Here is a 115,343-nt window from a genome sequence, read left to right as displayed (position 1 = left end):
CGCAGCGTCACCTCCAGCACACGCACTCCGCCGGCGACCAGCGCCTTCGCCAAAGGAACCGCCTGCTCCAGCTTGTTGATCACGATGACCGGTACGACGGGGCCTGCGGTCAGAATGGATTCCGCACTCACTTTCCAGTTGTTCATTGTCGCTTCTCTCCTGATGCCTTTCGGCGGATTAATCGGTGATCCCTTACCGGCACGCCGGCCGACGACGTCGAGACACAGACGGGGATCGGTCATAGCGGGGGCGGTCAGCACCGCCCCTGCGGGTTAAACCTGATAAAAGGGAATACAGCTAGCGCCCTCTTCGGCACCGGACAACTGTTCGCGCAGCGGCTGGAACAGCTCACGCCCAGAGCCATCGTGCAACGCCGAAAGATCCGGACGCGCCTCGCTACGTGCCGCCAACTCTGCCTCGTCAACCAGCAGGGTCAGTGTCCCATTGCGCCCATCGACACGCACTCTATCGCCGTCACGCACCTTGGCCAGCAGACCACCGGCATAAGCCTCCGGCGTCACGTGGATGGCGGACGGGACTTTACCGGAGGCGCCAGAGAGGCGGCCATCCGTCACCAATGCCACTTTCAAGCCGCGATCCATCAGGACGCCCAGCGGTGGCATCAACTTATGCAATTCCGGCATGCCGATGGCACGCGGTCCCTGGTAGCGCACCACCACCACACAGTCGCGATCCAACTTGCCGGCCTCGAAGGCGGGTAGTACATCGTGCTGGCTTTCAAAGACCACTGCCGGGGCCTCGATGATCTGGTTCGCCTCCGGCACCGCCGAGGTTTTCATTACCGCGCGCCCTAAGTTACCGGCCAACACCTTGGTACCGCCGTGATGAGCGAAAGGCGCCTCAATGCTGGCAATCACCTCGCGATCGAACGACTGCTCGGCACCGGGGCGATAGACCAGTTGACCGTTCTCCAGGAACGGCTCCTGGGTATAACGGCTCAGGCCATGGCCCGCAACGGTCTCGACCGCTTCATGCAGCAATCCGCCCTTAAGCAGTTCGCGCACCAGCACGGCGACACCGCCCGCCGCCTGGAAGTGGTTGATGTCGGCCGGACCGTTCGGGTAGATGCGGCACAGCAGCGGCACTACCTCGGAGAGTTCGGAGAAGTCATCCCAGTTGATGATGATGCCGGCGGCACGCGCCATCGCTACCAGATGCATGGTCAAGTTGGTGGAGCCACCGGTCGCCAGCAAGGCCACGATGCCATTGACCACCACCCGCTCATCCACCATGCGCCCGATCGGCAGGTAGTTGCCGCTGTTCTCGGTCATGCGCGTCACCTGACGGGCCGCCGCATCGGTCAAGGCGTGGCGCAGCGCGCTATCCGGCTGGACGAAGGAGGAGCCCGGTAGATGCATCCCCATCACTTCCATCACCATCTGGTTCGAGTTCGCGGTGCCGTAGAAGGTGCAGGTGCCCGGCGCGTGGTAGGAGGCCGCCTCGGACTCCAGCAACGCTTCACGCCCAACCTTGCCTTCGGCGAACAACTGACGGATACGCACCTTCTCTTTATTCGGCAGACCGCTGGCCATCGGCCCGGCCGGCACAAACAGCGTCGGTAGGTGACCGAAAGACATCGCCGCCATGAACAGTCCTGGGACGATCTTGTCGCAGACCCCCAAGTAAAGCGCCCCGTCGAACATGTTGTGTGATAGCCCGACCGCGGCGGACATGGCAATCACCTCACGGCTCATCAACGACAGCTCCATGCCGTCCTGCCCTTGAGTCACCCCGTCGCACATCGCCGGTACGCCGCCCGCCACCTGGCCGACCGCGCCCACCTGATGCAACGCCGCCTTGATCTGCTGTGGGTAGCTCTCGTAGGGTTGGTGGGCGGAGAGCATATCGTTATAGGCGGTGATGATCGCGATATCGCTCTGGGTCATGCTCTTCAGCGCGGCCTTGTCCTGCTGGGTGCAGGCAGCGAAGCCGTGCGCCAGGTTACCGCACGCCAACTGGGCGCGCTGTACCCGCTTGCTGCGCGCGCGTTCGATCTTGGCCAGGTAGGCCGCACGTGCGGCGCGTGAGCGTTCAATAATGCGTTGGGTAACACGTTCTACGGTTGGATTCATTGCAGCCTCATGCCGTCCAGTAGACGTCGACCGGCGTCCGGCTCTGCTGGAGCACGGCGCGGATCGGCATCTCATTCACCTCCGCGCCGCCGAGAGCCTGCATATAAACCTGACGTTTGGTGTCGCCCACCAGGTGCAGGTAAATATGCCGGCTGTCTAGCAGAGCCGGGAGTGTGAGGGTTATGCGATCGAGCGGCGCTGTGAGGGGCGTCATCCCCATGCACAGGCGGCCAGACTCCATCGCGAGAGCCGGGAACAGATTCTCTGCCCCGGGGAAAAGTGATGCGGTATGGCCGTCGTCCCCCATACCCAGGATCACCACGTCGAAAGGACGTGGTATGGCCGCCAACGCCGCCTCGCTGGCGGCCGCCCCGGCGAAGGGGGTCGCGGCGTCGTTCTTCAGCCCGATGAAGCGCGCCGCCGAAGCCGCGCCCTGCAACAGATGCGCTCGCACCAGTCGTTCATTGCTGGCCTCATCCTGCGCGTCCACCCAACGTTCGTCGGCTAGGGTGATGATCACCCGCGACCAATCGAGCGCCTGTTCGCGTAGATGGGCGAACAGCCCCAACGGCGTGCGTCCGCCGGAGACCACCAGACTGGCTTGGCCACGGACGGCGATCCCGTGACGCAGGCGTGCGGCGATGTCGCCAGCCAGTTGTTCGTTCAGCGCCTGCGCGCTATTCCATTCGTTAAAGGTTACCATCTCTGCTCCTCTCTCATCGCGGGACGCCGAGGCCCCGCCCTGGCTGCTTAGAACTCGTTCCAGCAGCGACCATCACGGGTGATCAAGGCGACGGAGGAGACCGGCCCCAAGGTGCCTGCCTGGTAGGGCTTCGGCGCATCGTTGTCGTCGGCCCAGGCGGTCATAATGGCATCGACCCACTTCCAGGCCTCTTCTACCTCATCGCGCCGCACGAACAGCGCTTGAATGCCACGCATCGCCTCAAGCAACAGGCGCTCATAGGCATCCGCCAGGTGCTCCTGATGGAAGGTGTCAGAGAAGCTCAGATCCAGTTTGGTCGTCTGCAAGCGGTGCTTATGCTCCAGCCCCGGCACCTTATTGAGAATATCGATCTGTACCCCCTCATCCGGTTGCAGGCGAATGGTCAATTTGTTCTGCGGCAATGCCTGATAAGAATCGCTAAACAGGTTGAGCGGCGGATTCTTAAAGTAGACCACCACCTCGGAACACTTATTCGGCAGACGCTTGCCGGTACGCAGGTAGAACGGCACCCCAGCCCAACGCCAGTTGTCGATGTCGGCGCGAATGGCGATGAACGTCTCGGTGTTGCTACTCTTGTTCGCCCCTTCCTCCTCCAGATAACCCGGTACTTTCTGCCCCTGGACGAAACCCGCGGTATACTGGCCGCGCACCGTGGTCTCACGCACGTTGCTGTGATCGATGCGCCGCAGGGAGCGCAAGACCTTCACCTTCTCGTCGCGAATACGATCGGTAGAGAGATCCGCTGGCGGATCCATAGCGATCATCGTCAGGATCTGCAACAGATGGTTCTGCACCATGTCGCGCATCTGACCGGCCTGATCGAAATACCCCCAGCGCCCCTCGATACCAACTTCTTCCGCCACGGTGATCTGCACGTGGTCGATCATGCTGTTGTCCCAGTTATTAGCGAACAACGCGTTGGCGAAACGTAGCGCCAACAGATTCAGTACCGTCTCTTTGCCCAGGTAATGGTCGATGCGATATACCTGGTTCTCGTCGAAGTAATGCGCCACCTGGTCGTTGATCGCCCGCGACGAGGCTAGATCGGTACCCAATGGTTTCTCCATCACGATGCGGCTCGGCTGGCGGTTCATCCCGGCATGGCCCAGCCCTTGGCAGATGGCACCGAAGGTGCTGGGTGGCATAGCGAAGTAGTTGAGGGTGACGCGCCGCTGCGGGTCGACCATCTCGGCCAGGCGTTGGAAGTGTTCCGTATCGTTAACATCCAGATTACAAAAATCGAGGCGCGCACTCAGCCGTTGCCACAGCGCCTCGTCCAGGCGCTCTTTCAAAAAGGTCGCCAACGCCTCGCGAACCACCTCGCGGTAAGCCTCGGCATCCCACTCGGCGCGCCCGACACCGATGATACGGGTGTCGGGATGGATGTGCCCCGCCTTCTCCAGTTGGTACAGGGAGGGCAACAGTTTACGTCGCGCCAGGTCACCCTTAGCGCCAAAAATCACCAGGTCGCAAGCCTGTGCCGTTGACGTTACCGCCATATCTTTCTCCTCGTGCAGGTTACTTGTAATTTTTTTACAGAATCAGGTTAATGATACTGATTGTAGCGAGAAAAGCGGCTGACAAGGCGTGCTTTGCTACACCGTTAGTACGAAAAGTAGCATGCGCGCCCCCTCGCTCAGCCATGCGACCGACTTTCTATGTAATTTTCTACCAAATTTGTAGAAAAATTACCATGACGAAAGTTAGACACAGGTCATACATTGCAAAAAAAGGCCGTTCTCTGCGGCGGATAGACTGCAAAGCGGTTATCGCTCGTTGTATATTTTCAACAAACGTTGATAGATTTCGCTTTGATATGAAATCGCCTAACCCAATGAGTGGCCCTCTCCTATGAATACGCTGGAAAAAATCCAGGCAAGTCTGGATCAGCTGAGCAAATCCGAACGCAAAGTCGCCGAGGTCATCCTGGCCGCCCCGCAGACCGCGATCCATTCCAGCATTGCCACCCTGGCGAAGATGGCCGATGTCAGCGAGCCTACGGTAAACCGCTTTTGCCGCCGCTTGGAAACAAAAGGGTTTCCAGATTTTAAATTGCATCTGGCACAAAGCCTTGCCAACGGCACTCCCTACGTTAACCGTAACGTCGAAGAGAGCGATAGCGTCGACGCCTATACCAGTAAGATCTTCGAGTCGGCGATGGCCGGACTGGAGATGGCAAAGAATCATCTGGATATGGCGACCATCAATCGTGCCGTCGATCTGCTCACCCAAGCGAAGAAAATTTCTTTCTTCGGGCTGGGGGCCTCCGCCGCCGTCGCCCACGATGCGATGAATAAATTTTTCCGCTTCAACATCCCGGTGGTCTACTTCGACGATATCGTCATGCAGCGTATGAGTTGCATGAACTCCAACGAGGGTGATGTGGTGGTGCTGATCTCCCATACTGGACGTACTAAAAGTCTAGTGGAGATGGCCCACTTGGCGCGTGAAAACGATGCGACAGTGATTGCTATTACCTCGCACGGTACCCCGCTGGCCCAGGAGGCCAATCTTGCCCTGTTGCTGGATGTGCCGGAGGATACCGATGTCTATATGCCTATGGTGTCACGCTTGGCACAGTTGACGCTGGTCGACGCTCTGGCTACCGGCTTTACCCTGCGCCGTGGGGCGAAATTCCGGGATAACTTGAAGCGGGTCAAGGAAGCCTTGAAAGAATCGCGCTTTGATAAAGCGCTATCCTTTCCCTCTGCTGTCGAGTAAAGGTATCGCCTGGCTTCCCGTTAGCAGGCTGGCTCTGAATACTGGGTGCCGATCGGTCGAGCTCGACGACATCGGCCTCCTCCCCGCAGGCGTACGTCGTCTGTGGGACTACCCGGGCAAGCTTGGGCGGCGTTGATCGTCCGCTTTGCCCACCGTTGTATTGGCAACACCAATGCTTCACATGTCAATGGAGTTATGCATGTCCAGACGGCTTAGAAGAACCAAAATCGTTACCACGCTTGGCCCGGCCACCGATCGCGACAATAATCTGGAAAAGATTATCTCCGCCGGCGCGAATGTGGTGCGTCTTAACTTTTCACACGGTAGTGCAGAAGATCATCTGCTGCGTGCGAACAAAGTTCGGGAAATCGCCGCCAAACTCGGGCGTCATGTCGCCATTCTCGGGGATCTGCAAGGTCCCAAGATCCGGGTATCCACCTTTAAGGAAGGCAAGGTGTTCCTCAACGTGGGGGATAAGTTCCTACTGGATGCCACCCTAGATAAGGGCGAAGGCGATAAAGAGAAAGTCGGTATCGACTATAAACGTTTACCTGAAGATGTGGTGCCGGGCGACATTCTGCTGCTCGACGATGGACGGGTACAACTGAAGGTGCTCTCCGTCCAGGAGAATAAGGTCTTCACCGAAGTTACCGTCGGGGGGCCACTCTCCAACAACAAGGGAATCAACAAACTGGGCGGGGGACTTTCCGCCGATGCCCTGACGGAAAAAGATAAGGCCGATATCCTGACCGCCGCCCAGATCGGCGTCGACTATCTGGCGGTTTCTTTCCCGCGTTGTGGCGAGGATCTCAATTACGCACGTCGTCTGGCTCGCGACGCTGGCTGCGAGGCGAAGATCGTCGCCAAGGTCGAGCGCGCCGAAACGGTAGCCAGCGAGGAGGCAATGGATGACATCATCTTAGCCGCCGATGTGGTAATGGTCGCCCGTGGCGATCTGGGCGTCGAAATCGGCGATCCGGAGTTGGTCGGCATTCAAAAGACCCTGATCCGCCGCGCGCGCAAGCTGAACCGTGTGGTGATCACCGCGACCCAGATGATGGAGTCGATGATCACCAACCCGATGCCGACCCGCGCCGAGGTGATGGACGTCGCCAACGCCGTGCTCGATGGCACCGATGCGGTGATGCTCTCCGCAGAAACCGCCGCCGGCCAGTACCCGGCCGAAACGGTAGCGGCGATGGCACGCGTTTGCCTGGGCGCAGAGAAGATCCCCAGCATTAACATCTCCAAGCATCGCCTAGACGCCCAGTTCGACAACACGGAAGAGGCGGTGGCGATGTCCGCCATGTATGCCGCCAACCACCTCAAAGGCGTGGCCGCCATCATCGCGATGACCGAATCCGGACGTACCGCGCTGATCATGTCCCGCATCAGCTCTGGCCTGCCGATCTTCGCCATGTCGCGTCATGAGCGTACCCTGAACCTGACCGCATTGTATCGCGGCGTAACCCCGGTTCACTTCGATAGCCCGTGCGACGGCGTCGCCGCCGCGCAAGCCGCAGCAAACCTGCTGCGCGATAAGGGCTTCTTAGTCTCTGGCGATCTGGTGATCGTCACCCAGGGCGATCAGATGGGCACCATCGGCAGCACCAATACCTGCCGTACACTGCGTGTCGAGTAAGCAATAACACAACGGGGACGCCGCCGCGTCCCCGTTTTTGCCTCCCTAACCGCGCTAACACCTTATAGCGTCACCACAATAAACAACGCCATCCCCGCTAATACCCCGGAGAATGCCTGGCGCTGATGTGTCTCGCTCACCCGGCGTCGCAATTGCATCGCCAACGGCTGGGTCAATAACGCACAGGCGAATACCGGCAGCACCACACTCAGGTTGACATAACCGAACTGCCAGGCCCCTGGCAAGACCGCACCAAGCGGTGGAGTGCGTAACAGATAGCTGGTGACGGTAACCGCGCTACCCAGCAGCAGCAACCAGTTGCAATACAGCGCAATCCGTTTGCGCGGGATCGAGGGCAGTAACGCCAATAACGGTGCTAATACTGATCCGCCGCCCAAGCCGGTGATACCGGCGACGGTGCCTCCCGCCAGGCACAGAGCAATACCGTAGTTACGGGTACGCGGCGGCGACATCGCCGCCGTCGCCGAGGGGGCAGCACAGCGCAAGTTGCGCCAGGCCATCAATAACAGGATGGCGGCAAAAATCAGGAGGATCGCCCGCCCCGGCAGCAGGAAGCTAATGTGTACGCCCAGTTGCATCCCCGCACTCACCGCTAACGCCCAGCCGATCAACAACCGTGGATCGGGCCGCAGCTGCTGGCGCCAAAAGGCCAACACATTGATCAAGGCCGTCAGCATCACCACGCTCAACGAGGTGGCTGCGAGCAGTTGTACCTCGCACGCGGGAAACAACACGTGCAACACCGGTACCAAAACGATGCCGCCCCCCAGTCCGAACAGCGCGGAAAGCAGGCTGGTCAACGCCCCACACAGGCAGAGTAATGCAATAATCTCCAGACTCATCCGATTACCTTCGCTTCTCACGCTCGTCGGACGCGCCGCCTGGGACATGCCGACGTGGCGTGACTACAGATCCTGACGGCAGTAAGGTTCAATCTCCCCTGGCCGGCGGGTCTTCAACAGTTTTAAGATCCAGGTGTACTGCTCCGGGTGTTCCCCCATCAGCAACTCCACCTCCTGATTCATTCGCCGGGCGATATAGGCATCATCTTGCCCTGCGATGTCGTCCATCGGCGGCCGCAAGTAGATGTCCAATCGGCTACGCTCACCATCATACACCGGAAACAGCGGGATGATCCGCGCCCGGCACAGCTTCATCAGCCGGCCGATAGCTGGCAGCGTGGCCTTATAGGTGGCGAAGAAATCGACGAACTCACTGTGTTCGGCACCGTGGTCTTGATCGGGCAGATAATAGCCCCAGTAACCCTTACGCACCGAGCTAATGAACGGCTTAATACCGTCATTGCGCGCGTGCAGCCGGCCACCGAAGCGACGACGAGCCCGGTTCCACAGGTAATCGACCAAGGGATTTTTCTGGTTATGGAACATGGCGGCCATCGGCTGGCCACCCGCCGCCAACAACATCGCGGGCAAGTCGACCGCCCAACCGTGAGGCACCAAGAAGATGACATTCTCGCCTTGCTCATGGGCACGCTCGATAATCTCGACGCCATGCCAATGGGTATGACGCAACAGGCGACGCGGGCCACGCAGGGTGAGTTCGGCCATCAGCAACATCGACTGGCCGGCGCGAGCGAACATAGTATCGATGGTCGCCTCACGTTGGCGCTCACTCCACTGGGGAAAGCAGAGCATCAGATTGATGCGCGCCCGACGCCGCGCGCCCGCGGCTAAACGCCCGGCTAGCCGACCGACGGCGCCGATCATCCGGTCGCGCAGGCGCAACGGCAGGTAGGCCATCAGGGCCATCAGGCCGATCCCTAGCCAGACGCCCCAGTAACGGGGATGCAAGAAGGCGGTGCGAAAACGCGGGATAAACTCAACGCTCGATTTAGTCTCTGTTTCCATCAATGGGCTCTTTTGTGATGCGCGCCGGTAAAGCGGCGGATGGCGGAAAATTGTAATCATTTGGCCGGCAAAAAAAAACTGTTGCCGTCTGCCGGGATATCCTCTGTGCACACCGACCTGTGCCTAACGCGGCGTTGGCGCGCAACAAAAAGCCCGCCGAAGCGGGCTTGACTCGCGGGGCCTCGGCACCACTCAGTCCAGTTGCAACTGCGGCACCACTTCACGCGCCTGCGCCAGGAAGGCTCGTCGCTCTTTGCCGGTCAACGCATCGGAACGCGGCAGTTTCACCGTCAACGGATTCACCGCCTGGTTGTTGACCCAGAACTCGTAATGCAGATGTGGGCCGGTTGAACGGCCTGTGTTACCGGACAAGGCGATGCGATCACCCCGTTTCACCTTCTGCCCCGGTTTCACCAGGATGGTTTTTAGGTGCATAAAGCGCGTGGTGTATTGGCGACCGTGACGGATCACCACGTAGTTACCGGCGGCGCCGCTACGCTTGGCGATCACCACCTCGCCGTCCCCCACTGCCAGTACCGGCGTACCGACCGGCATGGCAAAATCGACCCCCTTATGGGGAGCGACGCGGCCCGTCACCGGATTAAGTCGATGAGGGTTAAAGTTAGAGCTGATGCGGAAGTGCTTACTGGTCGGGTAGCGCATAAATCCCTTGGCCAAGCCAGCCCCTTGCCGATCGTAGTATTTGCCATCATCGCCACGAATGGCGTAGTAGTCTTTGTCGCCACTGCGCAGACGCACCCCAAGGATCTGGCTCTGGGCGCTCTTACCATCCAACATCTCGCGTGACAGCAGCACCGCAAAACGATCGCCTTTCTGTAGCTTACGGAAATCCATCTGCCACTGTAATGCCTTGATCACCGTATTGATTTCATTACGATTCAAACCGGCTGCTTGAGCGCTGGTGACGAAACTGCCATTCAGCGTGCCGGTGATCACCCGGTTCTTCCACTCCCCTTGCTGATTCTCTACCGACTCTTTATAGCGGCCATCGCTCAGTTGGTAGACCCGCGTCTCACGACGCGAGACCTCCCAGGTCAGCTTCTGTAGTGTGCCGTCATCGTTGATTTCCCAGGTCAGCGTCTGACCGACGTTCAGGTTACGTAACGCCGGATATTGCTTCGCCAGCGCCGAGACGGTGGCGATATCGACCCCATACTGGGTCAAGATGCTACCCAAGGTGTCGCCACTGGAGACGACATAATCATGGCTGTTGCTGTCGTCGCTACCGTCATCGATCTCATCCTTGGGCACGTCGTCTTCCGGTGCCGGCTGATCGAGGGGCTCGCTGGCCTCAGGGGTCAATGCCGTGAGCGCCGGGACCTCCAGCTGCACACGCTTTGCGACCTCGCCTTCAGCCAATTGAGGATGCGAGACAAAAGGCTGCCAGATGGCGACAGCCAGTGTGACGACGCTCAGGGACCCCAACATGACGCGGTGGGGCCGGGGCAGATTACTGTATGCCTGAGCGATGGAACGCGCTATCTGCTGCACTCGGTTTTCCTCTTAATCTCCCTTCAGGCAGCGAGAATACTGATGCGCCAGTGTGGTCAAGAAGACCTGATAACTGTCCGCACTCAGTGGGATCGCGCTTCCCAGGGGATCAAGTGTACCCTGCCGGACAGGGGTCCCCTGCGCAATCGCCGAGATGACTGCTGGCCTGAACTGTGGCTCAGCAAAAACGCAAACCGCTTTTTGCTCAACCAACTGTGTTCGAATTTGATGTAAGCGCCGTGCGCCAGGCTGGATCTCGGGATTGACGGTGAAATGCCCCAACGGGGTCAGGCCAAAAGCATTCTCGAAGTAACCATAGGCGTCGTGGAAGACAAAATAACCTTTACCTTGCACGGGCCGCAGCATCATAGCAACTTTCGTTTGCGTCTGCTTGAGTTGTTGCTCGAATTTACGTAGGTTGACATCCAGTTTATCGCGATTTTGTGGGCTTTGTTGCACTAATCGGTCGTGAATAGCGATAGCCACCTGTTTAGCTATGGCTGGAGAGAGCCAAATATGCATATTATATTGGCCATGATCATGATTATGATCGGCCGCTAAGCCAGTCTGCACGCCATTTGTAACAATATGTGACGCTACAGATTCAGACTTTTCCGCGTGCTTTTCACTCTGACTACTATGATGATCATGCTCATCGTCATCATCCCCCTCGATCAGTTGACTGCGCACGCCCGGCAGCGTACTGAGAATAAGATTTTTGTTATTTTCTAGCTGTTGAGTCGGTTTTGCCAAAAAACTCTCCATTTCTGGCCCTATCCAGACCACCAGGTCGGCGTCGCGCAATCGTTTGATATCGGATGGTTTAAGCGCATAGTCATGCGGAGAGGCGCCATCAGGCAGCAACACCTCGGTCGGCATCACCCCATCGGCGATCGCCGCGGCAATAAAGCCCAATGGACGAATCGAAGTAACCACATCGGCTTGCGCGCTAGTAACCCACGCGCATAACGACAGCACGGAAGCAATCAGGGTGCGTTTAACTATATTGTTTTGCGATATCATGAGAAAATTTCCTGGGTAACGTACGAAGAAACGTTATATTATAACATTCCATTTATAGTGCAATACGCCGTAACCATGTCACAACCCGATAATCATCCCCTGGTCACCCTCCAGCATATCGCCGTCCGCTTCGGCAACCGCGATGTGCTGGACGATGTCTCCCTGACGCTACGGCGTGGGCGCATCCTGACCCTGCTCGGCCCCAATGGCGCCGGCAAATCCACCCTGGTGCGCGTCGTACTGGGATTGGTCGTCCCAACACGTGGTGAGCGCCTCGCTCGCCCTGGACTCACCATCGGCTATGTACCGCAGAAACTGCATCTGGACGCGACTCTGCCGCTGACGGTGGAGCGCTTTATGCGCTTGCGTCCCGGCGTCAAACGCCAGGATGTGTTGCCGGCGTTGCAGCGGGTGCAGGCTGCCCATTTGCTGAAACAGCCGATGCAGAAGCTCTCCGGCGGCGAGAACCAGCGTGTCCTGCTGGCACGCGCCCTACTCAATACCCCGGATCTACTGGTGCTGGATGAGCCGACCGCCGGCGTCGACGTCAACGGCCAGTTGGCGTTGTACGATCTGATCGATCGTCTACGCCGTGAGCTGAATTGCGCGGTGCTGATGGTTTCCCACGATCTGCATCTGGTGATGGCCAAGACTGACGATGTGCTGTGTCTGAATCAGCACATCTGCTGCTCCGGAACGCCGCAGGCCGTGGCCAATCACCCCCAGTTTATCGCCCTGTTCGGTAATCGTGGCGCGCAACAGTTGGCGCTTTACCAGCACCACCATAACCACCGCCACGATCTGTGCGGCAAGGTGATCCTCAACCCCCGTCGCGGAGAAGCTGATGATTGAACTGCTGTTACCCGGTTGGCTGGCCGGTGCGCTGTTAGCGTTGGCAGCCGGGCCGCTGGGCTCATTTGTCGTCTGGCGCCGGATGTCCTACTTTGGCGACACCCTGGCGCATGCCTCGCTGCTCGGCGTCGCCTTCGGCCTGCTGCTCGACGTCAACCCCTTCTACGCGGTGATCGCCGTGACGCTGATACTGGCCTGCGCCCTGGTATGGCTAGAGCGCCGTCCCCAGCTCGGCATCGATACGCTGCTGGGCATCATGGCGCACAGCGCCCTCTCCCTCGGCTTGGTGGTGGTCGCGTTGATGTCTAACGTGCGCGTCGACCTGATGGCTTACTTGTTCGGCGATCTACTGGCGGTTACCTACCCGGATGTGGCGTTGATCGCTGGCGGCGTGGTGTTGGTGCTGACGTTACTGCTGTGGCAATGGCGCGCCCTGCTATCGATGACCATCAGCCCAGAGCTGGCTTATGTCGATGGCGTCCCCCTGGGGCGCAGCAAATTACTCCTGATGCTGACTACCGCCCTGACCATCGGGCTGGCGATGAAGTTTGTCGGCGCGCTGATCATTACCTCGCTGCTGATCATTCCGGCGGCGACGGCACGCCGCTTCGCGCGCACCCCCGAGCAGATGGCCGCCGGCGCGGTACTGGTCGGTTGGCTGGCCATCAGCGGCGGTCTGGCCTTCTCCGCCTGGTATGATACCCCGGCCGGACCATCGGTGGTGCTGTGTGCCGCCGTCCTATTTATGCTGAGTCTGGGACGGCGTCAAGCTGCCTGATCCCGTCCCCGTCATGCGGATAAAAAAATCCCACAGCACGCTGTGGGATTTTTTTTACCCGACGCCGAGGCTATCACGTCTGGCGCTCGATACCGAAGTGACGGTAGGCATGGCCGGTCGCGATGCGTCCGCGTGGAGTACGCTGAATGAAGCCCTGCTGAATCAGGTAAGGCTCTAGCACGTCCTCGATGGTCTCACGCTCCTCACCGATGGCCGCGGCCAAGTTATCCAAGCCGACCGGACCGCCCATAAACTTGTCGATCACCGCCAGCAGCAGCTTGCGATCCATATAATCGAAGCCAGCAGCATCGACATCCAACATATTTAGCGCCTGCGCCGCCACCGCACCATCGATGTGACCATCCGCACACACCTCGGCGAAGTCGCGCACCCGGCGCAACAAGCGATTGGCGATACGCGGCGTACCGCGCGAACGGCGCGCCACCTCTAACGCGCCCTCCTCCGTCAACGACAGCCCCAGACACTGGGCGCTACGCCCGACGATATGTTGCAGATCGGCCACCTGATAGAACTCCAGGCGTTGCACAATGCCGAAACGATCGCGCAACGGCGAAGTTAGCGAGCCGGCGCGCGTAGTGGCGCCGACTAAAGTAAAGGGAGGCAGGTCGATCTTGATGGAGCGCGCCGCCGGCCCTTCACCGATCATGATGTCCAGTTGATAGTCCTCCATCGCCGGATAGAGCACCTCCTCAACGACCGGCGAGAGACGGTGGATCTCGTCGATAAACAGCACATCATGCGGCTCCAGGTTGGTCAGCATCGCCGCCAGGTCACCTGCTTTCTCCAGCACCGGCCCTGAGGTGGTGCGCAGATTAACCCCCATCTCGTTGGCGACAATGTTCGCCAGGGTGGTTTTACCCAGCCCCGGCGGACCGAAGATCAACAGGTGATCCAGCGCATCGCCACGCAGCTTGGCCGCCTTAATGAAGATCTCCATCTGCTCGCGTACCTGCGGCTGGCCGACATAATCAGCCAGGGTCTTTGGCCGAATGGCGCGATCGAGGAACTCCTCCTCGCTCTGGCTACCGGCAGAAATCAGACGATCGGCTTCTATCATCCCACGCTCTCCAGAGGGTTATAGCGCCGCGCGCAACGCGTCGCGGATCAAGGTTTCGCTGTCCGCACCAACGCTGGCTACCCGATTAACCAGGCGACTGGCCTCCTGCGGCTTATAGCCCAGGGCGATCAGCGCGGCCACCGCCTCGCCCTCGGCATCGGCCTGTACCTGTGGCTGGGCGCTCGGTGGCATATCGTCAGCGGGGTTAAACAGATCACCGCTCAACCCCTTGAAGCGATCTTTCATCTCGACCACTAGGCGTTCGGCGGTCTTCTTGCCGACACCAGGCAGTTTGACCAATGCAGCCACTTCTTCACGTTCGACCGCCGTGACGAACTGCTGCGCCGACATCCCCGACAGGATCGCCAACGCCAACTTCGGCCCGACGCCGTTGACCTTGATCAGCTCACGGAACAGCGCGCGCTCCTGCTTATTATTGAATCCATATAGCAGTTGGGCATCCTCACGCACTACGAAGTGGGTGAAAATCACCGCCTCGCTGCCGGGCTGCGGCAACTCATAAAAGCAAGTCATCGGCATCTGCACTTCGTAGCCCACGCCGCACACCTCCAGCAATACCTGCGGCGGCTGCTTTTCCAGAATCACTCCTCTGAGGCGACCAATCACGCGCACTTCCTCTCTGTCTCAGTCAAATAGTTCCCCCGCTTATACCATAAAAAAGGCTGGATGAATATCCAGCCTGATAGAAAGCGCGTTCTGTCCCACTCAGCGTAGGCGGCCTCGCGCCAGATTAAGACGCCCATCGCCGATACGCAGCGCGTTTTGGCTGACATGGCAGTGGGTGATCGCCACCGCCAAGGCGTCGGCAGCGTCGGCTTGCGGGTTAGCGGGGAGTTTGAGCAGCGAGCGCACCATGTGCTGCACCTGGGCCTTCTCCGCCCCACCATTGCCCACCACCGTCTGTTTGATCTGACGCGCCGCATACTCAAATACCGGCAGATCACGGTTGACTGCCGCCACGATAGCGGCACCGCGGGCCTGCCCCAGTTTGAGCGCCGAGTCGGCGTTCTTCGCCATAAACACCTGTTCGATGGCGAAGTAGTCGGGATTAAACTGGGTAATGATCTCGCTGACACCGGCATAGACCAGCTTAAGGCGCGTCGGCAGATCATCGACAGCGGTACGAATGCAACCGCTGCCGAGATAGTCGAGCTGGCGCCCGCACTGACGGATCACGCCATAACCGGTGATACGCGAGCCGGGGTCAATCCCGAGGATGATACTCATTCCAGCGTGGCCGCAACCTCGTCGGAGATTTCACCGTTGTGATACACTTCCTGCACATCGTCGCAGTCTTCCAGCATATCGATCAGGCGCAGCAGCTTCGGCGCAGTCTCTGCATCCATATCCGCCTGGGTTGAGGGGATCATGGAGACTTCAGCCGACTCGGCCACCAGGCCAGCGGCATCCAGGGCATCTTTCACCTGGCCGAAGGTTTCCCACGGGGTGTAGACATCGATGGCGCCGTCATCATAGGTCACCACGTCATCGGCACCGGCTTCCAGTGCGGCGTCCATCACCACATCTTCATCCAGACCCGGCGCGTAAGAGATCACCCCTTTCTTGGTGAACAGGTAGGATACGGAGCCGTCGGTGCCCAGGTTACCGCCACACTTGGTGAAGGCATGACGCACTTCGGAAACGGTACGGTTACGGTTGTCGCTCAGGCACTCGACCATCACGGCGGTGCCGCCCGGGCCGTAGCCTTCATAGATGATGGTTTCCATGTTACCGTCGTCGTCGCCGCCGACGCCGCGGGCGATGGCGCGATTCAGGGTATCACGGGTCATGTTGTTGGACAGGGCCTTATCGATGGCCGCACGCAGACGCGGGTTAGCGTCCGGATCGCCGCCGCCCAGTTTGGCGGCGGTCACCAGCTCGCGAATGATCTTGGTAAAGATTTTACCGCGCTTGGCATCCTGCGCAGCCTTACGATGTTTGGTGTTGGCCCACTTACTATGACCTGCCATATAAATCTCCGCTAAAGGCGCAAAGGCCCTAAATAGTCAATATGCAAAACGCCTGTCAACAAGCCAGACAGCCAGCGTGGCCGCCCGGACAGGCAGGTAATCAAGGTACGAACTGTTCGATCGCCTGGCGATTACTCCAAGACTTGGTTAGCCCGGCGGCGGCGGCGGCGTCCATCCAGCGATAAGCCAGATGTTCGCTCAGCGGGATCACCCGCTCGTCAGGCAACGCCAGGCAAAACCAATGCTCCAGATTGCGCGTCACACCAGGGGCATAACGCCGGCGCAGGTGCGCGAACAGCTCAAACTCCACGCAACGCTGGCAGTCCGTCAGCGTCAAATGCTCGTCGACGATGTCGATTCCCACTTCTTCCTTTACTTCACGCTGCGCGGCCTGCGGCGCCGACTCGCCCGCTTCGAGGCTGCCGGTAACCGACTGCCAAAAATCGGGATCGTCGCGCCGCTGCAACATCAGCACCCGTCCGCTCTGGCGGGCGTAGATCACCACCAGTACGGATTCCGGACGCTTATAAGCCATTACGCGTCGTCGCCCTGTTTCAGGCTGACGGCAATGGACAGCTCCTGCAACGCGGCCGGATTGGCGCGGCTCGGCGCATCAGTCAGCGGGCAGGCGGCGGCCGTGGTTTTCGGGAAGGCGATCACGTCACGGATATTCTCCGTCCCGGTCAGCAGCATCACCAGACGATCCAGCCCGAATGCCAAGCCGGCATGCGGCGGGGTACCGTACTTCAGGGCGTCCAACAGGAAGCCAAATTTCTCACGCTGCTCCTGCTCATTGATCCCCAGAATATCGAATACCGCCGACTGCATGGCGCCATTATGGATACGCACCGAGCCGCCACCCACCTCGTAACCGTTCATCACCATGTCATACGCATTGGCGATAGCGTCGACCGGATTGGCCTTCAGCGCTTCCGGGCTGATGTCACGCGGTGAGGTGAACGGATGGTGCATCGCCGCCAGGCCGCCTTCACCGTCGTCTTCGAACATTGGGAAGTCGATCACCCACAGCGGTGCCCAGCGGGTCTCGTCGGTCAGTTTCAGGTCACGACCGACCTTCAGACGCAGGGCCCCCATGGCGTCGGTAGCCACCTTGGCGCTATCGGCACCAAAGAAGATGATATCGCCGCTCTCGGCGCCACAGCGCGCCAGGATCCCGTCCAACACCTCGGCGTCGAGGAACTTGGCGATCGGGCTTTGCACGCCATCCATCCCGGCGGCACGATCGTTGACCTTCATCCAAGCCAGACCTTTAGCGCCATAGATGCCGACAAACTGACCGTACTCATCGATGTTTTTACGGGTCAGGCTGGCACCGCCCGGTACGCGCAGCGCGATGACACGCCCTTTGGCATCATTGGCTGGGCCGGAGAACACGTTGAAATCGACGGTTTTAACCAGATCGGCCACATCCACCAACTCCAGCGGGTTACGCAGATCCGGCTTGTCGGAACCGAAACGGCGCATCGCCTCGGCGAAGGTCATCACTGGGAAATCGCCCAGATCGACGCCTTTGATCTCCAACCACAGTGCACGGGCCAACGCCTCCATGATTTCACGCACCTGCTCGGCGCTCATGAACGAGGTTTCCACATCGATCTGGGTGAATTCCGGCTGGCGGTCGGCACGCAGATCTTCGTCGCGGAAACATTTGACGATCTGATAGTAACGGTCGAAACCAGACATCATCAGTAACTGCTTAAACAGCTGCGGTGACTGCGGCAATGCATAGAATTTACCCTTGTGCACCCGGCTCGGAACCAGGTAGTCGCGGGCACCTTCCGGCGTCGCCTTAGTCAGCATCGGCGTTTCGATATCCAAGAAGCCGTGGTTATCCATGAAACGGCGCACGAACGCGGTGATCTTGGCGCGCGTTTTTAGCCGCGCGGCCATCTCCGGACGGCGCAGATCCAGATAACGGTACTTCAGGCGATTCTCTTCGCTGTTGGTCTGATTAAAGTCCAGCGGCAGCGGCTCGGCGCGGTTGATGAGGGTCAGCCCCTGGCCAAAGACTTCGATCTCCCCGGTCGACATTTCGCTGTTACGCTGACTCTCCGGGCGAGCACGCACGGTGCCGGTGATCTGCACGCAAAACTCGTTACGCAGCTCAGAGGCCTGACGGAAAGCATCCTGGTGATCCGGATCAAAGAACACCTGCACCACCCCTTCGCGGTCACGCAGATCGATGAAGATCAGACCACCCAGGTCGCGGCGGCGATGTACCCAACCGCACAGGGTCACTTCCTGGCCCACATGGGACAGATTCAACTGCCCGCAATACTTAGTACGCATAACGATATCCTTTGGCTTGCTTAATTTATTTTGCCGACGCCGCGCCCGGACAACTGGCCGGACACGTGCTGCCTGCGCAGCGCTCTGTTGAAGACGGTGTTTTGTCGGTACGTGGCTTAAAATCGGTCGCGTACCAGCCGTTTCCCTTTAACTGGAAACCGGCGGCTGAAATCTGTTTTTTCAAGGCAGGATGACCGCACGCCGGACAATCGACCAGCGGTGCATCGGACATTTTTTGCAACTTCTCAAGATGATGATTGCAGTCGCTACAAACGTATTCGTAGATCGGCATAGCTCAGGCGGATTTACATGCTTGATGAAAAAAGGGGGCTATTATACTGGAAATTCCCCGCTGCGATAAGAGCACGCGCGCACTTTGCACTGTTTCTCGCCACCCTTCCTCCTCTGCCCAACTTGTTATCTTTATGTTATATTTCAGATACGTTCATGATGGAGCCAACGGATGTTCTACTATGGGTTGCCGCAATGGCAACATGCCGCCTGGGCGAAGCTCGGCCTGCACGACTTGGCCGACTACAGCCGCTACTTCAACTGCGTCGAAGGCAACACCACCTTCTATGCCCTGCCCTCACCCGCCCTGGTGCAGCGCTGGCGCGCCATGACCCATGACAACTTTCGTTTCTGCTTCAAATTTCCTTCCGCCATCAGCCATCAGGCGGCACTCCTGCACTGTGACCAACAGATTGGCGCTTTTTACCGTGCGCTGCAACCTCTGGATGACCGACTAGGGCAACTTTGGCTGCAACTGCCGGCGGCCTGCGGTCCAGAGCACCTAGCGCGCTTGTGGCACTTTCTCGATAGCTTGCCCAGCGGCTTCCACTATGGCGTCGAGGTGCGTCACCCAGCGTTCTTCGCCAAGGGAGAGGCTGAGCGCTCGCTCAACCAGGGATTACGCCAACGCGCTATCAATCGCGTCCTCCTCGATAGTCGCCCGGTTCACCACGCCCGCTCCGACAGTCGCGCCGTGCGCGAGGCGCAGCGCAAGAAGCCACAACTACCGGTACACGTAGTAATGAGCGCGGCCCAGCCGATGGTACGCTTCGTCGGCGGCGACGATTTGGCCGCCAACCGCCGTTGGTTGCAGCCTTGGCTGATACCGCTTCAGCGTTGGAGCCAGGAGGTCACTCCCTACCTGTTCATCCATACACCGGACTGCCGCGACGCACCACAGCAAGCACAAGCGCTATGGTCGCTTCTGGCGCAAGCCGGGATCGTAGGGCTGCCTCCCTGTCCCGACTGGCCGCAACAGACGGCGCTGTTCTGAAGCGCGTGGTGAACTAAACGCAAGCAACAGTAAAAAAATCGACATTGCTCAACAGATTAGTTAGGACATTCCTCTGGGCTGCGGCTATCATTTACCAGTTCATACGGTTAAGAATATGGAGCTTAAGAAAATGATAAGCGCGCTTTATGTTGTGCTTGGCGCACTATTATTAGTCACGTTTTCTTGGCAGGTCGTACGGCTGCGCATGCTCTATCGCGTCAGCTATGGTGATGGCGGTTTCTATGAGTTACAGACCGCCATCCGTATCCACGGCAACGCCGTGGAGTACATCCCCATCGCCGCCATCCTGCTGGTGATGATGGAGATGAACGGCGCCCGAGTATGGATGGTACATCTGTGCGGAGTATTACTGATCCTGGGGCGTGTCCTGCACGCCTGGGGATTGCGCCAGCACGAGATGCACTGGCGCCGCTCCGGAATGAGTGCCACTTACCTGGCACTGTTACTGATGGTGGTGGCCAACCTCTACTATCTTCCTTGGGGTCAGATGCTACTCGGCGATTAACCGGCGTCCCGGCGCGATCGGCGGGCACATCCTTAACCGCGGCGGCGCGCCCGCGCCAGGTAGAACCCGCCCCACAATGCCGCAAGCCATAGTGGCAACAACAGCACCGAGATACGGATGGCTGGCGTCAGCGCCATGATCACCAAGATCAGGCCGAGAAACGCCAAACACAGGTAGTTGCCATAGGGATAATACAACGCGCGAAAAGGCGTCGTCACTCCCTGGCGCTCCATCGCCGCCCTAAACTTGAGGTGCGCCATGCAGATCATTACCCAGTTGATCACTAGCGTGGAGACCACCAACGCCATCAATAGCGCAAACGCCTTACCCGGCATCAGGTAGTTGATCAGGATCACCAGTGAGGTGGTCAGCCCCGACAAAGCGATCGAATGCAGCGGAATACCGCGTCGGCTGACTCGGGTTAACCAACGTGGCGCATGCCCCTGTAGCGAGAGACCGTACAGCATGCGACTATTGGAGTAGACGCAACTGTTATAGACAGATAGCGCGGCGGTCAAGATCACCACATTCAACGCCGCCGCCACCGCGCCGCTGTTCAACTGGGCGAAAATCATCACAAACGGGCTACTCGCCGCGTCGATCTGTGGCCAGGGGTAAAGCGTCAGCAACACCAGCAGAGAGCCGATGTAGAAGATCAGGATACGGTAGACCACCTGATTGGTCGCCTTGGGGATACTCTTGCGCGGCTCGCTGGCTTCGGCGGCGGTGATGCCGATCAGCTCCAAGCCGCCGAAAGAGAACATGATCACCGCCAGCGCCATCACCAATCCGCCCCAACCGTGCGCCAGAAAACCGCCGTACTGCCACAGGTTATCCAGGCCGGCCTGCGGCCCCGCCTCACCAGAGAGCAGCAGCCAACTGCCGAACGCGATCATGCCCAAGATGGCCGCCACCTTAATTAGGGCGAACCAGAACTCGGTTTCGCCGTACAGGCGCACATTGACCATATTCAGCCCGTTGATCAGCACAAAGAACAGGCTAGCCCAGATCCAGGTCGGTACCTCCGGCCACCAATACTGCATGTAGATGCCGGCGGCGGTCAGTTCAGCCATGCCGACCAACACGAACATCACCCAATAGTTCCAGCCGGAGACGAAGCCGGCGAAGGGCCCCCAGTAGTGGTGGGCAAAGTGGGCGAAAGAGCCCGCCACCGGCTCCTGGACCACCATTTCTCCCAGTTGGCGCATAATCAAAAAGGCGATGACTCCGCCGAGGGCATAGCCCAACAAAACGGCTGGCCCGGCCAGTTGAATCGCCGGACCGATGCCAAGAAATAGGCCGGTACCGACGGCGCCGCCGAGGGCGATCAGTTGTATATGCCGGTTTTTTAATCCCCTCTCTAGGGTGGTACTACTGTGCTGCGAATCGCCCATTTTTTCCTCTGTGCGATAGCGTCATGGTGGCTCTATGAAGCGCGATCTCCGTGGCGTATCGTATTATTTTGTTTACAACGCGCGGCGATTTGTATCACTCATAACTATTGCATTCAAGATAAATATCATGTTATCAGCAGCAATTGCTGGCGGAATATTCAACGCGTCGTTGTCGGCACGGTGTCCGCCCGTCAGGCGAAATGGCGCATAGCCGACGGCGGCCATTCTCTGCTAGACTATGCGCCCCTTATTGCAACTCCCTACATCCGCTATGTCTGACCGCGATAACAATCCCGCACCGTGCGCCGGGCGCGACACGCTATTTTCCGCCCCGATCGCCAAGCTGGGCGACTGGACCTTTGATGAACGCGTAGCCGAAGTGTTTCCCGACATGATCCAGCGTTCGGTGCCGGGCTACTCCAACATCATCGCCATGATCGGTATGCTGGCGCAGCGCTTCGTGCTGCCGGGAACACGGGTGTACGATCTGGGCTGCTCCCTGGGCGCCGCGACCCTCTCCATGCGCCGCAATATTCAAGCCGAAGGGTGTGAAATTATCGCCATTGATAACTCACCGGCGATGGTCAGCCGTTGCCGCCGCCATATCGATGCCTTCCGTAGCCCAACGCCGGTGCGGGTGTTAGAGGCCGATATCCGCGATGTCGCCATCGATAACGCCTCGCTGGTGGTGCTGAATTTTACCTTGCAGTTCCTAGCCCCAGACGATCGCCAAACTCTGCTAGACCGGATCTACCAGGGACTACTGCCTGGCGGTGCGCTGGTGTTGTCAGAGAAGTTCAATTTCGCCGATGCCACCGTTGGCGAGCTACTGTTCGATATGCACCATGACTTCAAGCGTGCCAACGGCTACAGCGAACTGGAAATCAGCCAGAAACGCAGCATGCTGGAAAATGTCATGCTGACGGATAGCGTGGAAACCCACAAACAACGACTACACCAGGCCGGCTTCCAACATGCCGAAACCTGGTTCCAGTGTTTTAACTTTGGCTCACTGCTGGCCATCAAGGAGATCCAGGCATGATCGACTTCGGCAACTTCTATGCCCAAATCGCCCACGGGCCGCTGAGTAAATGGCTGGAGGTGCTACCGGCACAGTTGGCCGCCTGGCAACGCGACTCCCTGCACGGTTACTTTCGTGACTGGAATAACGCGGTGGAGCGGCTGCCAGCACTGACCCCCTACCGTCTGGATCTGCTGCATGGCGTGCGCGCCGAGGCAGAGCAAGCGCTGAGCGAAGGACAGCGTATCGGTATCGAAAAGATGCTACGCGCGTTGATGCCCTGGCGTAAGGGGCCGTTCGACCTGTATGGCATTCACATCGATACCGAGTGGCGCTCGGATTGGAAGTGGCAGCGCGTACTGCCGCACCTGTCGCCGCTGACCGGGCGCACCATCCTCGATGTCGGCTGTGGTAGCGGCTATCACCTCTGGCGCATGGTCGGTGCCGGCGCTCACCTGGCGGTGGGTATCGATCCGATGCAACTGTTCCTGTGCCAGTTTGAGGCGGTACGTAAACTGCTTGGCGGCGACCAACGCGCCCATCTGTTGCCGCTCGGCATCGAGCAACTGCCGGCGCTAGGCGCTTTCGATACCGTCTTTTCGATGGGGGTGCTCTATCATCGCCGCTCACCGCTAGATCATCTGTATCAACTCAAAGATCAACTGGTCAGCGGAGGCGAATTGTTACTCGAAACACTGGTGATCGAAGGCGACGCCCAGCAGGTCTTGGTCCCGGGAGAGCGTTATGCGCAGATGCGTAATGTTTACTTTATTCCTTCCGCCGCGATGCTGATCACCTGGCTAGAGAAGTGTGGTTTCTGCGATGTCCGCCTGGTGGATCAGTGCCCGACCAGCGTCGAAGAGCAGCGCCGTACCAGTTGGATGACCAGTGAATCCCTGGCGGAATTTCTCGATCCGCACGATACGCAGAAGACCTGCGAAGGCTACCCGGCACCGCTGCGTGCCGCCTTTATCGCCCGTAAGCCATAAGGGTGTGCGCGGTGTGCGCGTGGAAAAAAGCCCCAACCCAATAGGATGGGGCTTAACCCTGTGAGCGAACCTTCCGCTACAAGTTGGTACTAACCTCTACTGGAGATAACGACTACTCGTACTGGAGATGGTGACGCCCCACCGCCGCGCCGCGAGCTTCCGGCATCAACAGCAATGCGGACTTCATCGCTTCGACCATACCGCTGTCCACACAATAGTGGCAAAACTCGTCGTTATCCGCATGGCTCATGCTAACCCCCGCCTTGCGGTAGCGCATTGTCGACGGTACGCAGTGACCGGCAGAGGTATGCACCTCGTGCAGGCCGATTTCAGCAAACTTATGCAAGTTGGAAAGACGCACCCCGGCACCCGCCATGATCAACGGTCCCTGGCTGGCTTGATGCAACTGGCGCAACAACGGTAGGCCAGCCTCGGCGCTCTGCTGCTGACCGGAGGTCAGGATACGCGCTACCCCTAAATCGGTGAGCTGCGCCAGCGCCAACATCGGATTGGCGCACATGTCGAAGGCGCGATGAAACGTGATGGCCAACGGCCCGGCCAGCGTCATCAGTTGGCGCATGCGACGCAGATCGATATGCCCCTCCTCATCCAATAGGCCGATCACCGCGCCGGGGAAACCCAGCTCGCGCACCAGCGCCAGATCGCGCTTCATCAAGGCGAATTCGCTATCGCTGTAACAAAAGTCACCGCTGCGTGGACGAATGATCGGATGTACCGGGATACTCACCTGTTCGCGGCATCCCACCAGGGTGCCGTAGCTGGGCGTGATCCCACCATCCTGCTGACTGGCGCACAGTTCGATACGATCGGCGCCGGCCTCCTGAGCGGCCTCGGCGCAAGCCAACGAGTAGCAACAGACTTCTAACTTCACCATTCCAACCTCCGAATCAACAGCCAAAACGACGCCGAGATGAAAAATACTCATACCCATACGCCAAATATTGAGGATCGCCCCACGCCTCGCCTAGTCTATTCCCCTGCGTGTTTGAATTTTCACCCCGCGCGCGTGATGATAAAGCGCCCCCGGCGCACACGCCAGGCCGGCAGGAGCGCGGTGCAGCGGGAAAGTAACCGGTTGCAGCCTGAAGGATGCGATTAGCCTACTAAAGGATAATAGTGATGACATTTAATTTCGATGAAGTGATCGACCGCCGTCACAGTGACAGCGAGAAATGGGGCAAATATGCGGGACAGGACACAATTCCACTGTGGGTCGCCGATACCGACTTCCGCTCACCACCGGCCATTATCGACGCCTTGCAGCAGCGCGTGGCACATGGTGTATTCGGCTACGGTGCCCCGCCGCCGACGCTGATCGCGCTGTTTGTCGAACGCATGGCGCAACGTTATCAATGGACGATCCAACCCGAATGGTTAGTGTTTCTGCCGGGGCTAGTCTGCGGCCTGAACCTAACGGTACGCGCCCTAACCGCGCCGCATCACGGCACCTTAGCACCTCACCCGATCTATCCTCCATTCATGAAGTCTGCCCGTTTCGCGGGGCGTAGTCAGACGCCAATGCCGCTGACCTTGCGCGACGGCCGCTGGCTGGTCGATCTGGCGGCGGCCGAAGCCGGGATGAATGGACAAGAACGCTTGTTAATGCTGTGTAACCCGCAAAATCCGGGGGGAACGGTCTACCGACGCGAGGAGTTGGCGGCGCAATTAGCCTTCGCCCAGCGCCACGATCTGCTGATCTGCTCCGACGAGATCCACTGCGATCTGTTGCTGGAGCCCGGCGTACGTCACACACCGATCGCCACACTGAGTGCCGATGCCGAGCGGCGTAGCGTGACCCTGATGGCGCCCTCGAAAACCTTTAATATCGCTGGCCTCGGGGCCTCCGTCGCCATCATTCCCGATGCCCAACTACGTAGTCGCTTCATCGCGGCGCGTACCGGCATCGTCCCGCAAGTCGATATCTTGGCCTTCGTCGCCGCTGAGGCCGCCTATCGTCACGGCCAACCTTGGCTGGATGCACAGTTGGACTACCTGCGCGCCAATCGCGATCGACTCACGGCACGCATCAACGCCATGCCGGGGCTACGCACGGTCAGCGTCGAGGGGAGCTATCTGGCCTGGATCGATGCCAGTGCCCTGCCCGTCGACCATCCCCAGGCATTCTTCGAGCGGGCCGGGGTCGGACTCTCCGACGGCGCAGACTTCGGCGCGCCACGCTTCGTGCGCCTCAACTTCGGCTGTCGGCGCGCCTTACTCGATCAGGCACTGGATCGTATGGCAAACGCCATCGCCGCACTATAAGCGACGCGTTAAACGCACTCGCTGGCGACGATCGCCCGTAGAGAATAGGGATGGAACTTGATCGTCGTCAGGCGATCGCCTACCGCGAGCGTCGGATTAGGCAAACGCTCACCCTCCCCTTGCGGGTGACTAAACGTGAGGCTGATCCCCGGCGCTAACAGCCCTTCATCCGGTAACAGCGCCAGGGCACGGCGATGTAGCGTAGCCGGATCGCCCGCCAAGACCAGCTCAACATGCTGCCATCCCTGATGGGGATAACGCTTGCTCCCCGGATAAGGCAACTCGACACAATCGATCGACCAAGGGCCGACGCGCAACGGTTGCGCCAGATCGAACAGACAGATCGGGCGGCCATTGATGAGGTTCTCGGCCAGTAAGCTCGCGCAACGCAGGAAGCCGCACCGCCAGCGCTCCGCCGTCGCCCGGTCGTTACAACGCAACGAAATGTGATCCGCCGTAAAACGCGCCAGATCCAGCGACAGTGACGCCGCCAACGCCGTTAACGCCGTCTCGAAACGCGTCAAATCCGCCGCCAGCTCTCGCAGCTCGCCGATATCGGCTAAGTTGTTCATGCTCTCTCCCGTGATGATCGGCGCATCGCTCCCGGCGGCGACGCAAAACCGTGGCGCGTACTCTACCTCGCCAGGCGCGCCACATCCATCCCCGCGCGCACCACCAGCAGGGAAAGGTGCACGGGTGCTGACGGCAGTAGTGATTTCACCTATAATGACCGGCTGTTTTCCGCCGCATCACCCCATTCGGCGGTTAGGATTCGGTTTTCACATTAACGATGCCGGCGCCCTCGGCGACCGGTGCGAACAGCTTAAGGTAACCCTGTGAATATTCAGGCACTTCTTTCAGATAAAGTCACTCAGGCGCTGGTTGCAGCCGGTGCGCCGGCCGATAGCGAGGCCCTGGTTCGTCCTTCCGCCAAAGTCCAATTCGGTGACTATCAGGCCAATGGTATCATGGCGGCGGCCAAAAAAATGGCTATGCCACCGCGCCAACTCGCCGAACAGGTAGTGGCCAATCTGGCCCTGGATGGGATCGCCAGCAAGGTAGAGATTGCAGGCCCGGGTTTCATCAACATTTTCCTCGACGCCGCCTGGTTGGCTGACCAGGTGGACGCCGCGCTGGCAGATCCGCGCCTGGGCGTCGCCCGCGTCGCCCCGCAGACCATCGTTGTCGACTATTCTGCCCCCAATGTCGCTAAAGAGATGCACGTGGGTCACCTACGTTCCACCATCATCGGTGATGCCGCCGTGCGTACCCTGGAGTTCCTCGGTCACAACGTCATTCGCGCCAACCATGTCGGCGACTGGGGCACCCAGTTCGGCATGCTGATCGCCTATCTGGAGATGGTACAAAACGAGAGCCAGGCCGGCGAGATGGCTCTGGCCGATCTGGAAGCCTTCTACCGCGCGGCCAAGAAGCACTACGATGAAGACGCCGCCTTCGCCGAACGCGCCCGCGGTTATGTGGTTAAGCTGCAAGGGGGCGACGAATACTGCCGCGAGATGTGGCGTAAACTGGTCGACATCACCATGCGCCAGAACCAGCGCAACTACGATCGTCTCAACGTGACCCTGACCGATGACGATGTGATGGGCGAAAGCCTGTACAACCCGATGCTGCCGGGCATCGTGGCCGATCTGAAGGCCAAGGGACTGGCGACGGAGAGCGAAGGCGCCACCGTAGTGTTCCTCGACGAGTTCAAAAATAAAGAAGGGGAGCCGATGGGGGTCATCGTCCAGAAGAAGGACGGCGGCTACCTGTACACCACCACCGACATCGCCTGCGCCAAGTATCGTTACGAGACGCTCGGTGCCAATCGTATCCTGTACTATATCGACTCACGCCAGCATCAGCATCTGATGCAAGCCTGGGCCATCGTGCGCAAGGCGGGTTATGTCCCGGAATCCGTTAGCCTGGAGCACCACATGTTCGGCATGATGTTGGGCAAAGACGGCAAGCCGTTCAAGACCCGCGCCGGCGGCACCATCAAGCTGGCCGATCTGCTGGATGAAGCCATTGAGCGCGCTACCAAGCTGATCGCCGACAAGAACCCAGAGCTGAGTGACGATGAGCTGAAAGAGCTGGTGGAAGTGGTCGCTATCGGCGCGGTCAAGTATGCGGATCTCTCCAAGAACCGTACCACCGACTATATTTTCGATTGGGACAATATGCTGGCCTTCGAAGGCAATACCGCGCCTTACATGCAGTATGCCTACACTCGCGTGGCCTCCATCTTCAAGCGTGCTGGCATTGATGAGAACAACCTCAGCGGCACCGTCATCCTGACGGAAGAGCGAGAGAAGGCGCTGGCGACCCGCCTGATGCAATTCGAAGAGACCATCCTGACGGTGGCGCGCGAAGGCACCCCGCACGTCATGTGCGCCTACCTGTATGAGCTGGCCGGATTGTTCTCCAGCTTCTACGAAGCCTGTCCGATCCTCAACGCCGACGATGAGCGCGTACGTGCCAGCCGTCTGAAGCTGGCCGCCTTGACGGCGCGTACCCTGAAGACCGGCTTGGATACCTTGGGTATCAAGACCGTCGAGCGGATGTAATCGCTCCGGCGCATAGGTCGCAACCAGCCACCCGCTCGCTATACAGCCGGTGGCTTTTTTTATCTCATCGCGAGTCCGGGCCATGACGTCCTCGCCCGGCACGCGGTGAGCGGGCGAGGAACCCAGGTCAAGGTTACAACACCGCGCTACGGGTGAAGTCGCGGAGGCGAAAGCCCAGCAGCCCCAATACGGCGAAGTAGCTGGCAGCCCCAGCGACCACCAGCCCCATCAGGCGCAGCAGACGATAAGGCATGCCTCCCATATCCCAGGCAGGCATCCACCACATCATGCCGCCCAAGACCGCCGCCATCACCGACACCGCGACGAATAGTTTCAGCAAGAACCCCGACCACCCGGCCAAGGGGGTGAACAGCTTCTGACGGCGCAACTGCCAATAAAGCAACCCGGCGTTGAGGCAGGCGGCCAGGCCGATGGAGAGGGAGAGCCCGGCGTGCTTCAGTGGGCCGATGAAGATCAGGTTCATCACCTGGGTCAGGATCAATGTCACGATGGCGATCTTGACCGGGGTCTTGATGTCCTGGCGTGAATAAAAACCCGGTGCCAAGATCTTGACCATGATAATCCCCAGCAGTCCCACCGAGTAGGCAACCAGCGCACGCTGGGTCATCGCCGCATCGAAGGCGTTGAACTTACCGTATTGGAACAGCGCGACCGTCAACGGCTTGGCGATCACGCCGAGCGCTACGGCACAGGGTAAGGCCAGCAGGAAACAGAGCCGCAAGCCCCAATCGAGCAGACGGTTATAGTCGTCCAGCCGCCCGGAGGAGAAACTTTTGGCCAGCGAGGGCAACAGGATGGTCCCCAAGGCGACCCCGAGAACGCCAGAGGGCAATTCCATCAGGCGGTCGGCATAGTACATCCAGGAGACTGAACCGGAGACCAGAAAAGAGGCGAAGATGGTATTGATGATCAGGGAGATCTGACTGACGGAGACCCCGACGATCGCCGGCCCCATCAGCTTAAGCACCCGCCATACCCCCCGATCATGCAGATTAATGCGCGGCAAAACCAGCATGCCGATCTTCTTCAGATGCGGTAGCTGATAGCCCAGTTGCAAAACGCCGCCCACCAACACCGCCCACGCCAGCGCCAATACCGGTGGATGAAAATAGGGTGCAGCGAACAGCGAAAAACCGATCATGCTGACGTTAAGCAGCGTCGGGGCAAAGGCCGGCACCGAAAAGCGGTTCCAGGTATTCAACACCGCCCCGACCATCGAGGCCAACGAGATCAGCAGGATATAGGGAAAGGTGATACGCAGCAGTGCGCTGGTCAGGGCGAACTTATCCGGCGTATCGGCGAACCCCGGAGCGGTCGCATAGATCACCCAGGGTGCGGCCACCATTCCCGCCACAGTCACCAACGCCAGGATCAGGGTCAGCAGACCGCAAACATAGGCGACGAAGGTACGCGTCGCCTCCGCGCCTTGCTGGTTCTTGTACTCCGCGAGAATCGGCACGAATGCTTGAGAGAAGGCGCCCTCGGCGAAGATACGCCGCAAGAGGTTGGGCAGTTTAAAGGCGACAAAAAAGGCATCGGTAGCCATCCCGGCGCCAAAAATCCGTGCTACCAGCGCGTCGCGGGCAAAGCCCAATACGCGCGAAAACATGGTCATCGAGCTGACCGCAGCCAGTGATTTAAGTAGGTTCATCGGTTCATCGTCAGGGTTGCGGCCCCACCGTCCAGTGTAGGCGGGGGAGGAAAAGAGGCCAACTAGTCTACTTATCCCCGAACGAATAGCCAATGCAGGATGTAACAAAAGGCTCGGATTTCAGACGCTAGGCGCGCTATCGCACTCCGGCGAGAGGGACGGGACGCGCTCGGCGCCCCGTCTCGGTTTATGCGTCGTTCAGCAGGCTCGCCAATTGCCGTTTCAATTCGGCGACCTCCGTCTCCAGCGCCGTCACCCGTTCGCTTAGCGTCTCCGCCTCGCTCACCATGAGCGGAGCCGGCACCGGCGCCCCTTCGGCCCCGAGCGCCGGTGCGCCACAGAACAGATGCGCGTAGCGGCTTTCGCGCCGGCCCGGCTCGCGCGCCAGACGCAGGACGAAAGGACCATCCTCACGCTCCGCCAGTCGATTCAGCACCTGCTCCGCTTCGTTAACATCGGCGAAGGCGTATAATCGGTTGCAGCGAGTGCGCAGCTCACCCGGCGTCTGCGGACCGCGCAATAACAAACAGCAGATCAACGCGACCTCCGCCGGGCTAAAGCGCAGATCGCCAAATTCGGAGTTACAGAAACGGTGTTCATACTTCACCACTCGACTGCCCGGAGCATTGATGCTACGGATCTGGTGCTTACGCACTAGCAGATCCAAGGCGTTTTGCACCTCGCTCTCGCTCAACTCCAGCACCGGCTCACGATTGGTCTTCTGGTTGCAGGCGGTGGTCAACGCATTGAGTGATAACGGATACTGCTCCGGCGTCGTTATCTGCTTTTCAAGGAAGCAGCCGATGACACGCGCCTCGATCGGGGAAAGAATATGTTTAATCATCTGCGGTTATCTCCTGGTAAACCCGGCCATGGGCGGCTCTTAGCGCCCAGCCGTCCAATCGGGGGTAGTCAGGGCAGTCAGCACGTGATCCTGCCATTTCCCATTGATCAACAAATAGTTTTTAGCGTAGCCCTCTTTTTCAAAGCCCAGACGCTGCAACAGCGCGCCGCTACGCTGATTATGGGGCATGTAATTGGCCATGATACGATGCATGCGTTGCTGACGTTGCATATAGCGGATCGCCGCCTGTAACCCCTCATACATCATCCCCTGCCCCTGCCATTTGGCTGCGACGGAATAGCCGAGGAAACAGGCATGAAAGGCGCCACGTAGCACATTGCTGAAGTTGGCCACGCCACGCACCTCCTGCTCATCCTGCCCCAGCAGAATAAAATAGAACGCGCTGCCCTGCTTATGTAGCTCACGGATCATCGACAAGCGCGCCTGCCAACCGGAGGGGTAACAATGACTTTCATCGCGTATCGGCTCCCAGGGGCGCAAGAAGTCGCGGTTTTCCGCATAGTAATCCGCCAGTCGGTGAGCATCGCGCTCGCCCACCAAGCGCACAACTAACCGATCCGTGGTCAGATGGACCTTGGGGCCCGTGTTGCCATAGCCAAACATGCATCCCTCCGTATGCCTTACCCTTATCGAATAGCGCCGCACCGCGCGTAGGCCGCGAGCGCTGTTACTGATTACTATAACCTCTCCCTTGGTAAGCGGTAAGCCATTGACTGATGTTATAATGTGCAAACGCGCCTCACTGTCAGCGATTTCTCTCGGTTCTGCCAGCCAGTTAACGCTATATGCCAAAATTTTATGAATCCACAATACAATTTACTGTTTATTCAGCCATTCTATGACTCCCTCTATTATTAACACCGATAACGGGCGAAAATAATACCGGTCGGTATCAAATTCTTACTTGCGCTTACGCTTAATGGTGAAACATGTCGCTGGTATTACAGGCCAGGCGATCAGGGAAGTCCTTTCTGCTGATCGATAACCTGCTGGTCGTGCTCGGTTTCTTTGTCGTCTTCCCGTTGATCTCTATTCGCTTTGTCGACCAGTTAGGCTGGGCTGCATTGATGGTCGGCATCGCCCTCGGTCTGCGTCAGCTGCTCCAGCAGGGGCTGGGCATCTTTGGCGGAGCGATCGCCGATCGCGTCGGCGCCAAACCGATGATCGTCATCGGTATGTTGCTGCGCGCTGCCGGCTTCGCCACCATGGCCGTCGCCAGTGAACCGTGGATCTTGTGGGCCTCCTGTGCCCTCTCCGCCCTAGGCGGTACGCTATTCGATCCGCCGCGCACCGCCTTAGTAATCAAACTAACCCGCCCCCATGAGCGCGGACGCTTCTATTCCCTGCTGATGATGCAAGACAGTGCCGGTGCGGTAGTCGGTGCGTTGATCGGCAGTTGGCTCTTGGCTTATGACTTCCACTATGTCTGTTGGACCGGCGCGCTGATCTTCGTACTGGCCGCCGCCTGGAACGCCTGGCTGCTGCCAGCCTATCGTCTGTCGACGGTACGAGCGCCGGTCGGTGAAGGCATGCTGCGGGTGATCCGCGATCGACGCTTCCTCACCTATGTACTCACCCTGACTGGCTACTATGTGTTAGCGGTACAGGTGATGCTAATGTTGCCGATCGTCGTCAACGATATCGCCGGTGGGCCGAGCGCGGTCAAATGGATGTATGCCATCGAGGCGGCCCTATCGCTGACCCTGCTCTACCCCATCGCCCGCTGGAGCGAGAAACGTTTCCGTCTGGAACAGCGTTTAATGTTCGGCCTACTGTTGATGACCCTAAGCCTGTTCCCGCTGGGACTGAGCGGCTCGCTTTCGTCGCTCTTCGCGCTGATTTGCTGTTTTTACCTCGGCTCGATCATCGCCGAACCGGCGCGGGAAACCCTGAGCGCCTCACTGGCCGATGCGCGAGCGCGTGGCAGCTACATGGGATTCAGTCGACTGGGATTGGCATTGGGCGGGGCTCTGGGCTATACCGGCGGCGGTTGGATGTATGATCTGGGCCGTTCATTCGCCATGCCCGAACTCCCCTGGGCATTGCTGGGCCTGATCGGGCTGTTGACCTTAGCAATACTGTATTGGCAGTTTAACCTGCGTGCGCCCTGCGCCGTCCGTCAGCCGCGCTCCAGCTAACACTGGCGACGGGGATTCGGCCTTATCCGATCCCCGTCACGCGCCATAAGGTGTATGCTGTCATAGCGTTAGCGCATGATACGCCATGCTAGGTACGGGTTTTTCCCTCACGCACGCTGTGTCACAATACCTCTTTTCCGTATCGGGTTGTTCCCGTCGCCGAGGCTTGATTAATGAAAAAACTATGGTTTACCGCCGCCCTGTTGGTGGCCGGTCTAGTGTTGAGCGCCTGTAATAAGCTGACCAGCTACAGCATCAGCGAACAACAGATTAACAGTTACCTGGAGAAACATAGCCAGTTCGAAAAACAGATCGGAGTCCCCGGCCTGGTGGATGCCCGCATCACTCTCAGCCAGCTCAGTAGCCAAATCGGGCGCAGCGAACCGAACACCATCACCCTGAGCGGTCATGCCAACGTCGCCATCAGCTCGATTCTCGGCCCACAGCAGAGCGAGTTAACGCTGACCTTGCGCGCCAAGCCGGTATACCAGCGCGAGCAAGGCGCCATCTACCTGCGCGATCTGACCCTGGTAGATTACCAAGTGCAACCGCAGAAGATGGAGACCATCATGAAAGCGTTGGCCCCCTACCTGAACCAATCGCTGCGCACCTACTTCGACCAGGAACCGGCCTACGTACTCAACCCGGAGAAAAGCAACGCCGAAGCCCTTGCGCGTAAGCTGGCCAAGGGGCTCGAAGTCAAGCCCGGCGAGCTGGTGATCCCGCTGACGGACTGATCTCGCTGACTTATCACTGGCGCAAAACGACAACGGCGCCCATCGGCGCCGTTGTTCATTCACCGGAGCGCCCCCCTTCAGGCGTTGTCCTCCTCTTCGCCGGCAGCCTCATCCTCGGCCAAATCGTCACGTAACGCCTGCAACGCCTCACGCGTCAACTCCGCCAGCGTACGGTAAAAGGGTGTGCGGGCGTGCGCCTCGACCTTCCCCAGAAAGACGCCAGCCCAGGGCATCAGATAGCTATCGAATAAGCTGGTCTGCGCCAGAACCTCGTCGCGCTGTGCCTGATCTTCCAGCCAAGAAGCCGCCAGCAACAACTGCGCGAAGCTGTCCGCCGCCCCGCTTCCCAACGGCATACCGCGCTGTAGCAGAAAGTCGCGCACCTGCTGCTCGCAGGCACCCTCCACATAAGCACTACGCTGAGTCGCCACCGCACCGTCTGTCCCAAACAGCGCCTGATAGTCCTGCGCCAAGGCCTGACGATCATCAGCCGCCGCCTGAAGACGCGTCAGCAAGGCCTCCTGCTCCAACGGCCAGTGCTGCGCCAGCCGCTGCTGTTGCAACAGCGTAAACAGCGGGTCCAACAGGGGGTCCTGAGGCTGACGGGCGAACAGCGAGCCCAACAGGCGACACACAATGGAAAACTCATTCATATCCGTTCCTGCAATCGATAGTTTAACGTGACAATGTCACAAAAATGGAAATTACCACGCGGCAAACTCGGGGATAACACGGTGACCCCGGCGCTGCAAGAAGTCGAGCACCCGCCGCGCAGACGCATTCAATACCCGTTCCGGCGGGAAGTTTACCTCATCCAGGATCGCGATACAGTGGCTAAAGTTCCCCATATCGAAGGCGATATGGGCGTCAGAGCCGAGTGACAGCCAGCCGCCGGCATCGCGCACCGCCGCCGCGATGGCGCGACAATTGTCGGCGCTCCCGACACGCGAGTGACTGAAAGAGGAGTTATTCAACTCCAACGCCACCTCATAACGCGCGGCCGCCTGCGCGACGGTGGGGATGTCTATCGGGTATTTAGGGTTGCCGGGATGGGAGATGATGTCCACTTCGCCACGCGCCAGCAACGCCAATAACGCAGCGGTATGGTAGTCCCGATCCACCGGGGCCAACACCGGCTCATGGAAACCGGCGATCACCAGATCCATCTCTGCCAGTATACGTCCCTGACCGTCGATTTCGCCGTGCTCGTTCTTGATATTGGCTTCGATCCCTCGCAGGATACCGATACCATTGACGATGCGCGGCCACACGCGCATGTTCATAAAGTGCCAAGGATGGGGGGCATCGGCCATCTCCGGGCCGTGATCGGTGACGGCGAACAGCTGCACCCCTCGCGCCGCCGCCTGGGCGATATAGTCGTGCAGCGTACTATAAGCGTGGGTGCTGGCGACGGTATGCATATGTAAATCGACGGGATACATCATCTCTCCTTGCTGGCTGTCAGCCCGCCTGTCAACGGGACTTGCGAAATCACCCCACTACGGTAACAAAAAATCGCGCAAGATTCATGCTGGACAGCATCCCCTGCGGGGGCCACGTCCTTTTTTCGTCGTACTCACCGCGCGCCCTATCCGGCGAGTAGCACATTGTTTATATTAGCGCTTTGTTTTATTATGCCGAAATCTATGACATATTCATCGATAGTGCTGATGGCACTGTGAGCGCGCAGCGACGTTCTGTTCAGGTTCACTGTCTTTAATTGGGAGTTACCCTTATGGTTCTCGAAAGAACGTTGCGTAGAGCCGTGGCTGGTCTGTTCGTTATCTTATTTATCAGCTCTGCCGCCTTAGTCATTTATAGCAGTGCGCGTGAATGGCAAAATATGCGCCTGGTGACCTCAGCAATCGTCAATGGCATTTCCAAAAGTCAATTGGATAATGACAATAGGAATATTCAGCGGCGCAGCAAAATTATCGAGTACGTCACAGAAAGAGCGGATCAGGATATGGATCTGTTTAGCGTTGCACGCGATCTGCATTGGGGAAGTAGCGTCTACTTGCTCGATGGGGCACATCTGCGCCTATTGGATCAGGGCGCGCATGATTGGCTCTCTAACGATAAGAAACAGGCCCTCATCGCCAAGTTGCAAAGTCACCACCAACGTTATTGGTATGGTCACCTTGAGCGCGGCGAGACGGTGCTCCCCTATCTGAAATATACCACCCGTACGGGCAAGATCTTACTCTTTCTCCTGGATATTAATGGTCTGGAAAAGGTATTGGATGAACACAGCGCTACCACGCCGATTTATCTCTATGTCTTTGACCAAGAAAATAGGTTAATCGCGCGTTCGGCCAATGCCCCGGCGCAACTCCCCGATAGCATTCGTGGTGACAATCTTCAGGCGAGTCGTCCGTTTGAAATAAAAGTCAGCCAACAAAATGCGTTGTTAAATGGCAAACAAGCGACCCTGGTGGGCTATATTCCAGCCGCCTACCTGTTAAAGCTGATTGGTTTTAACCTGCTCTATTTTATTTTATCATTCAGCTGTGCGATATTTTTCTTGCGTTATTTCTACAAAAAAATCAAGCGTGAGATCGAGCAAGAGCGCGAAACCTTTTTAGCCGGAAAAACGCCGTCGCATGCGCACGGTCTCTTCTTTAACGACGCCGTGAAGCGGCGCGTCGAACTGGATAACCACGCGCTGCTGCGTGATCCGTTAACCAAGCTGTATAACCGCCGCAAGTATGACTACGACATCGCACAACGTCTGTACCAGAAGTTTCCCTTTTACCTCCTGTTACTGGAGTTGGATGCGCCGCCCAGCGACGACACATCCGCCGCGCACGAAGAGGAGGAGCTACGCCTGACGCAATTAGCCGCTCTCTTCGCTCAGTATCAGGAGGGGTGGCGTTTCTATCGCCTTGGCGGTGACGTCTTCGCCGCCCTGCTCGATAAACGTCACGTGGCCGATAGGCGCGCCCTGGCACAGTGCTGCGATGCCCTCTTAGCCGAGGCGGCGCAACAGCAGGCCAGCCTTAGCATCGGTGCCAGCGACAGTGCCGAAGCCAGCGAACGTCTGGTGCTACAGACCCTGGCGGATAACCGACTGTATATCAGTAAGCATCGTGGTAAAAACTGCGCCACTCTGCCGCCAGAGCGTCCGGAAGCGTCATCGCCAGCCGTACGCCCAGATGACTGGCCGGTTCAATAACCGCGAGCAATATCCACCTGCCCTTCAGGGTGCCGCCCGGCCTCGATGGCGCGGATATTATCGGCGATGTAATCCATCGCCACCGGTGCCAGGGTGATTGCAGCGATATGTGGCGTCATGGTGACGCGCGGATGCTGCCAGAAAGGGTGATCGCTCGGTAAGGGCTCCTGCGCGAACACATCCAGGGTCGCCGCCGCCACTTGACCACTATCCAACGCCGCCAACAAGGCGTCCTGATCCAGATGCACCCCGCGCGCGAGGTTGATGACATAAGCCCCGCTATTCAATTGCGCGAACAACTCCGCATTCAGGATACCGGCGGTCTGGGGCGTGTTCGGCAACAGGTTGATCAGTAGCTGTACCCCTTGCAGGAAAGCGGCAAGCTGATCATTACCGTAGAAGCTCTGCACCTGGGGATAATCTTTTACTCCCCGGCTCCAACAGCGAAGCGGCAAACCGAAGGAGGCCAAACGGCGCGCCACTCGCCCACCTAGCACCCCGGCACCCAACACGCCGACGGTGAATGTCTCGGCTTCGTGCGGCGCCAAATAGCGCCAGATCCCCTGGCGCTGCTGTAATGCATATTCGTCGAAGCGCCGAAAGTAACGCATCACGGTGGCTACCGCGTACTCTTCCATCTGCTGCGCCATGCCCGTATCCTCCAGACGCAGCAACGGGATCCCCGGCGGTAACATGCCGGGATGTTCACGCGCCTGTGACAAAATGGCATCGACACCGGCCCCCAAGGCGAAGATGGCGCGCAAATCCTGACGTTTGGCTAACATCTCATAGGGCGGTTGCCAGACCAACGCATAATCCGCCGGGGCGTTGTCGCCGGGTTGCCACTGACGGATATGCGCCTGCGGCAAACGCTGACGCATGCCGTCAAGCCAGGTCTGAGCATCGAAAAAAGGATGGTAATAGATGATCTCCACGTCGGCCTCCTGGGGATAGGGGATAGATGGCGGCAGCGCTGCCGCCCGGTTAGCGGATAAAAAAACGGCGAATACCCTTTTGTCAGGATCTCCGCCGTCTGTCAACGCCGAGCGCGTTTATTGCTTAGCGTCACCCATCATTGTTCGCAATGGCTCGCCAGCGCGCCGCCGTCTCGTTACGGGCGATCAGACGCCGCAGCAATGGCACCAGCAGCACCAGGACCACCCCGGTTGCGACGGAGCCCCAGCCCAGCGCGTTAAATACCGTACTGTAGCCGGGGTTGGTTTCCAGCGGCGTATTACCACTGTTCTGCGGCATCAAACCGGAGACATACCCCGCCAACACGGAAGCGACCCCGGTGACCATCATCCAGCAGCCCATCATCAACCCCTGAAGACGTGCCGGAGCCAGTTTACCGATCATGGCGTACCCGATAGGAGAGATCAGTAATTCGCCTAGGCTTTGCAACAGGTAGCTGATGGCAATCCATTTAAAGGCCACCAGACCATTCGCTCCGGCCAGTGAAATCCCCATGGGTAACACCAACATCCCCAGCCCCATACAAAACAGCGAAGCGGCAAACTGGGAAGGAATATCGATACGCATTCCACGCTCACGCAGCACCTTAAACAGCCAAGCCATCAGCGGCCCCCCGATGACGATCACCAGGGTATTGATGTTCTGGATCCATTGCGGCGCCACACGCCAGCCATAGACATTCAAGTCGATATTATGTTCGGAGAACAGCATCAGGCCCATCGGCGCCAGTTGATACAATGACCAGAATACCAAGGAGCCGAGCGCCAGGATGAGGTATGCCACCATGCGGCGCCGCTCCCCCTCTTGGCGATGACGCGCCGTCATCACACTCAGCAGGACGAAGACCACGATCCCTAACAAGATGACGAAGGTACTGCTGAAACCGGCATGCGTCAGCAGGATGCGCAATACCGGCACCAGCGCCACCAGGATCAACAGACCAACCAGCATGCGGCCATAGAATGCCCGCCCGCCGATCTGGCGCAACGGTGTATTGATGTCGGCCAAGATACGCCAACGTGACAGCGTGACCAGGATCGCCACCGCATTACCCAGCGTGGCGAACAGAAACAACGCACGGTAGTTTTCTGTCAACTGGAAGTAACCCGCCACGGAGAAACCGATGAAGAACCCCAGGTTCATCCCGGCGTAGTTCCACAAAAATGCGCTCTCACGGCGGTTATCGTCCGGCGCGAAACGTTGGGTCAGCATCATGTTGATACAGGTTACATTCAAGCCGCTACCGGTCAGGAACATCGCCAAGCCCCAATACAGCCCGGTGACGCCCATCTCGGCGATCAGATAACAGCCGATGACCTGAAGCAACATGCCCAACACGAATAGGTTACGGTTGCTCAGGCAACGTCCGCCTAAATAACCGCCGAACAGATGTAAACCATAGTTGAAGGCGCCGAAGATCCCCATCATGGCGTTGGCCTGGCTCTCGCTAAAACCGAGACGCTTAGTGGCATACAACACCAGAGTGGAATAGAGTACGGCGAAGCCAAGGGTGGCAAACGTCTGAATGAAGAATAAGGCGCCGGTTCCCGATGGTACCGTGCCTTGATGAGAGTGGGTGGTCGAAGCGTTCACCGCTTTTCTCCTCGAACGAAGGGGCTAGTCACAACTCATCCTGAGAACTTCCCGGTGTTGTGCCGGTCGGCCTTTGTTGTTAGTCCATAGCGTTTGTTTAGGCCGCTCTCTCATTTAGCGGGATAAACGACCAAAAGGCCAGCAATAATGTCAATTAATTGCCTGTTTAGCTATTATTTAGTCAGTTTATCAGCGTAACTATTCACATTAACTCCCTATCTTATGCTGAAATCCTCAGCCCACCACACGTTACGGTCGTCACATCTCATGCCTACACACCTAGGCGCGATATGCACCGACAGCTACAATGACGGATTTGCTGTTAACGCCACGACCGAATTGAAAGGTGCCCTGATGCGACCCCTGACTCTACTGCGCAACGCTGCGGCGCTGTGCCTTGCCTTGACTGTAAACCTCTACGCCGCCGAGACAACGTGGGAGAGCCATCTCCAACGTGCGCGAGGTGAAACGGTCTACTTCAACGCCTGGGGCGGCAGCCCACAGGTGAATGATTATCTAAGTTGGGCCGCCCAGCAGGTGAAACAGCGCTATGGTATTACCCTGGTGCAGGTCAAGGTGGGCGACATCGCCGAGAGCGTCGGTCGTATCCGCGCGGAGAAGGCCGCAGGGAATACCCAGCAGGGCAGCATCGATCTGTTGTGGGTCAATGGTAAAAACTTTAACGCGTTGCGCCGCGATGGCCTGTTGTATGGCCCCTTCGCCGAGCAGTTGCCCAACTGGCGCTGGGTCAATCAGGCGCTGCCGGTACGCAACGACTTCACCGTCGCCACCGATGGCTACGAAGCGCCATGGGGCGTCGGCCAATTAGTGTTGATCCACGATGCCGCCACCTTGCCTACCCCTCCCGCCGATCCGCAGGCGCTGCTAGCTTACGCCCGCCAGCACCCCGGACGGCTGACCTACCCACGTCCGCCACAGTTCCACGGTAGCAGCTTCCTCAAAAGTATCCTGATGCAACTGAATCCCGGATTGCCGCTGGATAAGCCGGTCGATGCACAGACCTTCGCCCGCGACACTGCACCACTGTGGGCCTGGCTGGATCAGATCCATCCCTATCTGTGGCGCCAAGGCCGCGTCTTCCCTACCAGCGATGCCCAGCAGCTCCAACTGTTCAACGACGGCGCCCTCGATCTGGCCATCACCTTCAACCCAGGTATGGCTCCCGCCGCCATCGCTGCCGGTGAACTACCGCCCGACGCGCGGGTATACGCCTTCAAGGCTGGCGCGCTGAGCAATGTCCACTTTCTGGCGATCCCCTTCAATGCCCGCGCCAAGGATGCCGCGCTGGTAGTGATCAATTTCCTCCAGTCACCCGCCGCCCAAGCGCGGAAAGCCGATGCCCGCATTTGGGGCGATCCGACCATTCTGGATGTGGCCCGCCTCCCCGCCGCGCAGCGCCAGGCTTTCGGCCCGCTGCCGACACTGTTCCCCGCCTTGCCTGAGCCGCATCCCTCCTGGCAGGAGGCCTTAGAGCAAACCTGGCAACAGCGCTACGCTCAGTAATCTCGGCATGGCCAATTACACCGCATTTCGCGGCGTAATTGGCCAATTTGTTGAATGTTTAGCTAAACAGTTGGTTTTACGAAAAAAGAGTGTTGACGCCGCCACGGCTTTTCCCTACATTAGCGCCCATCGCAACACAGCTCGTTGTTGCGGCGACAATTTGGTGAGGTGTCCGAGTGGTTGAAGGAGCACGCCTGGAAAGTGTGTATACGTGAAAACGTATCAAGGGTTCGAATCCCTTCCTCACCGCCAGATTCTAGAAAGCCCGGCCTATGGCCGGGCTTTTGCTTTTCTTTTCGCCGGCGTCTTATCCCCCTTGCGAGTCCGGCAGATGCCGCCAACGAGAAAACTCGCTGCCGCACGCCAAACCGCCTACGCAGCGCAAGCGTCCAAGGGAGCCCAGGCGTATCCCAGAAGCCCCTTATCCCTCTCACGCCATGAGCGTGATGGCTTGGCTATCGTGAGACAGCATAACACTACTATTCGCTCGGACTGACACCGACGCGTTTGCTGAATACCCGTGAAAAATAGAACTGATTATCGTAACCACCCGTTGGTCAATCGCCACGCCCCTCAGCGGCGGCACATGCCGATAAAACCCCCAGGCTGGCTATACATTCGTCAGTTCGTGCGGGGGAACAAAAATCTGCTTGACCATCCTGGGCGTGATCCCTATAGTAGCGCCCCGTTGCAGCGCACAACGCCGCAGCGCAAAATTTGGTGAGGTGTCCGAGTGGTTGAAGGAGCACGCCTGGAAAGTGTGTATACGTGAAAACGTATCAAGGGTTCGAATCCCTTCCTCACCGCCAGATTCTAAAAAGCCCGGCCTATGGTCGGGCTTTTTGCCTTTCCTGTCCCTCTATTTGCCACGCCTCACCACTTTTGGCGCAAAATCAGATCGCCGTCGCTAGCCCGCCTTCCCATTATTGCCGATAGTCTATCTATCACGTTCAACAATGAGATCCCACTATGAGCAGTGAAGAAGAGCTACTACGCCTGAACGCCGAAGAGCAACGCCTCCAGTTCCCCACCTTCAACAGCGATAGCGCCTGGCTACTGGGGTGCGCGCTACGTCAAGAGGCCGAGCGGCGTGGATTGCATGTCACCATCGACATCCAGCTTGCCGGTCAGACGCTGTTCCATTACGCCATGCCCGGCACCTCGCCAGACAACGCCGAATGGATCCGCCGCAAACGTAACGTGGTACTACGCTTTCATCGCAGCTCCTATGCCATGGGAATGCGTCTGGCGCTACGCAACACCACCCTGGAGGCGTTTTATGGCCTGAGCAACGCCGACTATGCCGTACAGGGTGGTAGCTTCCCGCTCCGCATCGCCCATTGCGGCTGTGTCGGCGCGGTGAGTGTTTCTGGCGCACCTCAGCGCGATGACCATCTGTTGGTTAGTGAGGTTATTGCCAACTTTCTCGGTCTTAGCCAAACAAAATCATCCTAGTGGCTAAAACTCTTTTTCTTTACCCTTTGGCGAGGACGGTCAAACCCGGGCGCTGCCTGACATCCTCGCAAACGGTGCTGTAAAGAAACCGTTTTTTTTACGGCGCCGACAATTTACCCGCCTGACTTGATATATATCTATATTTCCGCTTCACTAAAGGCGTATCGTATTGCTCCTCTTCGCGACGGACCGCCTATGGCCCGCCTTTCTTTGATTTTTCTATAGTTGGTTTAATCGCATAATGAAAACCCATAAAATTGGCGGCGTTATGCCGTTCAGCGCGCTGATTGAGTCCTGTTGGCGTGATCCCTATTCGCTTCAACGCTTCAGCAAGGATCTCATCGCCGGTATCACCGTCGGCATCATCGCCATCCCGTTGGCGATGGCATTAGCCATCGGCAGCGGCGTGCCGCCACAGTATGGTCTGTACACCTCAGCCGTCGCCGGTATCGTCATCGCCTTGACCGGCGGCTCACGCTACAGCGTCTCCGGCCCCACTGCCGCCTTCGTGGTGATCCTCTATCCGGTCTCGCAACAGTTCGGCCTCTCCGGGTTGTTGGTGGCGACGCTGATGTCGGGGATTTTCCTGCTATTAATGGGGATGGCACGCTTCGGGCGCTTGATTGAGTACATCCCGCTCTCGGTTACCCTGGGCTTTACCTCCGGGATCGCCATCACCATCGCCACCATGCAAGTCAAAGACTTCTTCGGCCTGCACCTGGAGCATGTTCCCGAGAGCTATCTGTTTAAGGTGGCGGCGCTGGCTCAAGCCATGCCGACCATCAACTGGGCGGATACCCTGATCGGCGCCACCACCCTGGCGGTATTGATCCTGTGGCCTAAGCTCAGCGTACGCCTTCCGGGCCACCTGCCGGCACTGCTGGCGGGGAGCGCGGTGATGGGCATCTGCTCTCTATTCGGTCACGATGTGGCGACCATCGGTTCCCGTTTCAGCTATATCCTGGCCGACGGCAGCCACGGGCAAGGTATTCCGCCGATCCTGCCGCAGTTCGTATTGCCGTGGAACCTCCCGGCAACCGATGGCAGCACACTTACCCTAAGCTGGCATAATCTGACGGCATTGATGCCGGCGGCCTTCTCCATGGCGATGCTGGGCGCGATCGAATCGCTACTATGCGCCGTGGTGCTGGATGGCATGACCGGAAAGAAACACCACTCCAACGGTGAGTTGATCGGCCAGGGGCTGGGTAATATCGCCGCGCCCTTCTTCGGTGGCATCACCGCCACCGCCGCCATCGCGCGTTCGGCAGCCAACGTGCGCGCCGGTGCCACCTCGCCCATCTCGGCGGTGATCCATTCGCTGCTGGTGATCCTGGCGCTGTTGGTGCTGGCCCCTTGGCTCTCCTACCTGCCGCTGGCGGCGATGGCCTCCCTGCTGCTGATCGTTGCCTGGAACATGAGTGAAGCCCATAAGGTCGTCTACCTGCTGCGTCGAGCACCGAAGGATGACATCATCGTCATGCTGCTATGCATGTCGTTGACGGTACTGTTCGACATGGTGATCGCTATCACTGTCGGAATCGTACTGGCCTCACTGCTGTTTATGCGCCGTATCGCGCGCATGACCCGCATCAGCGAGGTCAGCCATAACGACGAGCAGGGCGTGCTGGTGTTGCGCGTCAGTGGTCCGCTGTTCTTCGCCGCTGCCGAGCGTATCTTTAATGAGATGTTGGCGATGGGCGACAAGTATCAGACGCTGGTGATGCAGTGGGATGCGGTGCCAGTTCTCGACGCCGGTGGCCTGAACGCTTTCCTGCGCTTCATCGACGCCCTGCCGCAAGGGAAACGCCTGCTGGTCACCGATGTGCCGTTCCAGCCGCTGAAGACGCTGGCGCGCGCACGCGTGGCGCCGATCGACGGACGCCTGGCTTTCTACGCCACCCTGCCAGATGCCCTGCGCACGCTGGAGGAGAAGCGCTAACGCCGCCCGCTCCTGCAATGGCGCCCAAACGGGCGCCATTTTTCCCTGTCTCCCCGCCCCGTCCCCCGCTATGATCACGCTCCCATACGGAGAGAGAACGCGATGAAAAGAGCCCTAATAGCCCTTGTCGCCCTGTGCGCCGCCTTCTATGCCGGTATCAGAGCCGACCGTTTCCTGATGCAGGATGCCTGCCTGGACGCCGGCGGACGCATACAGGGGATATTCTGCGAACGCGGATAAAAAAGGGGGAGCTTAAGCTCCCCCTACAAGACGTGTATCGTGCGCTCAGACGCTTAGTTAGCGGTATCCAGCGGTGGGAAGTTCTTCACCAGATCGTCGATGGCCTTCATCTGGACCAGGAACGGCTCCAGCTTATCCAGCGGCAGCGCGGAAGGGCCATCACACAAGGCGTGCGCCGGATCCGGATGCGCCTCGATAAACAGACCGGCCAGGCCGATAGCCATACCGGAGCGGGCCAACTCGGCAACCTGAGCACGACGTCCGCCCGAAGCGGCGCCAAACGGGTCACGACACTGCAAGGCGTGCGTCACGTCGAAGATCACCGGCGCGCCATGGCTCACATTCTTCATCACCCCGAAGCCCAGCATGTCGACCACCAGGTTGTCGTAACCAAAGTTGCTGCCACGATCGCACAGGATCACCTGATCGTTACCGCCCTCATGGAACTTGTCTACGATGTTCCCCATCTGGCCTGGGCTGAGAAATTGCGGCTTCTTGACGTTGATCACCGCGCCGGTTTTGGCCATCGCCTCAACCAGATCGGTCTGACGCGCCAGAAACGCGGGAAGCTGGATCACATCCACCACCTCCGCTACGGGCTGTGCCTGCTCTGGGGTATGCACATCGGTGATGATCTTCACCCCAAAGGTCTGCTTCAACTCCTGGAAGATCTTCATCCCCGCCTCTAAACCTGGGCCACGGTAAGAGTGGATAGAAGAGCGATTGGCCTTGTCGAAAGAGGCCTTAAAGACGTAGGGGATCCCTAGCTTCTGGGTGACGGTGACGTAGTGCTCACAGATGCGCATCGCCAGATCGCGCGACTCCAGCACGTTCATCCCACCGAAGAGAACAAACGGCAGATCGTTAGCGACCTGAATATCACCAATGCTGACAACTTTCTGTTTCATGCTTGCGCCTTTAATTGTGAAAAAACCTGCTACCCCAACAGTGGACGCACAGAGTATGCCATACTCCAGCGCCGATCGCCGCCATGGCGCAGGCAAAAAGAAAGCGCCCCGCTCGGGCAAGTGGCATTCGCTTAATGCAGCACCACCGTAAACGCTTCGATGGCGTGGATCTGCAACTTAATCACCTCGGCCACCGGATCCTCGGGGCACTGCTCGACAAAATAGTTGAGATCGGATAAGGCGATGTGCGGACACTCAAGACGGGCGTAAATCAACCCGCGATCGCGGATCTCATAGGGATCTTCCGGGTCGAATTGCAGCAGGGCCTCGCAGGCGTTCAATGCCAATTCGATCTGTTGCTCCTCCATCAGTGCCGTCTTCAGTGTCGCGAGTAAGCGGCGCACCACCTGGCTGTTCTCCGCGACCGCCAGATCCGCCTCGCTTACCTTGGCCTGCATCCCCAAATGCCCTTTCAGCCACACCGCCAATAGGGCTCGCGCTAAGCGCTCACCGTTAAGCGGATTGATCAGCCAGGTACTGCCGTCCGGCCAGTCGGCACGCAACAGCAGTTGGGTGGGAAAAACCACCGCCTGAAGGGGTAATGCCAGACGTTGTGCCAAGTGTTGCAAGATCACCCCCAACGAGGCCGGCGTCCCCTGACGGCATTCGAGCACCTTATCAAGCCACAGTGCGTCGGAGAGACGATAGACCCCACCGACGCCCCCAAAGCCCCACTCATCAAAGAACAAGGTCAACAGACCTTGCAGGCGCGACGTTTCGTCGCTCAACGCTTGCAAGGCCGTCTGCGCTTGCGCCGTCAACGCGTCCAGCGCGTCACGCACCGCCTCCACGGCCAGATCGGGACGCACCATCTGCTGCATCCGCAGTACGCCGTCGCTCAACGTCATCTCATCGAAGGCAAAATCGGCCATTACACTCATATCGGTTCCATACTCAGCGGCAGTCCGTTCATCGCCGATTTCTTCATGACGCCGGGTGCATCCGGCAAGCGGCCATCTCGACATTACTCGCCCCACTGACCCAGCGTGACACGCTCATTGTCGCCATAATCGCGCACACTCTCTACCCGGCTAAAACCGGCATCACACAACAGGGTACGTACCGCCGCCCCTTGTTGCCAACCATGCTCCAACAGGAGCCAACCTGCGCTGGCCAAATAGCAGGGCGCCTGATTGGCGATGATTCGCAGATCCGCCAACCCTTGCTCAGCAGCCACCAAAGCGCTGGCCGGTTCGAAGCGCACGTCTCCCTGGCTTAGGTGTACGTCATCGGCATCAATATAAGGCGGATTCGCGACGATCATATCGAAACGCCGCCCTGCCAGTGGATCGAACCAACTGCCCTGCAAGACCTCGACGTGCGCCAGCCCCAGCCTTAGCGCGTTACGGCGTGCCAACGCTGCCGCCTCTGGATTGAATTCGACGGCGCTCACTTGGCAATCGCGACGTTCGCTGGCCAGTGCCAGCGCGATGGCGCCGGTACCGGTACCGAGATCGACGATCTGAGCCGGCCGTGCGGGCAGACGTTGCAGCGCCTGCTCGACCAGGCACTCGCTATCAGGACGCGGGATCAACGTCGCCGGCGAGACCTCCAACGGCAACGACCAGAATTCGCGTTGCCCGATCAGGTAGGCCACCGGCTCACCCTGCGCACGCCGCGCCAACAACGCCGCAAGCCGTTCCAGTTGCGTCGTCGTCAGTAACGTCTCGCCAAAGGCCAGGATAAAGCTACGTCCCTTGCCACTGACGTGCTCCAACAGGATCTCGGCATCACGCCGAGGACTGTCGCCAGGCGTCAGGCGGGCAATGGCCTGGCGCAGCCAGTCATCGTAACGCATCATTCCTGCTCGGACAGCGCACTGAGCTGATCCGCCTGATACTCCTGCACGATGGGCTCGATCAGGCTATCCAGCTTCCCTTCCATGACCTCGTCCAGCCGGTAGAGCGTCAGGTTAATACGGTGGTCGGTCACTCGCCCTTGTGGAAAGTTATAGGTTCGAATGCGATCGGAACGATCGCCGCTCCCCAGCAGGTTACGGCGCGTCGATGCCTCCTCCCGCTGACGCTTGGCGATCTCGGCGGCACGAATGCGCGCGCCCAACACCGACATCGCTTTGGCTTTGTTCTTATGCTGTGAACGCTCATCTTGGCACTCCACCACGATACCGGTCGGCAGGTGGGTAATGCGGATCGCCGAGTCGGTGGTGTTCACGTGCTGACCCCCAGCCCCGGAAGAGCGGTAGGTATCGATGCGTAGATCCGCCGGATTGATCTGCGGCAGCTCCGCCTCCGGCACTTCCGGCATCACCGCCACGGTACACGCCGAGGTATGGATGCGCCCCTGCGACTCCGTCGCGGGGACACGCTGCACGCGGTGGCCGCCAGATTCGAACTTGAGGCGCCCGTAAGCCCCCTCGCCGCTGACCTTGGCGATCACCTCTTTATAACCACCGTGCTCCCCCTCGCTGGCGCTCATCACCTCGATGCGCCAACGACGCGCCTCGGCGTAGCGGCTGTACATGCGGAACAGATCGCCGGCGAACAGACCCGCCTCGTCGCCCCCGGTACCGGCGCGCACCTCGAGGAAACAGTTACGCTCATCATCAGGATCCTTGGGCAGCAGCAAGATCTGTACCTGCTGCTCCAGCTCGTTCAGGCGCTCGCGCGTCGCCTTGATTTCCTCCTGCGCCATCTCACGCATCTCGGGGTCATCCAGCAGCATCTCAGCGGTGTCGAGATCGTCTTGGGCCTGTCGCCAGTCAAGAAAACAGCGCGATACATCGGTCAACTGGGCATATTCACGCGACAACGCGCGAAAACGATCCTGATCGGCGATGACTCCGGCATCACCGAGCAATGCCTGAACTTCTTCATGGCGCTCTTGTAATGCTTCTAGTTTGGCAACAATAGAAGGCTTCATGCGTGGCTATTTACCTGTTAATAAAAGGGAGAGAACAAAACTAATTGTGGTCCAGCCCGAGGCTGTCGCGCAGTACCTGTAAACGCTGCGCATCGCCGCTGCCGGCGGCTTGCTGGAGGGATTTGGTCGGAGCATGGATAAGTCGATTGGTCAGGCGATGGGCCAGACGGTGGATCACCGCTTCGGCCTCACAGCCTTGTGCCAGCGCGGCCAACGCTTCGGCCTCGGCCTCGGCGCGCACCTGATCGGCCTGAGCACGGTATTCGCGGATGGTCTCAACGGCACCTTGCGCACGCAGCCAAGCCATGAAATTGGCACACTCTTGTTGCACGATGTGCTCCGCCTGTACCGCCGCCGCCTGGCGCTGGGCCATGTTACCCTGAATAATCGCCTGAAGATCGTCCACGCTGTACAGATAGGCGTTGGCTAGCTCACCAACCTCCGGCTCGATGTCACGCGGCACGGCGATATCCACCAGTAACATCGGACGGTTGCGCCGCGCCTTCAAGGCACGCTCCACCATCCCCTTGCCGATAATCGGCAAGGGACTCGCCGTCGAACTGATGACGATGTCGGCCTCAGCCAGACGCTCAGCAATCGCCTCTAGGGCAATCACCTCGGCACCGACCTCGGAGGCCAGCGCATGGGCGCGTTCACGGGTACGGTTAGCGATCAGCATATGCTGCACCTGATGCTGGTGCAGGTGACGCGCCACCAACTCGATGGTCTCTCCGGCTCCGACTAACAAGACATTCAAGCGGGTCAATGACTCGAAGATCTGCCGCGCCAGGGTACAGGCGGCAAACGCCACCGAGACGGCGCTGGCTCCGATTTCGGTTTCGGTACGCACCCGCTTGGCGACAGAGAAAGTTTTCTGAAACAGACGCTCCAGGTCAGCAGACAGTGCCTGCTCACGTTGAGATTCCGAGAACGCTTTCTTGACCTGGCCTAAGATCTGCGGTTCGCCCAACACCAGTGAGTCCAAGCCGCTGGCGACGCGCATCAGATGGCTGACGGCTTCGTTGTCTTGGTGCCAATAGAGGCTATCGCTCACCTCTTCCGGCGACAGTTGATGATAACTACACAGCCAGTCGACGATCTGTTGGCGGAGATCCGCACGTTGCTCCACACTCAGGTACAACTCAGTCCGGTTACAGGTAGACAGCACCACCCCCGCCTGCACCGACGGCTGCCGCAGCAGACTTTCAATGGCCCGATCCAAGGTATCGGGAGAAAACGTTACCCGCTCCCGCAAGGAGACCGGTGCCGTTTTATGATTGATTCCAAGTGCAAGAAGACTCATGAAAAACCGTTAAGTAGTCCCGATGTCATTAGGGTTTAGTAGTAATGGCAGCATTCTACTTGATGCGTCGAAGCAATAAAAGCCACCGTCCCCCGCCATGACATGCGCCGACAAACATTTTTTCCCCTTTTCACCCTGGATAGCCGCTGTGCCCCATTGACGCCCTTCAGTAAGGAGGCTAGCGTTACCCCCCTACAACCTTCACCGTGGAATCTGAGGATGAAAAAGGTAAATCTCCTGCGTTTACTGCCAGTTAGCTGCTTGCTGCTCGCCGCCTGTAGCTCGCTGCCCCCGACCGGCAGCGGTGGTAACATCGATTCACCGCAATGGAAAGCCCATCAGCAACAAGTAGAGAATATCACCGCCTATCAAACGCGCGGGGCATTTGCCTATCTCTCCGATAAGCAAAAGGTTTATGCACGATTCTTCTGGCAACAGACGGCCACCGGGCACTACCGACTGCTGTTGACCAACCCACTAGGCAGCACCGAATTGGAGCTCAACGTGCGCCCTGGCGTGGCGCAGATCACCGATAGCCAGGGACGCCGTTACGTCAGCGATAACGCCACGGTCATGCTCGCTAAACTGACGGGGATGCAGATCCCGTTAGATAACTTACGCCAATGGATGTTGGGCCTACCCGGTCAGGCGCAACAGGTTAGCCTAGATAGCGCGCAGCGCCTAAGCCATTTGACCTACCAGCATGACGGTCAGCGCTGGCAGGTAGATTACCTGCGTTACGACACTCGCCTCACGCCGCCCCTGCCAGCGCAACTGGAGCTGAGCCAGGACACACAACGTATCAAGTTGAAGATGGATAACTGGACGCTGCAACCATGATCACCGCGCTGACGCACTGGCCGGCCCCGGCCAAGCTGAACTTATTTCTGTACATTACCGGACGGCGCGCCGACGGTTACCACCTGTTGCAGACCCTATTCCAGTTTCTGGATTATGGCGACACCCTTGCCATACAGGCGCGTAGCGATGGTCAGTTACGGCTGCTGACGCCCGTCGACGGCGTCGCTGATGAGGATAACCTGATCTTACGCGCCGCGCAGGCGCTGCGCGCAGTCTTACCCAGTCGCTTCGCGCACTGTGGCGCCGATATCGCCCTAGAGAAGGTATTACCGATGGGCGGCGGCCTGGGCGGTGGCTCATCCGATGCTGCCACCACCCTGGTGGCGTTAAATAGCCTGTGGCAGGCCGGACTGAGCGACCGCCAACTGGCGGAGATCGGTCTGCACCTGGGTGCCGATGTACCGGTATTTGTTAATGGCGTTGCCGCCTTTGCGCAAGGTGTTGGAGAATTGTTACAGCCAGCACATCCTGAAGAAAAATGGTATCTCGTTGCACATCCAGGCATCAGTATTCCCACACCGGCGATCTTCGCCGATCCTGCACTGAAAAGAGACTCTCCAGTGAGAACTTTGGCGGAACTGTTGGCAACACCGTACAGTAACGATTGCGAGGCTATAGCAAGAAAACGTTTTCGTGAGGTTGAACAGGCGCTTTCGTGGCTGCTAGAATACGCGCCGTCGCGTCTGACAGGAACCGGCGCTTGCGTGTTTGCGGAATTCGACACCGAGTGTGCGGCTCGTCAGGTGTTAAGCAATGCCCCCGAGTGGATGCAAGGATTCGTGGCGCGTGGCGTCAATACGTCGCCGTTGCACCGTGCCCGCTCCGAGCTGCTAGCCTCCATGCACGTAACCGACTAATGTTTAAAGCATCTCGTTGCGTTTGACAATAGTTTTGCATGCCGCGCGGCCATTTGTTCACCGAACGAATGCAGAGTCTGCCGTGACTCAAACCAATACCTGTAGGGTAATGCGGCGCGTCAGCCCACTCCTCGTTAACGCGCCGTACTATCAACTTCTCTGGACGCAAGCCTGAGGTTCTTCTCGTGCCTGATATGAAGCTTTTTGCTGGTAACGCTACCCCGGAACTAGCACAACGTATTGCCAACCGTTTGTACACCAGCCTCGGCGACGCCGCTGTAGGCCGTTTTAGTGACGGCGAAGTGAGCGTGCAAATCAACGAAAATGTACGCGGTGGTGATATTTTCATCATCCAGTCCACCTGTGCCCCGACCAACGATAACCTGATGGAGCTGGTTGTTATGGTCGACGCACTGCGCCGCGCCTCCGCCGGCCGCATCACGGCGGTCATCCCTTACTTCGGTTACGCGCGCCAGGATCGTCGCGTGCGCTCCGCTCGTGTACCGATCACCGCCAAGGTCGTCGCTGACTTCCTGTCCAGCGTCGGGGTTGACCGTGTGCTGACCGTGGACCTGCACGCTGAACAGATCCAAGGCTTCTTCGACGTACCGGTAGACAACGTATTCGGCAGCCCGATCCTGCTGGAAGACATGTTGCAGCAGAAACTGGAAAACCCGATCGTGGTTTCCCCGGACATCGGCGGTGTGGTTCGCGCCCGTGCCATCGCCAAACTGCTGAATGATACCGACATGGCCATCATCGATAAGCGTCGTCCGCGTGCCAACGTTTCCCAGGTGATGCATATCATCGGCGACGTGGCCGATCGTGACTGCGTACTGGTCGACGACATGATCGACACCGGCGGCACCCTGTGCAAAGCAGCAGAAGCGCTGAAAGAGCGCGGAGCCAAGCGCGTCTTCGCCTACGCCACGCACCCGATCTTCTCCGGTAACGCCATCGATAATATCAAGAATTCCGTCATCGATGAGTTTGTGGTCTGCGACACCATCCCGCTCGCGCCGGAAATCAAAGCGCTGGACAAGGTGCGCAGCCTGACGCTGTCCGGTATGTTGGCCGAGGCCATCCGCCGTATCAGCAACGAAGAGTCCATCTCTGCGATGTTCGAACACTGATAGCTTGCGCCAAATGAAAACGGCGGATTTATCCGCCGTTTTTCGTTTCTGATGCGCGCATCGCGGCGGGTTGGGTAGATCTCGCCGCTCCTCTTCCCTAGCATCAACGTCCCCATCCTCCCTGGCAAAACCGACACGATACACCACGCCACACTCTCGGCAGCGCGCTTTCACGTTATATCGCAACCCAATCCGGCGTTAAGCTTCAACCACGCTCGTAGCGGCAGACCAACACCATAAAAAACGCCGCCCTTCCCGGCGGCGCTCAAACGGTATGACACGTCGTTATTTTAAGAATGACGTTCACGCGTTTTCCGGGTACACCGTTTATCATAGTGACGTACCCACCAGTAGCGGTCGGCGACACGCTCACGACCTCCGACACGCGCCCCAGCCAACCATAACAGCGCCCCGATGAAGATACTCATCACCGCGCCATGAGAAAAATATTGAGGTAAATCCAATTGGGGTAACTGAGCCAGTACGGAGTAACCGACACCGCCCACCATGGTAATAAGCCCCAGCCCCATCAGAACGTTGCCCAGCAGCATCGAGCTTTTACGTTTCATTGGTCTCCTCCTTCACTGTATCAGCATCCATAAAATATACTGATGCTTGATTGGTCTCCTATCAGGGACGCTAACCTATCCCGTTAGTGACAGTATAGTCACTTAATATTCACCTGATTGGTCACAGCTCACATTTCGTCCTTGTAACCATTAGTTATTTCATTTTACAACCCGGTGTGATAGGGAAAAGACACACGTTATCCCGCTTACCGTCAGTAACCCCGCTCATCATTGCCGACCGACACCGGGCGTGCTACGCGGTGAGGTAGTGAGTGGCGGCAAAGTGTGGTCTAATTACGCCTGTTCTTTTATCCACGACCTGCCGCGGGGCACTCCCGCGTCTATCACACAAAGACCGAATGTACTGATGACGATTAAACTGATTGTCGGCCTGGCCAACCCTGGCGCGGAATACGCGCAGACTCGCCATAACGCCGGCGCCTGGTTCGTTGACGCCCTCGCTGAACGCCACGGCCAGTCCCTGAAAGAAGAAAGTAAGTTCTTTGGCTACACTGCCCGCCTCAGCCTGGCCGGCCACGATCTGCGCCTGCTGGTGCCGACCACGTTCATGAACCTCAGCGGCAAGGCGGTTTCTGCCCTGGCCGGCTTCTACCGCATCGCCCCGGATGAGATCCTGGTGGCGCACGATGAACTGGATCTGCCCCCTGGCGTAGCTAAGCTGAAGTTGGGCGGCGGCAATGGCGGCCACAATGGCCTCAAGGATATCCAGAGTAAGCTTGGCAATAACCCCAACTTTTATCGCCTGCGCATCGGCATCGGCCATCCCGGCGACAAGAGTAAGGTCGTCGGCTTCGTGCTAGGCAAGCCTCTAGCCAGTGAGCTGCCGCTGATCGATGAGGCGATCGACGAGGCATTGCGTTGCACCGAGGTACTGATGCGCGACGGGATGGAGAAAGCGATGAACCGCCAGAATGGCTTCAAGGCCACGCCTCGCGGATAGCGATACCCGAGCGGCACACCACGCGTCACCGACGATAAGTCGAGAAAATGACGCATTGCGTGTATAATTGGGCAAAATTTTTCTGTTTCTTTGGCGGTCAAAGCATTAACCGTCGAAAATTCAATGAGTTAAGGTGATTAAACATGGGTTTTAAATGCGGTATCGTCGGGCTTCCTAACGTCGGTAAATCTACGCTGTTCAATGCGCTGACCAAGGCGGGGATCGAAGCCGCTAACTTCCCGTTCTGTACCATTGAGCCGAACACCGGCGTGGTGCCGATGCCCGATCCGCGCCTGGATCAACTGGCCGAGATCGTGAAACCCCAGCGTACCCTACCGACTACCATGGAATTCGTCGATATCGCCGGCCTGGTGAAAGGCGCCTCCAAGGGCGAAGGGCTGGGCAACCAGTTCCTGACCAACATCCGTGAGACAGAGGCTATCGGCCACGTGGTGCGTTGCTTTGAGAACGACAATATTGTGCACGTCTCTGGCCGTGTGAACCCGGCAGAAGACATCGAGGTGATCAACACCGAACTGGCACTGGCGGATCTGGATACCTGCGAACGCGCCATCCACCGTGTACAGAAGAAAGCAAAAGGCGGCGATAAAGACGCCAAGCTGGAATTATCTGCACTGGAAAAATGCCTACCGCACCTGGAGCAGGCTGGTATGCTGCGCGCATTGGATCTGAGCGACGAAGAGAAGGCGGCCATCAAGTATCTGAGCTTCCTGACGCTGAAACCGACCATGTATATCGCCAACGTCAACGAAGATGGCTTTGAAAATAACCCGTTCCTGGATCAGGTGCGCGCTATCGCCGAGAAAGAGGGCTCCGTCGTGGTGCCGGTATGCGCCGCCGTCGAAGCGGACATCGCCGAGCTGGATGATGCCGACCGTGACGAATTCATGGCCGAACTGGGTCTGGAAGAGCCGGGCCTGAACCGTGTGATCCGCGCCGGTTATAAGCTGCTGAACCTGCAAACCTACTTCACCGCCGGTGTGAAAGAGGTCCGCGCCTGGACCATCCCGGTCGGCGCCACCGCCCCGCAGGCGGCCGGTAAGATCCATACCGACTTCGAAAAAGGCTTTATTCGCGCCCAGACCATCGCCTTCGATGACTTCATCACCTATAAGGGCGAGCAGGGCGCCAAGGAAGCCGGTAAGATGCGTTCCGAAGGGAAAGACTATATCGTCAAAGATGGCGATATCATGAACTTCCTATTCAACGTCTAAATATCGCCTGTTGGCGTATAGGACTCTACGAGCCTCATCACGCCGCCTCGGTAAAAATCCACGCCATGGCGTGGATTTTTTTCATTCTCACCCACCGCCCACTGCGCGCCGACGACAACGACAATCCGCGACTCGCGCTCCCCGCCTTGACGCTAACGCGCATACGCTGAATAGCGCCATGACCGATAGCCATGTCCCGCGCCATTAGCGCGGGACATGGCTATTCATCGCTGTGTCATAAAGCGTAGTTACGCTTCCTATCGATGACAATAGGCTCACTCGATAAGGGATCAACGATGATCGATGACTACACCCGACGACGCTTTCTCAGGAATGCAACCGTCGCGACCGCCGCCGTATTTCTTCCTCATACCTACGCCGAGACACACCGCTCACCGCAACGCGCTAATCAGCTCACTCCAACAGCGCAATCCGCGATAACCCTGACCGACTGCCTCGCGCTCACCCCCGAAGAAATGGCCGCCACCTCGCCACGCGTGCAACAGGCCCGGAACTATCTAACGCAGCAGATCGCGACGATAACGGATCAGACATTACAACAGACTATCAGCACGCTTTATCATCAGCCCACGCCGTTGTCCATCGCCCGCATGAATGACGATGAACGCCGCACCGTCTGGCAGGAGCTGCGGGCGAAAGGCTACACCGATGCTCAGGAAAACGACTTTCTTCCCCCCCTCCCCCCGCAACGTAACGATGACGAAGCTTTTTTCAGCGCGCCGGGCAGCGGCTACCAAAGCCATCATGCCTATCCTGGCGGGCTCGCGACCCATGTCGCGGCCAATGTCGCGATCACTAACGGGATCATCGCGACCTATACCGATGTCTATGGCTACCAGGTTGAGCGTGACATTGCACTCGCCGCCCAGTTGCTACACGATCTGCATAAGCCGTATGTTTTCCCGTGGCAGACAGATCACGCCAGCCGCCAAGAGCAAACGCTGGCGGGAACCGGCGAGCACCACATCTTATCCATCGCCGAACTGATTTACCGGGAAATGCCGCCGGAGTTAGTGGTGGCGACGGCCTGTGCGCATCAACCCCCGTCCAATGCCAAGAATGCAGCGCAAATCGCCGCCTGGCTTGCGGCGGCGGCCATCATTGCCGGTCGCGATCCCCTTACTTATGGATTAGTCGCCAAGCACGGCAAGGGGCTCACGCTAAAAAATATCGCCCGCCAAGAAGGGTATATTTGCCACCTGGGCGATCACGACTTTGTCCTTTCCGGACCGGCAGTAAAACAAACCCTGCCTGTGATACAAAAAATCGCCCGCCAAGACTATCGCATTGCGGTGGAGGGCCGCACATTTAACGCACTACGCAATCGGCTATATGCGATGCACAGCGCCATGCGTGTACATCATGTCTATCTGACCCAAGGCGAAGCGGCAGTTCGGGAATTGATGCACGCGACCGTAGCGCCGGTCTAAGCGAGCGGCCTAGGGAATGCGTAGGGCATGAGTTCCGTGCCCCTACTCCGCAACGCGAAAGAAGCTATCATCTCAGCGCAACGCGCAGCACTGACCTATTCGCGCTGCGCGAGCCCTCCCCCTGTCGATACGGTGCGTACAGAAGCCTCACACGCGATGTTGAGTACGGCAGGGGCGACGCGCTGCGTCGCCCCTGCCTAGCGTGGGGAAGATCCCTTCTTGCCTCAGGCGAAGCCTGAACGGGATTAGAGAATAAAGCGGAAGGTTTTCGACTGGCAGGGCGCTAACTGCGTAAAGTCGCCTGGCGCGGCGCTCTGCTGCGGCAACGGTTGCTCATCCATCCGTGTTTCCAGCCACTCTTGCGGCGCGCGATCCAAGGTTAACTGCCCGGTCAACACCGACTGCTCCGAAGGGTTATAGACGCGAATGATCAACGCATCGGCATCTTCAGCCTTCTTCAACACACTCAAGACTGGCCCGGACGCTTCCATCGCCAACAGACTGTAACTCGATGGCGTATGGAACGGCGCGACATTCAGCTTCATCGCATCATACGGTATCTTATTGTAACAGCGTATCGGTGTCACAAAGGCGCGCGCCTGTTGCATCACGCCAGCCTGATGCGCATCGCCGGCAAAGCTGAACAGACTGAAGCGGCAACGTAATGGCCCACGCATCTGCGAGTCTGGTGTCGGCAACTTGATCCCGGACGGACGCCCAGGTCGCAGCAACAGATCTTCTTTACCCAGCACGCCGACCGAGCGGAACAGCGTCAAGGCGAACGTATTGTGCTGCTCGCCGATCACCTCAAATTCGCGTAACCCTTCGGTAAACAATGCCAGGCCCTGGCCGCCGTCCTGTAAGGCGGCGAAATTCATCAGTTGCCATACCGGGATCGGCGCCTCTTTCCACCCCTCCTGCTGCCAGGTCGCCATCGCCGGATCGCTAACGGGACGCGTGATAGAGCCAAACTGGTTGTCGGCCAAGACGCTATCACAGACAAAAGGCGTCGGGATCAAGACCCGCACACGGTGATCATCGGCCTGATTATCCAGTTGCATCTCAATATCGATACGCCGGCTTTCTGTCGCGAGCGTGATCTGGCAATGGACATCGAGGTATCCCTCGGTCTGGTGGGCGGCACGCTGTGATAAATTGGCTGGCAACGCCATACGCAGTGCCAGGGTAGCGCTACTCTGCCAAGGTTCATGGCGCACTTCGCAGGTCACCGCGCTCTGTGTAGAATAGATCAACCACTCCTGACGAGAGGGTGAATAATCGTATTCGTCACCATCATCCGAGCCATCCTCCAGTTGTAATACCTGTTGATAGCGGCACCCGGTCTGCTTATCTTCGATGTCCAGTGTGCCATTGGTATTCAAGTTAATACGGTAATAACGGTTTTCCAGCAGGGCATTCGTTTGATCCGGCAGCTGGCGCAAGGCGCCCGGCTGGTTAGCCTGAATATACAGCGTACAATAGCCCATCGCCGGAACCGTCTGCCGCAGTTGAATATCGTACTCCATAAACGGCTCATAGTTACCGTAATGAACGATCTGCCGATCGACCAGGCCAGGATCGATCTCCCGCGCCGCGCGGATAAAATACTCTACCGCTTGCCCTTGCTCATCCAGCAAAGAGAACTGCTGGGCACGAATGCGAATCGTGGTATTAATCACCTCTTCGCGCGCATAAGGTAATAAGTTAAAACATGTCAGCTTATCGGCATCGACATGCAGTGACGGCATGTTATCGACGATCTTACGCATATAGAATCGGATCAGATTCTCGGCCATGTCGTCTGCCAGGATAAAGCGCGTCATGATCTCTTGATGTACCTTGTCACTACAGCAGCAGCCAATGCTGTCATGGGCGTGATTCTTCAAGATCTCTTTCCACATTTTCTCCAGTAGACCGTGATGATATTCAAAACCGAGCGACCAGGCGATGGCGGCCAATGGCTCAAGAATATTCACAATCTTATTTTCGATCTCGGCATGCGCAATCTTAATATCCATGCGTGTCGAGGAGATCGTGCGATGTACGCGCATATATTTGCCATCGTTAAACTCGCCTTTTAGCGTCGCTAGTCGCGCACGGCTGGCCTCGATGCGTTCGAAGACCTCCTCGAAACGACTCATGACAAATTCACGCTGCGGGTAGATCTCGCGCAACTTGTCCATTACCTGCCAAATATTTTGCTGTAATGGCATCTGATCATGGCCATTGGGCAACAGGATATCTTGGGTTAACGACGCCTTCTCCAGCACATTAAAATAGCTATCCAGGCGCTGGCGTAGGCCGGCTTCATCTTGTGGTAAGTATTTGCCAATGGCATAGCCCAACGGCAAGACTTGCGCTACCACTTCGCTACCATCGTTACTCTGCCACAGGAACTCTGTCTTGTCGGTGCCATGACGCTCGGAACAGCCGCGCCAAAACATGGCGCGCGTAATACCGAAACCATTAAAGATGTGCGGTAACTGCGCAGACATACTAAATGAATCGGGAAGGTAACCAATTTTCATCGGCTCGCCGAGCGAGAGACAATCGCGCATACCATACATTAAATTACGAACAATGGACTCCCCTGCGACGATCATCGTGTCGGTTTGGCTGTACCAAGGACCGACGATCAATTTTCCCGCCTGTACCAGCGCCCGAACCCGTTCACGATTTTGCGGCTTAATCGCAAAATAATCTTCTAACACCGCAGTCTGGCCATCTAAAACATAAAAACGATAATCGGCATCGGACTCTAAACGCGTCAGGATCTCTTCCATATTGTTGATTAGCAGGATGCGTGACTCCTCGGTGGTGAAATACCACTCACGATCCCAATGCATATGAGGCGTTATATGAACTCGTGATACAGCTTTCATCTTCAATTCCTAACTCAAGCAAAGCTAAAATAAGAGGTATCCACGCCATAACTACCGCGAGTACACGGCGTGGAAACAAAGTAGTACTGCTGGGTATTCCTGTCGTCTTGCCAGCAATGACGCTATCGGGCCGGTATTACTGCGCCTGAATTTGATATTTGCCGCACTTTATCGCGTGATGACGCCACACAATCAGCAATAGCGTAGAGATCAGCGTGCCAATCAGTGCCGCACCCAACCAAATCGCCGCCGATAGCACAGCACCCAACCCATTGTTATGTAACAAGAAGAGTGAAAATATACCGGCACCTGGTGTCGAGAGTCCGATGCCGACACTGCCGACGATCGCCCCGGTCACCACCGAACCGGCCAAGAACGAGCCGATCACGCGGATAGGATCTTCGATCGCCATCGGGATCGCACCTTCGGTAATCCCCGCCAAGCCCAGTAACCACGTCGATTTCCCGACTTCGATTTCAAATTGTTGGAACAGACGCGGCGCCACTAACGTTGAGGCGGTCACGGTAAACGCCGACACCATCTTAGCCGCGCCAAAGATCGCATAAGGGGCAAAAACGCCATTGGCCATCGCGCCCAAGCAAAAGGCATAGGCGGCTTTGTTGACCGGTCCGCCGAGATCGAACGAGCACATAAAGCCCAGGATAGCCCCTAGCACTAAGGCATTCGTACCGGATAGCCCGTTCAACCACTCGGTCAGTCCATTGTTTAGCCAGGCGACCGGCTGGCCGACCACAAACAGCATCAGGCTACCCGCGACTAAGGTGCCGATCACCGGATAGAGATAGAAGGTGAGGAACCCATTAAAGTTGGGGCTCAGACGCACATGTGTCTTGACCCAGCGCATCAGGTAACCCGCGATCAAGCCACCGACGACGCCTCCTAAAAAGCCAGAGCCGATCATATTCGCCGCCAACCCGGCCGCGAAACCCGGTCCTAATGCCGGTTTATCGGCCAATGAATAGGCGGTGTAAGCGGCCAATACCGGTACCATCAGCGTGCCCAACATGCCGCCACCCAACTTACGGTACATCCACAGCCAAGAGTTTTCCTGGTTGAAGAGATGTTGCAGATCCAAGAGTTGAGCCAGTAGTACGGCGACCGCTAACACCGTCCCGCCGGCCACGATCAGCGGAACAGCAAACGAAATGCCACTCAATAATGCTTGTTTTAGTTCCGCCTTCACACTCGGCTTCTGACGCACAGGCTCTACCTGGGTGGGACGCTCACCATGATCGCCAGCCTTCGCGAGCTCGACGGCCTGCATGAGGATACGTTCCGCATGCTTGATCGGCTCCGCCACCGGTGTCTCAATGCGCGGGATCCCAGTAAACCGTTCGCTCTCCTTGATAGCCACCTCCGCGGCGAACACGCACGCCGTCGCTTGACGCAATTGCTCCGGGGTTAACCGCCCCTCAATGCCATTCGCGCCCTGCTTCTCTACGTAGACCTGGATCCCCAGTTTACGCCCGGCTTTTTCCAGATATTCTGCCGCCATATAGGTATGGGCGATCCCGGCCGGACAGGCCGTCACGCAAACCACACAAGGCTGCGTCGCATCCGGCGTCGATGGGAGCGGCGCCTCATCGGCGCTATCTTGCGATAACAACGCCAGCAATTGCTGTGCGCTCGTCGCATGAAGGACCGCCTCACGGGTATCATCATCCACTAAGGCCGTGGTCAGCGAAGTGAGTAATTGCATGTGCGTCGATCCCGCCTGATCCTCGGGTATCGCCAAGAGAAAGATCAGGTTCACGCTTTCCGCACCATCGATCCCCTCCCACTCGATCGGTGTTTTCAGCGTCGCAACGGCAAAGGCGGCTTCTTTCACCGCCGCACATTTGCCATGTGGCACCGCCAGACCTTCGCCTAATGCAGTCGGTCCCTGTGCTTCGCGGGCGAAAACGGCCTCCAGGAACGCCTGCTTATCATACAATTTGCCTTGTGCGGCGAGTTGATCCGCCAGCAGATGAATCGCCTGATCGCGCCCTGCAAACACGGTTTGCAGATTGATCAGACTAGAGTGGGTCAGACTGCTCAGGTTCATCGCTATCCTCGGTTTCGTGGTTTGGCCATTAAGCCAACATGGCTTCAGCATCAGATGAGACGATGATAGCAGGCAGAAGAATACCATTTTGTGATCAATTTAAAATCACGAGAATTTTTGTATTGTATTTGTATGCAATAATAAATGATACATAATGGTGACAATTTAATTTGGGAACGACATATTGGTTTTATTGCTATCGTCAGCAGACTAGAATAGAGAGCAACTCTCTCGCCACACGGGATACGGATACCTTGAGCAAGAAGCCTATCTATCGTCAAATTGCAGACGCGTTACGCCAGCAAGTCATCAACGGTGAACTCAAGCCAGGTGATGCATTGCCGACAGAGGCGGCGTTGTGTGAACATTATGGTGTCAGTCGGGTCACGGTACGTCAGGCCCTTAAACTGTTGAGCGAAGAGCGGGTGATCGAAAGCCTGCAAGGAAGCGGTTGGTACGTCAAAGAAGAGCGGGTCAACTACGACATTTATCAGCTCACTAGCTTCTATGAGAAGTTAGCCGATCGCAATGTCGATACCCACAGCGATGTGTTGACCTTCCAGGTCAGCCAAGCCGCACCCGACATCGCCGAGGCACTGCGTCTGACTGGCGACGACAAAGTGTATTACGTCAAACGGGTACGCTACATCAAGCAAAAGGCGGTCACGCTGGAAGAAACCTGGATGCCACTCTCACTCTTTCCTGATCTCACTTACGAGATCATGCAGAAATCGAAGTATTACTACATCGAACAGATAAAAAAATTTGTCATCGAGCGTAGCGAGCAGGAGATCTTGCCAGTGATGCCGACGGCAGAGGTCGTAGATGCCTTGGGGATCGACCCGCAAAAACCGATTTTAGAGAAAATTTCCATCGGTTTTCTTAGCGATGGCACCGTGTTTGAGTACAGCCGTAACTTCTTCAAGAGCGAAGACTACCGTTTCACGCTGGTCGCCAAACGGCATCACTGACATCGCGGCATCCCCCTCGCGTCCAGAGACTCGCCACACGAGGTGTTTCAGGCCCGTTCACGCGCAGCACCGCGCGTGATGGCGTGCGGTTACCGGTTTGCCCCGCTGGCTGGCGGCCACCGTGTTCAGCGGCAGGCGCTGGCACCGCGCTGCGGTGCCATTATGCGCGAAAGCGGCAATGTGCAGCGCCCCTCGCGAGCGCGTTCGCCTTCCCGGTCGGAGATTATCACTTCAGCAGCCGCACCTTGACCGCCTTGCCCTTGATCTTACCCTGCTGTAGGCGCTGCCAAGCTTGGCGGGCGAGCGCCTGGCGCACGGCGACGTAGGCATGGGTAGGGTGAATGTCGATCTTACCGATATCTGCGCCATCCAGCCCCAGCTCACCGGTCAATGCGCCGAGGATATCGCCCGGGCGCATCTTGGCCTTCTTTCCGCCATCAATGCACAAGGTCGCCATCGCCGCCGCCAGCGGGACGATACGAACGCCGCTCGGCAACGGTTGCCAATCGAGGCGGACATCGAGCATCTCCTCCAACACGTTGGCGCGTTGCGCCTCTTCCGGGGCACAGAAGCTGATGGCCAACCCGCTCGCGCCGGCGCGAGCGGTACGTCCAATGCGATGCACATGGAGCTCGGGATCCCAGGCGAGTTCATAGTTAATGACCAACTCCAGGGCTTTAATATCTAGCCCACGCGCCGCCACATCCGTCGCCACCAGAACGCGACTGCTGCCATTGGCAAAGCGCACCAACGTCTGGTCACGCTCTCGCTGCTCCATATCGCCGTGCAGGGCCAGCACGCTCTGGCCGGCGTCACTCAACGCATCACACACCGCCTGGCAATCTTTCTTCGTATTGCAGAACACCACGCAGGAAGCCGGTTGATGCTGGCTTAACAGGGTTTGCAACAGGCTGATCTTTGCACCGCGAGCGACTTCGTAAAAACGTTGCTCCACCGCCGGTAGCTCGCCGAGGGTATCGATCTCAATGCTCAGCGGATCACGCTGGATGCGGCGGCTGATGGCGGCGATCGCCGACGGCCAGGTGGCCGAAAATAGCAGCGTCTGGCGCTTTCCCGGTACCCAGGTGATCACCTCGTCGAGGGCATCGGCAAACCCCATATCCAACATTCGATCGGCTTCATCCAGAACCAGAGTCTGTAAAGCATCCAGGTTGACAGTCCCTTTTTTTAGGTGGTCGAGCAGCCGGCCCGGCGTGGCCACAATGATATGTGGCGCGTGAGCCAATGAGTTACGTTGCACGCTAAACGGCAGGCCGCCACAGAGCGTCAGTACCTTAATATTCGCGATACAGCGCGCCAGATTGCGTAACGCATTCGCCACCTGATCGGCCAGTTCGCGGGTCGGGCAAAGCACCAGCGACTGGGTAATAAACTGGCTAGCATCAATATGCTGTAACAGACCGAGTCCAAACGCGGCCGTTTTACCGCTCCCGGTTTTAGCCTGTGCACGGACATCTTTGCCCGCCAGAATCGCCGGCAGGGTCGCCGCCTGCACTGGCGTCATGGTCTGGTAGCCCAGCTCATTGAGGTTATCGAGTTGTTCTGCGGGAAGGGCATTAAGTTCGGCAAAGGAGGTCACAATGGTAGTCTCAGCGGGTAGAAAGCGCGTCCGGGCGTTATTGCCCGCGCGTTGGATCCCCATGATAGCATTCAATCGCCTCGACTCTGCGTGGATTTTGCATCCGCTTCGCCTGTCATGCGCCCTCGCGGTGGGTAACGATGGCGTCCGCCCGCCCCTGATCGCACGATTTTCTCCGCCGACTTGCTACAGGGCGGAGGATTACAGGTATAATCCCCGCCATGAATGAGCGGATTTAGACATCAACATGAGCAAACTTACCTTGCAAGAGCAGCTGTTAAAAGCGGGACTGGTGACCAGTAAGAAGATGGCCAAAGTCCAGAGAACGGCGAAAAAATCGCGCGTCCAGGCCCGTGAGGCGCGAGAAGCAGTGGAAGAAAAGAAACAGGCACAACTCGAACGAGACAAGCAACTCAGCGAGCAGCAAAAGCAGGCGACCCTAGCGAAAGAAATTAAAGCTCAGGTGAAGCAGTTGATCGAAATGAATCGAATCAGCCTGAAAAAGGGCGATATCGATTTTAACTTTACCGATGGTAATCTCATCAAAAAACTCAGCCTCGATAAGCTGACGCACAGTCAGTTAGTCAATGGCCGTCTCGCCATTGCGCGTCTCGCCGTCGCTAGCAACGGTAGCGCTGAATACGCCGTGATCCCGGCGAGCGTCGCCGATAAAATCGCGCAGCGGGATGCCGATAGCATCGTCTTGCACAGCGCGTTGAGTCAAGAAGAGCAGGATGAGGACGATCCATACGCCGACTTTAAGGTACCGGATGATCTGATGTGGTGAGCCCGGCCGCCTGTGCCATCGGAAATGTGTCCCTCGCCCTTGGCTGACCGTCCCATGATGTGCAACGGCACAGGCCCTGGCATCCAGCCCCATCCGCTCCCCGCGCGCTCGGCGTCACCTCGGTTATGTGGAACGGGGCGCAGGCGCTCCTCGCCAGCGCGTTAGCTGATACTTGATTCGTCAGTAAGCGCTACGCCTGGGGATTCGCTGCGTCCGCTACTCCCGTGAGCCCCCGCAACGCACGGGAGCCACGCCTCGCCCTGTTTGATGACGCCTGGGCGATAACCGCTCGCCCCCCTCGCCCAGCGTCCCCCTATAATGACGACAAATCGACCAGGCGAAAAAAGCCAGAAAAACCCAGCCCAATGCCGGTGCTAGCCCCAACACGCCATGCTCCCCATTCTCTTGCCGACTTACGGCTGAAGCTCCCCCCCATCCGACGACGCCTTGCCGTTTATCACGTTAATCGCGCACGATTTTGTATTGATTGATACAGAATAAATTGACGCGTCTCGCGGTAAATATATAGTTAATGTTAACGATTAGATAGGCGTAGGGGATCTCCCCAGCCGCCGCTACGGAGTCTCAATGAAAAAACGGCTGCGCTTACTGCTGCTACTGCTACTGGCGACGACGGCCTTTTTTTACTTGAACGGCCCGACCTGGCTCACACTGGAGGCATTAAAACGCCATCAGCTAGCGCTTAACGGCTGGCACACCCAGGCGCCTGGACAAATCGCGGCGGCGTTTTTCGTCCTATACCTGCTATTGACGGCGCTCTCCTTACCCGGTGCAGCGTTGATGACCGTGGCCGCCGGGACTCTCTTTGGCCTTGGACTAGGAACCTTGCTGGTCTCTTTCGCCTCCAGCATCGGGGCGACGCTGGCCTTTGTTAGCGCGCGCTTCTTGCTGCGCGATCGCCTATCCCGCCACATGGCGGTGCGCCTCGCGACCATTAACCAAGGCTTGGCACAGGATGGCGCCTGGTATCTCTTTACCCTACGCCTGGTTCCCCTGTTTCCTTTCTTCCTGATCAATCTACTGCTCGGCCTGAGCCGCTTTCCTACCCGACGCTTTTACTGGGTCAGTCAGCTCGGGATGCTACCCGGTACGCTGGTATACGTGAATGCCGGCACCCATCTGGCCGAGGTGGACTCTCTGGCGGCGATCCTCTCCCCTGCGTTATGGTTCTCGTTTGCCCTGCTAGGCACTTTTCCATTATTGGCGCGTCTCGCGGCGCGGGCATTACCGCGCTGGCGGCAACGCTGGCGGCAACGCTGGCGGCAAACTCGACGCTGGCCTAAACCTCGCCGTTTCGATCGCAATCTGGTGGTGATCGGCGCAGGCGCCGCTGGATTGGTCAGCGCCTACCTCGCCGCTGCCGTGCGCGCCAAGGTGACGCTGATCGAATCCGGCGCGCTGGGCGGTGATTGCCTCAATCGCGGCTGTGTACCGAGCAAGGCACTGATCCGCAGCGCCACCTTGGCGCATCAACTGCGTCATGGCGATCGCTATGGTCTGCCAACCCGCTTGGAGCCTCCTGACTTTCGCCAGGTGATGGCGCGGGTGCAAGAGACGATCCGTCGCATCGCCCCGCACGATAGTGTCGAACGCTATCGCGCATTGGGCGTCGAGGTTCTTGCGGGACGGGCACGCGTGCTCTCCCCTTGGCAGGTCGAGATCCAACTTGCGGATGGCCGCCTGCGCACGCTGAGTAGCCGAGCCATCATCATCGCCGCCGGCGCCGAACCGGTGATCCCTGAGCTGGCGGGGCTAACAGAGGTCGACTACCTGACCAGTGACACGCTGTGGGCGACGCTGGCGCAACGCGACACGCCTCCCCGCCGCCTACTGGTGCTAGGCGGGGGTCCCATCGGATGTGAACTGGCCCAGGCCTTAGCTCGCCTGGGTGCCGGCGTCACCTTGGTACAACGCGGCCCCCACCTGCTAGCGCGCGAAGATGAGGAGGTCGGTGCGCAGGTACGCGCTAGCTTGTGCGCCGACGGCGTCACGGTATTGACCGACTGCCAGGCGCTACGCATCGAACGTCGCGATGGAGAGAAACGGCTGATCGTGCGCCGGGGCAAGCTGGGAGAGGAGCAGGGATTGGCGTTCGACGACTTGTTGCTGGCGTTAGGACGTCGCCCCCGTCTGGCCGGCTATGGCTTGGAACAATTGGGTATCGATAGCCCACAGAACCTGGTTAGCAACGCCTATCTCCAGAGCCTCTGTCCCAGCATCTATGCTGCTGGCGATGTGACCGGCGGCGAGCAGTTGACCCACGCCGCCGCCCACATGGCGTGGTATGCCAGCGTCAATGCCCTATTCGGGCAGATCTGGCGTCGGCGCTTCGATGAACGGGTGATGCCACGCTGCATCTTCGTCGATCCTCAAGTGGCGCGGGTCGGCCTCAATGAGCGTGAGGCGCGTCGACGCCAGATCCCCTATGAGATCACGCGTTTCTCCTTGGCCGAATTGGACCGCGCGATCACCGACAGCGCCACCCAAGGTTTTATCAAGGTACTCACCCGCCCTGGCCGCGATCATATCCTGGGGGTCACTATCGTCGGTGAGCAAGCGGGGGAAATGCTGGCGGAGTATACCCTGGCGATGCGCCAGCGTATCGGGCTCAACGCCCTACTGGCCATCATCCACCCCTACCCAACCTTTAGCGAAGCCAACAAATATGCCGCCGGAGCATGGAGGAAGACGCATACGCCGCAGTGGGCGTTAACCTGGCTAGCGCGTTACCATCGCTGGCGTTTACGTGGCTAACCCCGCTGTGCGTCCCCCCGCGCCGTGGGGTGGCGTCTCAAGCTAGACAACAGGCCGTCGCCGCCTGCCAGAAGCGCGCCACGGCCGGACGGCAGCCTTCGCGCCGCTTATACAACAGGATCGGTAAACAGCAGCTCAGTTGCGGATGGTCGGGAAAAGCGTTGCAGACGACACCCTGCGCCAACTCCTGATGCACGATCGAGAGCGGCAACCAGGCCAGGCCACGATCGCGCAGCACCATATGCTTGAGCCCTTCGCTCATGCTGGTTTCGTAGCACTTAGTCAGCGCTGTGGGCGCCTGACGACGTAACGGCGCCACCACCCGACCGATAAAAGAGAAGTCGCTGTACGCCAGATAAGGTAACGGCTGCGTCGGGTCGTGGCGAGCGGCCAGGGTTCGCGAGATCACCGGGATCAACGTCTCGTGCGCTAACAGGTGAGCCTGTAATCCCGCCATCTCGACGGGACTGGGGCGAGCGCCGTCGATGTCATACACCATCAACAGATCGGCGCTGTTTTCCAGCAGCGTGTTGAAATGATTATCGACCCCCTGTAACCCCGGATTCACCACCACATTCATTCCTGTCAGCGCCGCCCCCAATGCCTCTAGCAACGCTGGCAACAGGTTGACGGCAAAAGTATGTAGACTGACGATGCGCACCGTCTCATCGGAGCGTACTGCCAACTGGGCAAAATCGAACTTCACATCGTGGATGCGCGCCAGAATATCCTCTGCAGAGGGGAGAAACTTTTCGCCATAGGGGGTCAACGCGATGGGATTGCCGCTACGATCGAACAGCGGCACACCTAACCAGATCTCTAATGCCCGAATGCGACGGCTGAATGCCGGTTGTGTAACATTGCGCGCCTTGGCCGCCGCCGAAAAATTCCCCAGTCGGTATAAGCTGAGAAAATCCTCCAACCATTTTACATCCATCACCACATCCTATGTTTTGACGGCATAACACCATGCTCAATAAGCAATAGTCACATAAAGCGAGGTGATATTATATTTTAACTCGCCAAATTCTGGCGTGATGCAGCACAAAATCGCACGCAAGCCCTTGCGTCCCCCAGGGATACCGATGCGGCAGACGTGCCCTCCCTACCTCGCTGCCCGCGCCCCGCCGCCTGTCATTCCCCAACCGCGCCATCGCCAGTGATGTCGCATAACGCCAAAACCAGGAGAGCTGCCCATGTTTACCCTATTGAAGAATGCCGAAGTCTACCAACCCCACTATCTAGGGCGTCGAGATGTGCTGCTGTGCGGTGAAAAAATTATCGCGCTCGACCGCGATTTGCGGGTTGCCGCGCTGCCCGCTCCGTGCGAGGTGGTCGACTGTGGCGGTAAGATCTTAGCACCCGGCCTCATCGACCAACATGTCCATCTGATCGGCGGTGGCGGTGAGGGAGGCTTCGCCAGCCGTACCCCCGCCGTCTCACTGTCACGCTTGGTGCGCGCGGGCACGACCTGTGTGGTCGGGGTACTGGGAACCGATGGTATCTCTCGCACGCCGAAGGATCTGTACGCCAAAATGCAGGGGCTAAATCGTGAGGGACTGAGCGCCTATATGCATACCGGCTCCTACGAACTGCCGACGCGTACCATCAGTGGCGCGATCCGTGACGACATCACCTTCATCGAGCGGGTATTGGGCGTGAAGATCGCCCTGGCCGATCACCGCGGCTCCTTCCCCACCAGCCAGGAGTTGCTGCGCATCGTCTCCGACATTCGTGTCGCCGCCTTGCTGGCGGGCAAGAAGGGGGTATTGCATATCCATCTCGGCGCCCTGCCCGATGCCTTCGCCCAAATCAACGAGCTACTGGCGCGGGGTCTCCCCATCCAACACATTTCACCGACCCATGTGGCGCGTACCGAAGCCTTGTTTGCCGATGCCATCAATTTTGCCCGTGCCGGAGGCCATATCGATGTAACCTCTGGCGGCAGCCGTTTCTTGGCCCCGGCCTGTGCGGTGAAGTTAGCGCTCGAAGCGGGCGTCGCCGCCGACCGGATCACCCTCAGTTCCGATGGCAACGGCAGCATGCCGCGGTTCGATGCGCAGGGAAACATGGTGGCGTTGGAAGCGGCACCGCTGGATGGCAACCTCCTGCTGTTACCGCAGTTGGTCGATCAGCAGATCCCCCTGGCCCAAGCGCTGGCGATGGTCAGTGCCAACGTCGCCGAGTCTCTGGGAATCGATAAGGGCAGGATTTTACCCGGAAAAGATGCGGACCTGTGCCTATTCGACGATAATCTGCGCCCCGAACGTCTCTATGCCCGTGGCCGCCTGATGCTACAAGGAACAGAGTATCTGGCCGTGGGTAACTTTGAACAAGGAAACTGAGAGAATGAGTCTACTGATCGCGTTATGCGCCGTGCTGTTTGCCGGGCGCCTGATCTTAAAAAATTATAATCCTCAGGCGGTATTGCTGCTAAGCGGCCTGGCGATGATGGCCATCGCCGTCTTCACCAACGACGCCACGTTCATCACCACGTCAACCGGTTGGATCGGCTTCGATCTGCTGGAGTATATCAACCAGTTGTTCCAGAAGATGGGGGGCGGGCTGGGGCTGCAAATCATGCTGATCGGCGGCTTTGCTATGTACATGTCCGCTATCGGTGCCAGTCAGGCCTTAGTTCGGGTGACGGCTCGCCCGTTACAACGCCTCAACTCACCCTACCTGTTGTTGGGGATCGCCTTTATCCTCGGCCAAACATTGTCGCTGTTTATCACCAGCGCCACTGGATTGAGCCTACTGTTGATGGCGACCTTATATCCGGTACTGACACGTCTGGGCTGTAGCCGCGCGGCGGCGGCGGCGGTACTGGCCAGCACCTGTGCTATTGAATTCGGTCCCGGTTCCGGTAACTCCATCATGGCGGCGCAGACCTCAGGGGTAGATATCACCGAATACTTTATCCACCAGCAACTGCCGGTTGCGGTGTTGACCATCCTGGTGGTGGCGCTGTTGCATATCCTGGTGCAACGCTACTTCGACCGCCGCGATGGGGCCATGGCCGCAGAGGCGAATCTAGACCAGGAGAAACTGCAAGAGACACAGAGCGATGCACCGCTGCACTACGTGCTGCTGCCGATGCTGCCGCTGTTCTTTATGCTGACCTTTAGCAAACTGGGCATAGGCACGATCATCATCAACATGAATACCGCCGTGTTGATCAGTGTCGCGCTCTCCATGCTGTGTGAATACCTGCGCTTCCGCGCTGCCAAACCGGTCATGGCTGGACTGAGTATAGTCTTCAGCAACATGGGGAAGGTGTTCGCCAGCGTGGTGACGTTGATCGTCGCCGGTCAAACCTTCGCCGAGGGGCTGAAGTCGATCGGCGCGGTACATGACCTGCTGGATCTGGCCAGCAACGCCGGCTTCGGTAGCGGTGTGGTGGTCCTGTTAATGGCATTGTTGACCTTCACCATCGCCGCGCTGATGGGCTCCGGCAACGCCGCCTTCTTCTCCTTCGCCCCGATGCTACCGGATATCGCCAAGCGCGTCGGCGGCAGCACCGCCGAGATGATCCTGCCGGTGCAGATCTCCGCTGGCATGGGACGCACCATTTCGCCGATCGCCGGGGTGATCATCGCCGTCGCTGGCATCGCCGGCATTTCACAGGTCGACATCGTGCGCCGAACCCTGCTCCCCATGCTCGGCGGTTGGTGCTTCATGCTGCTGTTGACCTTCTACCGCTCCGGGCAACTGTTGTCGGTATTCCCCTTCATCGCCCTGATCATGCTCATCATGGGCGGCGCGCTATACGCCATGGCGCGTAAGAAAGCAGCCGGTCATCAACGCGCAAGCTAACTTTATCTGGCGACGATACCCTGCTGTGGGCGTCGTCGCTCTCCCCCCACATATCTCTCCTCCCCCCTAAGCCGCCACACCTTTACTGACCGAGCAATAGGCTAAACGCCGCGACCATGGGGATGACTTCGCTCATTTCTCGCAGGCTGAGCAAATAGCGAACATTTTCAGCCACACCGCGCATACAGCGATTCCTGCATAAAGCCCAAGGCTAAATTGACTATAGTCATTACCGCTAGCGAAATAGGTTATAAGCCGCGCCGTCAATTAACCCTTGATATGAGACTGTTTAAGGAAATAAAAAACATTTTCAAACTGTGATAGCAATTAAGTAAATTAAAACAGAATAAGCAAATAAACATCTCATAGTAGATCACGGGGCGATCACACTTTCACTAAAAATTAACATGCTATATATATTGCCCGAATAAAAAATAGCTAGGCTGAAATATGAACACATCCGAACAAGAGGTGAATTCGCTTACCGACCCTGCGTCATCGCTGAAAACGCTGTGGTGGAATATCATGGATAACTGGCGGGTGGGAATTATTCCCTTACCGTTATTTATCCTCGCGGGTATTTTAATTGCGCTAGATTGTCTCAACGATAACTTACCGAATAATATCGTGGTTATGGTCGCTACGCTGGCCTTTTTTGGCTTCGCTTGTGGCGAGTTTGGTAAGCGTTTACCGCTCGTCGGAAAAATGGGAGCGGCGGCGATTTGCGCCACGTTTATTCCCTCGGCAATGGTCTATTATGGCTTACTGCCTCAAGCAGTTATTACATCTACTAGCCATTTTTTTAAAAGCACCAATATTCTTTATCTGTATATCTGCTGTATTATCGTCGGCAGTATTATGAGTATGAACCGCAACACCTTAATCCAAGGGTTTATGCGTATCTTTTTCCCTATGCTCTGCGGAGAGATCGCGGGCATGCTGGTCGGCATGGGCGTCGGTTACGCTTTGGGGCTGGCGCCATTCCAGACCTTCTTCTTCCTTATTCTGCCCATCATGGCTGGCGGCGTTGGCGAGGGAGCCATTCCGCTCTCCATGGGGTACGCTACGCTACTACACATGCAACAAGGCGTGGCCTTGGGGCGCATCCTGCCGATCGTCATGCTGGGTAGCCTAACGGCCATCATCATCGCAGGCTCCCTGAATATGATAGGCAAACGCTTCCCACATCTGACCGGAGAAGGCGAACTGATGCCATCGCGCGCAGGGGACAAATCGGCGCCGATGGCGGCATTGGCCGACGCAGGCAGCGATAAACTCGACATCTCCGCCTTGGCCTCCGGCGCGTTGTTGGCGGTGCTGCTATATATGGTCGGGATGCTGGGACATCGCTTAATCGGTTTGCCAGCGCCGGTCGGCATGCTGTTCGTCGCCGTCCTGATCAAATTGGCGCACGGCGTCTCTCCGCGCATCATGCAGGGCTCGCAGATCGTCTACCATTTCTTCCGAACCTCGGTCACTTACCCGATCTTGTTCGCCGTCGGGGTCGCCATCACCCCATGGCAGGAACTGGTCAATGCCTTCACGCTGGCTAATCTGGCGGTGATCGTCAGCACCGTCGTCACCCTGGTCGCCACCGGTTTTCTCGTTGGCCAACGCATCGGTATGCATCCGATCGATGTCGCCATCGTCTCCTGCTGCCAGAGCGGCCAGGGCGGTACCGGCGATGTGGCGATCCTGACGGCCGGCAATCGCATGGCACTGATGCCCTTCGCGCAGATAGCGACGCGTATCGGCGGGGCGATTAACGTCTCTCTGGCCCTGCTCTTCTTAGGCAAGGTATTACTGTAACCCTACTTCGTGAACCATTAAGTCATCATTATTATGAAACTCGTTAGTTATCTGTCCCGTGGACAACGCAGTTATGGCATCGCCCGACCGGAAGGCCTCATCGATTTGAAGCGGCACCTCGGTCTCGACTATGCCGATCTCAAGAGTCTACTCGGCGCTCAGGCATTAGCCGAGGCCCGCAAATTCGAACATCACCCCGTCGATGTCGACTATATGGCGATCACCTTCCTGCCGGTGATTGAGAATCCGAATAAGATCCTGTGCGTCGGCATGAACTACCCGGAAAAGCGCCGCGAATTCGATCAACAAGATCCCGCGCCGACACTATTCGTCCGTTTTGCCGACTCGCAGACGGGGCATATGACCCCACTCCTGAAACCATGGCAATCTCAACAGTTTGATTACGAAGGCGAATTAGCCGTGGTAATCGGCCGAGGTGGCAGCAATATTCCCCGCGCACAGGCGTTGACACATGTCGCGGGCTACAGTTGCTACATGGATGGCTCGGTGCGCGATTGGCAGCATAGCTGGTTCACTGCCGGCAAGAACTGGAGCCGAACCGGTGCCTTCGGTCCCTGGCTGGTGACCCGCGATGAGATCCCCGATCCTCAACAGCTGCGTATCCTCACCCGCTTGAACGGTCACGTGGTGCAAGAGGATAACACCGCCGCAATGATCCATCCGATCGCCCAATTAGTGGAGTACATCAGTACCTTTACGCTACTGAGCCCCGGCGATGTCATCATCACCGGATCGCCGGGCGGTGTGGGCAAAAAACGTAATCCCCCCTTGTTTATGCAGCCGGGCGATTGCATCGAGGTTGAGATCGAACGTGTGGGACATCTCAGTAACCACATCGTCGAAGGCGTACTCTAACGGCACACGACTGCGCACGGAAACCGTACGCCTTCTCTAGCGGCGCCTCACGCGGTCTTCTGATTGCGGGCCGGCGCCGCAGCCTTATCGGAGATTGATTCATGTTGGGCCATAAATACTCCCTGTTCCTGTTCACCACAGTTTTACTCCTGGGCGGACACGCCTATGCCAGCCACCAAGGGGTCTACCTTACCCCCGAGACGGCACCGGATGCGGTCAAGATCCTTCCGCCCCCGCCGAGCTACGACTCCCTCGCCTTTCTTCAGGACCAGGCCGTCTACCAGGCTAAAGATGCCGTCTATGACGCCAAACGCATCGAGCAGGCGGCTAACGACGGTAACTATAAACAAATCCCCGCGCTCTTTTCTCCTGCCTTTGGCATGACCCTCAGCGCCAAAACCACACCAGCCATTACGCGTCTACTCGATAACATCATGGCCGATAGCCATAATCCCACGCTACGTTCCGCTAAGAGCCATTACATGCGCCAGCGTCCGTTCGTCTTTAATCATGGACATAGCTGTACGCCCAAGTATGATCATGAGATGGCCAATTCCGGTTCTTACCCCTCCGGTCATGCCACGCTCGGCTGGGCGGTAGCGCTGGTGTTAGCCGAAATCAATCCCGCACGGCAGAACGAATTACTGCAACGCGGCTATCAATTCGGCCAGAGTCGTGTGATCTGCGGCGCCCACTGGCAGAGCGATGTGGCGCAAGGGCGCTTGCTGGGTTCCGCCTTCGTCGCCAGCCTGCACGCACAGCCCCAGTTCGAGCGCGATCTGGCCGCCGCCAAGGCGGAGTTCCAACGCCTCGCTCACTGAGTAACGCGCCGCGGCCCCCAGCGGAACGCAACGCCGTCGGGCTGATCACGCAATTATCCGATGACGACGCGCTGGCGTTTCCCGGTAGAAGGTCATACCAGAGAGAACGGCGAGCGGGAGCGGTGGGCGCCAGCGCCACCGTGCCGTACGTCGCGCTATTTTTTCTTTAATGCTACAGGGAGATCACGATGCCCTTTCCCACTGCCGCGCAGCTGCGCCACTGGCGCCATCTGTTCCACCAGATTCCCGAGACCGGCTGGAGCGAGTTCATTACGACAGCGCACTTGATCGAAATCCTACGCGCCATGGGCTACCGGGTATTGACGGGCGCGGCGTTCCTCGCGCGTGAACATATCCAGGGACGTGATGAACAGGAGGTCGCCCATGCTCTGGCTCGGGCGCGTGCCTTTCCGGTCGAGGCGGCGCTGCTGGCGGAGATGGCGACGTTAACTGGCTGCGTCGCCCTGCTGGAAACGGGGCGCCCCGGGCCGACTATCGCCCTGCGTTTCGATATCGACGGCGTCGCGGTTCATGAAAGCGACGACCCGCACCATCCCCCCCACACAGCCGGCTTCGCTTCGCGCCACCCCGGCTGCATGCACGCCTGTGGACACGACGGCCATATGGCTATCGGTCTGGGCGTCGCGCAGACCTTGTATGCATTACGCGATCGACTATGCGGTACGGTAAAGCTGCTGTTTCAACCGGCAGAAGAAGGAGTACGCGGTGCCAAGCCGGTGGCGGAGGGCGGTATACTGGATGATGTCGACTACTTCCTCTCGACCCATATTGGGATGGGCGTACCCAGCGGCGAGATCGTCGTCGATCCACACGATTTTCTCTGCACCACCAAACTGGATCTGCGCTTCTTCGGCGCTCCGGCTCACGCCGGCATGATGCCGCAGGGTGGGGCCAACGCCTTGGCGGGCGCCTGCCACTGCGTCACCCAACTGCTGGCGATCCCACGTCACGGCGCGGGTATGTCACGCATCAACATAGGTACCCTACGTGCCGGCGAAGGGCGCAACGTGATCCCGGCCTATGCCGAGATGCAGCTAGAGGTGCGAGGGGAAAATCGCCACATCAATGCCTATATGGAGCAACAGGTCTTACGCATCGCCGACGGCATCGCACAGAGCTTCGCACTACGGGTTGAACATCAGGTGATGGGCTGCGCCGTCGATCTCCACAATGATGCGCCACTGATGGCGCTGATCGCGCAGATCGCCCGCCAACAGAGCCAACTGCGTCTCGGCGAGGCCCGCTTTGGCGCTAGCGAAGATGTGACCTTGCTGATTGAGCGTGTACAGGCGCATGGCGGCCAGGCGGCCTATGTGCTGTTGGGCGCCGACCTGAAAGCCGGACACCACCAGGCGACGTTTGATTTTGACGAGACCGTACTGGCGCAGGGGGTACAACTCTTTAGCGCCTGTGTCGAACGCCTCTGCCAAGGCTAAACCCGCCCACCTCGCCCGACGTATCATTCCCCAACGTGGGAACGGGCGGCGGCTTAGTTAAGTTAGCGGCGCGGCGCAGTCTCCTCGTCTGGGGTGCGCTTACCGTCATAGGGGCCGTGAAAATAATCTACTGGTGCGTACAGGGTATCGGCCAACAATGAAAAAGGAAGATCGATAAATGCGCGACTCCGCGTCAAAAAGTCGTAGTCATAACTCCCCGAGCCGCTGACCCGCGCCATGTCGTTGCGTACTCCGGGGTAATAGGTGTGACCATCCTGCATCGTCGTCCGCCCCATAATGCTGCCGCATCCCGTCAACAATACGGCACAAACGCCAATCAACGCGGCCCGCAACAGTCGCTGTTTCATGTTTATCTCCCTGAGATATTGCCAAGCCTCGATAATAATCGGGATCGTCTCGGCGGCCTAGTCGCCCGCGTCAGACATCCCGATTTTTTTGCCCTGGCTCACTGTTAGGCACCACGGCGTCGCACCTTATACCAACGGAAGAACAGCAACGCTAGCACCAGACCGAGCAGCAATACCCCACCGGCCCACAGACGCTGCTGCGGATTTGCGAATAGGCGCAGCAACAGCTCGCTGGCGCCATAGCCGAGGGTGACGATAATCAACGCCCAGAGGATGGCCCCCAACAGATTGAACAAAATGAACTTAGCCGGACGTACCCCCGAAGAGCCGATGATGATCGGCCCAATGGTCCGAAAACCATAGGCGAAACGCATGCCGAGGATCAGCCAGCCTTCGTTACGCCGGATCTTCGCCTGCACGTAAGCGATCTTGGCCTGTTGGCCGGGGAAACGTCGTAGGATCGGGGTACCGAAGTGGCGGCCGACGAAATAGAGCGTCGTGTCGCCCAAGGCCGCACCGAGGATAGTCAACAACACGACCCAGGGGTAGAAGAGCAGGTGTTTATGCGCCGCCGCCCCGGCCAGAAAGGCGATGGTCTCACCTTCGATAATACTGCCCAACACCACGGCAACATAGCCATACTCCGTTATCCAGCGCGCTGCATCAATCATCGTTTATCCTTTATAGCGATATCGTCGCTATCATACCGTAAAAAGCGAGCGCGTCACGCTACCCTCACGCCAGCGCTACGGCACTGCCACTGAATAGAAGCTAAATCAATCGCAAAAATCGCTATCTCATATCTATTTTTTTGGTAAATTCTGCGCGTCGCGCATCCGTCGGCGATGCTACAAGCGCCTACACGCAGGAGGGAACAATCCATGAAGTCGCATCTCAAAACCCGTCATCCCCACACTCGCCACAGCGAGTATCAGCTCTTCCTGCCGCTCATCGCCCTCGGCGTGCTGGTAAGCAGCGGCCAACCCACGACCTTGGGGGCATTAGCCGCCTTGAATCTCCTGGCGCTGGTCGCCATTCTGGTCAGCGCCTTCAGCGTAGTGCGCCATGCCGATGTGTTGGCGCATCGCTTGGGCGAACCCTACGGTTCGTTAATCTTGACACTTTCGGTGGTGATCTTGGAGGTTAGCCTGATCTCGGCGCTGATGGTCAGCGGCAAGGCCGCCCCGGAGCTGATGCGTGACACGCTCTACTCCATCGTGATGATCGTTACCGGCGGTTTGGTCGGTTTCTCGTTGCTGCTTGGCGGTCATAAGTTCGCCACCCAATACGTCAATCTGGGGGGGATTAAACAGTATCTCATCGCCTTAATTCCATTAGCAATCATTGTGTTAGTTTTGCCGATGACCTTGCCGAATGATAACTTCACGCACGCCCAATCGCTGGTGGTGGCGGCACTCTCGGCGGCAATGTATGGCGTCTTCCTGCTGATTCAGACGCGCACTCACCAAAGCCTATTTATCTATGCCCATGAGGATGAAGGCGATGATCCGAGCGATCCGCACCATGGTAAGCCGTCGACACACAGCAATCTCTGGCATGCCGTTGGATTGGTGATCTATCTGGTCGCCGTCATCGCGGTGACCAAGCTGAACGCCCTACCGCTGGAAGGGTTGCTTGGCGCCCTAAACGCGCCGCCGCCCTTAACCGGTTTTCTGGTCGCGCTGCTGATCCTATCGCCCGAAGGTCTCGGCGCACTGAAGGCGGTGTTAGCCAACCAAGTACAGCGCGCGATGAATCTGTTCTTCGGCTCGGTGCTGGCGACTTTATCGCTGACGGTGCCAACGGTTACCCTGATCGCCTTGTTGACGGACCAAACGTTGCTGTTCGGTCTGGCGGCCCCCCAAGCAGTGGTGATGCTGGCCGCACTGATGCTGTGCCAGGTTTCCTTCAGTACCGGACGCACTAATGTGCTAAATGGGGCGGCGCATTTAGCCCTCTTCGTCGCTTACCTGATGACCTTGTTTATGTAATGGCTACCCTCTCGGCGAGTGAACCGTACACCCAGATGGCACGACCGTAAGCCGACAGCGACATTGCACCTCGCCTAATGCGACCTGTACGGGACAAAAAAAACAGGCCACACCTAGTGGCCTGTCGCGATGCGTTTAAAGATGTGTTAGAAACCTAAACTGTCCAGCAAATCGTCCACTTGCTCCTGGTTAGCGACTACACCAGGGCCATTCTGATTCATCTGCGGGCCATTCAATAGGCTCTCGTTCTCACGCTTCGGTTTGGCTGGCTGCTCCGGCATGTTCTCCAACAACACCATCAACAACTGTTTTTCGATCTCTTGGATCACGTCCATCATGCGCTTGATCACCTGACCGGTCAGATCCTGAAAATCTTGCGCCATCATGATTTCTAACAGCTGACTGTGGGTGAAAGCGGTATGCTCCGGTACGGCACTCAAAAACTGGCGAGTATCCGTTACCAGCACCTTGGCCTCATCCAGTTCGATCGGATCGGCGAACCAGTCATCCCAACGTTGCTTCAGCGCCTTCGCCTCCTGCTCCATCTGCGTCTGGCGCGGCTGGGCCGCCTCGACACAGTTCAGGGCGCGCTCGGCGGCCTGACGTGTCATCTGCACCACATAATCCAGGCGATCGCGTGCATCGGGGATCGCCTCGGCGGCCTGGGCGATGGCTTGGTCTAGGCCGAGCTCTTTCATGCTGTCACGCAGCATGCGCGTCAAGTGACCAATCCGCGCGATAATCTCACCGGCGTCGGTGACGGGCATCGGATGTTCGTTCATCGTAACTCCTTAGATCCCGAGCTTTTCAAAAATCTTATTCAGCTTCTCTTCCAGCGTCGCCGCGGTAAACGGCTTGACCACATAACCGCTGGCCCCCGCCTGAGCGGCGGCGATAATATTTTCTTTCTTCGCCTCGGCGGTCACCATCAACACCGGCATCTTGCTCAACGCCCCATCGGCACGGATGGCCTGCAACAGTTGCAGCCCATCCATGTTAGGCATGTTCCAGTCGGATACCACAAAGTCGAAGCCGCCGGCACGCAGTTTCGCCAACGCATCGGCCCCATCTTCCGCTTCCTCTACGTTGTTAAATCCCAGCTCTTTTAACAGATTGCGTACGATACGACGCATGGTAGAGAAATCATCGACAACCAGAAAACGCAGATTCTTATCCGCCATACTAACTCCTAAAAAAAGCCCTTGAGCCGGGGTGCAATAACCTGAAAACCAGGTGCTCATTAATGGCCGCGCCAGATGACACGGCCCGCTATCGGTTAAATACGCAGCGCCTGCTTGGCGCTAACCTGCGCCAGCATGCGCTGGCTTATCTGGGACAGATCGACCACTTCATCGACACCGCCCATTTGAATCGCCTCGCGGGGCATGCCGAACACCACGCAGCTAGCCTCGTTTTGCGCGATGGTATAGGCACCGGCCTGGTGTAAGCGCAACATGCCCGCCGCGCCATCGTTGCCCATTCCCGTCAGGATCACCCCGACGGCGTTACGGCCAGCATGACGAGCGACGGAATCAAATAGCACTTCAACAGAGGGACGATGGCGGTTGACCGGTGGTCCCTCATTCAGGCGCGCAATATAGTTGGCACCACTGCGCGCCAATTCCAAATGGTGAGCGCCGGGCGCAATATAGGCATGGCCCGGCAGGATACGTTCGCCATCCTCAGCCTCTTTCACCGTGATCTGACACAGTTTGTTCAGTCGTTCGGCGAAGGAGCGGGTAAAACCCGGCGGCATATGTTGTGTGATCAATAGGGCCGGGCTGGTCGGCGGCAACGGTTGCAGTACGTGACGAATCGCTTCGGTTCCCCCGGTGGAGGCGCCGATGGCGATCAGTTTTTCGCTGCTCAACAGAGGACCATGACTGAGGGTCGGCGGTGGCGTCTGGCCGCTCAACTGACGCGGTAGACGGGCGCGCGCCGCGGTACGGATCTTGTCGGCGATCAGCTCGCTGTAGGCCAGCATTCCCTCGCGGATCCCCAACTGTGGCTTGGTGACAAAGTCTACCGCCCCCAGCTCCAACGCACGCAGGGTAATCTCCGAGCCCTTACCGGTCAGGGAAGAGACCATCACCACCGGCATCGGCCGCAGACGCATCAGTTTCTCTAAAAAGTCGAGGCCATCCATGCGCGGCATTTCCACATCCAACGTCAATACCTGTGGATTGAATTTCTTGATCAGATCCCGTGCGACCAAAGGATCCTGCGCCACGGCCACCATCTCCATGTCGGGATGGCTATTGACGATCTCGGTCATCAGTTGGCGCATCAACGCGGAGTCATCCACGCACAATACCCGGATCTTATTCATCGGCTCTCCTTCGTCAGCCCATATACCGTCTGCCCGCGTAGTTGAAAATCGCGCGAGATCTGGCTGAAGTTCTCCGAATGGCCGGCAAACAGTAGGCCACCCGGTTTTAACAAGGGGATAAAACGACGCAGAATCTGAGCCTGCGTTTGTTTATCGAAATAGATCATTACATTACGGCAAAAGATCGCATCGAAAGGCCCCGGCAGCTCCCAACGGCTGTCCAGCAGGTTCAACATCTGGAAATGAACCCGTTGCGCCAGCTCATGACGTACCCGGATCAGCCCCTGGTGCGGCCCGGTGCCACGCAGGAAAAAACGCTGTAGCTGTGTCTCACTCAACAACTTGGCCTCATCCTGGCGATAGATGCCACGACGCGCCTTTTCCAGTACTTGAGTATCGATATCGCTGGCCCACACCTGAGGCATCACCGCCGCCGGCCCCAATGCTTCGGCCAACGTCATGGCGATGGAGTATGGCTCCTCGCCGGTGGAGGCCGCGGTGCTCCAAACACAATAGTTGTGCCGCCGGGCACGCGCATGCTCCGCCAAGATGGGGAAGTGATGCGCCTCGCGAAAAAAGGCGGTCAGGTTAGTCGTTAACGCATTGACGAAGGTCTGCCACTCTTCACTTTCCGGGTGACTCTCTAGTTGTGCCAGATAGTCACCGAAATCATTCAGGTTCAATGCCCGCAGACGACGGACCAATCGGTTGTAGACCATCTCGCGCTTATGGTCGGCGAGTACGATACCGGCCCGCTGGTAGATCAACTGGCTAATCCGCCGAAAATGGGCATCCCCCAACGTCAGACGCTGCATTGCCAGTGAGGAGACGTTGTTTTCCCCCTGTGCTGCCTGTTGTACTTGATTCGTCATCACTCACCAGTTCATTCGCCTACTTCAACTTCGCGATCCGCCAAGCGGATCGCCCATCAGCTGGTGCCATCAGCCACCGTTTCTACATCGTTGCGTAAACGGAACGTGGCGACAGCGCGCGACAAGACATCGGCCTGACTCTCCAGCGATTGTGTTGCCGACGCCGCCTCTTCGACCAACGCGGCGTTTTGCTGAGTTACCTGATCCATCTGGGTAACTGCCTGTGCTACCTGCTCAATACCCCGGCTCTGCTCCTCCGATGCGGAGCTGATCTCACCCATGATATCGGTCACGCGCACCACCGAACGCACCACGTTATCCATGGTGTTACCGGCATGTTCTACCAGGGATGAGCCCTGCTTCACCCGGCTGACCGACTCCTCGATCAACCCTTTGATTTCTTTGGCTGCCTGGGCGCTACGTTGCGCCAGATTACGCACCTCGCCCGCGACTACCGCAAAGCCACGCCCCTGCTCGCCAGCGCGCGCCGCCTCGACCGCCGCATTCAGCGCCAAGATATTTGTCTGGAAAGCAATACCATCGATCACGCTAGTGATATCGCCAATTTTCTGGGAACTATGGGTAATGTCATGCATCGTGCGCACGACTTGGCCGACGATCTCCCCCCCTTCACCGGCGGTGCGCGAGGCTTCTTGCGCCAACTGCGACGCCTGACGCGCGTTATCGGCGTTCTGTTTCACCGTGGCGGTCAATTGCTCCATACTGGCGGCGGTTTCTTCCAGCGATGCCGCCTGCTGCTCGGTGCGTGACGACAGATCGTTGTTACCGGCGCTGATCTCTTGTAGCCCAGTGTAAATGGCATCGGTTCCCTGACGTACGGAGAGCACAGTTACCGCCAATTCCTGTTGCATATGACGTAGGCTGGCGTACAACTGGCTGATCTCATTACGCCCGTAGACCAGGATCTCGCTCGACAGATCGCCTCCGGCGATGCGCTCGAAGTGACCCCGCATCACGTCAAGCGGCCGCAGCAACATATTCCGCAGCCACCAGATCGCGACTACCATCAGCAACAGCAACAGGATCACCGCCAGCAGCATCATCGTTATCGAGAGGTGATAAGAAGATTGGTTATTCTCGCCCCCCTGCTTCAGCTCTTTCTCCACATGCTGGTTAACGATATGTACGCGCGCCTGAAACTGATCCTGAATACGCTGGGTCGGCTGATCCATAAAGCTTTGTAGGTCGCCACGCTCCAGCATTGAGGCCAGATCGTGTAACGCCTGGTTCAATGTCTGGTAACTCTGCGCGGTCTGCTGGGACAGCGTGCGATCGTCCTCGTCGCTCTCGGAGTAGGCCATATATTGCTGCATCGAGGCGTCCGCCTCTTTCAGCATGGCGCGCGCTCTTACCATCAACGCATCGATCTGCGCCTGAGGAATGTGCAATGCCGCGCGGGTCGCCGCGCGGTTCAAGGTATTGCGTACCTGAAGCAGCGCGACCCAGGTCTGATTCAACGATTCACGTTGCTCGTTGGAGAGCTGCACCCGCACATAGTTATGGTTATCGGCACGTATCGATAGGAACGACATGCCGTTGGAAGCGAGTTGCAGCAGGCAAAATAGCATCACCAACAGAAACAGGCTGGTCGATAGGCGGATTCGGTTAAGCACGATAGGCGTCCTCATTAGCCGGCGCAGTGTAGGGTACCGGCACGATTGTCATTTTTATCTTCTTACGTATGAGCCGATAACGCCCGATGGCGATCGGCCACGAAACACGGCGTCAGCCTTCTGGCCGACGCCGCCTCCGGGAGGCTCAGAAGGTCTCCCAGTTGTCACTGTCATCAGCCGTGTTAGCTTTATTACTCGGCTGCGCGATGGACGGCTGCGGGCGGCTAGCGCTGGCGCGCGTTACCACGGCCGGCGCCGCTTCCGCGAGCGCCTCGATACGGAACACGGCAACGGCCTGATTCAAATGGCTAGCCTGCTCCTCCAACGAGGCGGCTGCCGAGGCGGACTCTTCCACCAATGCCGCGTTCTGTTGTGTCACCCGATCCATCTCAGAGACCGCCTGAGCAACCTGCTCGATCCCGCGGCTCTGCTCATCGGAGGCCGAGGCGATTTCGCCCATGATGTCGGTCACCCGCGTCACGGCATTGACGATATCCCCCATCGTCTCGCCAGCTCCTTCCACCAGTACCGAGCCGGTGTCGACCTTACTGACCGATTCCTCGATCAACCCTTTGATTTCTTTTGCCGCCTGAGCGCTACGTTGCGCCAGGTTACGGACTTCGCCGGCGACCACGGCAAAACCGCGCCCCTGCTCACCGGCGCGCGCCGCCTCCACCGCCGCATTCAGCGCCAGGATATTGGTCTGGAAAGCGATGCCATCGATCACACCGGTAATATCGGCGATCTTCTGTGAGCTGCTGGCGATGTCATGCATGGTCTGCACCACATTCGCCACCACCTTGCCGCCGCGCTCCGCCGTTTCCGAGGCGCTCAAAGCCAGCTGGCTTGCCTGACGCGCGTTTTCGGCGTTTTGTTTCACCGTGGCGGTCAACTGCTCCATACTGGCCGCCGTTTCCTCCAACGACGCCGCCTGCTGCTCAGTGCGCGATGACAGATCGTTGTTACCGGCAGAGATTTCACTGGCACCGCTGTAAATAGCACTGGAGCCTTGGCGAACATCGCTGACGGTGCGGATCAGCTCACTCTGCATGTGGCGTAAGCTATCGGCCAATTGCCCCATCTCGTTGCTGCCATGCACCACGATCTGACCAGAGAGATCGCCAACGGCAAACTGACGGATATTCGCCATCAGGCTATGAAGCGGACGGATCAAGGTGCGTTGAATGCCAAGCCACACCAGCATGATGACTAGCGCGACACAAAACAGCACGCCGAACAATAACCACAACGACAGGTCATAAGCCGCGCTGTTAGCGGCGACCGCTTGCTGGTAGAGACGATCGTTTTCCGCCAAATAGGCGTTGTAAGCCTGCTCGAAGCTATCCTGATAGCGCTGGGTCGGCTGTTCGAAAAACGCTTTAATATTGCCAGCAGAGAGCAGTTGAACCAGTTCGGTCAACGCGTTATGCAGTGTGTCATAGCGTTGATCGACCAGTTGGGCCGCCTCATCGCTCTGATGAGCGACACGCGGTAGGGAATGGTAGTGCGCCCATTCGCTCTCGGCCTTCTTCAATCGGCTCTGCGCCAGTTGCAGTAGGTCAGGCAGCGTCGCACCGGAGCCGGTGTTGGTCTGATCGGCCATATAGCGGATCCCGGCACGGTTCAAGGTGTTGCGTGCCTGGATCAAGGCCACCCAACTGGTATTCAAGGCGGCCTGCTGCTGACGGATGGTTTGCAAAACAGTGATGCTTTCCTTGTCGCTTTTCAGTGCGTCAAAGAACACTCCAGAGGAGGCTACTTGCAAAAGGCCAAATAACCCCAACACCAGCAGTAAGCTGGTCACAACTTTAATGCGGTTTAACATGGGCGTCTCATCTTTGCTGCATCAGATTTCAGGAGTATCGGCGCGCGGCAGGAAAACTTTACCTGGGTATGATGGTTAAAAAATCTTTTTTGACCTGTATTTTCGATATTTTGTTTTACGTGATAGTTCCGCACGCGACGCAAGACGCCGGCCCCGCCGCCCGTTAAACGGGCGGCGGTGGCGGGTCAAGCCGTGACGCTGTCGACCAAAGCCATCTCCTCGCTGCTTAACAGTTTCTCGATGTCAACCAGGATCAACATCCGCTCACCCAGCGCACCGAGACCGGTTAGATACTCGGTGGAGAGCGTGACGGCGAACTCCGGCGCCGGACGGATCTGATCCGCGCTCAGCGACAGCACGTCGGAGACGCCATCCACCACGATCCCGACCACACGCAGGCTAAAGTTCAGTACGATCACTACGGTGTTTTCGTTATAGCTAACATCCTGTTGAGAGAATTTAACCCGCAGATCGATGATCGGCACGATCACCCCACGCAGGTTCGTCACCCCTTTAATAAAGGCAGGCGTATTGGCGATACGCGTCACCTGATCGTAACCCCGGATCTCCTGTACCTTGAGAATATCGATGCCATACTCTTCATCGCCCAACGTAAATACCAGGAACTCCTGGCCGACGGTTTCGCCCGCCAGTTTGCTTACGGAAGCCAGTCCAGTCATGTCTGTTCACCTTTTGTTATTCATCGTCATCGACGCCACTGGGGCGGCGTCGGTTGCCGTGTTAAGAATCAGGCGGCCGAGCCGGCTACCCGTTTTTCCCGGTTGATGCTCTGTAGCGCCGCCACATCAACGATCAACGCCACGCTACCATCACCAAGGATGGTTGCGGCGGAGATCCCCGGCACCTTGCGGTAATTGGTCTCCAGGTTCTTAACCACGACCTGATGCTGACCGATCAATTGATCGACCAGCAGCGCATAGCGCCGTCCGGCGCTTTGCAGGATCACCACAATGCCCTGAGTGGCATCGGTCTTGGCCCCCGCCACATCGAACACGCTATGCAGCTCGACCAACGGCAGATACTCGCCCCGTACCTGCAACACTCGCTCGCCGCCAGCCAACGGATAGAGATCATCTTCGCTCGGTTGTAGCGACTCCATCACCGCGTTCAATGGCAGGATGAAGACTTCGTCACTAACCTTGACCGACATGCCGTCGAGGATAGCCAGAGTCAACGGCAGAACGATGCGGATGGTGGTTCCTTTGCCTTCGCGTGAGGCGATTTCGACATGGCCGCCCATCTCCTGGATGTTACGTTTCACCACATCCATGCCGACGCCGCGTCCAGAGACATCGGTCACCTTCTCGGCAGTGGAGAATCCTGGGGCGAAGATCAACAAGCCAATCTCTTCGTCGGTCATATTGTCGTGCACCGCCATCCCTTGGGCGCGCGCCTTATCTAGGATCTTTTGGTGGTTTAACCCGGCGCCATCGTCGATCACTTCGATATAGATATTGCCGCCCTGATGCTCGGCAGAGAGGGTCAGGTTACCGACGGCGCTCTTTCCGGCGGCCTGACGGACCTGAGGCGACTCGATGCCGTGATCCAAGCTGTTACGCACCAAATGGGTCAACGGATCGATAATGCGTTCGATCAGGCTCTTATCCAACTCGGTAGAGCTACCCAACAGGGTCAGCTCCACTTGTTTGTCAAGCTTGCTGGCTAGATCACGGACCAGGCGTGGGAAGCGGCTGAAGACATACTCCATCGGCATCATACGGATCGACATCACCGACTCTTGCAGATCGCGGGCGTTACGCTCCAACTGGCCGAGGCTATTCAGTAGATCACCATGATCGACCGGATCCAGCATGTTGGAACGCTGCGCCAACATCGACTGGGTGATCACCAGCTCCCCGACCAGGTTGATCAGTTGATCGACCTTCTCGACCGCAACACGAATGCTGGTGCTATTCTCCGCCCCCTTGGCAGCACGCGGCGGAGGCGTACGCACGGCGTGAGGCGCTGTCGCTTGCTGGGGCGGTTCGGACGCGTGAGTCTCCGGTGCATCACTCGGCGTCTCCGCTGGGGCGGCGGCAGGGGTCACCGCCTGTACGGCAGACGGTGCGGCGGGGACCAACGCCGCCTCCTCCAGGCTCACCGCGCAGAGTGGCGTGGCACCGGCGTTGTGCGCGAAATGGATCTGCTCCGGCTCCAGTACGAAACAGAGCACGGCGGTGATATCGTCTTCGCTGACGGTGGTGTCTAGCACCACATCCAGCGAGTCACTCCCCGCCTGCTGTTGCACAATGGTGCCCAGATTAGCCAGCTCTTCCAGCATCAACGGCACCTCGGTCGCTTTCAGCCCGGTCAGGGAAATCGCTAACCCACCGGTCGATTGCCCGTCCGCTTCGGCGGGGACTGAGGGAGCGGCCGGCGTCACCGCCGCCGGCTTAGGCGCGTCGGCGGTGACGGGCGCACTCGGCGCCGTCCCCTGCGCGTCCAGGGCCAACTGTCTCAGCGCCTGACAGATATACTCGAAACTGGCGGCATCGGGATCCTGAGAGGACTTATAGGCATCGAGCTGATCCTGCATAATATCTTTGGTTTCCAGAAACAGGTTGATGATCTCAGTGCTCAGCCGCATTTCACCCCGGCGGGCACCATCGAGCAGGTTCTCCAACAGATGCGTGGTCTCCTGCAATACAGTAAAACCGAACGTCGCCGCGCCGCCCTTGATCGAGTGTGCCGCGCGAAAGATAGCATTCAGTTGTTCGTTATCGGGCTGTTGCGGATCCAGCGCCAGCAGGTGCTGCTCCATATCCGCCAACAATTCATCCGCTTCATCAAAGAAGGTTTGATAAAACGCGCTAATATCCATGCTCACAGGTCACCTCTTGTCTATCGCGCTCGGAATTTTGACGTGGTCATTCATCGGCGCCAGCGGCGTCGGGATAAACGGGGTGGCCGCCGGCTGACCGCTCGCGGCGCCGACCCGCTGCCACTGTTCGCTGGCGGTCGGCTGCGACATCTCTACCGCGTTACCGCCATCGGCATCCTCATGTTCGATCCGGCTCTGCGCCGCCTTGTTCAACACTAATATGCTGATACGCCGGTTAACGGCGGCGTTGCCAGCCAGATGGCGCAGGTTCATGGTATCCGCCATGCCCACCACCCGCAGGATCTTATTGCCCGCGAGTCCGCCGGCGACTAACTCACGGCGCGAGGCGTTGGCGCGATCCGCCGACAACTCCCAGTTGCTATACCCCCGTTCACCATTGGCATAGGGGAGATCGTCGGTATGCCCGGACAGGCTGATCTTGTTCGGCAATTCATTTAGGATCGGCGCGATAGCACGCAAAATATCCCGCATGTAGGGTTCTACCTGCGCGCTGCCATTCTGGAACATCGGTCGGTTTTGACTATCAATAATCTGGATACGTAATCCTTCATCCATCATGTTGATCATCAGATGAGGGCGCAGCGCCTTCAGGCGGGGATCGTTGATGATCACCTTTTCCAGTCGGTCACGCAGACGTTTTAGACGCATCTGTTCGATGCGTTGTTCTGGATCGGGATCGGCGGCGAACTTCTCTACCTCCCCCGTTTTCTGAGTCACGTCGTCACCGCCGCCAGGAATTGGACTGAAGCTGTCGCTGGAACGCTGACCGCCCTGTAAAGCGACCTTAAGCGGCGTACGGAAATATTCGGCGATGCGAGTCAACTCTTGCGGGCTAGCAATGGCCAACAGCCACATCACCAGGAAGAAGGCCATCATCGCTGTCATAAAGTCAGCGTAGGCGATTTTCCACGCCCCGCCATGACTCCCCTGACCGTGCCCCGAGCGCTTCTTCTTGACCAGGATGACTGGGTGTTTACCGCCCTTCATACTTCTTCTTCCGTTGCCGTCTGCTTCGCCGGCGCTTTCACCTGACGAACATGTTCTTCCAGCTCGATAAAGGAGGGACGCTCGGTGGAGTACAGCGTCTTACGCCCAAACTCGACGGCGATCTGCGGCGCATAGCCATTCAGGCTGGAGAGCAACGTCACCTTGATGCAATGCATCATCTTGCTGGTTTCCGCGCTCTTCTGGCGCATGAGCGAGGCCAGCGGAGAAATAAAACCATAGGCGAGCAGGATGCCAAGGAAAGTGCCCACCATCGCGTGGGCGATCAACGCGCCCAATTCCGCGGCGGGACGGTCCGCCGAAGCCAGTGCATGCACCACCCCCATCACTGCCGCCACGATGCCGAACGCGGGCAGCGAATCGCCGACCGCGGCCAGGCTGCCAGCCGGAACCTCGGCTTCTTGTTCGAAAGTCTCGATCTCTTCATCCATCAATGCCTCGATTTCGAAGGCATTCATGTTGCCGCTAATGATCAGGCGCATATAGTCGGTGACAAACTCGATCAGCGTCGTGTCAGCGAGGAGACGGGGGTAACTGGAGAAAATATCGCTCGCGCGCGGATCTTCGATGTCGCGCTCTAGGGACAGCATCCCTTGCTGACGCGACTTGGCCAGCAGTTGATACATCAATCCCATCACATCCATGTACAACGCCTTGTTGTACTTTGAGCCGCGCGCCAGCTTGGGCAAGGTGCGCAGTGTCGATTTGATCGCTTTGCCGTTATTTCCGACGATGAAGGCACCGATGCCTGCCCCGCCGATAATCAGTAACTCAGATGGCTGATACAACGCACCCAGATGGCCCCCCACAAGCGTGTAACCGCCAAAAACCGCGATTAGCACAACGGCATATCCCAGTAGAATCAGCACGTGAATTCCTTACATGATCGCAATGAACAGTCGGGTGTAACCTGCCGGCAGCGAGCCGGAAAGAGGAGGGTCGAAGACGGATAGCCGTCGTAGACGGCGTGCCGCCGCGGCAAGGAGCCACCGGCAACACGCGAATGGACTGATTACCTCAGCCGGTTACACCACACATTTCTCTTGCTCAGCGAGCAAGTGTGGTAAGATATCGGCAAGATTCTCAGAAAGTTTACGTCTTTTTATCGCCCGTGATGGCGGTTGACATAAACTACAGGTAAAACTGTGCGCGGGTTGGTGGGCATGGGCGATGAAGCGTCCCCCACAGGTGTTACAGCAGGCCGGCTCCAGCATGCCACTCTCAACAAAACGCACCAACGTCCAAGCGCGAGTCAACGCCAGCACGGGCTGGTCGCACGCCGCTGGCGGGCATTGTTCCAAGTAGAGCTTATAGGCTCGGATCACCGCCTCGACGCCATGACACGCGCCACTGCTCAGCATAAATGCGTAGATGTTATAGAACATGGAGGAGTGAATATTCTGCTCCCATGTCATAAACCAATCAGTAGAAAATGGCAGCATTCCTTTGGGGGGCGGACTCCCACGCAGCTCCTTGTACAGCTTGATCAGCCGCCCACGACTCAACTGCGTCTCACTCTCTAACATTTGTAAACGAGCGCCTAGCGTGATCAACTCCATCGCCAGATGAATGTCTCGCGCCTCCTGAATGATGCTCTTTTCGCTCATTTCAGTCTCGTCTCCCCCCTTCAGAGCCGTCCTGCAATTGTTGTAGTAGATGACTGGACAGCAAGATACCGGTATGGATCTGTTGCAAATCATCCACGCGTGACTCTTGCGTCAAACGTTGGATAGTCTGATGATTTTCAAAACGAAACTGGCAAACTAATTGGTTGGTTTCTGCCAACTTCACCATCTGGGGCAGCGTCAATTGCACCAGAGACTCCGCCATATCCGCATCGATGCCTAAACGGAACATTGCGGAAGGTTTATCGTCATGAATTAATCGCTGTGCCAGTAATAGGTATGACAGATTGATGTCATAAATATGTTTGAGTATTTCTGCGCTACTCATTATCTCACCCTGCTTGACTCACTAGACCAACACAATGAAACGTACCGTTACCCTCGCTGCGCCGCAGCGCAGGTATCAGTCAGATAGCGGAAAACCGTATAAATGTTAATTGGAGCATGACGGCCACGATCGTTGCATGCCTCGTAACCAGAAATCGTACTTTTGATATACAAATCGCCGTTATACACCCGAAGGATGAATATCGGACAACACTTAGGACTATTCTTAAAACGCAGCAACTCTACCCCTGAATGGCGGCCAGGCACAACGCACAAAAGGCGGCTACTTAAGAAAAGCGTGATCCTGATCACAAAACAATAGCGGAAAAGTATGATTTTTGCGGAATTGGTTCACAAAATGCCCAGTTGTGTGGCATGCGCTCTTTATGCGGTTAACTTTTTGAATAAAAAGGACATTTATCGCTCAAATTTTGAGCCTTTTTTAACGCTTTCAGATTTAAATCCTACAATAATGGCAATGTTTATATAAATATTCTGAAAAATATAAAACTTCCGCGTTTCACACTCAAAAAGGGAGAGGAGCCATACAATAAAGTTAGATTAACTTGATAAGTTTGCCAGCACATAATCCCTATATTTTCCCCCTGACAGTATCTGTCGACTTTCAACCAGGGGGGATATTGGCGCGTTGCGTTATTTTCCTAGGAGGATTAAGAAATAATGAAATAAATCGATGTCGCGCCCATTCGCATTATTCTTACTATACGTTATTAATTGGAATAAATTGATTATATCAAATTACCCGCCCCCCGTGGGGTTAATGTTTTTTATCGGTAAAAATGCGCTATCTTGGCGACAGACGTAACATGGGAAGAGGCAAGTCGGGCACGAAACGATGCCGCGCATGGACTAACGCCTCCCACACCACTGAGGACTCCTCTTTATGTTCAACTTCGACTACTACAACCCAACCCGTATCCTCTTCGGCGGTGAACGTCTCGCCGATCTTACTCAACATATTCCGCCAACGGCGCGCATCTTGATCGCCTACGGTGGCAATAGCGCGCGCCAATTCGGCTACCTGGATGACGTCCGTCATGCCCTCACAGGGTATACCCTGTTTGAATTCGGCGGCATCGAGGCGAATCCGCGCATGGAGACATTGATGCGCGCGGTACAACAGGTACGGGAACAGCAGATCGACTTTCTCTTGGCGCTAGGCGGCGGCTCCGTCATCGATGGCTGTAAGTTTATCGCTGCGGCGGCGCACTATTCAGGCGATGTCTGGGCGATGTGGAGCCAGAAACGTCCACCGCAAACCGTACTGCCGCTGGGGTGCGTTCTGACGCTACCGGGAACCGGCTCCGAGATGAACCCAACCGCAGTGGTCACCAACCAGGCGCTCGGCGCTAAGGTGGGCTACTCACATCCAGCGCTCTTCCCGCGCTTCTCGGTGTTAGATCCGCACAAATCCTATACCCTACCGCCTCGCCAGGTGGCTAACGGTGTCGTCGATGCCTTTGTCCACGTCATGGAGCAGTATTTAACTTATCCCGTCTATGCCCGCGTGCAGGATCGCTTCGCTGAGGGGCTGTTGCTGACACTGATCGAAGAGGGACCGTTGGCGCTGAGTGAGCCGCAAAACTATGATGTCCGCGCCAGCGTCATGTGGGCCGCCAGTATGGCATTGAATGGATTACTGGGAGTCGGTGTGCCGCAAGATTGGTCGAGCCATCGCATCGGCCACCAACTCACTGCGTTGTATGGGCTGGATCACGCCCTAACGCTTGCCATTCTGTTGCCGGCGGTGATGCGGGTGCAACGGCAGGATAAACGATGCAAGCTATTGCAATACGCCGAACGGGTGTGGGGAATACGTGACGGTAGCGAAGAACAACGCATCACTGGTGCGATCGCGCAGACCGAGCGTTTCTTCAGCGACATGGGCATGCCCACGCGCCTCAGCGCCTGCGGTCTCGGCGAGGCGTGTATTGAGGCGGTGATCGACAATTTACGCCGTTTTCACCTGTTACCCTTGGGCGAGCGGCAAAACATGGATGAGGTCGTGGTACGCCGCCTCTTAAGTTTAAGCTACTAGCCCCATGCCCCCGTGGAGGAGGCTGTCGCCGCGCTGCCGTAAGTACGCGATCTGCCGCCCCTTTACCCCCATAGGGGAGTCTGTGATGATGGCCTCACTGCCACGGGGCTCCTTTTTGTATTATTTATTCACTGATGTCGCGCGGCACACGCGCTAACATAGGGGCTGGCTCAGGGGGTATCCCCTCCTTTTATCATCGGTTGGTCGCGCGCTGGCACATCCGCGCTTGCCGACCAAGCTCAGCAGTACAAGGAGACGTCGTATGAGCTATCACACTATTCTGGTCGCCGTGGCCCAAGCCCCCGACAGCCATATCCTGGTCGAGAAAGCCGTCGCCATCGCGCGCCCTGCGGGGGCCCGAGTCGACTTGCTGACACTGTGTAATGAAGCAGACATGTGCTGTACCTACGCCGGTCCCCTGCTCGCCGATATGCGGCGCTTACTGCATGAAGAGGCCGGTCTGTTTCTGACGCAGTTAAGTCAACAGGTCGATTATCCTATCGCTCAGACACACATCTGCAACGGTGAGTTGCTCGACTGCATCGTCGATACCTGCCAGCGTCAACAGGTCGACCTGCTGATCTGCGGCAACCACTGTGAAGGCTTCTTTAAACGGCTACTCAGCTCATCGGGACTGCTTATCGATCGCACGCATACCGACGTCCTGTTAGTGTCGCTCTAAGACAAGGCGGAGAGCGGATTCGTACTCATCGCGCCGAGGAAACGCAGATATGCCGGCTTACTGGCGAAGGCCAGCTTGCGCATGATGCCTCGTTGACGGTAGTTGACGCTCTTATGGTGGATCCCCAGGTAGTCGGCAATCTGATAGGTATCGCCGCCATGACTACGGATCGCCACCACCTTCCATTCGGGAAAGGTCATGCCGGCCATTGCCGGATGATGACGCATCTTGCCAGCGATACGCGGGCTGACATGGGGCTGGCATAGCGCATGCCGATACGCCATCGTCAATTGCGGCAAAGTCTCGCGCTTCGAGATCACACTCAACGTTCCCAGGCTATGTACCGCCGCCAACACCGCCGGTTCGACGATATCGGTCATCACCGTGATCGGTAACGCTGGGCGGTAAGCACGTAGCCGTAACAACGCCAATAAGGCATCGATCGGCGCATCATGGTGGGTATACAGCTCGGCGATCACATGTCCCACCGCATGATTCATCACCCGTTCGAGCAAACGCGCATAACAGTTCTCCTGCAATACCGGCCGATCGTGCGCCAGCACATAGCGCGCCAGACTGTCGCAAAAGAAGCGGTCACAATCCACCAGCAGCGTCGCCGGCGTAGAGCTACTCGCTTGCTGTTCGTTCGCCGCCGCGGGTAGAAAAGAAGGGATCTCCGCTACTGCACTCATTGGTTTTCATCTCCCCCGTGCGTAAGCCACCTCCTTGGCCAGCACCTCATGTGCCATGGTACTCCGCTTCCCTGCTTGGGGAATTATCCTCTATCTTCCAACCACTGGCTATTTGGGGAATTCGAACAACTTGGCAAATATTTTCCCTTATCTTGTAGCGATATTTCCTGTTAAGCTATCTGTTGTCTTTGTCACCAAGGTAGCAAGGCTGCTACTGTCCTCAGTTCTCCGCTCACGTCGCCAGCGTTTTATGGCTATTTATTTCAATACTGCCTTTATTACGTATAAATGTTTCGCCACGCTGATCCGCCGGCCCAGCTAATTTATAGTGCTATGAATTGTTTTTATTTTATTACCTTCCGCTGTTAGACGATTTTATGCGCAAAAAAAGCCCTCAGAACGTTAGAGCCAACTATTTTTCCGGCCGCTTTGTGCTGATCTATATCGGCATCGCTGTTTTTCTCCTGTTACTGCTGTTGCGCGTCGGCTATCTCCAATTAATGAAACAACCTCAGTTGGAAAAAGAGGCCGACCAACGTTCGCTACGCGAGCTGGTAACACATCCGTTGCGCGGTACCATCACCGACCGCAACGGTCAGCCACTGGCCGTCAGCGTCGCCTCCAACGATGTGATCGCCGATCCGCTACGCGTCCTACAGCACGACCCGCAGCTTAGCAGTCCGCAATGGCGCTATCTGGCGAGCGCCCTTTCCCAACCGCTGGATAGCCTGCGCGACAAGATCCGGCAAAACAGTCAACGGCGCTTCATCTACCTCGGCCGGCAGGTAGAGGCGGAAATCGCTGACTATATCGCTAAGTTGCATATCACCGGCATCGCCACCCCCAGCGATGCGAGCCGCTACTACCCGATGGGGGCTGCGGCAGCGCCCTTGCTCGGCATCGTGGGGCTCGATCAGCAGGGCTTGAATGGTATCGAACATGGTTTCAACGCCTTATTACAGGGAAAGCCCGGTTATCGTCTATACCGCAAGGATCGCTACGGCCATGTGGTCGGCCTGATGGAGGATGATCCGGCGCAGCAAGCACCAACCCTGGCACTGAGTATCGACCGCTATCTTCAATACGCCCTTTACTCCCACCTGCGCGATGGCGTGCTGCGCAACCAGGCAGACTCCGGCGCCGCCGTACTGGTGGACGTCAATACGGGCGAAATCCTAGGGATGGCAAGTTACCCCTCGTTTAATCCCAATAACTACCAGGGAGTGGCGCAGCAAGATATGCGTAACGTCGCCATCTCCGATAGCTTCGAGCCCGGCTCCACGGTGAAACCGCTGGTGGTGATGGCCGGACTCCAACGCCATCTGATCCGCCCGGATTCGGTCATCGACACCACGCCCTATCCGGTCAACGGCCACCTGATCCGCGACGTTGGCCACTGGCCGCGCCTGACCATCACCGGTATCCTACAAAAGTCGAGCGACATCGGCGTCTCGCACATCGCGCTCGCGATGCCAGCCGATGTGCTGGTCAATCTGTACCATGGTTTTGGCCTGGGCGTATCGACCGCACTGGGGATCAGTGGCGAGAGCAGCGGCTACTTCCCTCTGCATCGGCAACGTTGGTCGGATATCGAGCGTGCGACCTTTTCCTTCGGCTATGGCCTACGCATCACACCGTTACAGATGGCGCGTGAATACGCGACCATCGGCGCCTTTGGTCTATTTCGTCCCTTATCGATCACCAAAGTGACCCCGCCGGTGATCGGCACCCGGGTGATCGATGCAGACATCGTACGCACCGTGGTTCATATGATGGAGAGCGACGCCCTCCCCGGCGGCAGCGGCGTGGCAGCGGCCGTGCCTGGCTACCGTCTGGCGATCAAGACCGGGACCGCCGAGAAGATGGGTAGCGACGGCAAGTACGATGGCGGCTATATCAACTATACCGCGGGCGTAGCGCCAGCGAGCAATCCACGCGTCGCCCTGGTGGTGATGATCAACCACCCGACCGCCGGCAAACACTTCGGCGGCTCGGTCGCCGGCCCGGTATTCGGTCAAATCATGGGGGACGTACTGCGCCACATGAATATTCCGCCCGATGCCCTAACCGATCAGGCCATCACCCTCAACCGGAATAGCGAAGTGATGCAACATCCTGGTACATAAGCTATTTTTCAATTATACTTCCCGTCATGGGCCTCAGTGCGCCGCGCCGTCGCGCACTGGGTGCGGGGAAACGCGAGCACGGCCACCATTTCGACATAATAGAATGCGATTAACCTGAACGATCTGTTCTGTTTATCACAGATATTCGCAATGCTAGCGGTTGCTATTCCCCTCGGCTCAGATTATCTTCATGCTGCCTAGCCGGACCGAATCCGACCCGCCGGATCCCTTCTCCAGCAGCAGCTCTGCGAAACAGTATACCCACCAATCGGAGCGTTGGGGGTTCATTACGGTGAGTCAGGATCACCAGCGCATCTTGTGCAGAAAAAACATGAAAATAAGACAACTCCTGTTACGCGTCAAAGCGCGCTGCGGCGAACTATTAACCCCTTACCCGCTGCTCTACCTGATTCTTGCTAGCTTGATCAACCTTGGATTAGGCTACCCCTTTAGCGCCATCTATGCGTTAGGCTTTGCCAGCGTCTTCCTGCTGTTGGCGCACTATCTGCCACGCACGCAGCGTCTGCTATTGCTGATCTGTACCCTGGTGGCCGGCTTGTATTACCCCTTTGGCCGGGTCTTCGGCCCACCCAATTTTAACTCCGTATTAGCGCTTTACTCGACCAACCCGGAAGAGGCTGGCGAGATGGCCCAGATCTTCCCCTTCTGGGATTATCTGATCGCCCTATTTATTTTACTGCTGGGCGGTCTGCTGGTCTGGCGCCCGATACCGCGCGAGAAGCGCTGGGGCATACCCAAGACACTCTATCTGTTGCTCGCGTTAAGCGGCCTACTGTTAACGCCCGTCACCAATCTCAGCGCCGGCGGCGACTTCCATCTGAACGATACCGGCTATCCGCTGGTGCGCTTTATCGAAGACACCACCACCGGTAAGTTGGAGGTGGATCGGGAGATGGCGCGCATGCAGAAGCTCTCCTCCGTCCCCGATACATGGCATGTCACGGCGGTGAAACCGCGGCATCAGATCTACGTGCTGGTGATCGGTGAGAGCGCGCGACGCGACGCTCTGGGAGCCTTTGGCGGCAAGTGGCCGACCACCCCGTTCGCCAGCCAGGTCAACGGTATCTTCTTTAACGACTACCTCTCGGCGGCGCCCTCGACACAGAAATCCCTAGGACAGACGCTGAACTTGGTACGCGACGGTCAGGCCGAGTACCAGAACAGCGTCATCACCCTAGCCAAAAAGGCAGGGTTTCAGACCTATTGGTTCTCTAATCAGGGACAGTTGGGTAAGTACGACACTATCGTCGCTAGCATTGCCAAGCGGGCCGATGAAGTACGCTTCCTCAAGCAGGGAGACTTCGAAGACGATAAGTCTACCTCCGACATGAATCTGTTGAAGTTCACTCAACCGGCGCTGGATGCCCCAAGCAAAGGGCCGAAACTGATCGTCTACCACCTAATCGGCTCGCATCCGAAAGCCTGTGATCGCACCAACAACCACTTCACCACCTTCGTGCATACCAAGGAGACCTCCTGCTATCTGTACAGCATCACCCAGACCGATCAGTTCCTACGCGACCTGTACAGCCAGTTGCAACAGAGTGGGCAAAACTTCTCGCTGATCTACTTCTCCGATCACGGATTGGCCTTCCATGAGAAAGGGACGCGCAGCGAATTCCTGGCACACCACGACCGCTACCGCCAGGATTATCAAGTGCCGCTGATGATCCTCTCCAGCGGGGATACCCGCCGCACGGTGATTAAGGCGCGGCGCTCGGCCCACGACTTCCTACATCTGTTCTCCGACTGGACCGGGATCCAGAGCCAAGAGATCGTCGATCGCTACCGCTTCATCTCCGGGCAGAAGGCGATCCCTGCCAAGGTTATGGTGCAGAATTTCGCGCTGAAACAGGTACCTTACGACTCGCTAGAGGACGATCCCTTTATTGTACCAGCCACGGCGGCACAGCTGCGCCATTAAACGCCTTTCCCTACGCCCAGGGCACCGAAACGTTGCCCTGGGTCGGGTTCACCCGCGGGACACACACTCTTCGCCTCGCTGTATTCGCCCGCCGCCAGCGCCGCCAGCACGGCGTCGCTCTGTATCACTCGGGCGATGCGCGGGAAAATGTACCGTAGGCTATGACGGTGCTGTACCTCATCAGCCGCGGCGCAAAGATCCTCGGCCAACAGTAATCCATAACCACGCTCCCAAGCGTCCCGCGCCGTCGACTCCACGCCGATATTGGTCGCGATACCACCCAATACTAGAGTGTCGATGCCGCGCCGGCGCAATTGCAGATCCAGATCGGTGCCATAAAAGGCCCCCCACTGATGTTTGATCACCTGGATATCCTGCGGCTGCGGCGACAACGCGGCAGGATAGCGCCACCAGTTATCCGGCAACGTATGCACCGCCGACGGCTTATCTACCGGTTGACGCAGCGCGTCGCCACCACCAGACGACCAGCCGACACGCACCAAAACCACCGGCAATGCGCGGGCGCGAAACGCCTCAGCCAAGCGGACGGCGCGGCCTACCAACGTCTCGCCATCACAGGGCGCCACGGCGTAGGGCAAGATCCCCTGTTGTAAGTCGATCAGAACCAGGGCCGTGGTGGCCGGATTAAACTGTAGCATCATGACGCTCCTCGCGACGGTTGGCGCGGCGATCGATGCATCGCCGCCTGCCGGTACAGTGTAACCAAGGCCGCGGACGGATGCGTCTCCCTAGCCGGGCATTGTGTTAACAAATATGAGTCGATGCGTCCTTATTCCACGCGGGCGAACAGATCGTTAAAGGCTTCACTCATCGTCGGATGGGTATAGATCTGATCTCGTAGCGCGTGGTAAGACAAACCGGCATCCATCGCCATCTTCAGCAGATTGATCATCTCATGCGAGTCACGGCACAGCAGAGTCGCCCCCAAAATCTGGCCGTTGTCGCGCCGTACCACCGCCTTCAACATGCCACGCGCGTCGTTAAGGGTGTGAGCGCGCGGGATGGCAGCGACCGGTAGGCTAACTACCGAGAGAGGAACGTCCAGTGCCCGTGCCTGCTCCTCGCTCAAGCCGATGCGCGACAGCGTCGGGTTAATAAAGACCGAATAAGGAACCGCACCGCGATCGCCGGTGTGACGGCGTCCCGTGCCATACAGCGCATCGCGCACGATACGGAAGTCATCCAGCGAAATATAGGTGAACTGCGGCCCGCCATTCACATCCCCCAACGCCCAAATATGGGGCTGTGTAGTACGCAACTGCTCATCGACCACGATGGCGCCGCGCGCATCGACCGCCACACCGGCACGCGCCAACGCCAGTCCATCGCTATTAGGCACCCGCCCCGCGGCCACCAGCACAGCATCCGCCCGGAGGATCTCTCCCGCGATGGCCAGACAAACCTCCGTCCCTTGCTCGAACACCCGCGTAACCTGCGTCGCCAGGCGCAGATCGATCCCGTCGTCACGCAGGATTGTTGCCACCGCCTCGGCGATGTCGCGATCCTCTCGCGGCAGAAAATGCTCGCTCGCCTCCACCAGCCATACGTCGGCACCGAAACGACGCAGCAACGATGCAAACTCGATGCCGATATAGCCGGCGCCCAAAATCACCACGCGACGCGGCAAGGTCGTCTGTTGTAAGAATGCAGCGCTATCATATACCTGTGCCGACTCAGCAAGGCCTGGGATCGGCGGCAGGGTCGAACGGGCGCCGGTATTGATAAAGATCCGCTCGGCGCGAACCCAGTGCTCACCCTGCGCGTTTTCCACCGCCAGGGTATAGGCATCCACGAACCGGGCCTGACCGTCGATCAACGTTACCGACGCCAGATCGGCCAACATCTGGCGATTTTTCTCCCGAAGGTGCGCCACCAGGCGCTGTTGCCGCGCGGCCGCTTGGGCGAAAGGGATACCGGCATCGGCATCATGCACCCAGCTCTTGGTCGGAATGCAGCCGACATTAATACAGGTTCCACCATAACGTTGCGCGGAGCGCTCGATCAATGCCACCGACTCGCCGCGCCGCGCCAAGTAGGCAGCCAATGTCTTACCCGCTTTACCAAAGCCGATCACTACATTCTGAAAGTGTGTCATGGGGTTCTCCTGCGCCCAATAAAATGAATAATGGACGATGTGTCCAATGCGCTTAGGTTACGCCAGCCGCCGGCGGTTCCCGCTGTGTTTGGCGCGCAGGATTTTGCTTAGGAGTCTCATCATGGATCTATTGAGCGCACTGTTAACGCTACACGAGTTGCGTAGCCGTATCGATGTACGTTGCCAGCTTCAAGGAAACTGGCTGCGCCCCCACGCCGCAGGCGAGTTGGATGCCATCCGCTGGCATGGGCTGCTAGATGGCAGTGCACATATCGAGTTGGCGGACGGGCGGCGGCATCCCCTGCAAGCCGGCTCGCTGATTATGCTGCCGCAAAGCGGTGCCCACCGTCTCAGCCACGCTGTCGGCGATGCACGGTTGATCTGCGGTAGCTTGTGGATCGCGCCCGCCCAACGCCATCTGTTAGCGGCCCTGCCCGACATTCTGATCTATCACGAACCGGGTCCATGGCTAACGGCGACCCTCCAGCGACTCTATCAGGAATCGGCGGAGGCGTTGCCCGGTAGCCAGCTTCTCTGCCAGCAGCTCAGCACGGTGCTGTTGACTCTGGCATTACGGCATTGGCTAACACAGGCTCCGACGCAGGGCGGCCTACTACACGCCTTGATGCACCCGCGCCTCGGCGTCGCCATCGCGGCCATGCTGCACCAACCGGAGCAGGCATGGAGCGTCGCACGCCTGGCTGAGCTAAGTCACCAATCACGCGCCAGCTTCGCCCGCCTGTTCCGCAGTGTCACCGGCAGCCCCCCCCTGTTGCTGCTCACTCAGATCCGCATGGCGCACGGCGCCGCGCTCCTGGCGCGGGAGTCACTCCCCTTAGCCGTCATCGCCGAACGCGCTGGCTACGCCAGCGAGTCCGCCTTCCATCATGCCTTTGTCCGCCATATGGGGGTAACGCCCGGAGCCTACCGACGACGGACTCGTCTGCTGGCCAGTAGCGAGTCATCACACTAAGGCGGAATTAGGAGGGGGGGAACAAGCGCCGGGAACGACAAAAAGCACCACGCCCGTCGACGACGGGCGTGGTGTCAGGGGTTACTCCTCAACGGTCAACGGTTGATCCTGGTAGCCGTGCGCTCGGGCATCGGCCAGACACGCTTGCCGTCGCACGAAGAAACGCGTAGAGCGGTGCAGGATATAGCCGGTCGGCGCCACCACACACCAGCCCCATTGGCCGCGCGCATCGGTATAAAAGCGCCAGAAGTTTGCTTCGTTTGCCATCAACATATGCGCCTCCACATGATCGTCGCGCACCGAGAAGCGCTTAGCGGCTGGTCGCCAAGACCAACTCCGGCTCCTCATTCAGCGCCTGTTGACGCTGACGCTCCAGCTCCAAGGCTCCGCGGTGTGACAGGATACAGAACAGGATGCAGCACACCACCCCGCCCATCAGCAGGTAGAACCCGCCATGCCAACCGAAATTATCGACCATCACTCCGAACATACTGGTCCCGAGTGAGGCGCCGAAGATATAGCTCATAAAACCACGTAAGCCGACGGCGGAGCCCACCGCGAAACTCGGCACGATCTCCATAGTCTGCACCGAGGCCAGGAACTGCGGGACATAGATCAGGCAGCCGACGATGGCGGCGAAGACGGTCACCACAGCCAAAGAGTCGCTTTGCCAGTAGCCGATCAGGCAGACGAAGATCATGCACATGCAGATGATCGCCAAGGGCATACGGCGTCCGTGGAACAGTTTATCCGTTAACCAACCGGCCAACAGCGTCGAGGGGATGGCCGCCCATTCAAAGAACAGGAATGCCACGCTCATTTGCTCCTTGCTGAAGTTTTTCTCCGTCAGTAGGTAGATCGGTAGCCAGCTGATCATGCCAAAACGCACCATATAGACGAAGACATCGACCATGGAGACATACCAGGCATTTTTATTTTTCAGCACATACGTGCAAAAGATCTGGAAAGCCGACATATTTTCCGGTGCCTGCTGACTATGCTGCTTCAGCACGACTTTCTCTTGCGGCATCATCTCATCCAGCGCTGGCAAGCCCTCTTTCTTCGGTGAACGCTTGCCCAACAGCAGTACGACACAGGCAAAGAGTACTGCGATGGCGGCCGGCACCATGTAGCTGGCGCTCTGCCAGTGCTCACTGCCCAGCATGGCGAAGGCGACGCCGATAATCGGCGCGACGATACCACCGCCCACGTTGTGGGAGATATTCCAGAAAGCACCGACTCGGCCACGCTCACAACGCGGGAACCAGTTGGCAATAGTGATGAAGGAGGGGCCGACCCCCATCCCTTGGAACAAGCCGTTGCACACGACTAAGGCGACAAACAGCCAGAAAGCGCTACTGAACCCTAGGCCGACGTTGACCAAGGCGCACATCACCAGGCCACAGGCCATGAAAACCTTCGGATTCGCCTTATCCGCCAGACTACTCATCACTCCTTTACTAATCCCGTAGGCGATCAGCATGCAGCTACTCAGCAAACCGATTTGGGTGGCACTTAAATCCAACTGTTCTTTCAGATAAGGCGTAGAAAGGGTAAAGTTATTGCGCACAATATAATACGCCATATAACCCAGGAAGACGCTCATCAGCGCCTGGAACCGATAACGCCGATAAGTCGTCGCGACCTTTTCCGGCGGCACCCGTTTAGCCGCCGACTGGCTGTTTAATGATTGCATATTATCACCTGTTATTTAATCGCCCAAGGGGGAGGTATTGCTATTTGTCCAGGCAATAATGCGCAGAGAAACAAAAAGCTACAAGCTTGTTCAAATGAGTCATTTTTGACTCAAATTACTTTATTCAGGGGCTGTTTTGACCCAAATTAAATAAGCTGGCGTAGAAGCAGCTGACATATTTAAGACAAACAGTTAGGATTACGGTCATTATTTGAGTCGAGTAACAGTATCTTCGCGAACCCAACGGATAATATATCCGTGAGGTGGCACTTTTATTAGCCAATCCCGCGCTAAGTCTATTCAGGTAGGATTTGTCCCAAACAGCACCAATACCGCCTGACAATTTTATGATAAAACCATGACTATGATCACACTTGCCTGTTGGAGTGCGCCATGTATCGCATCTTGTTGATCCTCATTCTCACCCTGTCGCTACCGCCAGCACTGCTGGCCAAGCGCAGCGAACTGGTGATGGCGACCACCTTCTCACCACAGGCCACGGCCTATATCATCAACCGCTGGCAACATCAGCCAGGGGCGGTGCCTATTCGCACGCTAAACCGCACCAGTGCCTCGCTGGAGCAGTTGCTGGATAGCGTTAACGATGGTCATATCGATCTGGTACTCACCTCCTCGCCAATGCTGCTGCAACATCTGCAAACACACCATCGTCTGGCCGCTATCGACGATCTCCCCGCCGAGATCCAACGCCAGGTGCCGGCCTCGATCCGCGCCAGCTCGGCGGCAGTGGCTATCTCCGGCTTTGGCTTGTTGATCAACCGCAGCAACTTGGCGGCGCAGCACCTTCCCTTGCCGAAGGATTGGCCGGATCTCACCCAGCCCCAATATCGCGATATGGTGTTGATGAGCAGCCCATCGCGCTCCGATACCAACCACCTGATCATCGAATCCCTGCTACAGCAGTATGGCTGGGAGCGCGGCTGGCAGATCCTGCTGACCGTCGCCGGTAACCTCAGCACTATCTCGGCACGGAGCTTCGGTGTAGCAGATAAGATCCAAAGCGGCCTCGGCGCCATCGGTCCGGTAATCGATAACTATGCCCAGTTGCTGAGCACCGACCCACATCTGCTCTTTCACTATTTTCCACACAGCATCGCCGCACCGACCTATGTGGCGGTGACCCGTGACTCGCTCTACCCTAACGAGGCACGACGCTTTATCCATTTTCTGCTCAGCCCCGACGGACAACGGGCGCTGGCGGACACCAATACCGGCAAGTACCCGATTGTGGCGCTGCCAGCAAACTCGCCTCGTGCCCAGCAACAACAGCGTCTCTTAGCTCAGCCGCCCCTGGACTACCAGCTGGTGCTACAACGCCAGCGCCTGGTACAAGCCCTATTCGATACCGCCATCAGCTTCCGTCTACCGCAACTCAAGGACGCCTGGCGCGCGCTCTACGCCGCCGAGGCACGCCAGAAACGGCCCTTGCCCCAGATCCGTGCATTGCTAACGGCCTTACCGGTCAGTAGTACTCAGAGCGAACAGCCCTCTTTGTTGACGCAGTGCAACACTCGCGCCGGCTGTGAGCAACTGATGATGGAGTGGCAACAATTCTTTCGCCAGAAACAACGCCAAGCGATCAACCAGTTAGAGGAGCTAAAATGAGGCATCTCCTCCATTGGGCGCGTCGCCTTAGCATCAGCGCCAGCCTACAGATCGCCTTTCTCGCCAGTGCATTGTTGACGCTGTTCGTCAGCGCCGTCAGCCTCTACTCCTGGCACGCCCAAAGCTCTCAGGTGCGCTACACCCTGGACGACTACCTGCCACGCATCCAGTCCTCACTCGTGATCGAGAGCGCCCTGAATACCCTGGTTGATCAACTCAATGAATTCGTCCTCGCCCCCAACACCAGCGTACGCCTCCAGTTCCGCCAACAGATCATCAGCCATCTGGAGCAGATAGCCCAAATCAGCCAACGCTTAGAGGCGAGCGAACGCCAGCAACTGGCCGGCATCCTACAGCAAAGCCACCAACTGCTGACCTCGCTAGATAATGCCTTGTATACCCTATTCTTAGCCCGTGAAAAGACCAACGAAATCGCTGGGCGGATCAGTTGGTTGCATGACGACTTTACTACCGAGCTGAACTCCTTGATGCAAGACTTCAGTTGGCAACAAGGCGCGTTGATCGATCAGATGGAGGGGCGCGACGCCGCCACCATGCGCCAGCTGCAACAACGTTTACGGACAGTGCAGCAAGAACAGCAGCAGGTGTACACGCTGGCACGCTTGGAGAATCAAATCACCAACGATCTGCGCGATCAGATCAGCGAACTGCACGGCGCCGAGAGCGGCGAAATCAATCAGCAGGGCCATCAGCGCTACCTGAGCTATCTACGCAACAGCGCAACAGAGATCGTCCAGGCGCTGGCGCAGTATCCCAGTACCGTGACGCTGCGCCAGACCATCGACGAGCTCTTGGAGATCGGCATGAACCCCGCTAAGCTGCCCGCCACCTTGGCAGATTACCAACGCGCCCGTATCACCTTGCAACAGGCGACCCAACAGAAAGAGCGGACCCTGGGGCGCTTCCGCGCCGTACTGGAGCAGCAGCTAGACACCAGTCACCGCCGCATGCAGACCTTTAACCAACGCCTAGAGCACATCATTCGCGTCAGTGGCCGCCTGATCCTGATCGCCACCCTACTCGCGCTGTTGCTGGCCTTGCTGTTAAGTTACGGTTTCATTCGCTCCCGCCTAGTGAAACGCTTTACCGCCCTCAGCCAGGCGGTGGCCCGCATCGGTACCGGCGATCGGCGCAGCCGTATCCCGGTTTATGGTGTCGATGAGCTGGGGCGTATCGCCCGTCTGTTACGCCATACCCTCAATCAGCAACATCGCCAGCAACGACGTCTGGAGCGAGAGATCACTGAACGTAAAGAGATCGAGCATCACCTGCGCACCACCCAAGACGAGTTGATCCAGGCCGCTAAGCTGGCGGTAGTCGGCCAGACCATGACCACCTTGGCTCACGAAATCAACCAGCCGCTGAACGCCCTGTCGATGTACCTATTCACCGTCCGGCGGGCGCTGGAGCGCGGTCAGCTGACGCAAGCCGACACCACCCTCGCCAAGTGTGATGGGCTGATCGGCCGCATGGACGCCATCATCCGTTCCCTACGCCAGTTCGCCCGCCGCGCCGATGACACCCCCTTGCATCCGGTGGCGTTGCGTCAGGCCTGGCTGAGCGCCTGGGAGTTATTGGCACCGCGCCGGCGCCATCTTCAGGTAACGCTGCATCTACCGGTCGACGAGATTGCGATCATTGCCGATGAAGTGCGTCTACAGCAGGTATTGGTCAACCTCTTGACCAATGCGTTAGATGCCGCCGAGCATCCCATGCATATCCAGGTTACCTGGCAAGCGACGGCGCACCACCTGGAAGTCATGTTGTGCGATGACGGCCCCGGCTGGCCGTTGGCCCTGGCCCCGCGGTTGCTCAAGCCCTTTACTACCAGCAAGCAGGTGGGATTAGGGATCGGTCTCTCCATCAGCCAGTCGTTGATGGAACAACTGGGAGGCGAGCTACGTATCGCCTCGGCCCTGCCGCATGGCGCCTGTATTCTCTTATGTTTTACCCTGGCGGACACGTCGCCACCCTCAACGGACATTGTGCATGCTGACTCATAAACACACCATTATATTAATTGATGATGATCCCGACGTACTGGATGCCTATACCCTACTGCTAACCCAGAGTGGCTACGGCGTATACGCCTGCGCCGATCCGTTGCAAGCGCTCACATTAATTCCCGCGGATTGGCCGGGAGTGATCCTCAGCGATGTCTGTATGCCAGGCTGCTCCGGTATCACGTTGATGGAGCGGCTGCGCGCCCAGGATAGCCAGTTGCCGGTACTGTTAATCACCGGCCATGGTGATGTACCGATGGCCGTCGAGGCGGTCAAGAAAGGGGCGCGTGACTTTCTCCAGAAGCCCGTCGATCCGGCGCAACTGCTCGCACGGGTACAAGCGGCCCTCGACGAACGGCGTGCACTGATCGCCCGGCGCAAATGGCAGCGCCATCAGTTGCAGACCGAGCTGGTTGGGCGCAGCGAGTGGGTGTTGCAGATGCGCACACGCCTGCAACAGTTGGCGCAAACCGATCTGGCCGTCTATTTTTATGGCGAACCCGGTAGCGGACGCACCCTGTGTGCGCGTCATCTACACCGCCTGAGCGCTCGCAGCGCCGGTGCGTTCGTCATCCATCAAGCCGGCGAAGCAAGCGATCTGCAACAGAGTCTCACTCAGGCCACTGGCGGCACCCTACTGATCCAGAATCCAGAGCGCCTTGATGAGGAAGCGCAATACAGCCTGGTACGCAGCCAGAGCCAGGAGCCTCGGCCCTACCGTCTTTTGGCCTGCGGCACCGGGCCGTTAGTCGAACACGCCGCTGCCCAACGGATTCTGCCGGATCTCTATTACTGTTTCGCCATGACGCAGCTACATTGTCCCGCGCTAGCCCAGCGTCCCGATGATATTGAGCCGCTGTTTATGCATTACCTCCAACAGGCGTGCCTGCGCCTCAACCATCCGTGTCCTTCCCTGTCGGCCAGCCTGCGCAAGAGTCTCTTACAGCGCTACTGGGCTAATAACGTGCGTGAGCTGGCCAACGCCGCCCAACTGTTCGCCGTCGGGGTACAACCGTTGGCCGAACTCGCCAGCCCCCAGGTTCACACCTCGACGCCGACCCCGCTCGATCAACGTGTCGAAGAGTATGAGCGCCAGATCATCACCGAGGCGCTCAACCTGCATCAGGGACGGATCAACGAGGTGGCAGAATACCTACAAATCCCGCGCAAGAAACTGTATCTACGAATGAAAAAGTATCACCTGGATAAGACACACTATCGCTGATCTCGCCGCAAGACACGCAGAGCGCGGTACGCCGCGCGGGGCACGCCCCACACGGCATCGTCCTCCGCTTCGTCTGTCATTAACGTTTAACGTGATGCCCCAGAGGCGTCGCCAGGTGGCAAGCAACCCGGCTCCAGACGCGCCGTCATCAGGCGACTAAATTCCGCTAAGGGGCAGAGCCCGTTCGGCGTCGCATCCCGGCATCCTGGCAATGACAGGCTCACCTGATGCGGCGGCGTCTCTAGGCTCAGCGGCGTCTGCTGGCGGAGTTGCGCCAACGTCTGGTAAACGACCCGGACACGCACCCAGGGCTGTCCCGCGCCATCCAGCCAGCGTTCGAAGACCAACTCGCCTCCGGGTGGGGTGTTATCCGGTTGACCAGGCAGCGTCCAAGGCGTTTGCAGCAGACCGGAGAGGTTGGCCAAGTTCGTATCATGCCCAACCAACAACAACAGCCGATTTTGCCTCGTCAAGCCCGTCAACGCCGGCGTCTGGTCGTTTAGCGCCTGAATGACGGTATGCAGCAATGGTGTGCCGCGGTGACGCGCGATGTAGTCGGTGCGTGATAGCAAGTCGAATTGGGCATTGTGCAGACTCAGCAGCGAACGCCACTGGACAGCCGTTGTGATCCGTCCCCAAGCCGGCTGAGCCATCCCTTGCGCTTGTTGCAGCAGGAACATCTCCGCCAGCGTCGCCGACAGGCCGACCGCGCCGTGCAGTTTGATCTCGCCAGCGGCGGAGAGCTGTAACGCACTCGGCATCATCGCCGCCAGGGTACATGCCCCACCGTGCTGCTGCGCCTGGCAATAAGGGGAGGCAGAAAAATGCAACGTCTGATCCATGTGTGCCAAGGCAGCCCGATAGTGATGATTCAAGGCCGCCAGCGGCATCCCCGCCTGCGCCTCAATAGCCTGGCGCATCGGTTCAGCGGCCAGACGGCATAGTCCGGCCTTGACCGGATGGAACAGGGGATCGACCCGCTGCAACTCGCGCTGGTGATGTATCAGCAGGCCACACCCCGGCGCCAGACCGGCTAGAAACGCCTCTCCGGTCTTACGCGTACGCTGATCGACATCCGTCCAGGCATAGACCCATCCCGCCACAGGGCATCCTTGCACAGGCAGCATCCCTTGCTGACGCAACCACGCGCGATAATAAACGCCGAGTTGCGTCACCAGTGCCTCGCCTCGGGGCGTGATGTCACCCAGTTTCACCGGCCAGGCAGGCCAGTTATCCGGTGTCACTTCGCGGATCAACGCCGGCATTTTCGTCGGTGCCCGTACGCCATGCCGACTGACGATCACCACCTTATCGAGGCGATAGGCACCCTCTTCTCTTGATGAGGCGGCCTGCCCCGCCAAGGGAAGCCATAACAATAACCCCACCACACTCGGCCCTAACCAACGGCGCCACCTACACTCACGCATATTTTCCTCCACGCCTCTCCGGGACTCTGTCATCCCGCCACCTGGGAGCAGAGATTAATCATGACATTCGTACGACGCCCCATGCCGGGGAGCCCTCCCTAACAATATTTCTTGAGGCTGGGGAAAACGCGCCTCGATATTTCTCCTTCCTTTTTCCTCTGCGGATCAGGATAAGACAATAATGATATCGGTTATCATTACTGTCATCGTTCTACTTAAAACAATATGTAACAGAGCAAGTGTATAACTTGCTGGTGAGCTATCATCGCTCAGTCTATAGTAAACAGAGAGATAGATTGCTGATTCGTTCAATATTATATCACCGCGAGGCATATCACGTGGGGCGTACTGGCGTTCCGCGCTGACAATGCGAATCGAACAAAAACCTCAAGAAAGAAGGTAACCATGATGTCCCGACTCACCCTATTGTGCCGCCAATTCTGGCGCTATCTCGGTAGCTACCAGAAGCCCTTTCTCCGGGTAGTGCATTTTGTTGTTATGCTGTTGGTGATCATCCAGATCCTCGACAGTAATGGCATGGGTTTTACCCCGCAACAGCAGATAAATCCGGCGCTCAGCGATACAATCTTTACCTGGATGCACATCGGCATCGGCCTGCTGATGGTCGTACTGACGCTCATCTTGACCTTCTATAGCCTCTCTACCCGCGGTCTGCGCTATTTCTTTCCCTATCTGTGGGGCGACTTCGGCCAATTGAAGACCGACCTCGGTGACATGATGAAGCTACGCCTACCCGCTACCGACGCCAAAGGGATCGCGACCTGTGTGCAGGGGTTGGGATTGGGTGCGCTGTGGCTGGTCGTGTTATCTGGACTGATCTGGTTCGTATTGTGGCGGAGTGGTTCTCCCTGGGCGCTTGATGCCAAGTCGATCCATAAAGCGCTGACGGGACTGATCGAGGTCTATCTCGCCGGTCATGGCTTTATGGCCCTACTGCACTTCGTACTCTGGCTGCGTGAACCGGCGCAACGTCAGCACGGTTAATCCACCACCGCTACGCAGGCCGGGCGATTGAAAAGCATGAATCGTTGTGCCATGCTCGCCTTATCGCCATCTGAAGTAGGTTACCGTATGACTAGCAACACATTAACGCCACAGGAAAAAGCCGTCGCCGATGAACTGGCATTGCAGCGGGTTTACGCCATGAATAATGACGAGTATTTATTACAGGTTGTCGATGCCAAGATCCAGCGTCTGGAGGCACACGTGAAGGCGTACTTCGATCAGCGTTTCGCCTTCCACAACCAGCAACCGTGAATCAGGTCGCGCCGGATAACACGCACGAGGCCGCCCTAGGGCGGCCTCTCTTTTTTCGCGCCATACAGTTAAGGTTGGGAATGAGTACGGCGATAAAGCCCCCACTCATCAACCCGCTCGCATGGCGTGTTTACTCCCTTTACTGTCTCGCCACCTATTCATCGAATAAGCGCAGAACAAGCCTACACTCATTGCTCGTTACATCATAAACCCGTAACGCACCTGGCATGTGGATGCTCCTGGCGAATATCGCCAATGATGGGCAAGGCGCTTAACGCGGCGCTAATTAACCAGCGCCATGCCAAGATATGCAACCACTCGGGATCAGGCAGCCTTTTCTCCTCCTATCCGGGTGTCTTTTCACACACTCCGTGATGGCGAGAGCATGGGCAGATCTCCTCAGACAGGTCAACAACCTGTTCAGACGCCAACGGATCTGTCTCTGGTGTAGAACAAAAACAGGCTTTCTGCCCAGCTTGCCTAATAAAAAAATCAGCGACTGGCAGGCGTGCCATACATCCAAATGCCGCATACCCAAGACCATGCGCCGCGCCACGCCGCCAGAGTGGGCACGGCTGGCTCAGGCCAATCGCCGATGGTGCGCGGCGCTCGATTACAGCTGTGTAAAGTTGGCGGTCTTATTGGTACTGAATTCACGTCGAATCGCTTTTTTGACCGCCGCATACAGGGCATCACGCCCCTGCACCTCGATCGTCTGGGGATGAAAGCCTTGTTCGATCACCTGATAAGCGTTCATTAACGGCATATTGACGACCGAGATCCAACGATCGCGTTTATAGGTAGAAAAGGTCAATTTCTTAAATTGCCCCGTCTCTACACAACGCATCAAGTAACTCATAATATTTTCACTGGAGATCCGCATCCTGCCCCCTGTTTGCTAACTGTATTCCTCACGCTTCGCCGAAGCGAAGCCAACCGACACTTAGCATAACGCGCAGGAAAATAACGTGGTATGAACGAATGCCGCAAGCTAAGGCAAGGGAGACAAAAGTGAAAAGTGACGGGACGCGTTGGCATCAGCCTGATGCCGATAACGCATAAACAAAAACCCCGCGGGCATAATACCCACGGGGTCAAAAATGGAGGCGCGTTCCGGAGTCGAACCGGACTAGACGGATTTGCAATCCGCTACATAACCGCTTTGTTAACGCGCCTAAGGGGTTGCCGCCGCTAGAAAGCGTGCTGCATAAAAACTGGAGCGGGAAACGAGACTCGAACTCGCGACCCCAACCTTGGCAAGGTTGTGCTCTACCAACTGAGCTATTCCCGCGCGGCTAAAAAGCCGACTGATGATGCTAATGAGTGGTGCTCATCAGATGGGGCGTATTCTACGGATTTCACGCGCGACGTCACCAAAAATTTACCCATCACACGACCGAATGCCGCTTTTTAGTCCACTTCGCGCAGACAATCGGCAATTCGTGCCAACTGCATGGTAAAGAAAACGCGCTACCGTCAGCGTTACCCCCCGACTCCTGATTGTCACATTAATGCCATCTCGTTGTCCTAATATAGGGCTATCACCGCTCCCGATAAGGCACGCGCATCATGTCCCGACTCTGGTTACGCCTGTTTCGCTGGTCACCCACAAGCCGTTTCGCCGGACGCTATCTCTTGCCACTCGTGATCCTCTTGCCGCTCGGGTGGTACCGCCTGGCACACATCGCCGCTACACTCTTATTTCATCCTTATTAGAAACGTCGATGCGCCTGGTTAGGCGTAATCGAATAAATGCACGACTACAGGCCTAATAAATAAAGCAATTTATAAGCACGCTGAAAAAAATAAATTTCAATGATTGACCTCTGGCATTATCACGCCGCTCACCTATACTAAAACATGCCGGTTAGCTAACACGCAGTTTCCCTAAACTGTATTTAATGGAAGAAAGGACCTATCTATGAAGCAATTAAGATCAGTTGTTGCTCTTTGTGCCCTATTCTGCGCGCCGGCTTTTGCCGCTACCCAAATCAATAGCAGTGATACTACCGGCTATACTAAAGTCGCCTCACTCAGCCTCGAGCAAGCGGGACTTCCGACTGTCGGTGATGGCCAAGTCGTGCAAGCCATCGATAAACAATGTAATAAATTAGGTGTTCGTCCGGAGCAATGCTACTTTCGTATATTAAGCATTCTGGGCGATGCCAGCGATCATAAAACTGCCTTTGTAGAGATCTATAAAAAATAACGCCGCAACGCCATCGCCGTCTTACGACGGCGATGATCATTAGCCACTCAATCAGTCGCACATTGCCTCGCGCTCCTCCTCCTCCGTTAAGTTCTGGCAGCGCATAAACTGTGCCAGCCAAACCAATAACTGTTCAGCATAGAAGTAGACAGCCTGCGGCGAATCGGCATAAGGTGTACCCGGACACATCGTCGCCAGACAAGGGTAGCGTTGTGGTGCCATCGTCTGTGCTAAAGCACGCATCTCACTTTCGCTCACCCATCCTTCAGCCATAACTGAGTCATCGAATAAAAAGGTTTGAGTAAACCACTGATAGAAAACTTCCTGATTATTTAACACTTGCATTTTAGTCACTTAATTCATTGCCCCTACGCTGTTTAACCGTGAGCTATATTGCGCGTACGGAGCGCACTGCCCGTACGCGCGTCATGCTAGGTCAAATTAATTCATTAAATGATTTTATCTTCACTAAAATAAAAATTAAAATAATGAATTGATTAAAACCTCAGGTATCGAAAACTCACGGCGACGCATTCTATTCTCGCCAAGACGGAAGATCCAGCATGAGCGACCAATTTCATACCATTAAGCAAAAATAAGATATAAGTATTAAATTAAAATATATTTTCAGAGTCTCAATTCAAATTAAGCAATAAATGCGATATTAAATATCGTATTTTTAGATTTTATCTTTATATATTTATCTATATCTTTAATTATATATTTAATACGTATTGCCCCACATTAATTCACCGACTGACCCCGTTACCCCATCGGAGAGTCGCACCAGGGTACGCCGTGCAGGTGGTTAGCGACGGTATCTTGTATGCCGCACGAATACGACGCAGTCCCCCCTGCGTGCTGACATAACTACTCTACCTTCAGCGAGATAGAAACTGTGATCATCTCGACACAGACGCTTCAGCGTCAAAGGCCATAGGGCGATACGTTGCCCTCCTGATGCTGCCATATCTCTGACTGTAGACAAGAATGCGTCCAGTCGCCCCGTAGCCTTGCCTCAGGATGTGCATCGACACGACTTCCCCCGGTGAACGCCAGAAAAAACATCCCGTAGAAGGTGGCATCACGCTGTATAGGGAATGGTGACGAAAGTTTTCTCTGACCGCCTGCTACGCTATCCCATGGCAGGTGAGATAACGGCACGCGCTAAGCATCGCCCTACCTCTGCGCTAAGCTACGCCTCACGTCGGGTTTTCCTGCTCTGGGACGCAGTATCTCCCTTCCCCAGTGGGGCTCAAACGAAATCCGTAAAGAAAAACCCTGGCGCGAATTAGCATCATCATGTTACAGCCTAAACCGTGAAACTGATGATGTTAGGCATCACTCCATCT

Annotated in this window: 100 protein-coding genes, 4 tRNA genes and 2 pseudogenes (1 of these 106 running past the window's edge); 46 read left to right on the top strand and 60 right to left on the bottom strand. The window is 57.7% G+C overall.

Annotated elements, in window-relative coordinates; all coding sequences use genetic code 11:
* The 4 genes from EHO01S_RS09405 to zwf all read right to left on the bottom strand — a co-directional run.
* Positions 1-146, bottom strand: the beginning of a protein-coding gene (locus EHO01S_RS09405; protein WP_024523714.1) for a bifunctional 4-hydroxy-2-oxoglutarate aldolase/2-dehydro-3-deoxy-phosphogluconate aldolase. The gene continues 496 nt to the left of window position 1, outside the view; only the first 146 of its 642 coding nucleotides appear in the window; its start codon is at positions 144-146; the stop codon falls past the left edge of the window.
* Positions 147-272: 126 nt separating this feature from the next.
* The gene (gene edd / locus EHO01S_RS09400) at positions 273-2,093 is read right to left on the bottom strand and encodes a phosphogluconate dehydratase (RefSeq protein ID WP_024523713.1); all 1,821 of its coding nucleotides are present in this window, start codon (positions 2,091-2,093) and stop codon (positions 273-275) included.
* Positions 2,094-2,100: 7 nt separating this feature from the next.
* A complete protein-coding gene (pgl, locus tag EHO01S_RS09395; protein ID WP_024523712.1) occupies positions 2,101-2,796 on the bottom strand; it encodes a 6-phosphogluconolactonase in 696 nt (231 codons plus the stop codon).
* 47 nt (positions 2,797-2,843) lie between these two features.
* Entirely contained in the window at positions 2,844-4,316 is a 1,473-nt protein-coding gene (zwf, locus tag EHO01S_RS09390; RefSeq protein ID WP_024523711.1) for a glucose-6-phosphate dehydrogenase, read from the bottom strand.
* Between the two features lie 352 nt (positions 4,317-4,668).
* Between zwf and EHO01S_RS09385 the strand changes: the two genes are divergently transcribed.
* On the top strand, positions 4,669-5,538 hold the full coding sequence (locus EHO01S_RS09385; RefSeq protein ID WP_024523710.1) for a MurR/RpiR family transcriptional regulator: 870 nt from the start codon (positions 4,669-4,671) through the stop codon (positions 5,536-5,538).
* A 199-nt stretch (positions 5,539-5,737) separates the two neighbouring features.
* Complete coding sequence (gene pyk / locus EHO01S_RS09380) at positions 5,738-7,180, top strand: pyruvate kinase (protein WP_024523709.1); 1,443 nt, start codon at positions 5,738-5,740, stop codon at positions 7,178-7,180.
* A 62-nt stretch (positions 7,181-7,242) separates the two neighbouring features.
* Here the strand turns inward: pyk and EHO01S_RS09375 are convergent, their stop codons facing one another.
* The 4 genes from EHO01S_RS09375 to znuA all read right to left on the bottom strand — a co-directional run bounded on the left by EHO01S_RS09375 (position 7,243) and on the right by znuA (position 11,604).
* Entirely contained in the window at positions 7,243-8,043 is an 801-nt protein-coding gene (locus EHO01S_RS09375) for a sulfite exporter TauE/SafE family protein (protein WP_024523708.1), read from the bottom strand.
* A 63-nt stretch (positions 8,044-8,106) separates the two neighbouring features.
* Entirely contained in the window at positions 8,107-9,069 is a 963-nt protein-coding gene (gene lpxM, locus EHO01S_RS09370; RefSeq protein ID WP_024523707.1) for a lauroyl-Kdo(2)-lipid IV(A) myristoyltransferase, read from the bottom strand.
* Positions 9,070-9,261: 192 nt separating this feature from the next.
* Positions 9,262-10,581 (bottom strand): murein DD-endopeptidase MepM, encoded by a 1,320-nt coding sequence (gene mepM, locus EHO01S_RS09365; RefSeq protein ID WP_024523706.1) that lies wholly within the window; start codon positions 10,579-10,581, stop codon positions 9,262-9,264.
* A gap of 12 nt (positions 10,582-10,593) precedes the next feature.
* Positions 10,594-11,604: a zinc ABC transporter substrate-binding protein ZnuA gene (gene znuA, locus EHO01S_RS09360; RefSeq protein ID WP_024523705.1), complete on the bottom strand. Its 1,011-nt coding sequence runs from the start codon at positions 11,602-11,604 to the stop codon at positions 10,594-10,596.
* 75 nt (positions 11,605-11,679) lie between these two features.
* Between znuA and znuC the strand changes: the two genes are divergently transcribed.
* Both znuC and znuB read left to right on the top strand, forming a co-directional pair.
* Positions 11,680-12,456 (top strand): zinc ABC transporter ATP-binding protein ZnuC, encoded by a 777-nt coding sequence (gene znuC, locus EHO01S_RS09355; protein WP_035370425.1) that lies wholly within the window; start codon positions 11,680-11,682, stop codon positions 12,454-12,456.
* Entirely contained in the window at positions 12,449-13,234 is a 786-nt protein-coding gene (gene znuB / locus EHO01S_RS09350; RefSeq protein WP_024523703.1) for a zinc ABC transporter permease subunit ZnuB, read from the top strand. Before znuC ends, znuB begins: the two co-directional genes overlap by 8 nt.
* A 73-nt stretch (positions 13,235-13,307) precedes the next feature.
* On the opposite strand, the gene ruvB is transcribed toward znuB, so the two are convergent.
* The 7 genes from ruvB to EHO01S_RS18285 all read right to left on the bottom strand — a co-directional run bounded on the left by ruvB (position 13,308) and on the right by EHO01S_RS18285 (position 18,905).
* Entirely contained in the window at positions 13,308-14,312 is a 1,005-nt protein-coding gene (gene ruvB, locus EHO01S_RS09345; RefSeq protein WP_024523702.1) for a Holliday junction branch migration DNA helicase RuvB, read from the bottom strand.
* Positions 14,313-14,330: 18 nt separating this feature from the next.
* Positions 14,331-14,939, bottom strand: coding sequence for a Holliday junction branch migration protein RuvA (gene ruvA / locus EHO01S_RS09340; protein ID WP_024523701.1), 609 nt, complete (start codon positions 14,937-14,939; stop codon positions 14,331-14,333).
* Positions 14,940-15,038: 99 nt separating this feature from the next.
* Positions 15,039-15,560: a crossover junction endodeoxyribonuclease RuvC gene (gene ruvC / locus EHO01S_RS09335; RefSeq protein ID WP_005284890.1), complete on the bottom strand. Its 522-nt coding sequence runs from the start codon at positions 15,558-15,560 to the stop codon at positions 15,039-15,041.
* Complete coding sequence (locus tag EHO01S_RS09330; RefSeq protein WP_024523700.1) at positions 15,557-16,303, bottom strand: YebC/PmpR family DNA-binding transcriptional regulator; 747 nt, start codon at positions 16,301-16,303, stop codon at positions 15,557-15,559. The genes ruvC and EHO01S_RS09330 overlap by 4 nt, the downstream gene beginning before the upstream one ends.
* Positions 16,304-16,403: 100 nt before the next feature.
* On the bottom strand, positions 16,404-16,838 hold the full coding sequence (gene nudB, locus EHO01S_RS09325; protein WP_024523699.1) for a dihydroneopterin triphosphate diphosphatase: 435 nt from the start codon (positions 16,836-16,838) through the stop codon (positions 16,404-16,406).
* On the bottom strand, positions 16,838-18,613 hold the full coding sequence (gene aspS, locus EHO01S_RS09320) for an aspartate--tRNA ligase (protein WP_024523698.1): 1,776 nt from the start codon (positions 18,611-18,613) through the stop codon (positions 16,838-16,840). Before aspS ends, nudB begins: the two co-directional genes overlap by 1 nt.
* Positions 18,614-18,638: 25 nt before the next feature.
* Positions 18,639-18,905: an FmdB family zinc ribbon protein gene (locus tag EHO01S_RS18285; protein ID WP_071991011.1), complete on the bottom strand. Its 267-nt coding sequence runs from the start codon at positions 18,903-18,905 to the stop codon at positions 18,639-18,641.
* A gap of 171 nt (positions 18,906-19,076) precedes the next feature.
* Between EHO01S_RS18285 and EHO01S_RS09315 the strand changes: the two genes are divergently transcribed.
* Both EHO01S_RS09315 and EHO01S_RS09310 read left to right on the top strand, forming a co-directional pair.
* The gene (locus EHO01S_RS09315) at positions 19,077-19,898 is read left to right on the top strand and encodes a DUF72 domain-containing protein (RefSeq protein ID WP_024523697.1); all 822 of its coding nucleotides are present in this window, start codon (positions 19,077-19,079) and stop codon (positions 19,896-19,898) included.
* Between the two features lie 130 nt (positions 19,899-20,028).
* Positions 20,029-20,424: an MAPEG family protein gene (locus EHO01S_RS09310; RefSeq protein WP_024523696.1), complete on the top strand. Its 396-nt coding sequence runs from the start codon at positions 20,029-20,031 to the stop codon at positions 20,422-20,424.
* Positions 20,425-20,456: 32 nt separating this feature from the next.
* Here the strand turns inward: EHO01S_RS09310 and EHO01S_RS09305 are convergent, their stop codons facing one another.
* Positions 20,457-21,818 carry an amino acid permease gene (locus EHO01S_RS09305; RefSeq protein WP_024523695.1) on the bottom strand — a complete coding sequence of 454 codons (1,362 nt, stop codon included), beginning with the start codon at positions 21,816-21,818 and terminating at the stop codon, positions 20,457-20,459.
* 271 nt (positions 21,819-22,089) lie between these two features.
* Between EHO01S_RS09305 and cmoA the strand changes: the two genes are divergently transcribed.
* Positions 22,090-22,860 (top strand): carboxy-S-adenosyl-L-methionine synthase CmoA, encoded by a 771-nt coding sequence (gene cmoA / locus EHO01S_RS09295; protein ID WP_024523694.1) that lies wholly within the window; start codon positions 22,090-22,092, stop codon positions 22,858-22,860.
* Complete coding sequence (gene cmoB / locus EHO01S_RS09290; protein ID WP_024523693.1) at positions 22,857-23,828, top strand: tRNA 5-methoxyuridine(34)/uridine 5-oxyacetic acid(34) synthase CmoB; 972 nt, start codon at positions 22,857-22,859, stop codon at positions 23,826-23,828. Before cmoA ends, cmoB begins: the two co-directional genes overlap by 4 nt.
* A 112-nt stretch (positions 23,829-23,940) precedes the next feature.
* Here the strand turns inward: cmoB and cutC are convergent, their stop codons facing one another.
* The gene (cutC, locus tag EHO01S_RS09285; protein WP_024523692.1) at positions 23,941-24,723 is read right to left on the bottom strand and encodes a copper homeostasis protein CutC; all 783 of its coding nucleotides are present in this window, start codon (positions 24,721-24,723) and stop codon (positions 23,941-23,943) included.
* A 245-nt stretch (positions 24,724-24,968) separates the two neighbouring features.
* On the opposite strand from cutC, the gene EHO01S_RS09280 reads away from it, so the two are divergent.
* A complete protein-coding gene (locus EHO01S_RS09280; RefSeq protein ID WP_024523691.1) occupies positions 24,969-26,111 on the top strand; it encodes a MalY/PatB family protein in 1,143 nt (380 codons plus the stop codon).
* Between the two features lie 8 nt (positions 26,112-26,119).
* On the opposite strand, the gene EHO01S_RS09275 is transcribed toward EHO01S_RS09280, so the two are convergent.
* The gene (locus EHO01S_RS09275; protein ID WP_024523690.1) at positions 26,120-26,683 is read right to left on the bottom strand and encodes a VOC family protein; all 564 of its coding nucleotides are present in this window, start codon (positions 26,681-26,683) and stop codon (positions 26,120-26,122) included.
* A 264-nt stretch (positions 26,684-26,947) separates the two neighbouring features.
* Between EHO01S_RS09275 and argS the strand changes: the two genes are divergently transcribed.
* Entirely contained in the window at positions 26,948-28,681 is a 1,734-nt protein-coding gene (gene argS, locus EHO01S_RS09270) for an arginine--tRNA ligase (RefSeq protein WP_024523689.1), read from the top strand.
* Between the two features lie 133 nt (positions 28,682-28,814).
* Here argS and murJ read toward each other — a convergent pair whose 3' ends face one another.
* The 3 genes from murJ to rimJ all read right to left on the bottom strand — a co-directional run bounded on the left by murJ (position 28,815) and on the right by rimJ (position 31,821).
* Positions 28,815-30,353, bottom strand: coding sequence for a murein biosynthesis integral membrane protein MurJ (gene murJ, locus EHO01S_RS09265; protein ID WP_024523688.1), 1,539 nt, complete (start codon positions 30,351-30,353; stop codon positions 28,815-28,817).
* 187 nt (positions 30,354-30,540) lie between these two features.
* Complete coding sequence (locus EHO01S_RS09260; RefSeq protein WP_081702249.1) at positions 30,541-31,197, bottom strand: YceH family protein; 657 nt, start codon at positions 31,195-31,197, stop codon at positions 30,541-30,543.
* 39 nt (positions 31,198-31,236) lie between these two features.
* Positions 31,237-31,821: a ribosomal protein S5-alanine N-acetyltransferase gene (rimJ, locus tag EHO01S_RS09255; RefSeq protein ID WP_024523686.1), complete on the bottom strand. Its 585-nt coding sequence runs from the start codon at positions 31,819-31,821 to the stop codon at positions 31,237-31,239.
* 326 nt (positions 31,822-32,147) lie between these two features.
* Here rimJ and mdtH point away from each other — a divergent pair, with 326 nt between their 5' ends.
* The gene (mdtH, locus tag EHO01S_RS09250; RefSeq protein WP_024523685.1) at positions 32,148-33,356 is read left to right on the top strand and encodes a multidrug efflux MFS transporter MdtH; all 1,209 of its coding nucleotides are present in this window, start codon (positions 32,148-32,150) and stop codon (positions 33,354-33,356) included.
* A 173-nt stretch (positions 33,357-33,529) separates the two neighbouring features.
* Positions 33,530-34,093, top strand: a complete 564-nt coding sequence (locus EHO01S_RS09245; protein WP_024523684.1) for a lipoprotein — start codon at positions 33,530-33,532, stop codon at positions 34,091-34,093.
* A gap of 77 nt (positions 34,094-34,170) precedes the next feature.
* On the opposite strand, the gene EHO01S_RS09240 is transcribed toward EHO01S_RS09245, so the two are convergent.
* Together EHO01S_RS09240 and EHO01S_RS09235 are read right to left on the bottom strand one after the other, a co-directional pair.
* The gene (locus tag EHO01S_RS09240) at positions 34,171-34,746 is read right to left on the bottom strand and encodes a TorD/DmsD family molecular chaperone (protein ID WP_024523683.1); all 576 of its coding nucleotides are present in this window, start codon (positions 34,744-34,746) and stop codon (positions 34,171-34,173) included.
* A 51-nt stretch (positions 34,747-34,797) separates the two neighbouring features.
* Entirely contained in the window at positions 34,798-35,535 is a 738-nt protein-coding gene (locus EHO01S_RS09235; RefSeq protein WP_024523682.1) for a phosphatase, read from the bottom strand.
* A gap of 293 nt (positions 35,536-35,828) precedes the next feature.
* Between EHO01S_RS09235 and EHO01S_RS09230 the strand changes: the two genes are divergently transcribed.
* Positions 35,829-37,268, top strand: a complete 1,440-nt coding sequence (locus tag EHO01S_RS09230; protein WP_024523681.1) for a diguanylate cyclase domain-containing protein — start codon at positions 35,829-35,831, stop codon at positions 37,266-37,268.
* Here EHO01S_RS09230 and ghrA read toward each other — a convergent pair.
* Both ghrA and EHO01S_RS17530 read right to left on the bottom strand, forming a co-directional pair.
* Positions 37,262-38,203: a glyoxylate/hydroxypyruvate reductase GhrA gene (gene ghrA / locus EHO01S_RS09225; protein WP_024523680.1), complete on the bottom strand. Its 942-nt coding sequence runs from the start codon at positions 38,201-38,203 to the stop codon at positions 37,262-37,264. The genes EHO01S_RS09230 and ghrA overlap by 7 nt on opposite strands.
* Positions 38,204-38,333: 130 nt before the next feature.
* A complete protein-coding gene (locus tag EHO01S_RS17530) occupies positions 38,334-39,836 on the bottom strand; it encodes a peptide MFS transporter (RefSeq protein WP_051355214.1) in 1,503 nt (500 codons plus the stop codon).
* A gap of 354 nt (positions 39,837-40,190) precedes the next feature.
* On the opposite strand from EHO01S_RS17530, the gene EHO01S_RS09215 reads away from it, so the two are divergent.
* Both EHO01S_RS09215 and EHO01S_RS09210 read left to right on the top strand, forming a co-directional pair.
* Positions 40,191-41,360, top strand: a complete 1,170-nt coding sequence (locus EHO01S_RS09215; RefSeq protein WP_024523679.1) for an ABC transporter substrate-binding protein — start codon at positions 40,191-40,193, stop codon at positions 41,358-41,360.
* A 162-nt stretch (positions 41,361-41,522) separates the two neighbouring features.
* Positions 41,523-41,612: transfer RNA gene (locus EHO01S_RS09210), tRNA-Ser, on the top strand.
* A 227-nt stretch (positions 41,613-41,839) separates the two neighbouring features.
* Here the strand turns inward: EHO01S_RS09210 and EHO01S_RS19405 are convergent.
* Positions 41,840-41,905, bottom strand: a pseudogene (locus EHO01S_RS19405) (AraC family transcriptional regulator); the annotation flags it as partial.
* Positions 41,906-42,079: 174 nt separating this feature from the next.
* Here EHO01S_RS19405 and EHO01S_RS09205 point away from each other — a divergent pair.
* The 4 genes from EHO01S_RS09205 to EHO01S_RS19160 all read left to right on the top strand — a co-directional run bounded on the left by EHO01S_RS09205 (position 42,080) and on the right by EHO01S_RS19160 (position 44,997).
* Positions 42,080-42,169 (top strand) — tRNA-Ser (locus EHO01S_RS09205).
* A gap of 160 nt (positions 42,170-42,329) precedes the next feature.
* The gene (locus EHO01S_RS09200; RefSeq protein WP_024523678.1) at positions 42,330-42,815 is read left to right on the top strand and encodes a heme-degrading domain-containing protein; all 486 of its coding nucleotides are present in this window, start codon (positions 42,330-42,332) and stop codon (positions 42,813-42,815) included.
* A gap of 241 nt (positions 42,816-43,056) precedes the next feature.
* Positions 43,057-44,757 carry a C4-dicarboxylic acid transporter DauA gene (gene dauA / locus EHO01S_RS09195; protein ID WP_024523677.1) on the top strand — a complete coding sequence of 567 codons (1,701 nt, stop codon included), beginning with the start codon at positions 43,057-43,059 and terminating at the stop codon, positions 44,755-44,757.
* Between the two features lie 102 nt (positions 44,758-44,859).
* Positions 44,860-44,997: a hypothetical protein gene (locus EHO01S_RS19160; protein ID WP_167352258.1), complete on the top strand. Its 138-nt coding sequence runs from the start codon at positions 44,860-44,862 to the stop codon at positions 44,995-44,997.
* 53 nt (positions 44,998-45,050) lie between these two features.
* On the opposite strand, the gene kdsA is transcribed toward EHO01S_RS19160, so the two are convergent.
* From kdsA to hemA, 5 genes are all read right to left on the bottom strand, one after another.
* The gene (gene kdsA / locus EHO01S_RS09185; RefSeq protein ID WP_024523676.1) at positions 45,051-45,905 is read right to left on the bottom strand and encodes a 3-deoxy-8-phosphooctulonate synthase; all 855 of its coding nucleotides are present in this window, start codon (positions 45,903-45,905) and stop codon (positions 45,051-45,053) included.
* 131 nt (positions 45,906-46,036) lie between these two features.
* The gene (locus tag EHO01S_RS09180; protein WP_024523675.1) at positions 46,037-46,846 is read right to left on the bottom strand and encodes a transglutaminase family protein; all 810 of its coding nucleotides are present in this window, start codon (positions 46,844-46,846) and stop codon (positions 46,037-46,039) included.
* A gap of 83 nt (positions 46,847-46,929) precedes the next feature.
* A complete protein-coding gene (prmC, locus tag EHO01S_RS09175) occupies positions 46,930-47,763 on the bottom strand; it encodes a peptide chain release factor N(5)-glutamine methyltransferase (protein ID WP_024523674.1) in 834 nt (277 codons plus the stop codon).
* Positions 47,763-48,845 carry a peptide chain release factor 1 gene (gene prfA / locus EHO01S_RS09170; RefSeq protein WP_024523673.1) on the bottom strand — a complete coding sequence of 361 codons (1,083 nt, stop codon included), beginning with the start codon at positions 48,843-48,845 and terminating at the stop codon, positions 47,763-47,765. Before prfA ends, prmC begins: the two co-directional genes overlap by 1 nt.
* Positions 48,846-48,885: 40 nt before the next feature.
* Positions 48,886-50,148 carry a glutamyl-tRNA reductase gene (gene hemA, locus EHO01S_RS09165; RefSeq protein ID WP_024523672.1) on the bottom strand — a complete coding sequence of 421 codons (1,263 nt, stop codon included), beginning with the start codon at positions 50,146-50,148 and terminating at the stop codon, positions 48,886-48,888.
* Positions 50,149-50,361: 213 nt separating this feature from the next.
* Here hemA and lolB point away from each other — a divergent pair, with 213 nt between their 5' ends.
* The 3 genes from lolB to prs all read left to right on the top strand — a co-directional run bounded on the left by lolB (position 50,362) and on the right by prs (position 52,999).
* Positions 50,362-50,988, top strand: a complete 627-nt coding sequence (gene lolB, locus EHO01S_RS09160) for a lipoprotein insertase outer membrane protein LolB (protein WP_172462879.1) — start codon at positions 50,362-50,364, stop codon at positions 50,986-50,988.
* Entirely contained in the window at positions 50,985-51,866 is an 882-nt protein-coding gene (gene ispE / locus EHO01S_RS09155; RefSeq protein ID WP_024523670.1) for a 4-(cytidine 5'-diphospho)-2-C-methyl-D-erythritol kinase, read from the top strand. Before lolB ends, ispE begins: the two co-directional genes overlap by 4 nt.
* A gap of 185 nt (positions 51,867-52,051) precedes the next feature.
* Entirely contained in the window at positions 52,052-52,999 is a 948-nt protein-coding gene (prs, locus tag EHO01S_RS09150) for a ribose-phosphate diphosphokinase (RefSeq protein WP_005293094.1), read from the top strand.
* Positions 53,000-53,289: 290 nt separating this feature from the next.
* Here the strand turns inward: prs and ychH are convergent, their stop codons facing one another.
* On the bottom strand, positions 53,290-53,568 hold the full coding sequence (gene ychH, locus EHO01S_RS09145) for a stress-induced protein YchH (RefSeq protein WP_024523669.1): 279 nt from the start codon (positions 53,566-53,568) through the stop codon (positions 53,290-53,292).
* A 367-nt stretch (positions 53,569-53,935) separates the two neighbouring features.
* Here ychH and pth point away from each other — a divergent pair, with 367 nt between their 5' ends.
* From pth to EHO01S_RS09125, 3 genes are all read left to right on the top strand, one after another.
* Positions 53,936-54,529 carry an aminoacyl-tRNA hydrolase gene (gene pth, locus EHO01S_RS09140; RefSeq protein WP_024523668.1) on the top strand — a complete coding sequence of 198 codons (594 nt, stop codon included), beginning with the start codon at positions 53,936-53,938 and terminating at the stop codon, positions 54,527-54,529.
* Between the two features lie 143 nt (positions 54,530-54,672).
* On the top strand, positions 54,673-55,764 hold the full coding sequence (ychF, locus tag EHO01S_RS09135; RefSeq protein WP_024523667.1) for a redox-regulated ATPase YchF: 1,092 nt from the start codon (positions 54,673-54,675) through the stop codon (positions 55,762-55,764).
* Positions 55,765-56,060: 296 nt separating this feature from the next.
* Positions 56,061-57,215: an HD domain-containing protein gene (locus EHO01S_RS09125; protein WP_024523666.1), complete on the top strand. Its 1,155-nt coding sequence runs from the start codon at positions 56,061-56,063 to the stop codon at positions 57,213-57,215.
* Positions 57,216-57,460: 245 nt separating this feature from the next.
* Here EHO01S_RS09125 and mngB read toward each other — a convergent pair whose 3' ends face one another.
* Both mngB and mngA read right to left on the bottom strand, forming a co-directional pair.
* Positions 57,461-60,097: a mannosylglycerate hydrolase gene (gene mngB / locus EHO01S_RS09120; RefSeq protein WP_024523665.1), complete on the bottom strand. Its 2,637-nt coding sequence runs from the start codon at positions 60,095-60,097 to the stop codon at positions 57,461-57,463.
* A 136-nt stretch (positions 60,098-60,233) separates the two neighbouring features.
* Positions 60,234-62,162 carry a PTS 2-O-a-mannosyl-D-glycerate transporter subunit IIABC gene (mngA, locus tag EHO01S_RS09115; protein ID WP_024523664.1) on the bottom strand — a complete coding sequence of 643 codons (1,929 nt, stop codon included), beginning with the start codon at positions 62,160-62,162 and terminating at the stop codon, positions 60,234-60,236.
* A 254-nt stretch (positions 62,163-62,416) separates the two neighbouring features.
* On the opposite strand from mngA, the gene EHO01S_RS09110 reads away from it, so the two are divergent.
* The gene (locus EHO01S_RS09110; RefSeq protein ID WP_024523663.1) at positions 62,417-63,133 is read left to right on the top strand and encodes a GntR family transcriptional regulator; all 717 of its coding nucleotides are present in this window, start codon (positions 62,417-62,419) and stop codon (positions 63,131-63,133) included.
* A 226-nt stretch (positions 63,134-63,359) separates the two neighbouring features.
* Here EHO01S_RS09110 and dbpA read toward each other — a convergent pair whose 3' ends face one another.
* Positions 63,360-64,733 (bottom strand): ATP-dependent RNA helicase DbpA, encoded by a 1,374-nt coding sequence (dbpA, locus tag EHO01S_RS09105; protein WP_024523662.1) that lies wholly within the window; start codon positions 64,731-64,733, stop codon positions 63,360-63,362.
* Positions 64,734-64,980: 247 nt separating this feature from the next.
* On the opposite strand from dbpA, the gene EHO01S_RS09100 reads away from it, so the two are divergent.
* Positions 64,981-65,520, top strand: a complete 540-nt coding sequence (locus EHO01S_RS09100) for a DUF2058 domain-containing protein (protein WP_024523661.1) — start codon at positions 64,981-64,983, stop codon at positions 65,518-65,520.
* Between the two features lie 588 nt (positions 65,521-66,108).
* The gene (locus EHO01S_RS09095; RefSeq protein ID WP_024523660.1) at positions 66,109-68,295 is read left to right on the top strand and encodes a dihydrolipoyl dehydrogenase family protein; all 2,187 of its coding nucleotides are present in this window, start codon (positions 66,109-66,111) and stop codon (positions 68,293-68,295) included.
* A gap of 37 nt (positions 68,296-68,332) precedes the next feature.
* On the opposite strand, the gene EHO01S_RS09090 is transcribed toward EHO01S_RS09095, so the two are convergent.
* Positions 68,333-69,232: a LysR family transcriptional regulator gene (locus tag EHO01S_RS09090; RefSeq protein WP_024523659.1), complete on the bottom strand. Its 900-nt coding sequence runs from the start codon at positions 69,230-69,232 to the stop codon at positions 68,333-68,335.
* A gap of 259 nt (positions 69,233-69,491) precedes the next feature.
* Between EHO01S_RS09090 and iadA the strand changes: the two genes are divergently transcribed.
* The 6 genes from iadA to EHO01S_RS09055 all read left to right on the top strand — a co-directional run bounded on the left by iadA (position 69,492) and on the right by EHO01S_RS09055 (position 77,074).
* Positions 69,492-70,640 (top strand): beta-aspartyl-peptidase, encoded by a 1,149-nt coding sequence (gene iadA / locus EHO01S_RS09085; RefSeq protein WP_024523658.1) that lies wholly within the window; start codon positions 69,492-69,494, stop codon positions 70,638-70,640.
* 4 nt (positions 70,641-70,644) lie between these two features.
* Positions 70,645-72,111 carry a C4-dicarboxylate transporter DcuC gene (gene dcuC / locus EHO01S_RS09080; protein WP_024523657.1) on the top strand — a complete coding sequence of 489 codons (1,467 nt, stop codon included), beginning with the start codon at positions 70,645-70,647 and terminating at the stop codon, positions 72,109-72,111.
* 450 nt (positions 72,112-72,561) lie between these two features.
* A complete protein-coding gene (locus EHO01S_RS09070; RefSeq protein WP_024523656.1) occupies positions 72,562-73,920 on the top strand; it encodes a 2-hydroxycarboxylate transporter family protein in 1,359 nt (452 codons plus the stop codon).
* 33 nt (positions 73,921-73,953) lie between these two features.
* A complete protein-coding gene (locus EHO01S_RS09065; RefSeq protein WP_024523655.1) occupies positions 73,954-74,796 on the top strand; it encodes a fumarylacetoacetate hydrolase family protein in 843 nt (280 codons plus the stop codon).
* 101 nt (positions 74,797-74,897) lie between these two features.
* Positions 74,898-75,617, top strand: coding sequence for an acid phosphatase (locus tag EHO01S_RS09060; RefSeq protein ID WP_024523654.1), 720 nt, complete (start codon positions 74,898-74,900; stop codon positions 75,615-75,617).
* A gap of 188 nt (positions 75,618-75,805) precedes the next feature.
* Positions 75,806-77,074, top strand: a complete 1,269-nt coding sequence (locus EHO01S_RS09055; protein ID WP_024523653.1) for an amidohydrolase — start codon at positions 75,806-75,808, stop codon at positions 77,072-77,074.
* A 62-nt stretch (positions 77,075-77,136) separates the two neighbouring features.
* On the opposite strand, the gene EHO01S_RS09050 is transcribed toward EHO01S_RS09055, so the two are convergent.
* Positions 77,137-77,442 (bottom strand): YceK/YidQ family lipoprotein, encoded by a 306-nt coding sequence (locus tag EHO01S_RS09050; RefSeq protein WP_024523652.1) that lies wholly within the window; start codon positions 77,440-77,442, stop codon positions 77,137-77,139.
* Positions 77,443-77,546: 104 nt separating this feature from the next.
* Complete coding sequence (locus EHO01S_RS17525) at positions 77,547-78,113, bottom strand: DedA family protein (protein WP_035370408.1); 567 nt, start codon at positions 78,111-78,113, stop codon at positions 77,547-77,549.
* 210 nt (positions 78,114-78,323) lie between these two features.
* Between EHO01S_RS17525 and chaA the strand changes: the two genes are divergently transcribed.
* On the top strand, positions 78,324-79,433 hold the full coding sequence (chaA, locus tag EHO01S_RS09040; protein WP_024523651.1) for a sodium-potassium/proton antiporter ChaA: 1,110 nt from the start codon (positions 78,324-78,326) through the stop codon (positions 79,431-79,433).
* A 146-nt stretch (positions 79,434-79,579) separates the two neighbouring features.
* Here the strand turns inward: chaA and cheZ are convergent, their stop codons facing one another.
* From cheZ to flhD, 12 genes are all read right to left on the bottom strand, one after another.
* Entirely contained in the window at positions 79,580-80,215 is a 636-nt protein-coding gene (cheZ, locus tag EHO01S_RS09035) for a protein phosphatase CheZ (protein WP_024523650.1), read from the bottom strand.
* A 9-nt stretch (positions 80,216-80,224) separates the two neighbouring features.
* The gene (gene cheY / locus EHO01S_RS09030; RefSeq protein ID WP_024523649.1) at positions 80,225-80,614 is read right to left on the bottom strand and encodes a chemotaxis response regulator CheY; all 390 of its coding nucleotides are present in this window, start codon (positions 80,612-80,614) and stop codon (positions 80,225-80,227) included.
* Positions 80,615-80,709: 95 nt separating this feature from the next.
* A complete protein-coding gene (locus EHO01S_RS09025; protein WP_024523648.1) occupies positions 80,710-81,762 on the bottom strand; it encodes a protein-glutamate methylesterase/protein-glutamine glutaminase in 1,053 nt (350 codons plus the stop codon).
* A complete protein-coding gene (gene cheR, locus EHO01S_RS09020; RefSeq protein ID WP_024523647.1) occupies positions 81,759-82,634 on the bottom strand; it encodes a protein-glutamate O-methyltransferase CheR in 876 nt (291 codons plus the stop codon). Before cheR ends, EHO01S_RS09025 begins: the two co-directional genes overlap by 4 nt.
* 56 nt (positions 82,635-82,690) lie before the next feature.
* Positions 82,691-84,268, bottom strand: a complete 1,578-nt coding sequence (locus EHO01S_RS09015) for a methyl-accepting chemotaxis protein (RefSeq protein WP_024523646.1) — start codon at positions 84,266-84,268, stop codon at positions 82,691-82,693.
* Between the two features lie 145 nt (positions 84,269-84,413).
* The gene (locus EHO01S_RS09010; RefSeq protein ID WP_024523645.1) at positions 84,414-86,093 is read right to left on the bottom strand and encodes a methyl-accepting chemotaxis protein; all 1,680 of its coding nucleotides are present in this window, start codon (positions 86,091-86,093) and stop codon (positions 84,414-84,416) included.
* A 185-nt stretch (positions 86,094-86,278) separates the two neighbouring features.
* Positions 86,279-86,773: a chemotaxis protein CheW gene (gene cheW, locus EHO01S_RS09000; protein ID WP_024523644.1), complete on the bottom strand. Its 495-nt coding sequence runs from the start codon at positions 86,771-86,773 to the stop codon at positions 86,279-86,281.
* A 68-nt stretch (positions 86,774-86,841) separates the two neighbouring features.
* Positions 86,842-88,935 carry a chemotaxis protein CheA gene (gene cheA / locus EHO01S_RS08995; RefSeq protein WP_035370405.1) on the bottom strand — a complete coding sequence of 698 codons (2,094 nt, stop codon included), beginning with the start codon at positions 88,933-88,935 and terminating at the stop codon, positions 86,842-86,844.
* A gap of 9 nt (positions 88,936-88,944) precedes the next feature.
* Positions 88,945-89,943 carry a flagellar motor protein MotB gene (gene motB, locus EHO01S_RS08990; RefSeq protein WP_024523642.1) on the bottom strand — a complete coding sequence of 333 codons (999 nt, stop codon included), beginning with the start codon at positions 89,941-89,943 and terminating at the stop codon, positions 88,945-88,947.
* Complete coding sequence (gene motA, locus EHO01S_RS08985; RefSeq protein ID WP_024523641.1) at positions 89,940-90,830, bottom strand: flagellar motor stator protein MotA; 891 nt, start codon at positions 90,828-90,830, stop codon at positions 89,940-89,942. The genes motB and motA overlap by 4 nt, the downstream gene beginning before the upstream one ends.
* 156 nt (positions 90,831-90,986) lie before the next feature.
* Positions 90,987-91,568: a flagellar transcriptional regulator FlhC gene (gene flhC, locus EHO01S_RS08980; protein ID WP_024523640.1), complete on the bottom strand. Its 582-nt coding sequence runs from the start codon at positions 91,566-91,568 to the stop codon at positions 90,987-90,989.
* Between the two features lies 1 nt (position 91,569).
* Positions 91,570-91,914 (bottom strand): flagellar transcriptional regulator FlhD, encoded by a 345-nt coding sequence (gene flhD, locus EHO01S_RS08975; RefSeq protein WP_024523639.1) that lies wholly within the window; start codon positions 91,912-91,914, stop codon positions 91,570-91,572.
* Between the two features lie 903 nt (positions 91,915-92,817).
* Between flhD and EHO01S_RS08970 the strand changes: the two genes are divergently transcribed.
* Both EHO01S_RS08970 and EHO01S_RS08965 read left to right on the top strand, forming a co-directional pair.
* Positions 92,818-93,972 carry an iron-containing alcohol dehydrogenase gene (locus EHO01S_RS08970; RefSeq protein ID WP_024523638.1) on the top strand — a complete coding sequence of 385 codons (1,155 nt, stop codon included), beginning with the start codon at positions 92,818-92,820 and terminating at the stop codon, positions 93,970-93,972.
* 262 nt (positions 93,973-94,234) lie between these two features.
* Positions 94,235-94,654 (top strand): universal stress protein, encoded by a 420-nt coding sequence (locus EHO01S_RS08965; protein ID WP_024523637.1) that lies wholly within the window; start codon positions 94,235-94,237, stop codon positions 94,652-94,654.
* On the opposite strand, the gene EHO01S_RS08960 is transcribed toward EHO01S_RS08965, so the two are convergent.
* Positions 94,651-95,346: a helix-turn-helix domain-containing protein gene (locus EHO01S_RS08960; RefSeq protein WP_024523636.1), complete on the bottom strand. Its 696-nt coding sequence runs from the start codon at positions 95,344-95,346 to the stop codon at positions 94,651-94,653. The genes EHO01S_RS08965 and EHO01S_RS08960 overlap by 4 nt on opposite strands.
* Before the next feature lie 377 nt (positions 95,347-95,723).
* Between EHO01S_RS08960 and ftsI the strand changes: the two genes are divergently transcribed.
* Positions 95,724-97,472, top strand: a complete 1,749-nt coding sequence (gene ftsI / locus EHO01S_RS08955; protein ID WP_024523635.1) for a peptidoglycan glycosyltransferase FtsI — start codon at positions 95,724-95,726, stop codon at positions 97,470-97,472.
* Between the two features lie 331 nt (positions 97,473-97,803).
* Entirely contained in the window at positions 97,804-99,417 is a 1,614-nt protein-coding gene (locus EHO01S_RS08950) for a phosphoethanolamine transferase (RefSeq protein WP_024523634.1), read from the top strand.
* Positions 99,418-99,512: 95 nt separating this feature from the next.
* Here the strand turns inward: EHO01S_RS08950 and EHO01S_RS08945 are convergent.
* Positions 99,513-100,076 (bottom strand): annotated as a pseudogene (locus tag EHO01S_RS08945) (hydrolase); the annotation flags it as partial.
* Between the two features lie 131 nt (positions 100,077-100,207).
* Positions 100,208-101,533, bottom strand: coding sequence for a reactive chlorine resistance oxidoreductase RclA (gene rclA / locus EHO01S_RS08940; RefSeq protein ID WP_024523632.1), 1,326 nt, complete (start codon positions 101,531-101,533; stop codon positions 100,208-100,210).
* A 121-nt stretch (positions 101,534-101,654) separates the two neighbouring features.
* Here rclA and EHO01S_RS08935 point away from each other — a divergent pair, with 121 nt between their 5' ends.
* A complete protein-coding gene (locus tag EHO01S_RS08935; RefSeq protein WP_024523631.1) occupies positions 101,655-102,506 on the top strand; it encodes a cupin domain-containing protein in 852 nt (283 codons plus the stop codon).
* Positions 102,507-102,587: 81 nt separating this feature from the next.
* Here the strand turns inward: EHO01S_RS08935 and EHO01S_RS08930 are convergent, their stop codons facing one another.
* Positions 102,588-102,779, bottom strand: a complete 192-nt coding sequence (locus tag EHO01S_RS08930) for a hypothetical protein (RefSeq protein WP_024523630.1) — start codon at positions 102,777-102,779, stop codon at positions 102,588-102,590.
* A gap of 37 nt (positions 102,780-102,816) precedes the next feature.
* A complete protein-coding gene (gene pgtP, locus EHO01S_RS08925) occupies positions 102,817-104,202 on the bottom strand; it encodes a phosphoglycerate transporter PgtP (RefSeq protein WP_024523629.1) in 1,386 nt (461 codons plus the stop codon).
* A 393-nt stretch (positions 104,203-104,595) separates the two neighbouring features.
* On the opposite strand from pgtP, the gene EHO01S_RS08920 reads away from it, so the two are divergent.
* Genes EHO01S_RS08920 through pgtA form a run of 3 tightly spaced genes read left to right on the top strand, consistent with a single transcriptional unit; the run spans position 104,596 to position 109,077 of the window.
* Complete coding sequence (locus tag EHO01S_RS08920) at positions 104,596-105,828, top strand: ABC transporter substrate-binding protein (RefSeq protein ID WP_024523628.1); 1,233 nt, start codon at positions 104,596-104,598, stop codon at positions 105,826-105,828.
* Positions 105,825-107,852, top strand: a complete 2,028-nt coding sequence (pgtB, locus tag EHO01S_RS08915) for a two-component system sensor histidine kinase PgtB (protein WP_024523627.1) — start codon at positions 105,825-105,827, stop codon at positions 107,850-107,852. Before EHO01S_RS08920 ends, pgtB begins: the two co-directional genes overlap by 4 nt.
* Complete coding sequence (gene pgtA, locus EHO01S_RS08910; protein WP_024523626.1) at positions 107,839-109,077, top strand: two-component system response regulator PgtA; 1,239 nt, start codon at positions 107,839-107,841, stop codon at positions 109,075-109,077. The genes pgtB and pgtA overlap by 14 nt, the downstream gene beginning before the upstream one ends.
* An 86-nt stretch (positions 109,078-109,163) precedes the next feature.
* Here the strand turns inward: pgtA and EHO01S_RS08905 are convergent, their stop codons facing one another.
* The gene (locus EHO01S_RS08905; protein WP_024523625.1) at positions 109,164-110,504 is read right to left on the bottom strand and encodes an AppA family phytase/histidine-type acid phosphatase; all 1,341 of its coding nucleotides are present in this window, start codon (positions 110,502-110,504) and stop codon (positions 109,164-109,166) included.
* A gap of 408 nt (positions 110,505-110,912) precedes the next feature.
* Between EHO01S_RS08905 and EHO01S_RS08900 the strand changes: the two genes are divergently transcribed.
* Together EHO01S_RS08900 and EHO01S_RS08895 are read left to right on the top strand one after the other, a co-directional pair.
* Positions 110,913-111,509 (top strand): cytochrome b/b6 domain-containing protein, encoded by a 597-nt coding sequence (locus EHO01S_RS08900; protein WP_024523624.1) that lies wholly within the window; start codon positions 110,913-110,915, stop codon positions 111,507-111,509.
* 87 nt (positions 111,510-111,596) lie between these two features.
* On the top strand, positions 111,597-111,782 hold the full coding sequence (locus tag EHO01S_RS08895) for a hypothetical protein (protein ID WP_024523623.1): 186 nt from the start codon (positions 111,597-111,599) through the stop codon (positions 111,780-111,782).
* A gap of 613 nt (positions 111,783-112,395) precedes the next feature.
* Here the strand turns inward: EHO01S_RS08895 and EHO01S_RS08890 are convergent.
* The 3 genes from EHO01S_RS08890 to EHO01S_RS08880 all read right to left on the bottom strand — a co-directional run bounded on the left by EHO01S_RS08890 (position 112,396) and on the right by EHO01S_RS08880 (position 113,073).
* A complete protein-coding gene (locus EHO01S_RS08890) occupies positions 112,396-112,641 on the bottom strand; it encodes a hypothetical protein (protein WP_232238221.1) in 246 nt (81 codons plus the stop codon).
* 242 nt (positions 112,642-112,883) lie between these two features.
* Positions 112,884-112,957 (bottom strand) — tRNA-Cys (locus tag EHO01S_RS08885).
* A 40-nt stretch (positions 112,958-112,997) separates the two neighbouring features.
* Positions 112,998-113,073: transfer RNA gene (locus tag EHO01S_RS08880), tRNA-Gly, on the bottom strand.
* 630 nt (positions 113,074-113,703) lie between these two features.
* Here EHO01S_RS08880 and EHO01S_RS08875 point away from each other — a divergent pair.
* Positions 113,704-113,991 (top strand): hypothetical protein, encoded by a 288-nt coding sequence (locus EHO01S_RS08875; protein WP_024523621.1) that lies wholly within the window; start codon positions 113,704-113,706, stop codon positions 113,989-113,991.
* A 51-nt stretch (positions 113,992-114,042) separates the two neighbouring features.
* Here the strand turns inward: EHO01S_RS08875 and EHO01S_RS08870 are convergent, their stop codons facing one another.
* Positions 114,043-114,264 carry a hypothetical protein gene (locus EHO01S_RS08870; protein WP_232238220.1) on the bottom strand — a complete coding sequence of 74 codons (222 nt, stop codon included), beginning with the start codon at positions 114,262-114,264 and terminating at the stop codon, positions 114,043-114,045.
* Positions 114,265-115,343: the final 1,079 nt, after the last annotated feature.

This window comes from Edwardsiella hoshinae NBRC 105699 = ATCC 33379 (assembly GCF_000474215.1).
Taxonomy (GTDB): domain Bacteria; phylum Pseudomonadota; class Gammaproteobacteria; order Enterobacterales; family Enterobacteriaceae; genus Edwardsiella; species Edwardsiella hoshinae.
The sequence above is the reverse complement of the archived record's forward strand: the minus strand, read 5'-3'. Positions and strand labels throughout refer to the sequence as shown.

Coding starts and splice junctions, on each gene's coding strand:
- pgtB (WP_024523627.1), top strand. CDS start 105,825: ATGAGGCATCTCCTCCATTGGGCGCGTCGCCTTAGCATCAGCGCCAGC.
- EHO01S_RS09200 (WP_024523678.1), top strand. CDS start 42,330: ATGAGCAGTGAAGAAGAGCTACTACGCCTGAACGCCGAAGAGCAACGC.
- EHO01S_RS17525 (WP_035370408.1), bottom strand. CDS start 78,113: ATGATTGATGCAGCGCGCTGGATAACGGAGTATGGCTATGTTGCCGTG.
- pth (WP_024523668.1), top strand. CDS start 53,936: ATGACGATTAAACTGATTGTCGGCCTGGCCAACCCTGGCGCGGAATAC.
- pyk (WP_024523709.1), top strand. CDS start 5,738: ATGTCCAGACGGCTTAGAAGAACCAAAATCGTTACCACGCTTGGCCCG.
- EHO01S_RS09010 (WP_024523645.1), bottom strand. CDS start 86,093: ATGTTAAACCGCATTAAAGTTGTGACCAGCTTACTGCTGGTGTTGGGG.
- EHO01S_RS08905 (WP_024523625.1), bottom strand. CDS start 110,504: ATGCGTGAGTGTAGGTGGCGCCGTTGGTTAGGGCCGAGTGTGGTGGGG.
- EHO01S_RS09050 (WP_024523652.1), bottom strand. CDS start 77,442: ATGAAACAGCGACTGTTGCGGGCCGCGTTGATTGGCGTTTGTGCCGTA.
- cmoB (WP_024523693.1), top strand. CDS start 22,857: ATGATCGACTTCGGCAACTTCTATGCCCAAATCGCCCACGGGCCGCTG.
- EHO01S_RS09100 (WP_024523661.1), top strand. CDS start 64,981: ATGAGCAAACTTACCTTGCAAGAGCAGCTGTTAAAAGCGGGACTGGTG.
- EHO01S_RS18285 (WP_071991011.1), bottom strand. CDS start 18,905: ATGCCGATCTACGAATACGTTTGTAGCGACTGCAATCATCATCTTGAG.
- EHO01S_RS09215 (WP_024523679.1), top strand. CDS start 40,191: ATGCGACCCCTGACTCTACTGCGCAACGCTGCGGCGCTGTGCCTTGCC.
- cheZ (WP_024523650.1), bottom strand. CDS start 80,215: ATGAACGAACATCCGATGCCCGTCACCGACGCCGGTGAGATTATCGCG.
- pgtP (WP_024523629.1), bottom strand. CDS start 104,202: ATGCAATCATTAAACAGCCAGTCGGCGGCTAAACGGGTGCCGCCGGAA.
- flhD (WP_024523639.1), bottom strand. CDS start 91,914: ATGAGTAGCGCAGAAATACTCAAACATATTTATGACATCAATCTGTCA.
- motB (WP_024523642.1), bottom strand. CDS start 89,943: ATGAAGGGCGGTAAACACCCAGTCATCCTGGTCAAGAAGAAGCGCTCG.
- EHO01S_RS08890 (WP_232238221.1), bottom strand. CDS start 112,641: ATGAGTTACTTGATGCGTTGTGTAGAGACGGGGCAATTTAAGAAATTG.
- chaA (WP_024523651.1), top strand. CDS start 78,324: ATGAAGTCGCATCTCAAAACCCGTCATCCCCACACTCGCCACAGCGAG.
- EHO01S_RS09025 (WP_024523648.1), bottom strand. CDS start 81,762: ATGAATAAGATCCGGGTATTGTGCGTGGATGACTCCGCGTTGATGCGC.
- EHO01S_RS09180 (WP_024523675.1), bottom strand. CDS start 46,846: ATGAGTGTAATGGCCGATTTTGCCTTCGATGAGATGACGTTGAGCGAC.
- znuA (WP_024523705.1), bottom strand. CDS start 11,604: ATGATATCGCAAAACAATATAGTTAAACGCACCCTGATTGCTTCCGTG.
- ispE (WP_024523670.1), top strand. CDS start 50,985: ATGATCACCGCGCTGACGCACTGGCCGGCCCCGGCCAAGCTGAACTTA.
- EHO01S_RS08895 (WP_024523623.1), top strand. CDS start 111,597: ATGACTAGCAACACATTAACGCCACAGGAAAAAGCCGTCGCCGATGAA.
- EHO01S_RS09125 (WP_024523666.1), top strand. CDS start 56,061: ATGATCGATGACTACACCCGACGACGCTTTCTCAGGAATGCAACCGTC.
- cmoA (WP_024523694.1), top strand. CDS start 22,090: ATGTCTGACCGCGATAACAATCCCGCACCGTGCGCCGGGCGCGACACG.
- dauA (WP_024523677.1), top strand. CDS start 43,057: ATGAAAACCCATAAAATTGGCGGCGTTATGCCGTTCAGCGCGCTGATT.
- cheY (WP_024523649.1), bottom strand. CDS start 80,614: ATGGCGGATAAGAATCTGCGTTTTCTGGTTGTCGATGATTTCTCTACC.
- ychF (WP_024523667.1), top strand. CDS start 54,673: ATGGGTTTTAAATGCGGTATCGTCGGGCTTCCTAACGTCGGTAAATCT.
- EHO01S_RS08875 (WP_024523621.1), top strand. CDS start 113,704: ATGAAGCAATTAAGATCAGTTGTTGCTCTTTGTGCCCTATTCTGCGCG.
- EHO01S_RS09260 (WP_081702249.1), bottom strand. CDS start 31,197: ATGATTAAACATATTCTTTCCCCGATCGAGGCGCGTGTCATCGGCTGC.
- cheR (WP_024523647.1), bottom strand. CDS start 82,634: ATGACGAATCAAGTACAACAGGCAGCACAGGGGGAAAACAACGTCTCC.
- dcuC (WP_024523657.1), top strand. CDS start 70,645: ATGAGTCTACTGATCGCGTTATGCGCCGTGCTGTTTGCCGGGCGCCTG.
- EHO01S_RS09305 (WP_024523695.1), bottom strand. CDS start 21,818: ATGGGCGATTCGCAGCACAGTAGTACCACCCTAGAGAGGGGATTAAAA.
- EHO01S_RS09070 (WP_024523656.1), top strand. CDS start 72,562: ATGAACACATCCGAACAAGAGGTGAATTCGCTTACCGACCCTGCGTCA.
- EHO01S_RS08935 (WP_024523631.1), top strand. CDS start 101,655: ATGGATCTATTGAGCGCACTGTTAACGCTACACGAGTTGCGTAGCCGT.
- zwf (WP_024523711.1), bottom strand. CDS start 4,316: ATGGCGGTAACGTCAACGGCACAGGCTTGCGACCTGGTGATTTTTGGC.
- ruvB (WP_024523702.1), bottom strand. CDS start 14,312: ATGATAGAAGCCGATCGTCTGATTTCTGCCGGTAGCCAGAGCGAGGAG.
- EHO01S_RS08965 (WP_024523637.1), top strand. CDS start 94,235: ATGAGCTATCACACTATTCTGGTCGCCGTGGCCCAAGCCCCCGACAGC.
- EHO01S_RS08950 (WP_024523634.1), top strand. CDS start 97,804: ATGAAAATAAGACAACTCCTGTTACGCGTCAAAGCGCGCTGCGGCGAA.
- ychH (WP_024523669.1), bottom strand. CDS start 53,568: ATGAAACGTAAAAGCTCGATGCTGCTGGGCAACGTTCTGATGGGGCTG.
- EHO01S_RS09385 (WP_024523710.1), top strand. CDS start 4,669: ATGAATACGCTGGAAAAAATCCAGGCAAGTCTGGATCAGCTGAGCAAA.
- cutC (WP_024523692.1), bottom strand. CDS start 24,723: ATGGTGAAGTTAGAAGTCTGTTGCTACTCGTTGGCTTGCGCCGAGGCC.
- znuC (WP_035370425.1), top strand. CDS start 11,680: ATGTCACAACCCGATAATCATCCCCTGGTCACCCTCCAGCATATCGCC.
- EHO01S_RS09280 (WP_024523691.1), top strand. CDS start 24,969: ATGACATTTAATTTCGATGAAGTGATCGACCGCCGTCACAGTGACAGC.
- EHO01S_RS09275 (WP_024523690.1), bottom strand. CDS start 26,683: ATGAACAACTTAGCCGATATCGGCGAGCTGCGAGAGCTGGCGGCGGAT.
- EHO01S_RS09235 (WP_024523682.1), bottom strand. CDS start 35,535: ATGTATCCCGTCGATTTACATATGCATACCGTCGCCAGCACCCACGCT.
- EHO01S_RS08920 (WP_024523628.1), top strand. CDS start 104,596: ATGTATCGCATCTTGTTGATCCTCATTCTCACCCTGTCGCTACCGCCA.
- mdtH (WP_024523685.1), top strand. CDS start 32,148: ATGTCGCTGGTATTACAGGCCAGGCGATCAGGGAAGTCCTTTCTGCTG.
- lpxM (WP_024523707.1), bottom strand. CDS start 9,069: ATGGAAACAGAGACTAAATCGAGCGTTGAGTTTATCCCGCGTTTTCGC.
- EHO01S_RS09090 (WP_024523659.1), bottom strand. CDS start 69,232: ATGGATGTAAAATGGTTGGAGGATTTTCTCAGCTTATACCGACTGGGG.
- EHO01S_RS09240 (WP_024523683.1), bottom strand. CDS start 34,746: ATGAATGAGTTTTCCATTGTGTGTCGCCTGTTGGGCTCGCTGTTCGCC.
- EHO01S_RS19160 (WP_167352258.1), top strand. CDS start 44,860: ATGAAAAGAGCCCTAATAGCCCTTGTCGCCCTGTGCGCCGCCTTCTAT.
- EHO01S_RS08930 (WP_024523630.1), bottom strand. CDS start 102,779: ATGTTGATGGCAAACGAAGCAAACTTCTGGCGCTTTTATACCGATGCG.
- EHO01S_RS09375 (WP_024523708.1), bottom strand. CDS start 8,043: ATGAGTCTGGAGATTATTGCATTACTCTGCCTGTGTGGGGCGTTGACC.
- cheA (WP_035370405.1), bottom strand. CDS start 88,935: ATGGATATTAGCGCGTTTTATCAAACCTTCTTTGATGAAGCGGATGAA.
- murJ (WP_024523688.1), bottom strand. CDS start 30,353: ATGAACCTACTTAAATCACTGGCTGCGGTCAGCTCGATGACCATGTTT.
- ruvC (WP_005284890.1), bottom strand. CDS start 15,560: ATGAGTATCATCCTCGGGATTGACCCCGGCTCGCGTATCACCGGTTAT.
- EHO01S_RS08960 (WP_024523636.1), bottom strand. CDS start 95,346: ATGAGTGCAGTAGCGGAGATCCCTTCTTTTCTACCCGCGGCGGCGAAC.
- EHO01S_RS09315 (WP_024523697.1), top strand. CDS start 19,077: ATGTTCTACTATGGGTTGCCGCAATGGCAACATGCCGCCTGGGCGAAG.
- mngA (WP_024523664.1), bottom strand. CDS start 62,162: ATGAACCTGAGCAGTCTGACCCACTCTAGTCTGATCAATCTGCAAACC.
- pgtA (WP_024523626.1), top strand. CDS start 107,839: ATGCTGACTCATAAACACACCATTATATTAATTGATGATGATCCCGAC.
- nudB (WP_024523699.1), bottom strand. CDS start 16,838: ATGGCTTATAAGCGTCCGGAATCCGTACTGGTGGTGATCTACGCCCGC.
- EHO01S_RS08900 (WP_024523624.1), top strand. CDS start 110,913: ATGTCCCGACTCACCCTATTGTGCCGCCAATTCTGGCGCTATCTCGGT.
- EHO01S_RS09065 (WP_024523655.1), top strand. CDS start 73,954: ATGAAACTCGTTAGTTATCTGTCCCGTGGACAACGCAGTTATGGCATC.
- prfA (WP_024523673.1), bottom strand. CDS start 48,845: ATGAAGCCTTCTATTGTTGCCAAACTAGAAGCATTACAAGAGCGCCAT.
- EHO01S_RS09095 (WP_024523660.1), top strand. CDS start 66,109: ATGAAAAAACGGCTGCGCTTACTGCTGCTACTGCTACTGGCGACGACG.
- edd (WP_024523713.1), bottom strand. CDS start 2,093: ATGAATCCAACCGTAGAACGTGTTACCCAACGCATTATTGAACGCTCA.
- EHO01S_RS09060 (WP_024523654.1), top strand. CDS start 74,898: ATGTTGGGCCATAAATACTCCCTGTTCCTGTTCACCACAGTTTTACTC.
- EHO01S_RS08970 (WP_024523638.1), top strand. CDS start 92,818: ATGTTCAACTTCGACTACTACAACCCAACCCGTATCCTCTTCGGCGGT.
- mngB (WP_024523665.1), bottom strand. CDS start 60,097: ATGAAAGCTGTATCACGAGTTCATATAACGCCTCATATGCATTGGGAT.
- EHO01S_RS09310 (WP_024523696.1), top strand. CDS start 20,029: ATGATAAGCGCGCTTTATGTTGTGCTTGGCGCACTATTATTAGTCACG.
- EHO01S_RS09330 (WP_024523700.1), bottom strand. CDS start 16,303: ATGGCAGGTCATAGTAAGTGGGCCAACACCAAACATCGTAAGGCTGCG.
- EHO01S_RS08870 (WP_232238220.1), bottom strand. CDS start 114,264: ATGGCTGAAGGATGGGTGAGCGAAAGTGAGATGCGTGCTTTAGCACAG.
- iadA (WP_024523658.1), top strand. CDS start 69,492: ATGTTTACCCTATTGAAGAATGCCGAAGTCTACCAACCCCACTATCTA.
- cheW (WP_024523644.1), bottom strand. CDS start 86,773: ATGACTGGACTGGCTTCCGTAAGCAAACTGGCGGGCGAAACCGTCGGC.
- rimJ (WP_024523686.1), bottom strand. CDS start 31,821: ATGTTTGGCTATGGCAACACGGGCCCCAAGGTCCATCTGACCACGGAT.
- EHO01S_RS09245 (WP_024523684.1), top strand. CDS start 33,530: ATGAAAAAACTATGGTTTACCGCCGCCCTGTTGGTGGCCGGTCTAGTG.
- EHO01S_RS09055 (WP_024523653.1), top strand. CDS start 75,806: ATGCCCTTTCCCACTGCCGCGCAGCTGCGCCACTGGCGCCATCTGTTC.
- EHO01S_RS09230 (WP_024523681.1), top strand. CDS start 35,829: ATGGTTCTCGAAAGAACGTTGCGTAGAGCCGTGGCTGGTCTGTTCGTT.
- pgl (WP_024523712.1), bottom strand. CDS start 2,796: ATGGTAACCTTTAACGAATGGAATAGCGCGCAGGCGCTGAACGAACAA.
- kdsA (WP_024523676.1), bottom strand. CDS start 45,905: ATGAAACAGAAAGTTGTCAGCATTGGTGATATTCAGGTCGCTAACGAT.
- ftsI (WP_024523635.1), top strand. CDS start 95,724: ATGCGCAAAAAAAGCCCTCAGAACGTTAGAGCCAACTATTTTTCCGGC.
- znuB (WP_024523703.1), top strand. CDS start 12,449: ATGATTGAACTGCTGTTACCCGGTTGGCTGGCCGGTGCGCTGTTAGCG.
- prmC (WP_024523674.1), bottom strand. CDS start 47,763: ATGCGTTACGATGACTGGCTGCGCCAGGCCATTGCCCGCCTGACGCCT.
- rclA (WP_024523632.1), bottom strand. CDS start 101,533: ATGACACACTTTCAGAATGTAGTGATCGGCTTTGGTAAAGCGGGTAAG.
- aspS (WP_024523698.1), bottom strand. CDS start 18,613: ATGCGTACTAAGTATTGCGGGCAGTTGAATCTGTCCCATGTGGGCCAG.
- hemA (WP_024523672.1), bottom strand. CDS start 50,148: ATGAGTCTTCTTGCACTTGGAATCAATCATAAAACGGCACCGGTCTCC.
- flhC (WP_024523640.1), bottom strand. CDS start 91,568: ATGAGCGAAAAGAGCATCATTCAGGAGGCGCGAGACATTCATCTGGCG.